The 114,456-nt window shown below is 59.4% G+C and carries 109 protein-coding genes, 2 tRNA genes and 1 pseudogene (1 of these 112 only partly in view); 36 read left to right on the top strand and 76 right to left on the bottom strand.

Annotated elements, in window-relative coordinates:
• The first annotated feature begins 351 nt into the window (after positions 1 to 351).
• The 4 genes from IE091_RS09430 to IE091_RS09445 all read left to right on the top strand — a co-directional run bounded on the left by IE091_RS09430 (position 352) and on the right by IE091_RS09445 (position 3,523).
• Positions 352 to 1,395: a methionine ABC transporter ATP-binding protein gene (locus IE091_RS09430; RefSeq protein ID WP_096922883.1), complete on the top strand. Its 1,044-nt coding sequence runs from the start codon at positions 352 to 354 to the stop codon at positions 1,393 to 1,395.
• Positions 1,376 to 2,029 (top strand): methionine ABC transporter permease, encoded by a 654-nt coding sequence (locus IE091_RS09435; RefSeq protein WP_026001709.1) that lies wholly within the window; start codon positions 1,376 to 1,378, stop codon positions 2,027 to 2,029. Before IE091_RS09430 ends, IE091_RS09435 begins: the two co-directional genes overlap by 20 nt.
• Positions 2,030 to 2,165: 136 nt before the next feature.
• The gene (locus IE091_RS09440) at positions 2,166 to 2,960 is read left to right on the top strand and encodes a MetQ/NlpA family ABC transporter substrate-binding protein (RefSeq protein ID WP_096922882.1); all 795 of its coding nucleotides are present in this window, start codon (positions 2,166 to 2,168) and stop codon (positions 2,958 to 2,960) included.
• A 95-nt stretch (positions 2,961 to 3,055) separates the two neighbouring features.
• A complete protein-coding gene (locus IE091_RS09445) occupies positions 3,056 to 3,523 on the top strand; it encodes a GAF domain-containing protein (protein ID WP_096922881.1) in 468 nt (155 codons plus the stop codon).
• Positions 3,524 to 3,565: 42 nt separating this feature from the next.
• Here IE091_RS09445 and IE091_RS09450 read toward each other — a convergent pair.
• Together IE091_RS09450 and IE091_RS09455 are read right to left on the bottom strand one after the other, a co-directional pair.
• Positions 3,566 to 3,642 (bottom strand) — tRNA-Val (locus IE091_RS09450).
• Between the two features lie 20 nt (positions 3,643 to 3,662).
• Positions 3,663 to 3,739, bottom strand: a tRNA-Val gene (locus tag IE091_RS09455).
• A 181-nt stretch (positions 3,740 to 3,920) separates the two neighbouring features.
• Here IE091_RS09455 and IE091_RS09460 point away from each other — a divergent pair.
• The gene (locus tag IE091_RS09460; protein WP_096922880.1) at positions 3,921 to 4,991 is read left to right on the top strand and encodes an endonuclease/exonuclease/phosphatase family protein; all 1,071 of its coding nucleotides are present in this window, start codon (positions 3,921 to 3,923) and stop codon (positions 4,989 to 4,991) included.
• Between the two features lie 37 nt (positions 4,992 to 5,028).
• Here IE091_RS09460 and IE091_RS09465 read toward each other — a convergent pair whose 3' ends face one another.
• Positions 5,029 to 6,405 carry a class II fumarate hydratase gene (locus IE091_RS09465; RefSeq protein WP_144983271.1) on the bottom strand — a complete coding sequence of 459 codons (1,377 nt, stop codon included), beginning with the start codon at positions 6,403 to 6,405 and terminating at the stop codon, positions 5,029 to 5,031.
• 365 nt (positions 6,406 to 6,770) lie between these two features.
• Between IE091_RS09465 and IE091_RS09470 the strand changes: the two genes are divergently transcribed.
• Positions 6,771 to 7,145, top strand: a complete 375-nt coding sequence (locus IE091_RS09470; RefSeq protein ID WP_039182247.1) for a phasin family protein — start codon at positions 6,771 to 6,773, stop codon at positions 7,143 to 7,145.
• 100 nt (positions 7,146 to 7,245) lie between these two features.
• Here IE091_RS09470 and hda read toward each other — a convergent pair whose 3' ends face one another.
• Both hda and IE091_RS09480 read right to left on the bottom strand, forming a co-directional pair.
• A complete protein-coding gene (hda, locus tag IE091_RS09475) occupies positions 7,246 to 7,950 on the bottom strand; it encodes a DnaA regulatory inactivator Hda (RefSeq protein WP_039182250.1) in 705 nt (234 codons plus the stop codon).
• Positions 7,947 to 9,050, bottom strand: a complete 1,104-nt coding sequence (locus IE091_RS09480; protein ID WP_039182252.1) for an AI-2E family transporter — start codon at positions 9,048 to 9,050, stop codon at positions 7,947 to 7,949. The genes hda and IE091_RS09480 overlap by 4 nt, the downstream gene beginning before the upstream one ends.
• 192 nt (positions 9,051 to 9,242) lie before the next feature.
• On the opposite strand from IE091_RS09480, the gene purM reads away from it, so the two are divergent.
• Positions 9,243 to 10,322 (top strand): phosphoribosylformylglycinamidine cyclo-ligase, encoded by a 1,080-nt coding sequence (gene purM, locus IE091_RS09485; RefSeq protein WP_039182255.1) that lies wholly within the window; start codon positions 9,243 to 9,245, stop codon positions 10,320 to 10,322.
• On the top strand, positions 10,319 to 11,062 hold the full coding sequence (gene purN / locus IE091_RS09490; RefSeq protein WP_189463520.1) for a phosphoribosylglycinamide formyltransferase: 744 nt from the start codon (positions 10,319 to 10,321) through the stop codon (positions 11,060 to 11,062). The genes purM and purN overlap by 4 nt, the downstream gene beginning before the upstream one ends.
• A 100-nt stretch (positions 11,063 to 11,162) precedes the next feature.
• Here the strand turns inward: purN and dcd are convergent, their stop codons facing one another.
• From dcd to cobA, 4 genes are all read right to left on the bottom strand, one after another.
• Positions 11,163 to 11,729 (bottom strand): dCTP deaminase, encoded by a 567-nt coding sequence (gene dcd / locus IE091_RS09495; RefSeq protein WP_039182260.1) that lies wholly within the window; start codon positions 11,727 to 11,729, stop codon positions 11,163 to 11,165.
• An 11-nt stretch (positions 11,730 to 11,740) separates the two neighbouring features.
• Positions 11,741 to 12,541 (bottom strand): iron-sulfur cluster carrier protein ApbC, encoded by an 801-nt coding sequence (gene apbC / locus IE091_RS09500; RefSeq protein WP_052196470.1) that lies wholly within the window; start codon positions 12,539 to 12,541, stop codon positions 11,741 to 11,743.
• A 153-nt stretch (positions 12,542 to 12,694) separates the two neighbouring features.
• On the bottom strand, positions 12,695 to 13,786 hold the full coding sequence (locus IE091_RS09505; RefSeq protein WP_189463521.1) for a coiled-coil domain-containing protein: 1,092 nt from the start codon (positions 13,784 to 13,786) through the stop codon (positions 12,695 to 12,697).
• Between the two features lie 178 nt (positions 13,787 to 13,964).
• Positions 13,965 to 14,789: a uroporphyrinogen-III C-methyltransferase gene (gene cobA, locus IE091_RS09510; protein WP_084123815.1), complete on the bottom strand. Its 825-nt coding sequence runs from the start codon at positions 14,787 to 14,789 to the stop codon at positions 13,965 to 13,967.
• Positions 14,790 to 15,071: 282 nt separating this feature from the next.
• On the opposite strand from cobA, the gene IE091_RS09515 reads away from it, so the two are divergent.
• The 4 genes from IE091_RS09515 (at position 15,072) to IE091_RS09530 (ending at position 19,246) form a co-directional block, all read left to right on the top strand.
• Positions 15,072 to 15,983 carry a GGDEF domain-containing protein gene (locus IE091_RS09515; RefSeq protein ID WP_189463522.1) on the top strand — a complete coding sequence of 304 codons (912 nt, stop codon included), beginning with the start codon at positions 15,072 to 15,074 and terminating at the stop codon, positions 15,981 to 15,983.
• Positions 15,984 to 16,013: 30 nt separating this feature from the next.
• On the top strand, positions 16,014 to 16,352 hold the full coding sequence (locus IE091_RS09520; RefSeq protein ID WP_189463523.1) for a 4a-hydroxytetrahydrobiopterin dehydratase: 339 nt from the start codon (positions 16,014 to 16,016) through the stop codon (positions 16,350 to 16,352).
• On the top strand, positions 16,353 to 17,543 hold the full coding sequence (locus IE091_RS09525) for an amino acid aminotransferase (RefSeq protein WP_189463524.1): 1,191 nt from the start codon (positions 16,353 to 16,355) through the stop codon (positions 17,541 to 17,543). It abuts the gene before it with no gap.
• A gap of 218 nt (positions 17,544 to 17,761) precedes the next feature.
• Positions 17,762 to 19,246 (top strand): NCS2 family permease, encoded by a 1,485-nt coding sequence (locus tag IE091_RS09530; protein WP_189463525.1) that lies wholly within the window; start codon positions 17,762 to 17,764, stop codon positions 19,244 to 19,246.
• Between the two features lie 13 nt (positions 19,247 to 19,259).
• Here the strand turns inward: IE091_RS09530 and IE091_RS09535 are convergent, their stop codons facing one another.
• From IE091_RS09535 to leuC, 18 genes are all read right to left on the bottom strand, one after another.
• Positions 19,260 to 20,591 (bottom strand): MATE family efflux transporter, encoded by a 1,332-nt coding sequence (locus IE091_RS09535; protein ID WP_189463577.1) that lies wholly within the window; start codon positions 20,589 to 20,591, stop codon positions 19,260 to 19,262.
• Between the two features lie 109 nt (positions 20,592 to 20,700).
• A complete protein-coding gene (locus tag IE091_RS09540) occupies positions 20,701 to 21,285 on the bottom strand; it encodes a YceI family protein (protein ID WP_016914033.1) in 585 nt (194 codons plus the stop codon).
• Positions 21,286 to 21,355: 70 nt separating this feature from the next.
• Complete coding sequence (locus IE091_RS09545) at positions 21,356 to 21,931, bottom strand: cytochrome b (protein ID WP_189463526.1); 576 nt, start codon at positions 21,929 to 21,931, stop codon at positions 21,356 to 21,358.
• A 221-nt stretch (positions 21,932 to 22,152) separates the two neighbouring features.
• Positions 22,153 to 23,352, bottom strand: coding sequence for an O-succinylhomoserine sulfhydrylase (locus IE091_RS09550; RefSeq protein ID WP_189463527.1), 1,200 nt, complete (start codon positions 23,350 to 23,352; stop codon positions 22,153 to 22,155).
• 90 nt (positions 23,353 to 23,442) lie between these two features.
• The gene (gene purF / locus IE091_RS09555) at positions 23,443 to 24,963 is read right to left on the bottom strand and encodes an amidophosphoribosyltransferase (protein ID WP_096922868.1); all 1,521 of its coding nucleotides are present in this window, start codon (positions 24,961 to 24,963) and stop codon (positions 23,443 to 23,445) included.
• A 104-nt stretch (positions 24,964 to 25,067) separates the two neighbouring features.
• Positions 25,068 to 25,616 carry a CvpA family protein gene (locus IE091_RS09560; protein ID WP_039179928.1) on the bottom strand — a complete coding sequence of 183 codons (549 nt, stop codon included), beginning with the start codon at positions 25,614 to 25,616 and terminating at the stop codon, positions 25,068 to 25,070.
• 2 nt (positions 25,617 to 25,618) lie between these two features.
• Positions 25,619 to 26,302, bottom strand: a complete 684-nt coding sequence (locus tag IE091_RS09565; RefSeq protein ID WP_189463528.1) for an SPOR domain-containing protein — start codon at positions 26,300 to 26,302, stop codon at positions 25,619 to 25,621.
• Between the two features lie 17 nt (positions 26,303 to 26,319).
• Positions 26,320 to 27,615 carry a bifunctional tetrahydrofolate synthase/dihydrofolate synthase gene (gene folC, locus IE091_RS09570; RefSeq protein ID WP_096922866.1) on the bottom strand — a complete coding sequence of 432 codons (1,296 nt, stop codon included), beginning with the start codon at positions 27,613 to 27,615 and terminating at the stop codon, positions 26,320 to 26,322.
• The gene (gene accD / locus IE091_RS09575; RefSeq protein WP_189463529.1) at positions 27,608 to 28,609 is read right to left on the bottom strand and encodes an acetyl-CoA carboxylase, carboxyltransferase subunit beta; all 1,002 of its coding nucleotides are present in this window, start codon (positions 28,607 to 28,609) and stop codon (positions 27,608 to 27,610) included. Before accD ends, folC begins: the two co-directional genes overlap by 8 nt.
• Positions 28,610 to 28,704: 95 nt before the next feature.
• Entirely contained in the window at positions 28,705 to 29,508 is an 804-nt protein-coding gene (gene trpA, locus IE091_RS09580; RefSeq protein WP_189463530.1) for a tryptophan synthase subunit alpha, read from the bottom strand.
• Positions 29,509 to 29,516: 8 nt separating this feature from the next.
• Positions 29,517 to 30,755: a tryptophan synthase subunit beta gene (trpB, locus tag IE091_RS09585; RefSeq protein ID WP_189463531.1), complete on the bottom strand. Its 1,239-nt coding sequence runs from the start codon at positions 30,753 to 30,755 to the stop codon at positions 29,517 to 29,519.
• Between the two features lie 72 nt (positions 30,756 to 30,827).
• Positions 30,828 to 31,460, bottom strand: coding sequence for a phosphoribosylanthranilate isomerase (locus IE091_RS09590; protein WP_189463532.1), 633 nt, complete (start codon positions 31,458 to 31,460; stop codon positions 30,828 to 30,830).
• Positions 31,457 to 32,395, bottom strand: a complete 939-nt coding sequence (gene truA, locus IE091_RS09595; protein WP_189463533.1) for a tRNA pseudouridine(38-40) synthase TruA — start codon at positions 32,393 to 32,395, stop codon at positions 31,457 to 31,459. Before truA ends, IE091_RS09590 begins: the two co-directional genes overlap by 4 nt.
• Before the next feature lie 9 nt (positions 32,396 to 32,404).
• On the bottom strand, positions 32,405 to 34,459 hold the full coding sequence (locus IE091_RS09600) for a FimV/HubP family polar landmark protein (RefSeq protein ID WP_189463534.1): 2,055 nt from the start codon (positions 34,457 to 34,459) through the stop codon (positions 32,405 to 32,407).
• Positions 34,460 to 34,654: 195 nt separating this feature from the next.
• Positions 34,655 to 35,767, bottom strand: coding sequence for an aspartate-semialdehyde dehydrogenase (asd, locus tag IE091_RS09605; RefSeq protein WP_039179900.1), 1,113 nt, complete (start codon positions 35,765 to 35,767; stop codon positions 34,655 to 34,657).
• 160 nt (positions 35,768 to 35,927) lie between these two features.
• Complete coding sequence (gene leuB / locus IE091_RS09610) at positions 35,928 to 37,013, bottom strand: 3-isopropylmalate dehydrogenase (protein WP_039179899.1); 1,086 nt, start codon at positions 37,011 to 37,013, stop codon at positions 35,928 to 35,930.
• 30 nt (positions 37,014 to 37,043) lie between these two features.
• Positions 37,044 to 37,691: a 3-isopropylmalate dehydratase small subunit gene (leuD, locus tag IE091_RS09615; RefSeq protein ID WP_189463535.1), complete on the bottom strand. Its 648-nt coding sequence runs from the start codon at positions 37,689 to 37,691 to the stop codon at positions 37,044 to 37,046.
• 3 nt (positions 37,692 to 37,694) lie between these two features.
• The gene (gene leuC / locus IE091_RS09620; protein ID WP_096922860.1) at positions 37,695 to 39,146 is read right to left on the bottom strand and encodes a 3-isopropylmalate dehydratase large subunit; all 1,452 of its coding nucleotides are present in this window, start codon (positions 39,144 to 39,146) and stop codon (positions 37,695 to 37,697) included.
• Positions 39,147 to 39,315: 169 nt separating this feature from the next.
• Between leuC and IE091_RS09625 the strand changes: the two genes are divergently transcribed.
• A complete protein-coding gene (locus IE091_RS09625; protein WP_189463536.1) occupies positions 39,316 to 40,200 on the top strand; it encodes a LysR family transcriptional regulator in 885 nt (294 codons plus the stop codon).
• 46 nt (positions 40,201 to 40,246) lie between these two features.
• Here IE091_RS09625 and IE091_RS09630 read toward each other — a convergent pair whose 3' ends face one another.
• Entirely contained in the window at positions 40,247 to 41,089 is an 843-nt protein-coding gene (locus IE091_RS09630) for a FadR/GntR family transcriptional regulator (RefSeq protein WP_189463537.1), read from the bottom strand.
• Positions 41,090 to 41,304: 215 nt separating this feature from the next.
• Between IE091_RS09630 and IE091_RS09635 the strand changes: the two genes are divergently transcribed.
• The 3 genes from IE091_RS09635 (at position 41,305) to IE091_RS09645 (ending at position 44,893) form a co-directional block, all read left to right on the top strand.
• Positions 41,305 to 41,970 (top strand): DUF1028 domain-containing protein, encoded by a 666-nt coding sequence (locus IE091_RS09635; RefSeq protein ID WP_189463538.1) that lies wholly within the window; start codon positions 41,305 to 41,307, stop codon positions 41,968 to 41,970.
• 227 nt (positions 41,971 to 42,197) lie between these two features.
• Positions 42,198 to 43,463, top strand: coding sequence for an allantoate amidohydrolase (locus tag IE091_RS09640; RefSeq protein WP_189463539.1), 1,266 nt, complete (start codon positions 42,198 to 42,200; stop codon positions 43,461 to 43,463).
• Between the two features lie 17 nt (positions 43,464 to 43,480).
• Positions 43,481 to 44,893 (top strand): YfcC family protein, encoded by a 1,413-nt coding sequence (locus tag IE091_RS09645; RefSeq protein WP_229800803.1) that lies wholly within the window; start codon positions 43,481 to 43,483, stop codon positions 44,891 to 44,893.
• Positions 44,894 to 45,076: 183 nt separating this feature from the next.
• Here the strand turns inward: IE091_RS09645 and IE091_RS09650 are convergent, their stop codons facing one another.
• Positions 45,077 to 45,928, bottom strand: a complete 852-nt coding sequence (locus tag IE091_RS09650; RefSeq protein WP_189463540.1) for an SDR family oxidoreductase — start codon at positions 45,926 to 45,928, stop codon at positions 45,077 to 45,079.
• A 90-nt stretch (positions 45,929 to 46,018) separates the two neighbouring features.
• Between IE091_RS09650 and IE091_RS09655 the strand changes: the two genes are divergently transcribed.
• Positions 46,019 to 46,429, top strand: coding sequence for a winged helix-turn-helix transcriptional regulator (locus IE091_RS09655; protein WP_189463541.1), 411 nt, complete (start codon positions 46,019 to 46,021; stop codon positions 46,427 to 46,429).
• On the opposite strand, the gene IE091_RS09660 is transcribed toward IE091_RS09655, so the two are convergent.
• A complete protein-coding gene (locus IE091_RS09660; RefSeq protein ID WP_229800804.1) occupies positions 46,426 to 47,010 on the bottom strand; it encodes a Rossmann-fold NAD(P)-binding domain-containing protein in 585 nt (194 codons plus the stop codon). The two genes, IE091_RS09655 and IE091_RS09660, sit on opposite strands and share 4 nt — an antisense overlap.
• 206 nt (positions 47,011 to 47,216) lie before the next feature.
• Between IE091_RS09660 and IE091_RS09665 the strand changes: the two genes are divergently transcribed.
• Together IE091_RS09665 and IE091_RS09670 are read left to right on the top strand one after the other, a co-directional pair.
• Positions 47,217 to 47,438 carry a TA system antitoxin ParD family protein gene (locus IE091_RS09665; RefSeq protein ID WP_016914058.1) on the top strand — a complete coding sequence of 74 codons (222 nt, stop codon included), beginning with the start codon at positions 47,217 to 47,219 and terminating at the stop codon, positions 47,436 to 47,438.
• Entirely contained in the window at positions 47,431 to 47,718 is a 288-nt protein-coding gene (locus IE091_RS09670; RefSeq protein ID WP_189463579.1) for a type II toxin-antitoxin system RelE/ParE family toxin, read from the top strand. Before IE091_RS09665 ends, IE091_RS09670 begins: the two co-directional genes overlap by 8 nt.
• Before the next feature lie 114 nt (positions 47,719 to 47,832).
• Here the strand turns inward: IE091_RS09670 and IE091_RS09675 are convergent, their stop codons facing one another.
• The 3 genes from IE091_RS09675 to IE091_RS09685 form a co-directional block, all read right to left on the bottom strand.
• Positions 47,833 to 48,243 (bottom strand): thiol-disulfide oxidoreductase DCC family protein, encoded by a 411-nt coding sequence (locus IE091_RS09675; RefSeq protein ID WP_189463542.1) that lies wholly within the window; start codon positions 48,241 to 48,243, stop codon positions 47,833 to 47,835.
• 51 nt (positions 48,244 to 48,294) lie between these two features.
• Positions 48,295 to 48,816, bottom strand: coding sequence for a GNAT family N-acetyltransferase (locus IE091_RS09680; RefSeq protein WP_189463543.1), 522 nt, complete (start codon positions 48,814 to 48,816; stop codon positions 48,295 to 48,297).
• A gap of 79 nt (positions 48,817 to 48,895) precedes the next feature.
• Positions 48,896 to 49,408 carry a DMT family transporter gene (locus tag IE091_RS09685; RefSeq protein WP_144983207.1) on the bottom strand — a complete coding sequence of 171 codons (513 nt, stop codon included), beginning with the start codon at positions 49,406 to 49,408 and terminating at the stop codon, positions 48,896 to 48,898.
• Positions 49,409 to 49,503: 95 nt separating this feature from the next.
• Between IE091_RS09685 and IE091_RS09690 the strand changes: the two genes are divergently transcribed.
• Positions 49,504 to 50,415 (top strand): LysR family transcriptional regulator, encoded by a 912-nt coding sequence (locus IE091_RS09690; protein WP_189463544.1) that lies wholly within the window; start codon positions 49,504 to 49,506, stop codon positions 50,413 to 50,415.
• Positions 50,416 to 50,549: 134 nt separating this feature from the next.
• Here the strand turns inward: IE091_RS09690 and IE091_RS09695 are convergent, their stop codons facing one another.
• The 12 genes and pseudogenes from IE091_RS09695 to IE091_RS09760 form a co-directional block, all read right to left on the bottom strand.
• Positions 50,550 to 51,170 carry a LysE family translocator gene (locus tag IE091_RS09695; RefSeq protein WP_189463545.1) on the bottom strand — a complete coding sequence of 207 codons (621 nt, stop codon included), beginning with the start codon at positions 51,168 to 51,170 and terminating at the stop codon, positions 50,550 to 50,552.
• A gap of 30 nt (positions 51,171 to 51,200) precedes the next feature.
• On the bottom strand, positions 51,201 to 52,166 hold the full coding sequence (locus tag IE091_RS09700) for a 5'-nucleotidase (RefSeq protein ID WP_189463546.1): 966 nt from the start codon (positions 52,164 to 52,166) through the stop codon (positions 51,201 to 51,203).
• A complete protein-coding gene (locus tag IE091_RS09705; protein WP_189463580.1) occupies positions 52,147 to 52,659 on the bottom strand; it encodes a 2-thiouracil desulfurase family protein in 513 nt (170 codons plus the stop codon). The genes IE091_RS09700 and IE091_RS09705 overlap by 20 nt, the downstream gene beginning before the upstream one ends.
• 295 nt (positions 52,660 to 52,954) lie before the next feature.
• Positions 52,955 to 53,545 carry an O-methyltransferase gene (locus tag IE091_RS09710; RefSeq protein WP_189463547.1) on the bottom strand — a complete coding sequence of 197 codons (591 nt, stop codon included), beginning with the start codon at positions 53,543 to 53,545 and terminating at the stop codon, positions 52,955 to 52,957.
• A gap of 114 nt (positions 53,546 to 53,659) precedes the next feature.
• Positions 53,660 to 53,896 carry a helix-hairpin-helix domain-containing protein gene (locus IE091_RS09715; RefSeq protein WP_189463548.1) on the bottom strand — a complete coding sequence of 79 codons (237 nt, stop codon included), beginning with the start codon at positions 53,894 to 53,896 and terminating at the stop codon, positions 53,660 to 53,662.
• 71 nt (positions 53,897 to 53,967) lie between these two features.
• The gene (locus tag IE091_RS09720; protein ID WP_229800805.1) at positions 53,968 to 54,408 is read right to left on the bottom strand and encodes a hypothetical protein; all 441 of its coding nucleotides are present in this window, start codon (positions 54,406 to 54,408) and stop codon (positions 53,968 to 53,970) included.
• 151 nt (positions 54,409 to 54,559) lie between these two features.
• Positions 54,560 to 55,027 (bottom strand): nucleotidyltransferase, encoded by a 468-nt coding sequence (locus tag IE091_RS09725; RefSeq protein ID WP_189463549.1) that lies wholly within the window; start codon positions 55,025 to 55,027, stop codon positions 54,560 to 54,562.
• 79 nt (positions 55,028 to 55,106) lie between these two features.
• Positions 55,107 to 55,676: pseudogene (locus tag IE091_RS18660) on the bottom strand (histidine phosphatase family protein).
• A gap of 151 nt (positions 55,677 to 55,827) precedes the next feature.
• Positions 55,828 to 57,459, bottom strand: a complete 1,632-nt coding sequence (locus IE091_RS09745) for a UvrD-helicase domain-containing protein (RefSeq protein ID WP_189463551.1) — start codon at positions 57,457 to 57,459, stop codon at positions 55,828 to 55,830.
• A 1-nt stretch (position 57,460) separates the two neighbouring features.
• Complete coding sequence (locus IE091_RS09750) at positions 57,461 to 59,161, bottom strand: ATP-dependent nuclease (RefSeq protein ID WP_189463552.1); 1,701 nt, start codon at positions 59,159 to 59,161, stop codon at positions 57,461 to 57,463.
• Positions 59,162 to 59,332: 171 nt separating this feature from the next.
• Positions 59,333 to 59,542 carry a hypothetical protein gene (locus IE091_RS09755; RefSeq protein ID WP_189463553.1) on the bottom strand — a complete coding sequence of 70 codons (210 nt, stop codon included), beginning with the start codon at positions 59,540 to 59,542 and terminating at the stop codon, positions 59,333 to 59,335.
• Between the two features lie 93 nt (positions 59,543 to 59,635).
• The gene (locus tag IE091_RS09760) at positions 59,636 to 60,601 is read right to left on the bottom strand and encodes a hypothetical protein (RefSeq protein WP_189463554.1); all 966 of its coding nucleotides are present in this window, start codon (positions 60,599 to 60,601) and stop codon (positions 59,636 to 59,638) included.
• A 756-nt stretch (positions 60,602 to 61,357) separates the two neighbouring features.
• Between IE091_RS09760 and IE091_RS09765 the strand changes: the two genes are divergently transcribed.
• A complete protein-coding gene (locus IE091_RS09765) occupies positions 61,358 to 62,674 on the top strand; it encodes a hypothetical protein (protein WP_189463555.1) in 1,317 nt (438 codons plus the stop codon).
• Between the two features lies 1 nt (position 62,675).
• Here the strand turns inward: IE091_RS09765 and IE091_RS09770 are convergent, their stop codons facing one another.
• On the bottom strand, positions 62,676 to 63,194 hold the full coding sequence (locus tag IE091_RS09770; RefSeq protein ID WP_039179834.1) for a zinc ribbon-containing protein: 519 nt from the start codon (positions 63,192 to 63,194) through the stop codon (positions 62,676 to 62,678).
• Positions 63,195 to 63,358: 164 nt separating this feature from the next.
• On the opposite strand from IE091_RS09770, the gene leuS reads away from it, so the two are divergent.
• The 5 genes from leuS to IE091_RS09795 all read left to right on the top strand — a co-directional run bounded on the left by leuS (position 63,359) and on the right by IE091_RS09795 (position 68,938).
• Positions 63,359 to 65,944: a leucine--tRNA ligase gene (gene leuS / locus IE091_RS09775; RefSeq protein WP_189463556.1), complete on the top strand. Its 2,586-nt coding sequence runs from the start codon at positions 63,359 to 63,361 to the stop codon at positions 65,942 to 65,944.
• Positions 65,941 to 66,435 (top strand): LPS-assembly lipoprotein LptE, encoded by a 495-nt coding sequence (locus IE091_RS09780; RefSeq protein WP_096922839.1) that lies wholly within the window; start codon positions 65,941 to 65,943, stop codon positions 66,433 to 66,435. Before leuS ends, IE091_RS09780 begins: the two co-directional genes overlap by 4 nt.
• Positions 66,432 to 67,499, top strand: a complete 1,068-nt coding sequence (gene holA, locus IE091_RS09785; protein ID WP_096922838.1) for a DNA polymerase III subunit delta — start codon at positions 66,432 to 66,434, stop codon at positions 67,497 to 67,499. Before IE091_RS09780 ends, holA begins: the two co-directional genes overlap by 4 nt.
• 100 nt (positions 67,500 to 67,599) lie before the next feature.
• A complete protein-coding gene (locus IE091_RS09790) occupies positions 67,600 to 67,998 on the top strand; it encodes a PA2779 family protein (RefSeq protein ID WP_039179822.1) in 399 nt (132 codons plus the stop codon).
• On the top strand, positions 67,976 to 68,938 hold the full coding sequence (locus tag IE091_RS09795; protein WP_189463557.1) for a PA2778 family cysteine peptidase: 963 nt from the start codon (positions 67,976 to 67,978) through the stop codon (positions 68,936 to 68,938). The genes IE091_RS09790 and IE091_RS09795 overlap by 23 nt, the downstream gene beginning before the upstream one ends.
• 189 nt (positions 68,939 to 69,127) lie before the next feature.
• On the opposite strand, the gene sthA is transcribed toward IE091_RS09795, so the two are convergent.
• From sthA to IE091_RS09840, 9 genes are all read right to left on the bottom strand, one after another.
• Complete coding sequence (gene sthA, locus IE091_RS09800; RefSeq protein WP_016914076.1) at positions 69,128 to 70,519, bottom strand: Si-specific NAD(P)(+) transhydrogenase; 1,392 nt, start codon at positions 70,517 to 70,519, stop codon at positions 69,128 to 69,130.
• Positions 70,520 to 70,552: 33 nt separating this feature from the next.
• Positions 70,553 to 70,807 carry a (Na+)-NQR maturation NqrM gene (nqrM, locus tag IE091_RS09805; RefSeq protein WP_039179819.1) on the bottom strand — a complete coding sequence of 85 codons (255 nt, stop codon included), beginning with the start codon at positions 70,805 to 70,807 and terminating at the stop codon, positions 70,553 to 70,555.
• A gap of 181 nt (positions 70,808 to 70,988) precedes the next feature.
• Positions 70,989 to 72,221 carry an NADH:ubiquinone reductase (Na(+)-transporting) subunit F gene (gene nqrF / locus IE091_RS09810; protein WP_096922836.1) on the bottom strand — a complete coding sequence of 411 codons (1,233 nt, stop codon included), beginning with the start codon at positions 72,219 to 72,221 and terminating at the stop codon, positions 70,989 to 70,991.
• Positions 72,222 to 72,291: 70 nt separating this feature from the next.
• Positions 72,292 to 72,909: an NADH:ubiquinone reductase (Na(+)-transporting) subunit E gene (gene nqrE, locus IE091_RS09815; protein WP_039179812.1), complete on the bottom strand. Its 618-nt coding sequence runs from the start codon at positions 72,907 to 72,909 to the stop codon at positions 72,292 to 72,294.
• 1 nt (position 72,910) lies between these two features.
• Positions 72,911 to 73,579 (bottom strand): NADH:ubiquinone reductase (Na(+)-transporting) subunit D, encoded by a 669-nt coding sequence (locus tag IE091_RS09820; RefSeq protein WP_189463558.1) that lies wholly within the window; start codon positions 73,577 to 73,579, stop codon positions 72,911 to 72,913.
• 2 nt (positions 73,580 to 73,581) lie between these two features.
• Positions 73,582 to 74,397, bottom strand: a complete 816-nt coding sequence (locus IE091_RS09825) for a Na(+)-translocating NADH-quinone reductase subunit C (RefSeq protein ID WP_039179806.1) — start codon at positions 74,395 to 74,397, stop codon at positions 73,582 to 73,584.
• The gene (locus tag IE091_RS09830; protein ID WP_096922834.1) at positions 74,397 to 75,623 is read right to left on the bottom strand and encodes an NADH:ubiquinone reductase (Na(+)-transporting) subunit B; all 1,227 of its coding nucleotides are present in this window, start codon (positions 75,621 to 75,623) and stop codon (positions 74,397 to 74,399) included. The genes IE091_RS09825 and IE091_RS09830 overlap by 1 nt, the downstream gene beginning before the upstream one ends.
• On the bottom strand, positions 75,623 to 76,972 hold the full coding sequence (locus tag IE091_RS09835; protein WP_189463559.1) for a Na(+)-translocating NADH-quinone reductase subunit A: 1,350 nt from the start codon (positions 76,970 to 76,972) through the stop codon (positions 75,623 to 75,625). Before IE091_RS09835 ends, IE091_RS09830 begins: the two co-directional genes overlap by 1 nt.
• 284 nt (positions 76,973 to 77,256) lie before the next feature.
• Positions 77,257 to 78,720: a glyceraldehyde-3-phosphate dehydrogenase gene (locus tag IE091_RS09840; RefSeq protein ID WP_096922832.1), complete on the bottom strand. Its 1,464-nt coding sequence runs from the start codon at positions 78,718 to 78,720 to the stop codon at positions 77,257 to 77,259.
• 245 nt (positions 78,721 to 78,965) lie between these two features.
• On the opposite strand from IE091_RS09840, the gene mfd reads away from it, so the two are divergent.
• Together mfd and IE091_RS09850 are read left to right on the top strand one after the other, a co-directional pair.
• A complete protein-coding gene (gene mfd / locus IE091_RS09845; protein WP_189463560.1) occupies positions 78,966 to 82,415 on the top strand; it encodes a transcription-repair coupling factor in 3,450 nt (1,149 codons plus the stop codon).
• 97 nt (positions 82,416 to 82,512) lie between these two features.
• Positions 82,513 to 83,634, top strand: a complete 1,122-nt coding sequence (locus tag IE091_RS09850; protein WP_189463561.1) for a L,D-transpeptidase family protein — start codon at positions 82,513 to 82,515, stop codon at positions 83,632 to 83,634.
• A gap of 130 nt (positions 83,635 to 83,764) precedes the next feature.
• Here IE091_RS09850 and IE091_RS09855 read toward each other — a convergent pair whose 3' ends face one another.
• From IE091_RS09855 to IE091_RS09880, 6 genes are all read right to left on the bottom strand, one after another.
• Positions 83,765 to 84,028 (bottom strand): Lpp/OprI family alanine-zipper lipoprotein, encoded by a 264-nt coding sequence (locus IE091_RS09855; protein WP_096922831.1) that lies wholly within the window; start codon positions 84,026 to 84,028, stop codon positions 83,765 to 83,767.
• Between the two features lie 226 nt (positions 84,029 to 84,254).
• Entirely contained in the window at positions 84,255 to 84,887 is a 633-nt protein-coding gene (locus tag IE091_RS09860) for a L,D-transpeptidase (protein WP_189463562.1), read from the bottom strand.
• Between the two features lie 173 nt (positions 84,888 to 85,060).
• Complete coding sequence (locus IE091_RS09865) at positions 85,061 to 85,525, bottom strand: hypothetical protein (protein WP_016914089.1); 465 nt, start codon at positions 85,523 to 85,525, stop codon at positions 85,061 to 85,063.
• 60 nt (positions 85,526 to 85,585) lie between these two features.
• The gene (locus IE091_RS09870; protein ID WP_100731362.1) at positions 85,586 to 86,047 is read right to left on the bottom strand and encodes a DUF6586 family protein; all 462 of its coding nucleotides are present in this window, start codon (positions 86,045 to 86,047) and stop codon (positions 85,586 to 85,588) included.
• Positions 86,044 to 88,671, bottom strand: coding sequence for a type I DNA topoisomerase (gene topA / locus IE091_RS09875; RefSeq protein WP_016914091.1), 2,628 nt, complete (start codon positions 88,669 to 88,671; stop codon positions 86,044 to 86,046). Before topA ends, IE091_RS09870 begins: the two co-directional genes overlap by 4 nt.
• A gap of 324 nt (positions 88,672 to 88,995) precedes the next feature.
• Positions 88,996 to 91,404, bottom strand: a complete 2,409-nt coding sequence (locus IE091_RS09880) for a DUF3141 domain-containing protein (protein ID WP_081139025.1) — start codon at positions 91,402 to 91,404, stop codon at positions 88,996 to 88,998.
• Between the two features lie 249 nt (positions 91,405 to 91,653).
• Here IE091_RS09880 and IE091_RS09885 point away from each other — a divergent pair, with 249 nt between their 5' ends.
• Both IE091_RS09885 and lipA read left to right on the top strand, forming a co-directional pair.
• A complete protein-coding gene (locus tag IE091_RS09885; protein WP_189463582.1) occupies positions 91,654 to 92,652 on the top strand; it encodes a LysR family transcriptional regulator in 999 nt (332 codons plus the stop codon).
• An 85-nt stretch (positions 92,653 to 92,737) separates the two neighbouring features.
• Positions 92,738 to 93,790 carry a lipoyl synthase gene (gene lipA, locus IE091_RS09890; protein WP_016914094.1) on the top strand — a complete coding sequence of 351 codons (1,053 nt, stop codon included), beginning with the start codon at positions 92,738 to 92,740 and terminating at the stop codon, positions 93,788 to 93,790.
• 72 nt (positions 93,791 to 93,862) lie between these two features.
• On the opposite strand, the gene lipB is transcribed toward lipA, so the two are convergent.
• From lipB to IE091_RS09945, 11 genes are all read right to left on the bottom strand, one after another.
• Positions 93,863 to 94,513: a lipoyl(octanoyl) transferase LipB gene (gene lipB, locus IE091_RS09895; protein ID WP_081192915.1), complete on the bottom strand. Its 651-nt coding sequence runs from the start codon at positions 94,511 to 94,513 to the stop codon at positions 93,863 to 93,865.
• A 1-nt stretch (position 94,514) separates the two neighbouring features.
• Entirely contained in the window at positions 94,515 to 94,829 is a 315-nt protein-coding gene (locus IE091_RS09900) for an HP0495 family protein (RefSeq protein WP_081192913.1), read from the bottom strand.
• A gap of 131 nt (positions 94,830 to 94,960) precedes the next feature.
• Complete coding sequence (locus IE091_RS09905; protein WP_189463563.1) at positions 94,961 to 96,166, bottom strand: D-alanyl-D-alanine carboxypeptidase family protein; 1,206 nt, start codon at positions 96,164 to 96,166, stop codon at positions 94,961 to 94,963.
• 66 nt (positions 96,167 to 96,232) lie between these two features.
• On the bottom strand, positions 96,233 to 97,228 hold the full coding sequence (locus IE091_RS09910; protein WP_016914098.1) for a septal ring lytic transglycosylase RlpA family protein: 996 nt from the start codon (positions 97,226 to 97,228) through the stop codon (positions 96,233 to 96,235).
• Complete coding sequence (gene mltB / locus IE091_RS09915) at positions 97,221 to 98,246, bottom strand: lytic murein transglycosylase B (protein WP_176212836.1); 1,026 nt, start codon at positions 98,244 to 98,246, stop codon at positions 97,221 to 97,223. Before mltB ends, IE091_RS09910 begins: the two co-directional genes overlap by 8 nt.
• A 45-nt stretch (positions 98,247 to 98,291) precedes the next feature.
• On the bottom strand, positions 98,292 to 99,455 hold the full coding sequence (gene rodA / locus IE091_RS09920) for a rod shape-determining protein RodA (protein ID WP_422822527.1): 1,164 nt from the start codon (positions 99,453 to 99,455) through the stop codon (positions 98,292 to 98,294).
• Entirely contained in the window at positions 99,455 to 101,362 is a 1,908-nt protein-coding gene (mrdA, locus tag IE091_RS09925) for a penicillin-binding protein 2 (protein ID WP_189463564.1), read from the bottom strand. The genes rodA and mrdA overlap by 1 nt, the downstream gene beginning before the upstream one ends.
• A gap of 65 nt (positions 101,363 to 101,427) precedes the next feature.
• Positions 101,428 to 101,895 carry a 23S rRNA (pseudouridine(1915)-N(3))-methyltransferase RlmH gene (gene rlmH / locus IE091_RS09930; RefSeq protein ID WP_144983136.1) on the bottom strand — a complete coding sequence of 156 codons (468 nt, stop codon included), beginning with the start codon at positions 101,893 to 101,895 and terminating at the stop codon, positions 101,428 to 101,430.
• Positions 101,892 to 102,278: a ribosome silencing factor gene (rsfS, locus tag IE091_RS09935; protein WP_096922824.1), complete on the bottom strand. Its 387-nt coding sequence runs from the start codon at positions 102,276 to 102,278 to the stop codon at positions 101,892 to 101,894. Before rsfS ends, rlmH begins: the two co-directional genes overlap by 4 nt.
• A 107-nt stretch (positions 102,279 to 102,385) precedes the next feature.
• A complete protein-coding gene (gene nadD / locus IE091_RS09940) occupies positions 102,386 to 103,036 on the bottom strand; it encodes a nicotinate-nucleotide adenylyltransferase (protein WP_039179756.1) in 651 nt (216 codons plus the stop codon).
• A complete protein-coding gene (locus IE091_RS09945; protein ID WP_096922822.1) occupies positions 103,033 to 104,340 on the bottom strand; it encodes a glutamate-5-semialdehyde dehydrogenase in 1,308 nt (435 codons plus the stop codon). Before IE091_RS09945 ends, nadD begins: the two co-directional genes overlap by 4 nt.
• Before the next feature lie 149 nt (positions 104,341 to 104,489).
• Between IE091_RS09945 and IE091_RS09950 the strand changes: the two genes are divergently transcribed.
• The 3 genes from IE091_RS09950 to IE091_RS09960 are packed head-to-tail and all read left to right on the top strand — an operon-like array spanning position 104,490 to position 107,683.
• Positions 104,490 to 105,344: a hypothetical protein gene (locus tag IE091_RS09950; protein ID WP_096922821.1), complete on the top strand. Its 855-nt coding sequence runs from the start codon at positions 104,490 to 104,492 to the stop codon at positions 105,342 to 105,344.
• A complete protein-coding gene (locus IE091_RS09955) occupies positions 105,341 to 106,267 on the top strand; it encodes a diguanylate cyclase domain-containing protein (RefSeq protein ID WP_039179747.1) in 927 nt (308 codons plus the stop codon). Before IE091_RS09950 ends, IE091_RS09955 begins: the two co-directional genes overlap by 4 nt.
• Positions 106,268 to 106,285: 18 nt before the next feature.
• Positions 106,286 to 107,683: a bifunctional DedA family/phosphatase PAP2 family protein gene (locus IE091_RS09960; protein ID WP_189463565.1), complete on the top strand. Its 1,398-nt coding sequence runs from the start codon at positions 106,286 to 106,288 to the stop codon at positions 107,681 to 107,683.
• A gap of 37 nt (positions 107,684 to 107,720) precedes the next feature.
• Here the strand turns inward: IE091_RS09960 and IE091_RS09965 are convergent, their stop codons facing one another.
• The 3 genes from IE091_RS09965 to mpl all read right to left on the bottom strand — a co-directional run bounded on the left by IE091_RS09965 (position 107,721) and on the right by mpl (position 110,433).
• Positions 107,721 to 108,341, bottom strand: coding sequence for a LysE family translocator (locus tag IE091_RS09965; RefSeq protein WP_039179741.1), 621 nt, complete (start codon positions 108,339 to 108,341; stop codon positions 107,721 to 107,723).
• A gap of 84 nt (positions 108,342 to 108,425) precedes the next feature.
• Complete coding sequence (locus IE091_RS09970; protein ID WP_189463566.1) at positions 108,426 to 109,040, bottom strand: flavin prenyltransferase UbiX; 615 nt, start codon at positions 109,038 to 109,040, stop codon at positions 108,426 to 108,428.
• A complete protein-coding gene (gene mpl / locus IE091_RS09975; RefSeq protein ID WP_189463567.1) occupies positions 109,033 to 110,433 on the bottom strand; it encodes a UDP-N-acetylmuramate:L-alanyl-gamma-D-glutamyl-meso-diaminopimelate ligase in 1,401 nt (466 codons plus the stop codon). Before mpl ends, IE091_RS09970 begins: the two co-directional genes overlap by 8 nt.
• A gap of 220 nt (positions 110,434 to 110,653) precedes the next feature.
• Between mpl and IE091_RS09980 the strand changes: the two genes are divergently transcribed.
• A complete protein-coding gene (locus tag IE091_RS09980; protein WP_189463568.1) occupies positions 110,654 to 111,043 on the top strand; it encodes a glutaredoxin family protein in 390 nt (129 codons plus the stop codon).
• 24 nt (positions 111,044 to 111,067) lie between these two features.
• Here IE091_RS09980 and IE091_RS09985 read toward each other — a convergent pair whose 3' ends face one another.
• On the bottom strand, positions 111,068 to 111,553 hold the full coding sequence (locus tag IE091_RS09985) for a hypothetical protein (protein WP_189463569.1): 486 nt from the start codon (positions 111,551 to 111,553) through the stop codon (positions 111,068 to 111,070).
• Positions 111,554 to 111,841: 288 nt separating this feature from the next.
• On the opposite strand from IE091_RS09985, the gene IE091_RS09990 reads away from it, so the two are divergent.
• Together IE091_RS09990 and IE091_RS09995 are read left to right on the top strand one after the other, a co-directional pair.
• Positions 111,842 to 113,413: an ABC transporter substrate-binding protein gene (locus IE091_RS09990; protein ID WP_189463570.1), complete on the top strand. Its 1,572-nt coding sequence runs from the start codon at positions 111,842 to 111,844 to the stop codon at positions 113,411 to 113,413.
• 146 nt (positions 113,414 to 113,559) lie between these two features.
• Positions 113,560 to 114,456 carry the 5' portion of an ABC transporter permease gene (locus IE091_RS09995; RefSeq protein WP_189463571.1) on the top strand. Its footprint extends 153 nt past the window's final position, so only the first 897 of its 1,050 coding nucleotides appear in the window; the start codon lies at positions 113,560 to 113,562; the stop codon falls past the right edge of the window.

Below are 114,456 nucleotides of genomic sequence, written 5' to 3' on the forward strand. Positions count from 1 at the left end.
TTTCATCGGAGTGGCTCTGTCAGCGGGTGTTGGACGACAGGTCAGATTTTACCTCGTCGGTGGCTATGAGGCAGCTCCGACGGGATTTATGCAGCGTTTCCTTAAACATGAAATAGACCGTATTTAATTGACAATTCACCCACCTCTCTTTAGACTTTCGCCGCAAATGTAATGACGCCGATTTGTACCCAGATTGCGGGCGTCCACGCGGTTCCTGTAACCACGTGAAGTGCAGCTAAAAGGGTGTGTCCAGCGTTGATGGCCACCCGCAAGGGTGGCCTTTTTTTTGTTACCCTCCCTACGCTCGCCTCCCCCGCACTCCGTCTTCGGCCTAACATTAAGGCAGACGCTATGATTGAACTTAGCAACGTAAGCAAAACCTACGGTAGCGGCCCCAGCGCCGTTCACGCCCTTCAGGATGTCAATTTAACGATCCCCAAGGGCAGCATTCACGGCGTCATCGGCCTATCCGGCGCAGGTAAATCGACCCTGATCCGCTGCGTCAACCTGCTGGAGCGCCCCACCAGCGGCAAGGTACAGGTCGACGGCCAGGAAATGACTCAGTTGAGCCGCCGCGACCTGAATCAGGCACGCCATCGTATTGGCATGATCTTTCAGCACTTCAACCTGCTCACCACGCGCACCGTCTTCGATAACGTGGCGCTGCCGCTGGAGCTGATGGGCGAGAAGCGCAGCGCCATCAAGAACCGCGTCTTGCCACTGCTCGACATGGTCGGTCTGGCCGACAAGGCCAAGCAGTACCCCGCGCAACTCTCAGGTGGTCAGAAGCAGCGCGTGGCCATTGCCCGGGCGCTGGCCAGCAAGCCCAACGTACTGCTCTGCGACGAGGCCACGTCGGCCCTGGACCCGCAAACCACCAGCTCCATTCTCGAACTGCTGCGCGACATCAATCAGCAGCTGGGCATTACCATCCTGCTGATCACTCATGAGATGGAAGTGGTCAAATCGATCTGCCATCGCGTCAGTCTGATTTCCGGCGGGCGACTGGTGGAAGACGCCGAAGTCGGCGATTTCTTTACCGCACCAGCCACCCAGCTAGGTCGCGAGTTCCTCAACGACTTCCTGCAGCTGAGCCCACCCAAGGAGCTGCTGGAGCGCTTGCAAGCGCAGCCCGGCGAGCAGACCCACCCGGTGGTGCGGCTGACCTTCTCGGGCGATGCGGTCTCCACGCCGCTGATTTCACGTCTGGCGCGCGAATGCAGCGTGGATGTCAGCATTCTGCAGGCCAAGGTCGAGTCGATTCAGGAGCGCACGCTGGGCTTGATGATCGCCGAGCTGCTGGGCACTCCGGCACAGACCGAGCAAGCCATGTCTTATCTGGAATCGCATCAACTACAGGTGGAGGTACTGGGTCATGTCCAGCGCAATGTTTGATCTCGTGTTACAGGCGACGCTGGACACCCTTTACATGGTGGCCGTGTCCGGCGTCATCGCCACACTGCTGGGCCTGCCGCTGGGGGTGCTGCTGTACGTCACGCGGCCTCGGCAGATTCTGGCCATGCCGGTACTCAACCAGGCACTGGGCATCATCACCAACGTAGGCCGTTCGATTCCGTTCATCATTCTGATGGTCGCCATCATTCCTTTCACGCGAATGCTGGTCGGCACCTCCATCGGCATCAATGCCGCCTCGGTTCCTTTGACCATCGCGGCCATCCCCTTCGTCGCCCGCCTGATCGAAGGCGCGCTCAACGAAATTTCGCCCGGCCTGATCGAGTCCGCCCAGTCGATGGGCGCCACGCCCTGGCAAATCATCACCAAGGTGCTGATCCCTGAAGCACGCGGCGGCATCATCACCGGTCTCACCATTACCGTGGTGACCCTGGTGAGCTACTCGGCCATGGCAGGCGCCGTTGGCGGTGGCGGCCTTGGCGATTTGGGCATTCGCTATGGCTACAACCGTTTCAACCCGACCATCATGCTGATCACCGTGGTGATTCTGGTGGTCATGGTGCAAGGCTTCCAAAGCCTGGGCGACTATCTGGTACGCAAAAGCGATCGCAAGTAAGCCACCGACGGCTCAGCGAAATGACATAGCTTTTAGCTTTGATCAGCATAGCCACATATAGCGAAAACGAATTAGACTTGCGTTTCTTATTACCGCATCATTGCAACACGATTCACCACAACACTGGAGCAACGCCATGCAAAAACTCGTTATTGGCAGCCTGACCGCCCTGGCACTGGCCATCAACGTCGCCAACGCCGACACGCGCACCATCAAGATGGGCACGGTCGCTGGCCCGGAAACCGAAGTCATGGAAGTCGCGGCGCGCATTGCCAAGGAAGAGTTCGACCTGAACGTCGAAATCATCGAGTTTACCGATTACGTGACGCCCAACGCGGCACTGGCCGATGGCAGCCTGGATGCCAACGCCTACCAGCACGAGCCCTACATGCAAGCCATGATCAACGACCGTGGCTACGACTTTGCCATCGCCGGCTACACCTTCGTGTACCCCATTGGCGCCTACTCTGAAAAATACAGCAGCATCGATGAACTGCCGGACGGCGCTCAGATCGCCCTGCCGAACGACCCTTCCAATGAAGGTCGCGCTCTGATCCTGATGCACAACGAAGGTCTGATCACGCTGAACGATCCGACGTTCCTGGAAGCCACCCCCATCGACATCGCTGAAAACCCGCGCGGCTTCCGCTTCCGTGAAATCGAAGCAGCGCAGTTGCCTCGCGTACTGCCCGACGTGGACATGGCCTTCATCAACAACACCTTTGCTCAGCCAGCAGGCCTCAGCCTGGATGACGCACTGATCAAGGAAGGCCCCGAGTCTCCCTACGTCAACCTGATTGCCGTACGTGGCGGTGACGAAGAGCGTGAAGAGATTCGCCAACTGGTCGAAGCCTACCAGCGCGACGAAGTCATCGAGAAAGCCACCGAGCTGTTCAAAGGTGCCGCCGTACCTGGCTGGATCGAAGACTAATCCGCCGAGCAGCACACACGCTTTGCCATCAGGCCAGCCGCGAGGCTGGCCTGATGCGTTTTGATCCGAGACATTGATCCGAACCGGGAAACAACATGACCCCCATCGATTATGACCTGCTCAATCGTCAGCTCGCTGCCCTGCTGGACACACGCGACTGGCTGACCAACAGCGCCCAGACCAGCGCGTTCATCCAGCAATCGCTGGAACAGCTCAACTGGGTAGGCTTTTACCTGCAGCGCCAGCCGGAAATATTGACCCTAGGCCCCTTCCAGGGCAAGCCCGCCTGCAACCCCATTCCGTTCAACAAGGGAGTATGCGGCGCAGCGGCGCGCAGCTGCACCACCCAGCGAGTCGACGACGTACACGCCGTAGCCGACCATATTGCCTGCGATGCGGCCTCCCAGTCCGAACTGGTCGTCCCCATCGTTCAGGATGGCTGGCTATGGGGCGTTCTGGATATCGACAGCCCCCAGCTGGCCCGCTTCAGCGCCCAGGACCAGGCCGGCATCGAGGCGCTGGTCGATACCTTCATTCGCCAGACCGATCTGCCCCGCCCATAACGCAAAAAGCCCCGAGCAGTGCTCGGGGCTTTTTGGAGAATCTGGTAGGACCAGGCGGATTTGAACCGCCGACCTCCACGATGTCAACGTGGCGCTCTAACCAACTGAGCTATGGTCCTGAAACGTGGCTGCACATGATTGGTAGGACCAGGCGGATTTGAACCGCCGACCTCCACGATGTCAACGTGGCGCTCTAACCAACTGAGCTATGGTCCTGCTGTGCAACGGATGCGTATTCTACGGCTTTATAGCTGAATTGCAAGTCATTTTTACGTCTTCTTCTCTGCAAGGCTCTGGCAACCGCCTGAGCTGGAAGAATTATATCGACACTTGATAAACGTAACCACTAAGCTGCATCTACGTTAAATCGCCATATCATGATGCCAGGAGGTATCGCTTGCTCGGTCCATTACTGGGTTGTACCGCTCTGACACTCCTGTTCGCCACGCTGCTGGCCAGAGTCCGCCTACGCTGGTGGTGGATTCGCAGCGTCGAATTTCCACGTTTGCAGCTGGCGACAGCAGCGGCGCTCTGTGCGCTGCTGAGCGGGCTGATACTGCCTGCTGGCAATTGGCAGAACATTGCTCTGGCGGCTTCCCTGGTGAGCCTGCTGCTTCAACTGCGCTACATCATCCCTTGGACCCGCTGCTGGCCAGTCCAGGTCAAGGCCACCCACGCCGACAGCCAGGCCCCGACGCTGACGCTGCTGATCGCCAACGTGCTCACGCCCAACCGCCAGTCAGCGAAACTGCTGGCCATGATCGAGCGCCACCAGCCAGACGTGGTGCTCACTCTCGAATCCGACCAGTGGTGGCAAGAGCAGCTCGATAGCGTTCTCCACGAACGGTGGCCCCACAGCGTCAAGGTGCCGCTGGACAACCTGTATGGCATGCATCTCTATTCGCGCCTGCCGCTGAGCAACCCACAGGTAAAGTGGCTCATTCAGGACGACATCCCTTCCATCCACACGCGCGTCACCCTGGACAACGGCGAACAGATTCGCTTCTACGCCCTGCACCCCAGACCGCCCGCCCCCAGCGAGAGCGAAAAGTCGCTGTGGCGCGACGCCGAGTTGCTATGGGTAGGCCAGGAAGTCCACGAAGAGCCTTTCCCCACCATAGTGGCGGGCGATCTCAACGATGTGGCCTGGTCGCGCACCACGCGGCTGTTCTGCAGGGTCAGTGGCATGCTCGACCCCCGGCGCGGCCGCGGGCTCTTCAGCACCTTTCACGCCCACTACCCTGTGCTGCGCTGGCCGCTGGATCATGTGTTCGTCAGTGAGGAGTTTACGCTCACCCACATGGAGCGCCTGGAAGACTTCGGGTCGGATCACTTCCCCATCCTGGCGACGCTCAGCTACCAGCCGGCGCGCCAGGATGAGCACGACACCCCTTCCGCCAGTTCGGAAGAGCGTCAGGAAGCCAGTGCCACCATTGCGCAAGGCAAGAGCGAAGAACAGCAGACCTGACGCCAAACTGGCCTGAACCAGGCCAGAGCGCGGCTGTTTACTGAGGAATCCCCCCACGCGTGAGCACCGCCGGGTCAAGCAAGCGCTCCAGGGTCGCGCGGTCCAGGTCGGTTTCTTCCTCGGCCACGTCGATGATGGGCCGACCCGCCTGATACGCCTTCTTGGCAATGGCCGCGGCAGCGTTATATCCAATGACACTGTTCAGTGCCGTGACCAGAATCGGGTTGCGCGCCAGCGGCCCCTGCAAATTGTCCTCGCGCACCTTGAAAGTGGCGATGGCCCGCTCGGCCAGCAGCGTGGCAGTGTTGCTCATCAGCGTAATGGAGGTCAGCAGATTGGCCGCCACCAGCGGTAGCATCACGTTCAGCTGAAAGTTACCGCTCTGCCCGGCCACGGTCACCGCCGTGTCCAGGCCGATCACCTGAGCCGCCGCCTGGGCCGCGGACTCGGGAATCACCGGATTGACCTTGCCAGGCATGATGGAGCTCCCCGGCTGCAGCGCCTCCAGCTCGATCTCACCCAGCCCTGCCAGCGGTCCAGAGTTCATCCAGCGCAGGTCATTGGCAATTTTCATCACCACACAGGCAAAGCCGCGCAGCTGCCCGGACAGCTCGACGGCAGCATCTTGAGAGCCCAGGCTGGCGAAGAAGCTGTCGTTGGGCACCAGAGAAAGCCCTGTTTGTCGACTCAGGTCCTCGGCCACCCGCTCGGCAAACCCTTCAGGCGCATTGATACCCGTGCCCACTGCCGTACCGCCTTGCGCCAATCGGCACAGCCGCTGCTGGGCGCTGTCAAAACGCTCGATGGCCTGCCCCACCTGGCTGGACCAACCACCCAGTTCCTGGTCCATGCGCAGCGGCATGGCGTCCATCAAATGCGTGCGCCCGGTCTTCACCACGTGGGAAAGCGCTTCGGCACGGCGGTCGATGGTCTCTTTCAGCTGCACCAGGGCAGGTCGGAGCTGTTCATGTACCGCAATCGCTGCGGACAGATGAATGGCGGTCGGGATGACATCGTTACTGGACTGCCCCATGTTGACGTGATCATTGGGCGTGACCTCGACCCCTTCACGACTGGCCAGGGTCGCCAGCACCTCATTGACGTTCATGTTGGTCGAGGTGCCCGACCCCGTCTGGAACACATCCACTGGGAAGTGCTCATCGTACTGCCCGTCGATCACCGCCATGGCCGCCTTTTCGATGGCCGCGGCGCGCTGTTCATCCAGCAACCCCAGCGCCTGATTGCTGCGCGCGGCAGCCAGCTTGATCCGCGCCACAGCGTGAATGAACGCCGCGGGCAACGGTGTGCCCGACACCGGGAAGTTGTTTACCGCCCGCTGTGTCTGGGCACCGTAGAGGGCTTCTGCGGGTACTTCCAGCTCACCCATGCTGTCTCGTTCAATCCGCGTGCTCATGGTGCTCTCCTTTTCCAATTGGCTCATCGAGTTCAGTTCGCTCGTCAATGGCTGGCATAGCCAGCAGTGACGATCAAATGATAATGATTATCCATAACTTAAAGTGTAGCGATGTTCCGTGGATCGGTAAACAGCGTCCCCACAGCATGGAGGGCAAGAGGCGATTGCGCCATGTTGCACTGCACAAAAACAGCTGTTATGCTGCAAAGCAAGATGAGGTCAGCAGTTGCAGTAGCGATTTCAGGAACGCGGTTGCTGAGCCTTGAATATTGGATTGCCCTACTCGATCAGCAATCCGTTTGCCTAAGACTTTGCCCAAGACTTTGCCCAAGACTTTGCCCAAAACAAGGCCAGGAGATATCACCATGCGTACCTTCAACACCAACGAAATGACTCAGCAGTTCGACAACCTGTTCATGGCACCTGCCCGTGCTTACATGACCCTGAGCATCGACTACTCTGAAAAACTGCTGAATGCCCAGCTGGACGCGAACAAAGCGTACGTGGACACCGGCATCGCTCAGGTGCGTCAGCTGATGAGCGTCAAGGATGCCGATGGCCTGCGCAGCTACATGGAAAGCCAGCAAAAAGTGGCCAAGGACCTGGCCGAGCGCGTCAAGGGCGACGCTGACAAGGTGGTATCGCTGCAGCAGGATTTCCTGCAGAAAAGCCAGAAGCTGACCGAAGAAAACGTCAAGCAGGCTCAGGCAGCCGCCAGCAAAATGAGCAAGAGCGCCTGATCAAACGCCAGGCTGGTGGCACGTGAGTGAGGCCAGCCCAACGTAAAAAGCCCCGAGCACGCTGTGCTCGGGGCTTTTTCATGGTACCTGCCAATGATGTCTACCAGTTGAGTGCGCCTTTCACGAAAGGGATGGTCAGCTTGCGCTTGGCCGACAGCGACGCCTGATCCAGGGTCTCCAACGCCCGACACAGCTCGCCAAGCTCTCGGGGGCCGCGATGCAGGATATACCGCCCCACATCGTCGGGTAACTCCATTCCCCTGACCCGAGCCCGCAGCTTCAAGGCGGCCAGGCGCTCCTGGTCATCCAGCGGGTGAAGATGAAACGTCACCCCCCAGGTCAACCGTGAGGCCAGGTCCGGTAGTACGACGTCCAGCCGCCTGGGCGGCGCATTGGCGGCGATCAAGAGCGCTTTGCCAGCATCTCGCAAGCGATTGAACGCATGGAACAGCGCCTCTTCCCAACGCTTGCGCCCAATGACGTATTCGAGGTCGTCGATGGCCACCAGGTCAAGACGCTCGATATCCTCCAGCATCAGCGGTGGGAAATGGCCAAGGTCGGCCAACGGCAGGTAAAGGGCACGCTTGTCCTGATCCGACGCCGCATGGCAGGCCGCCTGCAACAGATGACTACGGCCGCTGCCCGGCGCGCCCCAAAGATAGATGAACGGCTCGGCGTCTGGCGACAGCTGTTGCGTCAGATGCTGCACCAGAGCTGCATTACCGCTCGAGGGATAGTAATTGTTCAGCGTTGCGTCATCACGCAACCCCACCCCGAGCGGTAACTGTGCCGGCAATCGGCTCATGAAGACTCCCTTTTGTCCTGGAGACCCAGTTCGTGCGGCGGTGACGTCGGCTCCAGCGTCTCATCATACAAGGCACTGTTCTGGTAACGCTCTTTGACTTCCTTGAGCAGCACCATGATGACCGAAGCCGCTGGCAAGGCCAGAAGCACCCCGGTCAGGCCAAACAGATTGCCCCCCGCGAGTACCGCAAAAATGACCGCCACCGGGTGCAAGCCAATCTTGTCACCCAGCAATTTGGGCTGCAGCACGACACTTTCGATGACCTGCCCCAGGCTGAATACCCCCAGCACTCCCAACAGCGCCCACCAGCTGTCGAACTGGAACAATGCCACCACCAAGGCACTGCTGAGCCCAACGATGAACCCCAGAAAGGGGACGATGCTCACCAGGCCAGAAATGACACCGATCAACAGGCCAAAATTCAGCCCCATCAGGGTCAGACCCACCGCATAGATAATGCCCAGGCACAGCATGACCAGCAACTGCCCCCGCAGGAAAGCCGCCAACACCTCGTCGCAGCGCTTGGCCAACCGAGTGGCGTCATCGACCCAGTGACGCGGAATCAAGTCGATCAGATTGTTCAGCAACCGGTTCCAGTCGAGCAACAGGTAAAAGGTGACCACCGGGATCAACGCCACGTAGGTCACCCACGTGGCAAACGCCATGCCCGAACGGCCGATCTGACCAAGCGCCTGGGCCAGGTAGCTACCGGCATCGCGCCAATTTTCAGCCAGGGTCTCCTGAACATTGTCCAGCTCGGAACGCAGGTCATACCCCGTCCACTCCTGCACCTGCGGGGCCAGGTAGTTTTCCACCCAGTCGAACACCCCCGGCACCATCTCCCCAAGCTGCTTGATCTGCTGGATGACCAGCGGAATCAGAATCAACAGACTGATGGCCAGCACCAGCAGTAAAATGAGGAATACGCTACTGACCGCCCACACCCGCTTGAGGCCCAGCCGCTGAAAATAGTTGGTCAACGGGTCTGCCAGGTACGCCAGAATCAGTCCGGCAATGAAGGGCATCAAGACGGCATCCAGCAAATACACAACGCCAACCAGGGCCACCAAAAACAGGATGCCCCACCACGAATGTCGCATTTCACTCTCTCCTTCCTGGATAAACGGTCAGCGTCAAGCAATGAATAGTAACAAAACCTGGCCAGCACGCATCTGATAACGTGTCCATCGGTGCGACTTACGTCGCGCAATGATACAATCGCAGGCCGTTATCGCTCCGGCACTGGCAATTTGCCAGCACAATCGCTTTGCATAGGCTTCACAGGACCCGTCATGACCGAGACCTCCTCTTCCCAGTCGACTCCCTCTCTCAGCTACAAGGACGCAGGCGTCGATATTGATGCAGGCAATGCCCTGGTGGACCGCATCAAGCATGTGGCCAAGCGCACGTCACGCCCGGAGGTCATGGGCGGCCTCGGCGGTTTCGGCGCCCTGTGCGAGCTGCCTGCGGGTTACCGTCAACCCGTACTGGTCTCTGGTACCGACGGCGTAGGCACCAAGCTGCGTCTGGCCATGGACCTGGGCAAGCATGACACTATTGGGATCGACCTGGTAGCCATGTGCGTCAACGACTTGATCGTGGCAGGTGCCGAGCCGCTGCTGTTTCTCGACTACTATGCCACGGGCAAGCTGGACGTGGATATCGCCGCCGACGTGGTCACCGGCATTGGTGCAGGCTGCGAACTGGCCGGCTGTGCCCTGGTGGGCGGCGAAACCGCCGAGATGCCCGGCATGTACGAAGGCAACGACTACGACCTGGCCGGCTTCTGCGTTGGCGTCGTGGAGAAAGAGGAGATCCTGGACGGCAGCAAGGTTGCCGAAGGCGACGTACTGCTGGGCCTCGCCTCTTCCGGCCCTCACTCCAACGGCTACTCCCTGATTCGCAAGATCCTCGAAGTCAGCCAGGCGTCGCTGGAAGAGCAGGTGGACGGCAAGCCGCTGAGCGAGGCACTGATGGCCCCCACGCGCATCTATGTGAAATCGCTGCTCTCGATGATGCGTGAAACGGAGCTGGCGGTACATGCGCTGTCGCACATCACCGGCGGCGGCCTGTTGGAAAACATTCCCCGCGTGCTGCCCGACCACCTGGCGGCACAGATCGACCTGACCACCTGGCAGCGCCCGGAAGTATTCAACTGGCTGCAAGCCAAGGGCAACGTCAACGAAACCGAAATGCACCGCGTGCTGAACTGCGGCATCGGCATGGTGGTAGTAGTGCCTGCGAGCCAGGCGGAAGCCGCCAAGGCTCACTTGCAGGCTCAAGGTGAAACCGTGTACCAGATTGGTCACATCGTGGCACGCGAGGACGAGGCCGTGGTGCTGAACAACCTCAAGGCAGGCCCGCAGGCATGAGCAGTACCGAGTACAGCACGGATACCATCAACGACCTGACCCCGGAACCCGTGGGAGCGCGTCGTGTGGTGGTGTTGATCTCCGGCAGCGGCAGCAACCTGCAGGCCTTGATCGATGCCCAGCAGCACGACCGTCTGGGCGGCGAGATCGTCGCGGTCATCTCCAACGAGCCGGACGCTTACGGTCTGAAGCGCGCCCACGAAGCGGGTATCGAAGCGGTGGCTTTGCCCCACCGTGAATACGATAGTCGCGACGCCTACGACGGCGCGCTGATCAAGGTGATCGAACGCCATGAGCCGGATCTCATCGTTCTGGCGGGCTTCATGCGAATTCTGACGCCACGTTTCGTACAGCGCTTCCTGGGCAGAATGCTCAACATTCACCCGTCGCTGCTGCCTGCCTACCAGGGCCTCAACACCCACGCCAGAGCCTTGGCCGATGGCGTTGCCCAGCATGGTTGCAGCGTGCATTTCGTCACCGAAGAGCTGGACGGAGGGCCAGTGGTCTTGCAAGCCGAGCTCGCCGTCACCGCCGAAGACAGCGTCGAGACCCTCAAGGAGAAAGTCCACGCCCGTGAACACCTGATCTTCCCGATTGCCGTTCACTGGTTCCTTGAAGGACGCTTGCAATACACCGCCGAAGGCGCACGCATGGACGGCCACCTGTTACCGCCCCACGGCATGCGTCTTTCCCATGCGGATGCCGCCGAAGAGCTGGACGAAGAAGCCAACGACGCCTGAGCCATCGTTGCGCCCAACCTAAAACGCCCTGATGCATCACTGCATCAGGGCGTTTTTTATCCTGCCATCTGACGATGACTGATCGCTAAGTCCTTCCCCATCACGTTCTGGGCAAGGTCACCCCACGCTGTCCCATGTACTTGCCGCCGCGATCCTTGTACGAGGTTTCGCAGACCTCGTCGGATTCGAGGAACAGCATCTGGGCAACGCCTTCATGGGCATAGATCTTGGCAGGCAGGTTGGTCGTGTTGGAAAACTCCAGCGTCACGTGGCCTTCCCACTCCGGCTCCAGTGGCGTCACGTTGACGATGATGCCGCAGCGCGCGTAGGTCGATTTGCCCAGACAAATGGTCAGCACGTTACGCGGAATACGAAAGTACTCCACCGTGCGCGCCAGCGCGAACGAGTTGGGGGGAATGATGCACACGTCCCCTTTCACATCGACGAAGCTCTTGTCATCGAACGACTTGGGATCGACAATCGCCGAGTGGATATTGGTAAACACCTTGAACTCATCGGCACAGCGCACATCGTATCCGTAGCTGGACGTGCCGTAGGAGATCACCCGCTGATCGTTGACGTAGCGCACCTGCTCGGCTTCGAAGGGCTCGATCATGGCATCGCTCTGCGCCATACGGCGGATCCACTTGTCTGATTTAATGCTCATCGGTTACTTCATCACTCGCTAAAGGAAATCGTCGGACCACCGGATTGATGGGCGTTGACGGACTGCGCCACCTGACGGGCAATCTCGGCAAACGTTTGGCTCACGGAACTCTCCGGCTCGGCAACCACGCTGGGGCGCCCGGAGTCGGCCAATTCACGAATCGACAGGGTCAGCGGCAGCCGACCCAACACCGCCGTATCATACTCTTCGGCAATGCGGTCACCGCCACCGGTGCCAAAGATCGCCGCTTCATGGCCGCACTGCTCACAGTGGTAAAGGCTCATGTTCTCGACTACCCCCAGCACAGGCACATTGACCTTGCGGAACATTTCGATGCCCTTGCGAGCATCCAGCAGCGCGATGTCTTGAGGTGTCGTCACGATCACCGCACCCGACACGGCCACTTTCTGCGCCAGGGTCAACTGAATGTCGCCGGTACCGGGCGGCATGTCGATCAGCAGGAAGTCCAGGTTGTCCCACTGGGTCTGGGTGAGCATCTGCTGGAACGCCCCCACCACCATAGGGCCACGCCATACCATGGCATCACGGGTATTGACCATGAACGCCATCGACATGGCTTGGATGCCGTGTGCTTCCAGGGGCAAAAATGTATTGTTCTCCCCGGCTTGAGGACGCATGCCCTCCTTGACGCCCAGCATCTGGGCCTGGCTGGGTCCATAGATATCGGCGTCCAGCACGCCCACACGGTAGCCCTGAGCCGACAATGCCAGCGCCAGATTCACGGTCACGGTCGACTTGCCGACACCACCCTTGCCCGAGGCCACGGCCACGATATGTTTCACACCATCCATCAATGGCTCTCCCGTTGTTGAATACCTGCATGGTCTGGCGGGAATGATACTCCTCCACCGCCCATTTCTAAACCGACAAAAACAAAAGCGGGCATGGGAAGCCCCGTGCCCGCTCTTGGAAGAACACGATGGCCTCAGCCATCGGAACTCCGTTTACTGCGCTTGCGTATCGTCAGCGTCAGCGTCGTCGCCCTCGCTCTCTTGATCACCTGACAGGTCAGGCACCTCATCGTTGGCAGCATCATCCACGTGCAGGCGGTCGCCTAGCGCGGCCAGCTCTTCACGCCACTCGCGCAGTTGGCTCTCCAAGCGTTCCAGCTGCTCTTCGCGAGTCTCGATATCGCTCTCGACATTGGCGACTTCCTCACGGCCAATGTCCAACGCCACCATCAGGTCATCCATTTCACCGCGCACCTGGCTCAGGCTCTCTTCTTCCTCCTCGCGCAGCTGGGTCATGGACTCGATCTCGGACTGCATCGCATCGCGCTCGCTGGTCACGCTATCGCGCTCTTCCTGCAGCGACTCCAGCTCGCTCTGCTGGCTGGCAATCTGCTCTTCCAGCTCGGCCAGGCGCTCATTGGCCTCGTTGACCTGGGATTCCAGCTCACTGAGCTCGTCTTCGGCAGCCGTCTGCTCTTCTACCGCCTGCTGGCGCTGCTCTTCGGCTTCCTGACGAGCCGCTTCAGCCTCCTGACGCGCCTGCTCCGCGCTTTCACGGGCATCTTCGATCTGTTGCAGGCTAGACTCGGCCTCATCACGCTCACTGACGATCTGGTCGCGCGCTTCGCGCAGGCTTTCCATCTCGCTCTTGGCGCCCGCCAGACGCTCTTCCAGTGACGTCACTTCCTGCTCAAGGGCATCCCGCTGCGCTTCCAACTCCTCCAGACGCGACTGCACGGTGCCTACCTCGCCCTGAGCAGACGCCAGCGTTTCAGAAGCTTCTTCCTGCTGCTGCGCCAACAAGGCAATTTCTTCACGCATGGCGGTCAGGTCGGCTTCGGCTTCTTCGACCTCGGCCAGGCGCTGGCTCAACTGGGCATTCTCCTGCTCGACACTGTTGAGCTGGCCTTCCAGCCGCTCGACGCGATCACGATGGGTGCCTGCATTGGACTGCGCCATGATGGCCCATATCACCGCAATGGCCGCGATACCGGCAATCCCCTTGACGCGGTTATCCTGAAACAGCGTCTTCATATCAGGCTTGCCAGCAGGTGTGTGCGGCTCTGGGTGGTTTGCTTCTGACATGCTGCATCCCTCTCTTCGCTTGGCTGCTGGTAATAGCAACGTGAGTGACAAATCGCTCGCTATCGTCAACGATCGTTTCTAAAAGTAGTCCTTACCAGCATACACAGCCACCCGCATATCGCCAGCGCTCAGCAAGATACGGCTTCGAACCCTGCCTCTCTCGAGTGGCCAGATACCGTCACGGGCGACGCACTTTGCAAAGATGGCTCTCTTCACCGAAGCCCTGAGCGGCTCCCTGTTCCACCTCGAACCACGAAAGGCGCGCATGCAATGTCACTACGCTTCCCACGATCAACAGCGTAGGCGGCTGGATGGCACCTTGCAGAAAAGCCGTCGGCAGTTGCCGCAGGGTGCCCGTATGGGTCTGCTGCTGGCGCGTGGTTCCCTGCTCGATCAGTGCCAGGGGCGTTTCCGGTGGCAAACCATGGGCCATCAGCCCCTCACAAATGGCCGTCAAATTACTCAGCCCCATGTAAAACACCAGGGTCTGCCCAGGCTGCGCCAGAGTAGGCCAATCGAGGGTAAACTCGCCCTGCTGCAAATGCCCGGTCACGAAACGCACGGATTGCGCATGATCGCGATGGGTCAGCGGTATGCCAGCATAAGCCGCACACCCCGAGGCAGCGGTAATGCCGGGCACGACGTCTACCTCGATACCGGCAGCCACCAAGGTTTCCAGCTCTTCTCCCCCACGCCCAAAAATGAACGGGTCGCCACCTTTCAGACGCACCACCTGCTTGCCCTGCCGAGCCCACTCCACCAATGCCTGATTGATCCCCTCCTGAGGCACACTGTGGGACGAACGCGCCTTGCCGACATAGTAGCGCGCGGCTTCCTGTGGCAGCAGCGCGATGATTTCATCACTCACCAGACGGTCATAAAGCACCACCTCGGCACTTTTGAGCCGACGAAAGGCTTTCAGGGTCAGTAACTCCGGGTCGCCTGGCCCTGCGCCTACCAAACTGACACGGCCAACGCCTGTCTGTGCGCTCATGGTTGCCATTATGGACGTATCCACCTCGTGTGATTGCTGTGCAGCCAAACCCGCCACCAAAGTAATAAGAATAATAATTCATATGCCGAAAAGTAATTTTAAACCGAATGGTGCGCTCTGCACAGGCCATCTCCGCCAAAAACGAGCCATATAGAATTTAAAATCTGCTTTTAATTCCAAAAAATTATTAATAAAAGACAATTTGTCAGCAATGGCTTACATCCCATTTACCTATTTAGGGCTAATCTTCACAGCTAACTTATAATAGGCCTATCGTCTGGAGATTCACGCATGTCCGTGAATGAGGCATCCGTTACTTCCAAGCCTGCCGCCCCGAGCACGGAAGAGTTGATCAGCAGCATCCCAGGGGTCATTTTTCAGTTTTACCGCACGCACGCTGGCCACATGCACTTTCCCTATCTGGAAGGGGGTGGCATGGCACTTGCCTATATCGACAAACACCAGCTCGCCGAAGATGCCCAGCCGCTGCTGGAGCAACTCACTGGCAGCGACTACCCAAAGATCATGTCGGCCATCGAGCGCTCAGCACGCTGGATGCTGCCGCTGACCACCCGCTTCCGACTCCCCTTTCCAGAAGAAAACCCTCGCTGGATCGCGGTCAGCGCCAACCCAGAACCTTTCACCAATGGCGTGCGCTGGAGCGGTATCATGATGGATATCACCGACCAGGTGCTGGAAGAGCAGCGCCTGCGTCGGCTTTGCGACACCGACCCGCTGACCGGCCTGGCCAACCGGCGCAAGTTGATGCTGCAACTGACGCATTTGAGCTCCCTGAGCACGCGCCACGGCTCACCACTGTCGGTCATGATGATCGACATCGACCACTTCAAGCAGCTCAATGACGCCTGGGGACATCTGCAGGGCGACAAGGTACTCAAACAGCTCGCCACGTTGACCTGCTCGCTGCTGCGCTGTGAAGACGTGGTTGCCCGCCTGGGAGGTGAAGAGTTCATGGTACTGTTGCCGCTCACCTCGCTGCAGCAATGCCATGCGCTTGCCGACCGCCTGCGTAAAACCATCGCCGAGCACGATTTCGGCATTGGCCAGAACAGCGTCACGCTGAGCATCGGGGTTGCGGAGTACCGCTGTGGCGAACCCCTGACCAGCCTGATGGAGCGCGCGGATCAGGCGCTCTATCGCGCCAAGGAGGTTGGCCGGGACTGCGTGCGTCTTCTACCCTGACGCTAGTAACGTCGCCTTCGGAGACCGACCATGCAAAGCCTCGCTCGCACTGCCTTCCAGCCCGTGTCGTCAGATGCCATGCCGCTCGCTCATGAGGCATGCCAACCCCATCTGGCCGCACTTCCAGAGTGGCAGATTATCGAACACGATGGCATCATGAAGTTGACGAGACGCTTTGCGTTTCGTGATTTCGCGGATGCGTTGGCTTTTACCCAGCGTGTCGGTGAGGTCGCCGAGCAGGCTGGGCATCACCCGGTCCTCGTGACCGAGTGGGGGTACACCACCGTGACCTGGTGGACGCATACCCTGCGCGGCCTGCATCTCAATGATTTCATTCTTGCCGCCAGAACCGACGAGGTAGTCGAATAAATGTTTGAGCAAATTGAGCGAGTCCCTGGAGACGCCATTCTCGGGTTGATCGAAGCTTTCAAGAAAGACACCAATCCGCAGAAAGTGGACCTTGGTGTCGGTGTATATCGTGACGCAGCGGGCAATACCCCGGTCATGCGCGCGGTCAAGGAAGCAGAAGCTCGCCTGCTCAAGAATGAAACCACCAAGACCTACATCGGCTCCCATGGCGCGCCTGCTTATGGCGATGCCGTGCTGCCCATGGTACTGGGTGCCGACTCAGCGGTATTGAAAGCCAACCGTGCCAGCGCCACGCAGTCACCGGGCGGCACAGGCGCTCTGCGTCTGGCGGCCGATTTCATTGCCAGCCAGTTGCCCGGCAAAGGCATCTGGGTCAGCGACCCCACTTGGCCCAACCACCACGGCATCTTCACCGCGGCGGGCATTGCGCTGCACAAATACCCCTACGTCGATGCCGAGAACCGTCTGGATTTCGCGGGCATGCTGGCAGCACTCAAGCAGATCCCCGAAGGCGACGTGGTCGTGCTGCATGCCTGCTGCCACAACCCCACCGGCTTCGATCTTTCTCATGCCCAGTGGCAGGAAGTCATGGCCGTTCTGCAAGAGCGCAAGCTGCTGCCGCTGATCGACTTCGCCTACCAAGGCTTCGGCGAAGGGCTGGAAGAAGATGCCTACGGCGTTCGTCTGCTGGCTGAAAACCTGGATGAGGTGATCATCACCAGCTCCTGCTCCAAGAACTTCGGTATCTACTGCGAGCGCACTGGCTGCCTGATTCTGGTGGCCAAGGACGCCGAGCAGATGGAAAACGTACGCTCTCAGGCGGCCATCGTTGCTCGGGAAAACTACTCCAATCCGCCCGCCCACGGCGGCGCCATCGTCAGTGAAATCCTCCACGATGCCGAGCTGTCCGCCCTGTGGCGTGAAGAGCTGACGGAGATGCGCGACCGTATCAATACCCTGCGTCGCGATTTCGTCGAGGCACTCAAGCCTTACGGTCTGGCGGAAAAGTACGCCTGCGTAGCCGAGCAGCGCGGCATGTTCTCCTACACAGGCCTGACTCCGGAACAGGTAGACCGCCTGCGCGACGAGTTCGGCATCTACATGGTGCGCTCGGGCCGGGCCAACGTGGCAGGCTTCTCCCACGAGAACCTCCCCTACCTGGCCAAGGCCATCGCGGCAGTCAACGACTGATCTCGCGCACCGACGTATCACGCCCAGGCTTTGGCCTGGGCGTTTTTGTTTAGAAAGATCAACCTCTTGGGCAATGATGTGTACAATTGCGCCTTCGCCGCCAGAGCCTGGGGCGCCCGCGCGGCGTCCGTGACAACGCAACGCTTGACCGATTAGTCAAATATTCGGCACACTCAGCGTAGCCTTGTATACAACACACCATAACCGAGAGGCACAACATGGCGGCTGCCAGCACTCCCTACCCCTGGTACAAAAAAGAAGATACCGACGCTTTCTTTGCGCTGTTCCAGAACAACATCGCCAACTTCGTCATTATCGCCATTACCATGCTGGGCATGGGTTTCCCTGCTTCCATCGTGTATGGGCAGGTGCTGCCAGGGGCGGCGGTCGCCGTCATGGTTGGCAATTTCTACTACGCCTGGAGCGCCGCTCGCTTGGCGCGCAAGGAGAACCGCAGCGACGTCACAGCGCTCTCCTACGGTATTTCCACGCCGGTGATGTTCGTCTTCCTGTTCGGGGTGCTGCTGCCCGCCAAACAGCTGACCGGCGATGCTGAACTCGCCTGGAAAGTCGCCGTGGCCGCCTGCTTCATCAGCGGCGCCATCGAAGCCCTGATCAGCGTCGTGGGCCGCTGGGTACAGTATCACCTGCCCAGAGCCGCGATGCTGGGTGCCGTGGCAGGCGTTGCGCTGACCTTCATTGCGGGTGAAATGCTGTTCAAGACACTGGAAATGCCGGTGATCGGGCTACTGGTGCTGGGGATCATCATCGTGGGCCTGGTCGCCAGGGTGAGCATGCCCTTCAAGCTCCCCACCTCGCTGTTTGCCATCGTCATCGGGACGACCATGGCCTACCTGATTGGCGATGCAGGCACCGAGCGCTTCAGCGATGCCTTCACCCACCTGGGGTTCTACCCCTTGCTGCCCAATCTCGCCTGGTTCGAAGGGCTGGGCCTGCTGTTCACCGGCATGCTGGCCGTCCTGACCGTGGTGCTGCCCATTACCCTGTACAACGCCATCGAAACCATGAACAACGTCGAGGCCATGGAAGCCGCAGGCGACAAGTACGATGTACGGGAGTGCCAGGCCGTGGATGGCGCAGGCACCATGATCGGGGCCTTGTTTGGCGGCGTGTTCCCGACGACGGTTTACATTGCCACGGTGGGTGCCAAATGGATGGGCGCCGGGCGCGGTTACAGCCTGCTGAACGGCGCCGTCTATGCGCTGGCCACCATGTTCGGCCTGATTGCTGCCCTGGCGGCCATCATTCCGGTCTCCGTCGTGGCGCCTATTCTGGTGTTCGTGGGGATGTCCATGATCGCCACTGCGTTCCAGGCCAACGATACCCGCTACTACCCGGCCATCGCCCTGGCGATGCTGCCCTACTTCGCCAATTATGTGATGACGCGCTTCAACCGGGGAGCTGGTGAGGTGGTCAGCGACATCTCCAGCGCCATCGTCGTGCTGGGGCAAGGTGCCATGTTCATGGCCATCCTGCTGGGCGCCATGACCGTGTCGGTGATCGACCATCAGTTCCGCAGGGCAGCGGCCTTTGCCGCCATCGCAGCGGGTTTTTCATTCGTTGGCCTGATGCATGCGCCCCAGCTGGCCTTCAATGCGGCCCCCGACTTCGTGATGGGCTATCTCGCCATGGCGCTGCTGTTCCTGTATTTCTCGTTTCAGGAATCACACCGCCAGCACTGAACCTGTCGTGGGGTCATGACACTCCCGCCCGCCGATGCGGGCGGGAGAGAATCTGCCGCAGCGCTCCCCAAGCCATCAGGCCTGCCAGCACATTCCCCACAGCGGCACCCGCAGCCAGCCCCGTCCAGCCAAACAGCTGCGCCCCCACCCAAAGGCACGGCAGGTAGCACACGAACAGCCGCGCACTGGAGAGCAGCATGGCCCGCAGCGGCCAGCCCAGCGCATTGCCCGCCGAGACCACCAGCATGCACACGCCCAGCGCCGCATAGCTGGGCAGTAGAAAACGTATCAGCAGCGCCAGCTCGCTCTGCACTTCCGGATTACCGGCCAGCGCCATGGCCACCCAGGGTGACGCCAGCGCCAACAACACGCCCAACGCCAACTGCCAGGCCACGGCCACGGTCAGCGCCAGGCGCATGAGACGATGAATCTGCTCCCAGTCTCCAGCCCCATAGCAGCGCCCCAACCAGGGGGGCAGCGACATGGTCATGGCAAGAATCACCATTAGCGAAAGGGTTTCCAATCGGCTGGCCAACCCCCAGGCCGCGACTTGGGTATCCCCCAGCCCCGCCACCGCCGCAATCGCCAGCATGGCGGCCAGCGGCGGCATCAGCTGGCTGACCATGGCTGGCGCGGCAATGCCGGTGAAAGGCCGCCAGGAGCGTTTGATCTCTGGCCACAGCGCCACCGAGGTCGCCCAGTCACGCCGATAGAGCTTGCGGCAGGTAAACCACAAGCCCACGGCAAAGGCGATGGCCGTGGCCCAGGCAGCACCCGGTAACCCCCATCCCTCCCAGGGGCCTAGGCCAAAAATGAACAGCGGGTCCAGCACCAGGTTCACCAGGCTGCTGACCACCATCATCTTGCCAGGTAACCGAGTATCGCCGTGGGCGCGAAACACGCTGTAGATGAAGTAAAGCAAGGCGCCCAACCAGGCGGCGAACAGCTGCGGCGCCCAGTAGGCTCGAATGTGCCCTAGCGCACGCTGGTCGGCCCCCAGCAGGCTGAACAAGGGCTCCTGCAACGCCCAAAGCACGACGGCCAGCACACCGATGACCGCACCACCCGCCAACAGCACCAGGCTGCTCAAGCGCCTGGCTCTGGCTTGCTCACCGGCCCCCAAGGCTCGGGAGATGAGCGCCGCAATGGCGATGCCCATCCCCACCTGAATACCAACGATCAAAAACGACAGCGGAAAAGTGAACGACTGCGCGGCCAGCGGGGCCGTGCCCAGCCGCGCGATGAAGGCGCTGTCGACCAGTTGAAACCCGAGCAGCGCCAGAACACCAATGGCCATGGGCCAGGTTTGACGCCACAGGGTGATAGCCAACTCACGTTGTTGCATAGCGGCTGCCAACGGCGGCCTCCTTGGTGTATTGCTCGATTTACGGGGGCTTTAAAACGCAAAAAACGCCACCACCCGTGAAGGTGGCAGCGTTCTGATCAGTCATCGCTTACTGGCGGATGCCTTCGAAGGTGACGTACAGCTCCAGCTCGTGCATGGCCTCCGGGAAGTCGCTCATGTCGATGCCGAAATCACTCAGCGTCAGCATGGTGCTGCCTTCGAAACCAGCGCGGTAGTTACCCCAAGGGTCTTCACCTTCGCCCATCAGGGTCACCGGCATTTCGATTTCCTGAGTTTCGCCGTGCAGCGTCAGCTCGCCGGTCACCACGCCTTCGTTGTCACCCGTGGCTTCGAAACCAGTGGATGTGAAGGTCGCCGTGGGGAATTCGCTGGCGTTGAGGAAGTCAGCGCTCAGAATATGACGGTCACGCTCGGCATGGTTGGTGGTCAGGCTGTTGACCTGCACTTCCATGGAGACGGAAGACGCATCCAGGTCGTCGGCATCGTAGTGGAACTGGCCATCGAAGGTCTCGAAGCTGCCCAGAATGTAAGAGAAGCCCAGATGGTTGATCTTGAACTGCACGAATGCGTGCTGGCCTTCGATATCGATCTGATAATCAGCCGCCTGAGCCTGGCTCAAGGGAACCAGAGCCGCTGCGGCCAGTGCCGTGGCAATCGCTGTCTTCTTCAACATTGCTATCTCCTCGCTTTCCTTGGTCAAAACTGCGGATCCATCATGAGTCCGCGGTGAGTAGAACAGGGGTTCAAATCTTTGGCTGGGCATGGGGCTTTGGCTGCGCATGGCGCGGGTTGACCATGCGGCGCAGCGTGTCGTGCCGCCAGCGCCAATGATGCACCAATGCCGCCAACGCATGCCCACCTGCCAATACCATGAGCGCCCACGCGCTGTACCAGTGTATGTCGCCCGCCACGCTGGCCTGATTGGGCAGGCCATGCAGGATGGCAGGGGCATCGAACCAGCCAAACACACTGATGGAACGGCCGTTGGCGGTCGAAATCAGGTAGCCACTGAACAGTACCGTCAGCATCAAAACGTAAAGTGCGATGTGGCCAAGGTGAGCCGCCAGACGCTCGAATCGCCCTCCCTCGGCCGCGGGGGTCGGCTGCATGAAACGCCAAGCCAATCGACCAAAGGTGGCCAGCAGCAGTAGCACGCCCACCGAGCGGTGTATCCAGGGAGCCTGATTGTACCAAGGGTCGTAATAACCCAACCCGGTCATCCACCAGCCTAACGCGAACAACCCAATGATGGTCAAAGCGCTCAGCCAGTGAAACGCGATACTGATAACCCCCCAGCCACTGCGTGTATTACGCCACATCCTTGATTCCCCATTGACGGCTGCACGCTGCCCCACAGCATGCTTCACTTGCTATGAAAATCATAACCTTTCGCATGACAAAACACTGCTGAAAAAAGCAGAACGCACCGTTCGGAAAAACCGTTTCATCGTGCCCGTACCGTGTCACTTTATGAAACGTCGGCGTGTTTCGCCAATAAAAAACCGGCCTCTCGGCCGGTCAGTCGTCACAACATCGTACTTCAACGAGCAGCCAGCGCATCCAGGCCACGGGCCAGGTCACGCTGGATATCCGCCTGACTTTCAAGCCCGACGGCTACCCGAATCAGCCCCGGCGCAATCCCTGCGGCGGCTTTTTGCTCATCGGAAAGGCGCCCGTGGGTCGTGGTGGCCGGGTGAGTGATGGTGGTTTTGACATCGCCCAGATTGCCGGTAATCGACAGCATGCGCGTGGCGTCGATCACCTGCCAGGCGCCCTCTTGCCCACCCAGCACCTCGAATCCCAGCACGGCACCAAAACCCTGCTGCTGGCGCTTGGCCAACGCATGCTGCGGGTGCGCTTCCAGGCCGCTGTAATACACCCGATTGACGGCGGGGTGCTGGTCGAGCCAGCGGGCCAGGCTCAAGGCGTTCTCGCAGTGGGCCTTCATGCGCAGCGACAGGGTCTCGAGCCCCTTGGTGAAGATCCACGCGTTGAACGGACTCAGGCAGGGGCCGCAGGTCCGCACGACGCCAAACACCTCTTCCAGCAGGTCATGACGCCCCACCACCGCTCCGCCCACGGCGCGCCCTTGGCCATCCAGGTATTTGGTGGCCGAGTGGATCACCAGATCGGCCCCCAGTGCCAGCGGCTGTTGCAGGGCAGGCGTAAGGAAACAGTTATCGATGGCCAGCAAGGCCCCGCTGCGCTTCGCCAACGCTGCCAGGGCCGGAATATCGGCCACTTCGGAAAGCGGATTGGACGGCGTTTCTGCAAACATCAGCCGAGTTGCGGGCGTCACCGCGGCTTCCCAGGCTGCCAGATTGGAAAGCTCCACATAGCGCGTGGTAATGCCAAACTTGCCCAGATACTTGTCGAACAGGCTGACCGTAGAGCCAAACAGCGAACGCGAGGCGACGATCTCATCCCCCGCCGACAGCAGTGCCAGGGCAGTGGAAAGAATGGCGGCCATGCCAGAGCTGGTGGCGACGCAGCGCTCACCGCCTTCCAGGGCCGCCAGTCGGCGCTCGAAGGTATGTACCGTTGGATTGGTGAAGCGCGAATAGACGTTACCCGGCTCTTGACCACCGAACTTGCGGGCAGCTTCGGCAGCACTCTCGTAAACAAAGCTCGAGGTGGGAAAAATCGGCTCGGCATGCTCCTGCTCAAACGTGCGGTGGTGCCCCGCGCGAATGGCGAGCGTTTCGAGCGACCACTCCTCCTGGTGATGATCATCGTGCATGGCAGCGCCCTCTTTTCCAAAACGTCCAGCTTCCAAAACGTCCACTCCCCCGGCAACTCCCCCTGAGGAAAATTGCCAGCGCATGCGCGTTCAGTCGTCCAGGTCATCGTCCTGATTGTGCATGTCAACCAGCGCATGGTCACCCGCGCTGTTGTCCTTGGCCGCATCGTTACGGCTAGCTTCCAGTACCGCCAGGTAGGCCTCGTCGATATCGCCGGTGACGTAGTTGCCATCGAACACCGAGCAATCGAAGGCTTCCATCTCGGGGTTGACCTCGCGACAGGCGCTCTTCAGGTCTTCGAGGTCCTGATAGAAAATGCGGTCGGCGCCGATCAGCTGACCCACTTCATCTTCCGTACGGCCATGGGCAATCAGCTCGGTGGCCGCGGGCATGTCGATGCCGTAAACGTTGGGGTAACGCACCGGGGGCGCCGCCGAGGCGAAATAGACCTTGCGGGCACCGGCATCCCGGGCCATCTGGATGATCTGCTTGCAGGTGGTGCCGCGCACGATGGAGTCATCCACCAGCAGTACGTTCTTGCCCTTGAACTCGACATCGATGGCATTCAGCTTCTGACGCACCGATTTCTTGCGCTGGGTCTGCCCGGGCATGATGAAGGTACGGCCAATGTAGCGGTTCTTCATGAAGCCTTCGCGGTAGGTGACGCCAAGGTGCTGGGCCATCTCCAGTGCCGAAGTACGTGAGGTGTCCGGGATCGGGATGACCACATCGATATCGTGGTCGGGCCACTCGTTCATGATACGGTCGCCCAGCTTGCGACCCATCTGCATGCGCGTGCCGTAGACATAAGCGCCATCGAGGATGGAGTCGGGGCGCGCCAGATAGACGTGCTCGAAGATACACGGACGCAGTTCGGGGCGGTCGGCACAGACCTGGGTGTGAATCTGACCCTGCATGTCGACGAAGATAGCCTCGCCCGGCGCCAGGTCACGCGCCAGCTCGAAACCACCCACGTCCAGCGCCACCGACTCGGAAGCGATCATCACTTCCTGGCCGTTGGGGTCCTGGCGCGTTCCGAACACCACCGGGCGAATGCCGTGGGGGTCACGGAAGGCGACCATACCGAACCCGTTGATGATCGCCACGGCCGCATAGCCACCCTTGCAGCGACGATGCACGCGACGCACCGCATCGAAGATGTCCTCGGCTTCCAGGTGAAGTCCTTGCTTGCCCAGCTCGTGGGCGAAGACGTTGAGCAGCACTTCCGAGTCGGAGCTGGTATTGATATGGCGCAGGTCCGTGGAGAACAGTTCCTGCTTCAACTGCTCTGAGTTGGTCAGGTTGCCGTTGTGGGCCAGCGCGATGCCGTAGGGGGAGTTGACGTAGAACGGCTGAGACTCGGCCTCACTGGAGGAGCCTGCCGTGGGGTAGCGCACGTGACCAATGCCCAGGTTGCCTTTCAGGCGCGCCATGTGGCGAGTATGGAAAACGTCACGGACCAGGCCGTTACTCTTGCGCAGTAGGAAGCGTCCCTCGCTCCAGGTCATCATGCCGGCAGCGTCCTGGCCCCGATGCTGAAGTACGGTCAGGGCATCGTAGATTCCCTGATTTACCGCCTGCTTGGCCAGAAGGCCCACTATACCGCACATTCCAGTTACCTCGCTTTAAAACCACGGCTTGCTGGTGCAAACCCGTATGATCATCAAACTTACTCGTGCCGCTGCCAGACAGCGGCACGACATCCACCGCTCGGCTACTGCTGAACGGGTACGCGCAATTCGGGGAGCGAGACATCGCGCAGCGACGCCGGTGGCGTCGGCAGCTCACGCTCCCACTGGTCCAGTTGGCTCACGGCCCAGTCCCGCAACTCGATGAAGGTGGGGCGCAGCGAGGCTTCCTGCCATGCCTGAAGGTCTGCCAACGGTGTCAAGGTGATCAGCACGGTCACCACCAGCAGGATGACCGCGCCACGGGCCAGCCCGAACGCAGCGCCCGCAAAGCGGTTCAACAGCCCCATGCCCACCCACTCCACGGCGGCGTGAACGATGCGTATCACGATGCCGCACAGCAGAATCACCGCAAAGATGACCAGCGCAAAGGCCAGCACCAGGCGAGCATCGAAACTCTCGATGAAGCCGGCCATCAGCTCCGCCACCGGCTCGGCCAGCACCCGCGCCACCATCAGCGCGACGACCCAGGCAGCCAGCCCTAGTGATTCTCGCACGAAGCCCCGTACGAAGCCTGCCAGCATCGATAGCGCCAGCACGGCCAGAAAAACGGCATCAATCCATGTCAGCGCCATGATCAGTCTCTTACCCGCACCAGAAGGCCTTGAACATTGGCGCGCTCTTTCACCAGCGCCAACGCCGCCTCGCCATCTTCCGAAGAGCCGTACGGGCCCACCAGCACGGTGGTGAGGTTGTTGTCACGCGGGCGCTGGAAAACGCGGAAACCCTGATTGGTGAGTTGGTCGCTGATGCGCTGGGCATTGGCGGCATCGCCAAAACTGCCTACCTGAACGGCCCACTCGCCCTGCTGCTGAGCCTGGGGAGCAGAACCATTGCTGCTGCCGCTGCCACTGCTGCCACGGTTCTGGTTAGCGGCCACCAGCTCGGCAATCGGGTCATTGGCGGGAGCGGGCGTCGGTTCGCTGCGCGGCGCTTCGGCGGGTGCCGCTGGCGGAGGCGTCTCAGCGGGCGCACTGGCAACGGCCTCGGTCTGCGGTTCCAGCGGCACGACCTCGATGGGCTCGTCCACTACCTCGGCATTCTCCAGCGGCTCGAGGGGAGACGGCGCGTTGATGGAAGCAGGCATCTCGGGCACAGGAACGTCCTGACGCACCACGCTCACCGGCTGTTCGATCACGAAGGTGGGCTGCGGACGCTCCTCCCGGGGAGCCGGGTCACTCATCAACCACGGCACGATGATCGCCAGCACGGCCAGCAGAATCACGAGACCGCTAATGCGTTCCGTTTTACCGTATTTCATATCCCTCTCCCTCCAGCTTAACGTGCCTGCGGCGATGCTTGAGGCAGTGACATCGCCAGTAGCGCTGCCACGGTAAAGAATGACCCCGTTGCCAATACCCGATCCTCTGGCGTCAGCCGTCGAGCCAGCCACTCTGCCCCGGCCTGCGGAGAATCGGCGCAATGATACACGCGCCCACCCAGCGACGTAATACGCTCGGCAAGCTCGCTGGCCAAGCGGCCACGTTCGCCTTCCAGGCTGACGCAGACCCAGTCACGGATACGCGGCAACAATGCCTCGATCACACCGTCGGCATCCTTGTCATTGAGCATGCCAAGCAGCCCCCACTGGCGACCACCGGCAGGCGGGGCGGGAAGCCTGCGCGCCAGATAGCTGGCCGCATGCGGATTATGCCCAACGTCCAGGCACCACTGCCCGCTCCACTGCATGCGCCCCGGCAGCGTCACCGTGGCCAGCGCTTCACTGACCGGCCGCACCTTCAACGGCACGCCTGCCAGCGCCAGCGCCTGCAGCGCCGTCGCCGCATTGTCGATGGGCAAGCCTGGGTCGGGCAGCGCGTCAAGAGAAAGAGTATCCCCTTCACGGTTGAGCCCATGCCAGCACCAAGGAGTTCCTGGCGGCTCGTCACCCGCGCTATGGCTGAAACCCACGCCCAGCACGTAGCTGGGCGCAGCCACGGCAATGGCCGTGTCCAGCACGCTCGTGGGCAGCGTCAAGCTTCCCAGCACGGCGGGTTTCAGGGGGCGAAAGATACCTGCTTTTTCGCGGCCGATCTGAGCCAGATCGGTTCCCAGGAAATTGGCATGATCCAGCGCGATGGTGGTCACGATGGCCACATCGGCATCGATGATGTTGACGGCATCCAGCCGCCCGCCCAGCCCTACCTCCAATACCGCCAGATCCAGCTCGGCATTGGCCAGACACCAGAGCGCACACAGAGTGCCCGCCTCGAAGTAGGTCAGACTGATGGCGGGCGCTTCCAGGCGAGCATCCTCAACCTGAATGAAGCCTTCGACCAGGGTTTGGTCACTGGCTTCGCGCCCTTCCAGCGTGACACGCTCGTTATAGCGCAGCAGATGAGGAGACGTGTAGGTACCGGTGCGCAGGCCATGCGCCCGCGCCACCGCATCGATCATGGCAAGGGTCGAGCCCTTGCCATTGGTGCCTGCCACGGTAATCACCTGGCGGGCCAGGGGACGGTCCAGCAGCCCCATGCGCCGGGCCACCTGCGACACCCGCTCCAGGCCCATGTCGATGCCTACCGGATGCAGCGTCTCAAGATGATTCAGCCATTCGGCTAACGTGCTAGGCATTGCGCGACGCGTCATCGCTCGCAGGCTTGGCAGGCTCTGCCTGAGCGCTGCTTTCTACGGCATCGGCCAGAGCTGCTTCATCCACCACTGGCTCCGCGATCTCGGCATCGACTTCCGGCTCACCACTGACGTGCAGTGGGTTCTGATGGGTCAGCTTGCGCAGCACACCACCGACACGCGCACGCATGTCATGACGATGTACGATCATGTCGACCGTGCCGTGTTCGAGCAGAAACTCGCTGCGCTGGAAACCTTCCGGCAGCGTTTCGCGCACGGTCTGTTCGATGACACGAGGGCCTGCAAAACCGATCAGTGCGTTGGGTTCGGCAATGTTCAGGTCACCCAGCATGGCCAGCGACGCGGAAACGCCACCAAACACCGGGTCGGTCAGCACGGAAATATAGGGGACGCCCGCCTGCTTGAGCTTCTCCAGTGCTGCCGAGGTCTTGGCCATCTGCATCAGCGAGAACAGCGCTTCCTGCATCCGCGCGCCACCCGAGGCAGCAAAGCAGATCAGCGGAATACCCTCGTCCAGCGCAATGGTGGCCGCGCGCACGAACTTTTCGCCGACCACGGCACCCATGGAGCCGCCCATGAAGGTGAACTCGAAGGCCACGGCCACGACCGGCAGGCCATCCAGCTCGCCACGCATGGCAACCAGCGCGTCTTTTTCACCGGTCTCTTTCTGGGCAGCCGTCAGGCGGTCCTTGTACTTCTTGGAGTCGCGGAACTTGAGGCGGTCATTGGGCTCGATCTCGGCCCCCACCTCTTCGCGCCCCTGCTTGTCCAGGAACCAGTCAAGGCGCTTGCGGGCGGTCAGACGCAAGTGATGGTCACACTTGGGACAGACGCTGTGGTGCTTTTCCAGCTCCGGCAGGTACAGCACCGCCTCGCATTTGGGACATTTACGCCAGAGGCCATCGGGCACGCTGGCACGACGGTCCTTCCGCTGGATACGCCCCATGGAGGGCACGATCTTGTCTAACCAGCTCATATCAAAAAGGCTTCCGTATACGTCAACGCTTGGCCAAGCCAAGCTTGATGAGTGTCGTCAATTCAAGATTCAGTGTAGACGATGAGAGGATGCACTCAGGCATCCATGGCGGTCCGCATTTCAGCCAACACGCTCTTCAACTGTCCGGCGATGGTTTCAGGGGCCTCCACGCTGTCCGCAATGCGGTTGACCAGCGCGCTGCCGACGATCACGCCATCGGCGACTTTCGCCACCTCGGCGGCCGTCACCCCATCGCGAATGCCGAACCCAACGCACAGCGGCAAATCGGTCATGTCACGCAGCGGCGCCAGGTGTTCAGCGACATCGGCTGCGTTCAATGTGGCCGCCCCGGTCACGCCTTTGAGCGACACATAGTAAAGATACCCCTCACCGTGGGCGCATATTGTAGCGGCACGGGCATGAGAAGTGGTAGGCGCAACCAGGAAAATCGCTGCCAAGCCGCGCGCTTTGAGCAGCGGGCCGAACTCGTCCGCCTCTTCCGGCGGCATGTCCACCACCAGCACGCCGTCCACACCGACGCTGGCGGCTTTATCGGCAAAGGCCGTGTAACCGATGCGTTCGATAGGATTCAGGTAGCCCATCAGCACGATGGGTGTCTGGGTATCGGTCTGGCGAAACTCGGCCACCATGTCCAGCAGGTCCACCAGCCGGGTGCCCTGCTTCAGAGCCCGCTCGCAGGCCTTCTGGATGACCGGGCCATCCGCCATCGGGTCGGAGAACGGCACGCCAAGCTCGATCACATCGGCCCCGGCATCCACCAGGGCGTGCATGAAGCCTACCGTGTACTGGGGCGCAGGGTCCCCGGCGGTGATGTAAGGGATCAGAGCCTTGCGGCCCTGCTGCTTCAATTCGGAAAAACGCTGGTCGATTCGATTCATGCTAGCCCTTAAAACTCGATGCCGTCGATGTTAGCCACGGTAATGATGTCCTTGTCACCACGCCCTGAAAGGTTCACCACGATATGCTGATCAGGCCGCATGGTGGGCGCCAGCACTTTGGCATGGGCCAAGGCATGGGCAGACTCCAGCGCAGGCATGATGCCCTCCATGCGGGTCAGCTCGCGGAACGCTTCCAGCACCTGCTGGTCGTTGGCGGCCACATACTGCACGCGACCGGCGTCTTTCCACAGCGCGTGCTCGGGGCCAACGCCAGGATAATCGAGGCCTGCGGAGATGGAGTGAGTATCCATCACCTGACCCGCTTCATCGGACATCAGGTAGGTGCGGTTGCCGTGCAGTACGCCACGCGGTGCATTGGAAGACAGCGGCGCGGCGTGGCGGCCGGTTTCCACCCCGTCGCCCCCTGCCTCGACACCGTACATGGCCACGGCGTCATCTTCGACGAACGGGTAGAACAGGCCAATGGCATTGGAGCCACCGCCCACGCATGCTACCAGCGCATCCGGCAAGCGGCCGATCTGCTCCAGCGACTGGCGGCGCGCCTCACGCCCCACCACGGCGTTGAAATCGCGCACCAGCAGCGGGTACGGATGCGGCCCGGCCACGGTACCGATGATGTAGAAGGTGTTGTCCACGTTGGTGACCCAGTCACGCAACGCCTCGTTCATGGCGTCCTTGAGCGTGCGGGTGCCGGACTCCACCGGAATGACCCGCGCGCCCAGCAGCCGCATGCGGTACACGTTCAGCTTCTGGCGCTGGACATCGGCGGCGCCCATGTAGACATCGCACTCCAGCCCCAGCCGCGCAGCAACCGTGGCCGTGGCCACACCGTGCTGACCCGCGCCGGTTTCAGCGATGACCCGAGGCTTGCCGGTCTTCTTGGCCAGCAGCGCCTGACCGATGGTGTTGTTCACCTTGTGGGCACCGGTATGGTTGAGGTCTTCGCGCTTCAACCAGATTTGTGCGCCACCCAGTGAGTTGGACCAGCGCTCGGCGTGATACAGCGGCGAGGGGCGACCCACATAGTGCGCCAGGTCGCGGTCGAACTCCGCCTGAAAGGCCGGGTCGTCGCGCAGGCTGAAGTAGGTCTGCTCCAGCTCTTCAAGAGCGTAACTCAGGGTTTCCGACACGAACCGGCCGCCATAGGGGCCAAAGTGACCACGGGCATCCGGCATTCGGGTCAGGTCGCTGAACTTGGTTTCAGTTGCTGAGACTGTCACAGGCATACCTCACAGGATCGCCAGAAAGGCAAAGATGAATGAATACGTAAAGGCGGAAGAAGGGTTTCACGCCCCTCGTCAGCGCTGATCGGCCCGCCCGACCTGAGCCACGAAGTCGGCCATTCGCCGAGCATCCTTTTGGCCTGGGGCGGCTTCGATTCCCCCTGATACATCAACCGCATAGGGAGCCACCTGCGCCACCGCGGCGGCAATGTTCTCGACCGTCAGCCCACCCGCCAGAATAACAGGTTTTTGCAGGGCTGCGGGGATTCTAGACCAGTCGAAGGTTTCTCCGGTTCCGCCAGGCACGCCCGGTCGGTAGGCGTCCAGCAGCAGTGCCTGGGCAGCCGCGTACTGCTGCGCTGCCTGATGCAGGTCGAGGTCGTCACGCATGCGCAGCGCCTTGATCCAGGGGCGATCGAACTGGGCGCAGAAGTCGGCGGGCTCGTCACCGTGGAACTGGATCAGATCCAGGTGCGGCAAACACGCCTCCACCAGCGCCACGTCAGGGTTGACGAACAACCCTACCCGCGTCACGAAAGCCGGTACCGGTACTGCCAGCGCCGCCAACGCATCAGGGTCGATACCCCGCGCGCTCTTGGGCCACATGACGAACCCCAGCGCATCGACTCCCAGCGCCACGGCCTGGGCCACGTCCTCGTGGCGAGTAAAGCCACAAAACTTGATACGCGTGCGACCAGGTGCGGTCATGAGGCGCTCTCCTGCTGCTCAGGGGTGGCTTGCTGGGTAAAGGTGAGCTGGCGCCGGGCGGCCACTCTGGGCGTCTCCGGCAGCGCCCGCTCGCCGGTCCACTCGCCGGTGAAGGCCAGCAGATTGGGCCCCAGCGGCTCCCTGGGAATCTCGAAACGTTCGTCGTAGAGGGAGTCGACGAAATGCAGGCCGCAGGCAGGCGCCGTGACATCGCCCTTCTGGCGATTCTTCATCGCCAGAAGGCGGGCGATATGCCCTTCGTCCTGCGCCCCCCGACCAACGCTGGCCAGCGCTCCGGCAATGTTACGGATCATGTGATGCAGGAAGGCATTGCCTTGGATATCGATCACCACCAGCGGGCCGTAACGCTTCACTTCGACGAAGTGCATCTGGCGCCAGGGGGATTTCGACTGGCAGCCCGCCGCGCGGAAGCTGCTGAAATCGTGCTCGCCCACCAGCACCTGGGCCGCACGATGCATGGCATCGGCATCCAGCGGGTCGCGACACCAGGTGACGTTGTGGCGCTCCATGACCGGGCGGCTGATCTGATTCAGAAAGATGTAGCGGTAACGGCGTGCCAGCGCGCCAAGGCGCGAATGAAAATCGTCGGATACCGGCTTCACCCAACGCACCGCCACGTCTCGGGGCAGATTGGTATTGGAGCCGAAGATCCACGCTTTTTCAGTGCGCTGTACCGGCGGGTCGAAGTGAATCACTTGGCGCGTGGCGTGCACACCGGAATCGGTACGGCCGCTGGCGTAGATATGCACGGGCGCCCCCGCCACCTTGCCCAGCGCATCTTCGATGGCCTGTTGCACGGAGGCGGCATGCTTCAGGCGCTGAAAGCCACAAAAACGTGTGCCGTCATATTCGACGCCCATGGCCAGTCGGCCAGCCAGCGGTTGTGTTTCATCAAAGTGGTAGAACAGCGTCATCAAGCCACGTCATTTGGAGGATTTGGAAGAGTCGCTATTATCCCGACGTCGCGGCTCGAATGCCACCTCTTCGATTTCCCACTCCTCTTCAGGGGTATAGCGGGTGCGCAGCGGCGCAGCGTCCGCGTTTCCTGACAAGGAGGTCTCGGCCTCGTCTGGCTCGTTGGCCTGCAGCGAGGGCGGATGATAATCGATATAGTGCGCCCGATGATCGTCCGGCACCGGTTGCGCAGGCGCCTGGGGCGTCGACGGCTCCGCAGCATCCTCCTCCTGTTCCGGCGGAGCGTCGGGCGCGGCCTGATTCACTCCGGCAGGCGTCGGTTCGACGAGCATTGGCTCTTCCAGCGCCAGCGGCGGCCGCGGCGCTGGCTCTTCGACGGGCTCGGGGGTGTCCAGGAAAGCCGCTTCCAGGGCGGCTTCGTCTTCATCGACAGCGGATTCGACTTCTTCCTCGCTTGAACTCCACTCCGGGGAGCTGGCTTGCGAAGATGGCTCCTCCAAGGGGCTATGCTCACCAGGCTCTTGAGCAACAGGCTCTTGGACAGCAAGCTCGTCGGTCACCGGCTCGTCAGCAGCAGACACCTGCTCATAGCGCTCGGCTACCTGTGGCGGCGCTTTCGGGATATCGAAAGGTGGTGGCTCGGCAAGGGGCGGCTCCGCCAGAGGCGCGCCAGCGGTGCCGGTGCTTTCCATGACTGGCTCGGCGCGCCGTGGGGGCACTTCCACGGCAGCGGCGGGCGCTGGCACGTCCTCCCACTGGCGCTCGCGGCGTTTGCGTGACCACACCAGCGCCCCCAGCAACAGCGCCAGGGCGGCACTGGCCAGCGGCCATTGATAGGCCTCCAGCCGTGCGATCACCCCCGGCCCGGACGCTCGCGCACCGGCCGCCTGACCCGCGCTGGCCGCCATGGCTTCTGCGGCGGCCAGGGCACGCTGGGTTTCCTGTTGAGACGCCTGTAGCGCCTCCGTCAACGAGGCCACCTCCTGACGCAGCGCGGCCATTTCCGCCCGCATCAGATCACGCTCTTCGAGGACGGTTTGCAGCATGGCCTGGCTTTCGCGCAGCTGTTCTGCCAGGTCGTTGAGGGTCAGCCCTGCCAGCTCGCTCTCTGTCTCGCCCTCGGCATTACCCTCGGCCAATAGGCCTTCTGGCGCGCCCTGTGGCAACTGCTCGCTCGCGGCCAGCGCCTCGTCGGCCAGCACCGGCTCCTCGCCTGACGATGGCGCCGCCGCCGTGGCCTCGGGTTCGCTCGCCGCAGGGGTTGACGCAGGCGCGGGCGCCGCCGCCGTTTGGCGCATGGCCTGCACCGCCTGGGATGCCTGGCTGGGGCTACGTGCCATGATTTGCTCGCGACCTGGCACTACCAGGGTTTGCCCGGCGCGAAGTTCATCCGGGTTACCGGAAGGGAACGCCGACGGGTTGGCTTCGACCAGGGCCAGCATCATCTGCTGGACGCTGACCTCGGCGGGCTTGACCCGCGCCGCCACGCCCCACAATGAATCGCCGCTGGCCACATAGGCCGTTCCGCCAGGCGCCTGGGCCGCACTGGCCACGGATGCGGACGATGGCGATGGCGATGGCGAAGAAGAGACTGCCTGTGGCGGGGCTTGTGCAGCCGTCGCGGACAGGCTGACATTGCTGGCCGGTGCCGCCACCGGCGCACTGGCGGCGCTCTCCGGCAGGTCGAACAGTAGCGTGAACGCCTCGGCGCTACGCCCCTCGGGGCCGCTGATGGTCAACAGCAGATCCAGCCAGGGCTCCAGCACCTCCTGCTCGGTGCGCAGCACCACCCGAGCACCGCCGGGCAGGCGCTCGATCTCGGCGCGCACGCTGGCCGCCAGCGGGGTCCACTCCAGCCCCTGGGCGGTAAAGGCCGCTTCGTCAGCGACCTCCACCCGTAAATCGCCCAGCGCAGCCTCGGAGACATCCACGATGGGTGCGGAGGCATTCAGCGGTGCCTGCAGCGGTGAGTTGACCGTCACCTGCCCTAGCCCCACGGCCAGCGCCAACGGGCTTACCGCACCTAGCGGCAGCCATGACAACCATGCCAGCTTGTTTTTCATTACGGCCCCTACTGCCTGCGATTCCCTGCGTTACATTGTGCCGAGAGGTTCACCCATCACAATGACTTAATTCGTTTTTATCATAACGTATTTAACATGCCGCTTGGGCCAATGCACCCTCGACACGCCTGACAGGCAAAAAAATGGGAAGCTGCGAACAGCTTCCCACTGGTTTACCTGACGACCCGCGCTGGATTACTGCTCGCGCAGGATCTTCAGCATGCGCTTGAGCGGCTCGGCGGCCCCCCACAGCAGCTGGTCGCCCACGCTGAAGGCGGAGAGGTATTCACCGCCCATGTTCAGCTTGCGCAGCCGACCGACCGGCACTTGCAGCGTGCCCGTGGCTGCTGCCGGGGTCAGGCCTGCCACGGTGGCTTCCTTGTCGTTGGGAATCAGGCGAACCCACTCATTGTGCTTGGCAATGCGCTCTTCGATCTCGTCCAGCGGCACATCCTGCTTCAGCTTGATGGTGAACGCTTGACTGTGGGAACGCATGGCACCGATGCGCACGCAAAGCCCATCGATGGGAATCGGGTTGTTCTGCAGACCCAGAATCTTGTTGGTCTCGACGCTGCCCTTCCACTCTTCGCGGCTCTGGCCGCTCTCCAGCTTGGTGTCGATCCACGGCAGCAGGCTGCCCGCCAGCGGCGCAGTGAAGTTTTCCGTGGGGAAGTCGCCGCCACGCATGGCCGCAGTGACCTTGCGGTCGATATCCAGAATGGCGCTGGCCGGGTCGGCCAATTCGCTGGCCACGCTATCACGCAGGTGGCCCATCTGGTTGAGCAGCTCGCGCATGTGCTTGGCACCGGAGCCGGACGCCGCCTGATAGGTCATGGAGGTCATCCACTCGACCATATCGGCCTCGAACAGGCCGCCCAGGCCCATCAGCATCAGGCTGACGGTGCAGTTGCCGCCCACGAAGGTTTTGGCACCTTTCGCCAGTTGCGCATCGATGACCTTGCGGTTCACCGGGTCGAGGATGATGGTGGCTTCGTCTTCCATCCGCAGGGTGCTGGCGGCATCGATCCAGTAGCCTTGCCAACCGCCGCTGCGCAGGTCGCCGTAGACCTTCTTGGTGTAGTCACCGCCCTGACAGGTAATGATCACGTCCAGCGCTTTCAGGTCATCCAGTGCAAACGCATCTTTCAGCGGAGGCACGTCCACGCCGATGTCGGGGCCGGGCTGGCCAACTTGAGAAGTGGTGAAAAAGATCGGCTCGATACCGTTGAAATCACCATCTTCCTGCATGCGCTGCATCAGCACAGAGCCCACCATGCCACGCCATCCCACGAAACCGACTTTCAACATGTGAAGTCCTCCAACCAAGAATGAGATAAGTATTATACACAAATATCCGACACGACGTCGGCCACCCCTTGGGGCAGCCGACGTTGGTTGCTTTGCGATGAGTCGAAGCGAATCAACCCATTAGCAGGCTTTCTTTTTGCCCATGCTCTTTTTGCAAGCCTTAGGCTGAGCGTTGTGCAAAGGCCGCCAGCACCGCATCGCCCATCTCCACCGTGGAGACCCGACGGGTGCCTTCGGAAGCGATATCCGCCGTGCGCAGGCCGTCGTCCAGCACGCTGCCCACTGCCGCTTCGATGCGCTCGGCCATGGCGGGCTCATTGAGCGAGTAGCGCAGCATCATGGCCACCGAGAGCATCATGGCTAGCGGGTTGGCGACGTTCTGGCCTGCGATGTCCGGCGCGCTGCCGTGGCAAGGCTCGTACATGCCCTGCCCGCTCTCGTTGAGCGATGCAGAAGGCAGCATGCCGATGGAGCCGGTCAGCATGGCGGCGGCATCGGAGAGAATGTCGCCAAACATGTTGCCGGTGACCACCACATCGAACTGCTTCGGTGCACGCACCAGCTGCATGGCGGCGTTGTCCACGTACATGTGCGACAGCTCTACATCCGGGTATTCCGGTGCCAGCCGCTCCATGACCTCACGCCACAGAATCGTCACTTCCAGCACGTTGGCCTTGTCCACCGAGCAAAGCTTCTTGCCGCGCTTCTGGGCCATCTCGAAGGCGACACGACCAATGCGCTCGATTTCGCTTTCAGAGTAGATATAGGTATTGAAGCCGACCCGCTCGCCGTCGCGCACTTCGATACCCCGGGGCTGGCCGAAGTAGATGCCGCCGGTGAGTTCACGCACGATCATGATATCCAGCCCGGCCACCAGCTCGGGCTTCAAGCTGGAAGCGCTGGCCAGCTGCGGATAGAGCATGGCCGGGCGCAGATTGCCAAACAGGCCCAAGTTCTTGCGCAGGCCCAGCAAGCCCTTCTCAGGACGCTTGGAGAGGTCTTCGATCTTGTCCCATTTGGGGCCGCCCACGGCACCCAGCAGAATCGCGCTGGCAGCCTTGGCTTTTTCCAACGTTTCGGCGGGCAGCGGCTCGCCGTGTACGTCGTAGGCCGAGCCGCCCACCAGGCCCTCTTCCACGTCGATGTCCAGGCCAGCATCCTGGCAGGCTTTCAACAAACGCGCCGCCTGGGCGGCAATTTCCGGGCCGATACCATCACCGGGCAGCAGTAACACCTTATGAGTCATGCTCAATCCTTAGCACAAAAAATGGAAGACTTACGCGGGCTGACGGAACAGCCACGGGCGCTGCTGACGATGCTGCGCTTCGAAGCTGCGAATGGCCTCTTCGTCTTGCAGGGTAATGCCGATATCGTCCAGGCCGTTCAGCAGGCAGTGCTTGCGGAATTCATCGACCTCGAATTCCAGAATCTCGCCGCTGGGCGTGATCACGCGCTGGTGCTCCAGGTCGACGTCCAGCTGGTAGCCTTCGTTGGCCTCCACCTCGGCAAACAGGCTATCCACCTGCTCTTCGGCCAGCGTCACCAGCAGGATGCCGTTCTTGAACGCGTTGTTGTAGAAGATATCGGCAAAGCTGGGGGCAATCACTACCTTGAAGCCAAAATCTTCCAGCGCCCAGGGCGCGTGCTCGCGGGAGCTGCCGCAGCCAAAGTTACGCCGTGCCAGCAGCACCTCGGCGCCTTTGAAGCGCGGCTGGTTCAACACGAAATCCGGATTCAGCGGGCGCTGGGAGCAGTCCTGACCGGGTTGGCCTTCGTCCAGGTAGCGCAGCTCATCGAACAGGTTCACGCCAAAGCCGGTCCGCTTGATGGACTTCAGGAACTGCTTCGGAATGATCAAATCGGTATCGACATTGGCACGGTCCAGTGGCGCGACGATGCCTTCAAAACGTTCGAACTTTTTCATGGCTCAGGCCTCCTGGGCGTGGGTGGCATCGTTGGCAGGCAAGGTACGGACATCGACGAAGTGGCCAGCAATGGCGGCCGCAGCGGCCATGGCCGGGCTCACCAGGTGCGTACGCCCGCCGTACCCCTGACGACCTTCGAAGTTACGGTTGGAGGTCGAGGCGCAGTGCTCGCCAGCGCCCAGCTTGTCGGCATTCATGGCCAGACACATGGAGCAACCCGGCTCGCGCCACTCGAAGCCCGCTTCGATGAAGATCTTGTCGAGGCCTTCGGCTTCCGCCTGGCGCTTCACCAGGCCAGACCCCGGCACCACCATGGCCAGCTTGATGGTATCGGCTACCTTGTTGCCCTTGGCCACCTTGGCGGCTTCACGCAGGTCTTCGATACGCGAGTTGGTGCAGGAGCCGATGAACACCTTGTCCAGCTTGATATCGGTAATTTTCTGGTTGGCCTGCAGGCCCATGTACTCCAGCGCGCGGGAGTGGCTGCGCTGGACGGTTTCGTCATCGGCGGCCTGGGGGTCGGGCACCTGACCGGAAATACCGGTGACCATTTCGGGGCTGGTGCCCCAGCTTACCTGAGGCTCGATCTCTTCGGCCTTCAGGGTGACCACTTTATCGAAGTGGGCATCGGCATCGGAGACCAGCAGACGCCAGTCGGCCACGGCGGCTTCCCACTGCTCGGCGGTGGGCGCAAAGGGGCGCTCGGCGAGGTAATCGATGGTGGTGTCGTCGACCGCAATCAGCCCCACTCGGGCACCCGCTTCGATGGCCATGTTGCACACGGTCATGCGGCCTTCCATGGAGAGCGATTCGATGGCGCTTCCAGCAAACTCGATGGCATAGCCGGTGCCGCCTGCGGTACCAATCTTGCCGATGATGGCCAGCACCACGTCCTTGGCGGTCACGCCCAGGCCCAGCTCGCCTTCCACGCGCACCTGCATGTTCTTCATCTTCTGCGCCAGCAAACACTGGGTAGCCAGCACGTGTTCCACTTCCGAGGTGCCGATACCGTGGGCCAGCGCGGCAAAGGCGCCGTGGGTGGCGGTATGCGAGTCGCCGCACACCACGGTCATGCCGGGCAGTGTGGCACCCTGCTCGGGGCCCACCACGTGCACGATGCCCTGGCGGGGGTCGTTGATCTTGAACTCTTCGATACCGAAGGCCTGGCAGTTGTCGTCCAGGGTCTGCACCTGAATCAACGAGACCGGGTCCTTGATGCCGCTGTTGCCCTCGGCACGCTCTTTCACCGTGGTGGGCACGTTATGATCGGGGGTGGCCAGGTTGGCATCCAGGCGCCAGGGCTTGCGGTTGGCCAGACGCAGGCCTTCAAACGCCTGTGGCGAGGTCACTTCGTGGAGCAGTTGGCGGTCGATGTAGATCAGCGCCGTGCCGTCATCGCGCTGCTTGACCAAGTGCTGGTTCCAGAGTTTGTCGTAAAGGGTTTGACCTGACATGTGGCTCTCCTGGGCAGTGCCCTGCTAGTCGTGTTGGCGGCTTCTACGGGCCGCTCTTGTCGCGGGCGTCATGGACGATGACCCGAGTGTTACCCGACTCGCACATAAAAGCAATTCATGTTATTCATACTTTAGATTCCAAACAGGAATAGATGATCAGGGAGCCGCCGTGGATACCCAAAGCCTGCAAGCCTTTCTCGCCGTGGCACAAACCCAAAGCTTCTCCCGCGCCGCCGAGCAGCTTCACCTTACGCAGCCAGCGGTGAGTAAACGCATTGCCACCCTGGAAGAGCTGCTGGGCACGCGGCTTTTCGACCGTATCGGGCGGAAAATCACCCTCACCGAGGCAGGCAACCTGCTGCTGCCCCGCGCCCAGCGTATCCTGTTCACCGTGGAAGACAGCCGCCGCGCACTGGCCAACCTTTCCGGCCAGGTGGGCGGCAAGCTCACCCTGGCCACCAGCCACCATATCGGCCTGCACCGGCTGCCGCCGCTACTCAAGCTCTACACCCAGCGCCACCCGGAAGTGGCCCTCGACCTGCACTTCCTGGACTCCGAGCTTGCCTATCAGGGCGTGGTGGATGGCACCCTGGAAATGGCCATCGTCACCCTGGCGCCCCACCCGGTGGAGCAGCTGCAGGTGGTCGAACTCTGGCGCGACCGGCTCTGCTTCGTCTGCGCCAAGGACCACCCGCTGGCCCAGCGCAGCCGCACCCAGGCCACGCTGAGCCTGGCCGAACTGTGCGAGGTGAACTGCGTGATGCCCGGCGCCAAGACCTTCACCCACACCCTGATCGGCCAGCGCTTCCAAGCCGCCGGCCTGACCCTGCCAGTCAGCATGTCCACCAACTACCTGGAAACCCTGAAAATGATGTGCAGCGTCGGGCTCGGCTGGAGCCTGCTGCCGGAAAGCATGCTCGACAGCGAACTGGTCGAGCTACCGGTGGATACCGACCCCATCCACCGCCCACTGGGTTATCTGGTGCACCACAACCGTACGCTCTCCAACGCAGCGCGCCGGATGATCGAGGCACTGGAGAATGCCCGCGCGTGATGGCCTGGTAGGGAGGTTTACAGTGCCAGGGCGTGGGGGCGTGTACTTACCTCTGGCTGTCGCGACCATCATTCAGCAGACTTGCATAATCCACCAGGGCCAGATAATCACGATTGGCGCCTTCACCTGCGTCACTACTGGCCTTGAAAAAGGCCTTTTCCAGCATTGCCTCACGCGACTCCATCAACTCCTGAGCAGCCTGCATGTGCTCGCTGACAATACGACGTGCCTCTTCCATGTTGGCAGCTCGTAGTGCGTCCACCAACCGTCGCTGATAGCGATAACCACGCTGCCGGAGTTCCGGGTAGGGTAAATCGTAGATTTTTTGGCACACCGTCAGGCTCATAAGAAGGCGAATAGGAAACCGGCACATCATGGCAAGCAGCGGATTCGGGCAGTAGTCCACCAGCACGAGATGAAACTCCAGCTCCTTGATACGCTGTATTCGCTCTTCGTCCAATGACTCAGGTGCATGGTCATAGTAGGTAATCGTCTCTTCCAAACGGGCGAAGGCCGTCTCGTCCAACTGCCCTTCCAGACTGGTGATCAACGCGGGCCAGAGTGCTTTGCGGGCTTCGTAGATATCATGAATGGTGGGCGGTTTGAAAAAAAAGTAATTGCCCAGCAATTCCATGGCGCGGTCATCGCTCACGTCGCTGATAAAAGCGCCACCACCAGGTCCTGTACGCGTTTGAATGAGCCCTTGTGCTTCAAGCCCTCTCAGGGCTTCTCTGATGGTCCCCTTGGAAGCCTGGAGCGCGTCAATCAAGTCAGACTCTTGCGGCAACCGGTCGCCAGGTTTGAGGCCATGGCGGGCGATGTACTCCTTGACCGCGTCGGCGATGACTTCGGTGCGTTTGCGCCTGATAGGCTGGCGTGGTCGATTCATGCGATTCCTGAAAGAATTAACAAGCGCGAAAGGACAATCATCCATGGCTTGAACAGTGGCGTACAGGAGACGTTGGTAGAGAACCTGGCTGAGGCGCAAGCCACCCCGCACGTCTACCCATCAACATTTTGACTATGCTGTCAGGATGATGAACGATGCTTCGTTTCCAGCGCTTTGCTGCCTTCCTTTTCACTCAGCGGCCACGAGGTATGCCCATGACCTACAGCCTAATTGCACTGGATGCAGATACCAACACCCTGGGCGTTGCCTGCGCGACGGGCGGGCCAGCCTTGGGTGGTTTTGTGCCCCATCTGCTGCCTGGCGTCGGCGCCGCCATTACCCAAGGATTTAGTACGCATGTGATGGCGGCCGAACAAGGCCTCGCACTGTTAGCACAAGGCATGGAGGTCGAAAAAGTGATAGCGCAGCTGCGACATCATGATCTGGGAGAGGCGTGGCGACAGATAGCCATCATGGATATTCATGGCCAAAGTGCAGGCTGGACAGGCGAACAGAATGTCCCCAAGGTTGGGATGCACCTTTCGACGGGGCTTGTGGTCGCAGGAAACATGTTGGCCAACGATCTGGTGATCCCGGCCATGGTAGATGCATTCCAGCAACACCAGTACTCCGAAAGCCTGGCACACGCCCTGCTGGCCGCACTACTGGCCGCGCAAAGCGCGGGTGGAGACCAGCGCGGTACGCGTTCGGCAGCTATCAAGATGCGAGCTCCCGGCGGCTTGCCGCTGGACTTACGGGTGGATGATGCACCCAGCGCGGCAACAGAGCTAGCCAAACTCTACCACCGCGTACAGGATAACGAGGAATACCAGACGTTCCTGCAGCGGCTCCCTACCGCCAGCCATCCCCATCGGCACTAGCCTTTGTGCACTTGCCCATCTGACCAGGGCTAGACATACGTCTAACCCTAGGCGCACCTCTTCCTGGTTAAGCCCCTGCCGTTACAAACGTTTTTGAAGCGCACTAACCGACTACCCTGCCATGGCCGTGAGCAAAGCGTTGACAGAGCCAAAGTGCGTCGCCTAGCCTAATTTATAATGATAAATAGACGCGACACGACACGCGCACGCTTGATAACGAGGTCACCATGACAATAACGCTGGAAGCGGCAGGTCAGCAGGCTTGGCATTGGCTTGAAGCAGCAGCACGCTGCTCGGAAACTCAGGACAGCGCTCAACAAGGCGTTACCCGCTTATGCGCTACGCCGGAGCACGAAGCAGTACTGGAAAAGCTGTCGAGCTGGATGGAAGCGCTGGGCATGTCGGTGAGGCGAGACCATGGCGCCAACCTCATTGGACGCCATGCCAGTCATTTACCCGACGCTAAAGTGCTACTGATGGGGTCTCACCAGGATACCGTTCCCAACGGTGGCAAATACGATGGCATGATGGGGATCATTCTGCCGCTTGCCTTGATCAGTTATCTCCGCGCCCAGCAAATTTCTCTCCCCTTTCATATCGATATCGTGGCCTTCAGCGATGAGGAAGGCACTCGATTTAGCTCTACGCTACTGGGTTCCAAAGTGTTGGCAGGCACGTTCGATCCCGACAGTCTTTCCGCCACCGACGACAACGGCATTTCCCTGGCACAGGCATTGCGCGATTTTGGATGCGACCCCGACAGCATTCCTGAGGACCGCTACGCTCCTGACGAGGTATTGGCCTTTCTGGAAGCTCACATCGAACAGGGGCCCCAACTGGAAGAGGCTTCGCTACCCGTAGGCGTGGTCAATGCGATTACCGGAATCGAGCGTCACCAATTCGTCATTCAGGGCATGGCTGGGCACGCTGGCACTGTCCCCATGGCTCTTCGTCGCGATGCGCTAGTGGGTGCTGCCGAAGTCATCCGGCTGGTCGATAACCTTTGTAAACAGACCGATCAGCTGGTCGGCGTGGTAGGTAAAATCACCAATGCGCCCAACGGGGTCAATGTCATTCCGCAAACCACCACACTCACGGTGGAGTTACGTTCGCCGCAAGATGCCATACGCCAGCAGGCGCGTTCAACGCTGCTCGATCAAGTCAGCCATGCACTGCCAGCGCTGAACCTCACTTACACGCATACCCAAACCTACGAACAAGCCGCCGTGCAGTGCGCCCCTTGGCTAACATCGACGTTGGAGCAAGCTGTGCAAGACAGCGGCGTCGCCCCGAAAGTGTTGTTCAGCGGCGCAGGCCACGATGGGTTGGCCATGGCGCAGCTATGTGATATCGGCATGCTCTTCGTGCGCTGCCACAAGGGGATCAGCCATCACCCGGACGAAGCCATCACCCCAGAGGACCTGATGAAGGCGATTCAGGTGCTCTACCACACCTGCCAACGCTTGGCTAAATGCTGCAATCCACCACGATAACGACCCATGGGTGCCTCATGAACCAACCACCGCAACACTCCAACAAGGCGTCTGCGACGGCGCAACGAAAATGGTACCAACAGGTACCTGACCCGATGGTCCTGATTTTCCTGATTCTGGTAGCCGCCTACCTGATGACGTTCATCGTCCCAGCAGGCGAGTTCGAGCGGGAAACCATCGATGGTCGCACCACCGTGATTCCGGGATCGTTCGATTACCTGGCCGATGTCGCCAATTTGCACTTATTCCGAATCTTTGTCGCCATTCCCGAAGGCTTGATCAACGCCTCGCAATTCCTGTTCATCGTGTTTATCGCAGGCGGACTGTTTCATATCCTGCAGCGCACGGGCGCCCTGGAAAATGCGATTGGCGTGGCGGTACACCGAGTCGGCGCAGAAAACAATCCTCGGAGCCGTAACCTCATCATTGCCGCAGGCACTTTCATTTACGGCTTTTTTGGTGTCGCAGTCGGCTTTGAAAACAATATTGCGCTGGTACCTATTGGCGTACTGATTGCCACTGCTATCGGTTGTTCACGCTTGGTCGGTGTCGTCATGGCAGTGGGCGGTATCGGTATCGGCTTCGCACTCTCTCCCATCAATCCTTATACCGTCGGCGTCGCGCAGGGCATTGGCGAACTACCCACCTTTTCGGGCTGGTGGCTCCGACTGGTCATGGTGCTGGCTTGCCTAAGCACCCTAACGGTCTTTATCTGCCGCTACGTAGTGAATGTCGACTACAAGGACGACCAGCCCGCCGAGTTGAACAAGCGCCTTCAGGATTACAGCTTATCGCGTCGCAACATCATGACGCTGGGCATTTTCATTGCTGGCCTGGTTATCATGCTGGTCGGTGTTTTTACTCGCGGCTGGTACATCAATGAAATCGCTGCGATGTTCTTGCTCATGGCCATCGTGATCGGCTTTGCCAATGGCCTGGGCGCCAACGAGCTGGTCAAGCAGATGATGGAAGGGGCGGCTTCCGTCACTGCGGGCGCGCTGGTGATTGGCGTAGCAGCCTCGATTCAGGTCATTCTTCAGGATGCCCATATCATCGATACTATCGTCAATTCGCTGAGCAGCCTGGTAGGCGACATGCCTATTGCCATGGCAGCGGTGGCTTCCAGTGTCATCCAGGGGATCATTAACCTCTTCATTCCCGGCGGATCAGGCCAAGCGTTGGTCACCATGCCGATACTGATTCCTCTGGCGGATCTCATCGGCATGAGCCGCCAGTTGATGATCACATCGTTCCAGGTCGGCGACGGCCTCACCAACCTGATCGTTCCCACCTCAGGCGGCACCCTGGCCATGCTGGCACTGGGAAAAGTGTCTTATGCCCAGTGGCTAAAGGTGATCATGCCCCTGCTGGCTCTCATTTACGTCATGTGCTGGATAGCACTCGTGGCAGGGCATTATCTCGGCTACTGATCGTGTGATCGGCCACGGGGGAGTGCTTGCCTCCCCCGTGGATACTACTCTCTTTACTCAACGCAGCGTGTGGATGAACCGCACACTACGTGATGGGATGAGGGCCAACGGCTTGCAAGAGATGCCCTCGGTTTGGCGGCTATGCAGACCACGCTATCATGTTCGCCATACACATTTCCGCGATTACAACAGCGCCTGTTTGACAGCCTCTTCCAGCGACAGCGTGGGCCTACCCAGCAACTGGCTCAACTGACGGCCCTCATCCAACAGGGCCCCCTTGGCTACCCCCCTATCGGCGTCTGCCAATACGCTAGCGAACTCCTTCGGCAGCCCCGCCTGCTGCAAAGCACTTACGTAATCGGCCTCACTCACGTTGACGTAATCGACGCGCTGTCCGCTTTGCCGCGCGATAACGGCTGCCAGCTCGCCCAGCGTATACGCGCTGTCACCTGCCAACTCATACACGGGCTCCCTGTGCTGATCGCTGGCCAGCACGATGGCCGCTGCTTCGGCGTAATCAGCCCGCCCAGCCGAGGCAATCCGCCCCTCGTCGGCACAGCCAAACAAGGCACCCTGGGCGACCGCCCCAGGAGCTCCCTGCGTATAATTTTCGGTGTACCAGCCGTTGCGCAGCAGCACATAAGGAACACCAGAGGCATGAATCAGTGCCTCGGTCTCACGGTGCTCCTGCGCTAGACCAAGCGGCGACGAATCGGCATGCAGTAGGCTGGTATACGCCAATAGTGCCACGCCCTGACGCTTCGCAGCCTCGATGACCGCCCGATGCTGATCGACACGCTGGCCAATCTCGCTAGACGAGATCAGCAGCACCTTTTCGGCTCCTTGCAAAGCCGCTTGCCAGCTATCGGGGTCATCGTAATTGGCTTGACGTACATGTACGCCTAGCTCGGCCAGCGGCTGGGCTTTTTCCACATTTCGCACGGCGGCCACAATGTGCTCGGCAGGCACGCGCTTCACTAGCGCATCAATCACCAAGCCGCCTAGCTGTCCGGTAGCACCCGTTACTACGATCATGTTTTCACCTCATTCATCTGCAATGGTTGGTGAAATGAAGCGTACCCTTTAAACTAACTTTTAGTAAGTACGCACAAAAAGGTAAGTACCATGACCCGTCACTCAACGCCCCCTGATCAAAGCGCCAGCCATGGGGCACTCGCCAATGCCATGCGCCGTGGCGAAGTACTCGCAAAAGCCTGCCCATCACGGCAGATTTTGAAACACGTGACCAGCCAGTGGGGGGTTTTAGTGCTGCTGGTGTTGATGAAAGGCACCCACCGCTTCAGCGAACTGCGCCGCAAGATCGAGGGTGTCAGTGAGAAAATGCTGGCACAAACGCTTCAGCAACTGGAAGAAGATGGCCTGGTCGCACGCTATGCGCGTCCCGTTGTGCCGCCGCATGTGGAGTATTCATTAACGTCGCCAGGCAAAGAGCTGGGGCAGCACATCGAAGCGCTAACCGATTGGATCGAACACAACCTGCCTACACTGCTTGCTGCAAGCCGAAAGCCTGACTAGCTACCCATGCTCAAGCGATGCAGGGCCGCATTACTTTGCACGATGGAGGGCGTGACCTCATCCAGCGCCACCTTGACCATGCCCGCTGCCACGGCCTCTACCGAAATAGGCCGCAGGGTAAGCGGTAGCCACCGCACTGCGGGTGCCAGCACCGCGCTCGCCCACGTCTCTGCCAAGCGCCCATCCTGAGGCCGCCCCAATAACAGCGAGGGGCGAGCAAAGAACACACAGGGCAACCCTAGCGCCTGAATATCCCGCTCCACTTCGCCTTTCACGCGGTTATAAAATATCGACGAGCGAGCGTTGGCACCGTGCGCCGTCACCACGGCTAACCGGCTCACCCCCGCCGCTTTGCAGGCACGGGCAAACGCCAGCACCAACCCATGATCCACGCAGCGAAACGCCTCTTTACTCCCTGCCTGCTTTTTCGTGGTGCCCAGCGCTACAAACGCCATGGCCCCAGCGGCCACCAGCTCGGCAACCTCAGCTTCCAACCGTTCGAAATCCAGCAGCACAGGCTGAAGCCTGGAAGCGTTCGCGTGGGGAAATTCACGGGCAACATCCAGCTCGCGGCGGGTCACGACGATGACGCTCTCCACCTCATCGCGCTAGGAAAGCTGCGTCACGAGGTGCTGGCCAATGGCGCCAGTGGCACCAAGAACGATGGCGGTGGTGGGCATGATTGACCTCTTGAAAATGTGAACGTCTGGCCAAGCCAGTACGCAGCAGTTTGCTACTGGTGTAGCGTCACGCTACAATTTTTTAAGTCCAACGACAGGAGTGACTGATGTCTACTGCAAGCATACGCTTAGATAAAGAACTGGTGGATAAAGCGGCCATCATGGCAAGGGCTTTACACCGTACAACACCCAAGCAAATAGAACACTGGGCAAAAATCGGCGAGATGATGGAAGACAACCCCGATTTGCCCTACGACTTTGTCCGCCAAGCCATCATCGCACAGGCAGAACGTGATGCTGGAAAGCTGGAGGCCTACGATTTTGATTAGCGCTACCAGCGTATTACAAACGCCTTCCTTCAAGAAAGCGGTCAAAAAACTCAAGCCAAATCAAAAAAAAGACCTGGACTCTGTCATCAGGCAGCTAATGGCCGACCCCTATATGGGAGAACAGAAGAAAGGCGACCTGGCTTTCCTGCGAGTACACAAGTTCAAAATGAACAAGCAACTGACCCTACTGGGTTATAGCTTCCATGAGGGTGTTCTTGTGCTTGAGCTGATGGCACTGGGCTCACACGAAAACGTCTACCGCGATATCAAACGACAGTAGCGCGTGGTAACGAGCGAGCAGCGAGGCACCCGCGAGGCCGCGCCACCGAGAGAACAGGTAAGCAACCCGCCACGCTCCACCATCACTGGAGTGGATAAACACCCACCTCACGAATCAGGTATCGCCCCCTACAAACCGCGACCTCACCTCTGCTGACGGCACCATACAGGCATCTTTCTTACCAAAGAGACGATAGCGATGCCGCGCGAATAGTTTATAAGCCGCGTCCCTGATCGGCCTGGGCACCCCCTTGAGCGAATAACACAGCCGCCAAGGCCCTTTCAGGTCTTTGGCAATCTCAAGGGCGGCATCCGAGAGCACATAACACTCACCCTCCTTGATCAGCACCAGGGTGTCCGTGCCCACATCGGGGACGTTGAAGCGCTCCGTCAGCTCTTGGGCCAACTCACTCTGCATCGGGGTGAAGGCAAAGACGCCCTCTGGATCTCTCTTGATGATGAAATTCACCGCGCCGTTGCAGAAGTTGCACACACCATCGAATATCACGATATGCCGATTATCCATAGGCTCCTGAAGAAAGAAGACGTTCGTTCGACATGGGCAAGTTGCCTGACACTACGGGCAACGGCGTACCATGGCAATTCGCTGCATCGGGTCGGGAAGCGCTGCCCGCTGTTCTCGCAAGATAGCGCAGAGCTCTGCACCGCACTCTTCTTCCGGATGCTTCACAAAACCATGTTTCTCGTAGAAGGGCTTATTCCAGGGCAAATGCGCATAGGTGGTAAGCCAGAGGGGCCGATGAGCGCTCCATGAAATAGCGTGATGAACCAGCATGCTACCTATCCCTTGGTGCATATGGCCCGTGCGTACGGAAAGTTGATCCAGATAAGGCTCTCCATCAACGTCACCGAGGATCATGAAGCCGACAGGCCTATTGCCAGTGTCAGCGGCCACCAGGGCAAGCCCGCGTTCAATGGCAAGAGCCCACCGCTGCTGTTCGGATACCACAAAAGGATGCCCCTGCTCGATATCGATGTCGAGCCCAGCACGAACGAACAGCTGACTCGCATCATCGTCGATGGCTACCAGCGCCCCCAGCTCATTAACATGGGCTGTACGCAGCGTTACTCCGTTCATGATGCCGCTCCTTGATTGTTCGAGCGCCTATTGGGTGGACCTATTGGATGGAAAAGGTTAACCAAAATGCCTAGCCGCTTCATGAGGAAACGTTGCCCGTCACCACCTGTCCAGCACTTTGTCGAGGTGGTGTATTGGTCGGTGAGAACCACAGCACCGTCACCATGCCCGCCAACACCAGCGCCACTCCCAACACACGCCCCATGCTGAGCTCTCTGACAGGCAAGTTCATCCAGCCGTGGTAATCCAGCAGCAGAGATGCGATCAACTGCCCTGCAATCACACACACCATGAAGCTGGTGGCTCCCACTCGCGGCACCAGTATCAGCGCCGACGACACATAGATAGCGCCTGCCACGCCGCCCAGCCATGCCCACGCGGGAAGGTGCCTGATAACAGGAGGCGCTGCCTGCATCGCCAGCGCAATGGGAATAACGACCAGAATACTCACCATCAGAGAGACCAGTGTCGCCCAAAGAGGATGGCCCAACGCTCGGCCCAATTCGGCGTTGCTACCTGCTTGAAACGGCACCAAAGCGCCCGCGATGACCGCCACCGCCGCCAGTGCCACTACGCAGAAAGATGAGTTCATGCCAAGGCTCCTGATACATCTGTAAGGTGCCTTTTATCTTGTATAATTCATTTTAAGAATTGAAATTCCATTTTTTATTTACCACTATTCGGGTTATGAATAATTTAAGACGCATCGATCTCAACCTGCTGGTTACCCTTCACGCGCTACTGGTGGAAAAGCATGTCTCGCGAGCGGCACGCCGCTTACATAAAAGCCAACCTGCCGTGAGCCATGCACTCGCCCACCTGCGTGCCATCTTTGACGACCCGCTGCTGGTGCGACGAACAGGCAAACTGGAGCTCACTTCTCGCGCCAGCGAGCTGCTACCGGCATTGACGGAAGCGCTGCATCAGCTCGGCGCACTGCTCGACCAGCCCGCCTTCGACCCCGCCCAGGCAAAGCGGGTGTTTCGGCTGGCCATGTCGGACTATGGCTCTCGGGTAATTCTGCCAGGCCTGGTACAGCGCTTGCGCTCCGACGCCCCGGGGGTCGAGCTTCAAGTCGCGCAAGGTAGCCGAGCCTCGATGCTGGCAGGGGTCCATGACGGAGAGATCGACATGGCGTTTGGCGTGTTCTCGTCACCCCTTTCCGATGAATTGCACACCCATACGCTCTTCATCGAACACTTCGTTTGTGCGGCGGATAAAAACACTCTGCCCAGCACGGGTAGCCTGGATAAAACGGCGTGGCTTTCGAGGCCCCACGTGCTGGTGGCCATGCACAGCAGTGAAAGCAACGAGATAGAGAACGCACTGCATCGCGAAGGCGTCACCCGCCGGGTCGCCATCACTTTGCCCCACTGGGGCGTCGCCAGCCGCGTGGTGGCCAACACCGACCTGATCCTGACAGCCGCCCGGCGCAGCTTCGATCTGTTTCTGGAAGACTCACCGCTGCGGCTCTTCGCGCCCCCTTACCCCATCGACCCATTTGCATACGACATGGTCTGGCACTCACGGCGAGAAAGCGATCCCGGCCACAACTGGCTAAGGCAAACGATCATTGAAATACTGCGAGAAAGCGCGTGATGTGAGCACATCGCTTCACGACAGTACGACGCGCCACCCAAGGCAATACACCCGTAGCGCGTGGTAACGAGCGATCAGCGAGGCACCCGCGAGGCCGCGCCACTGAGCTGAGCGAAATGCACCCAGCAACATTGTCACTCACGGCGGGCCAATAGCAGCCCTGCTCCCGCACTTCCCAATAACCCGGCACACACTCGATTGAACAGGCGCCGCATGGAGGGGCGCGAGAACCAGTGGCGCAATGCCTTGCCGAAGAACGCGTAACCGGCGATGGCGACCCACTCCAGCATCAGAAATAGCGCCCCGAGTATCAGGAACTGAAGCCCTACGGAACCCGCAGGGTCGACAAACTGGGGCAGGAACGCGGTAAAGATCAGGATGGCTTTGGGGTTGCCCGCTGCCAGCAGGAACTCCTGTCTCGCCAGTTGAAGCAGGTTTTTGCCACCCGGCGCCTCGCTATCGCCTTCTGCTGGGTCTGCGTTCCAGAGCTGATACGCCAGCCAGAAGAGGTACAGCCCACCGGCGATTTTGACGGCGAGAAACACCTTTTCGGAGGTATGCAGCACGGTGGCCAACCCGGTAGCGGCCAATGTAATCATGCCCACAAAGGCTACCAACCGACCCATCCCCGCATAGCAGGCCACCCGCATGCCGTATCGCTTGGCATTCGCCATGGAGAGCAGATTGTTGGGGCCGGGGGCCATGTTCAGGGCAAAACATGCAGGTATGAATAACAGGAGCGTCATCAGGGTCATGTCGGTTCCCACCATCTAAAGTGAAAAGGGTCAGCTCCCGGCAGCCAGCTCATCTGCCTTCGCCCTGAGCTGATTGGTGACACCAAACGGAATATGAACAGAAGGCACCACCGCACTGTCAGACTGCAAATGGCCAGACTGATCATCGAAGAAGATATGCGGCTTCAACACACCCAACACTCTGCCCTTCTCGATGCCGCCGAGGAAGAACGCATCGTTGGCCATGACGCCCCAGCTTTTCAGCGTTTTCAAGGCGCGCTCATGGGAAGGCGCATTGCGGGCGGTGACAATCGACACGCGTATACGGTTTTCATACTCGGGGTGCTGCTGCTTGTACGCTTCTTCCGCCGACTGGATTCTTGAAATGCGTACCAGGAACTCTTTCAGTGGCCCAGGATGGTGGGGCTGCATCACCTTATTGACTTCATGATCATGGAAGGCCGTGAGTCCTGATGCCTGCATAACCGACTCGGATTCGTCGCCCGCCAGCACGCCATCAAAGTCAAAAGCGATGCGCAGTGTCTGGTCGTCTTCATCATCGTCAAACATGGAATCCAGCACCTGCCCCGCCGGGTGCCCGCTGCCAATGGCGGCCTCCACGTCAGGCTTGTGGCCAGACAAAAATAGCGCAATGTTCAACGCGGGAATGTACTCATAGGGCGAACGCCCCTGCATAAAGATCGCCCGGGTAATGCCCAGCCCGTAGTGCTCGATGGTTTTCATAACGCGCAAGCCGGTATCCGGGTCGTTGCGTGACAGCAGCACCACCTCCACCAGCGGGTCTTCCGGGCTGGGGCTCAAGTCGTTCAACGCCAGCAGCCGCTTGATAAACGGAAACGCGATGCCCTTGGGGAGCGGAACCTCAAGATTCTTCTCCTGATATTCGCGGTACTGCTCCTCCCCCTCGCGGCGAAAGACGGCATCGGATTCGCTCAGATCAAAGACCGCACTGGAGGCAACGCCAATGACCAGACGGTTATCGAGTTCGTAGGGCATGCGCTTCCTTTGTGGGTGGTTGGCTTGTTGCGTCAAGTGCCTTATTAGCATCCTCGATGTCATGCTGGCTAAATACCTGAATATCGTGTCGGCGCAACAGCGCAGCGGTAACCCCCATCCCAGGGTTCCTATTTCCTGAGAAGTGACCGTCGTAGATGAATGAACTGCCGCAGGAAGGGCTAGCCTCAGCCAGCACGGCTATTTCAATATGAAACCTTTTGCACAGCTCCAGGGCCACCGACGCACCAGCAATAAAACTATCAGACACAATGTTGCCGCCTTTTTCCATGACGTCGGCCTCACCGTCTAACACACTGTTTCCACAGCCCTCGAAGATTTCCGCAGGCTCCCTGGGAATACTCATGCCTGCTTCCACCTCTGGGCAAACAGATACCACTCGGCCTTCAGAAATCCACCGCGCCACGATTTGATCATGTACCGGTAGGCTACCACCGTCGTACCGGACACTTTTCCCTAGAAGACAGGCACTCATTAGCACTTTTTTCACATTTACCCCCCTGTCACTGTGATGCAGACGCTTACTCTCACCAGATGCACAATGTAAGCAGAGATGTTGCATCGAATGGATGGCCTGACCCCGTAGTTGAAAACCAGATGACCATACCGCTCATCGTGATTATCGCGTGCTGGCCGCAAGGTGCGCACCCAAAGTGACGGACAAGGCATTTGAGGTGGCGCAGCCTAGGCTAATTTTCACCACCTCCATATGCGAAACAGCTCGCATATGAACACCATCGCATGCCCTGCAACACCACTTGCTTGATCACCTAAGCAGTATCTTGTGATATATTTTTACATGCTACAAACTCACCCTTACCTACGGGCAGCGTTGTCGCCGTGAATTCGCCGCTGGTGTTGATGAAACAAAAAAACTCGTCCAGTTCTTCTGCATGCGAAATCGCATTATCGCAAACAAGAAGCCCGCCAGGCCGCACAAGAGAAACGATTCGACCAGCAAGCTGAAGGTAGCTTGATCGATCTGCATCGAGAAACACCAGATCAAACAGCTGATCACAAGACTCGAGAAAATCCATAGCATCGGCTTGTACTAGTGCAATTTTGTGTTCAAGACCTGCCCGTTTGAAGTTATTTTGGGCCTGAGCAACCTTGAAAGAGGAAACTTCTAGCGTGGTTATATGCCCATCCTCTGGCAGCGCAGAGGCTATCCACAGTGTGGAATAACCGTTTGATGTACCAATTTCCAACACCCGCTTCACAGCGCTTGCCTTTATAAGCACTTCCAAAAACTGTCCTGTATGCCTAGTGATATTGAGATACTTACGGTCTCTATCTTCTACCGACGCATCATTCTCTTGACCTAGTATCTCCAACTCTTTGAGAATTTTCTTGAGCTCCACGGCGCGCCTCCTGGCAAGTAACACTGGTTATTATATCGGACTCAAAACGAGAAACGGAGGCAGACCCTAACCCCGGAACGGCAAGTGTCGTTTACCATGGGCGAGCATCGGCCTCTACAATCCTTGCCTTGCTCTTTCTATTGCAGCCGTGACCGCCGACAAGGCCTGAGGGCTATTCTTCCAGCAGGTAGCCTCAAGCATTAATGCGATTTTTTCCGCAACTACTTCTGGGTCATGGCTCGCCAACTCTGCAAAGGAGTTTATACCTATTTCCTCAAAACGTTTGACCACTGTAGGGCCTACCCCCTTCACTTCGAGTAGCGCGTTTCTTTCTGAGGTATTGAACACCATAACGAAACCCCTTGAATTACATACAGTTTGATCGCAGCAGCATGAACTACTCCAACTCGTTACACAAAAGGCTAAACATGCACTTCAACCTTACCCGCTCCGGCAGCATGACCAACTTCGAGCAGACAGCGCTCTTCTACTTCTGAAAGGCCGCCTTCCGTCATGGCCCGAGGATAAATCAGGAGCTTCGGTTTCCTTTTGAAGAGACCTTTAGCACCCACCTTTGCCAAGCCTTCCTTCATGCACTCGACGGCTGGCATAAATGTTCCTACCAGCAGCCTCGTAGTGGTGAAAGGCTCTTTTGGCTCGACGACAACCGTATTGTTATTTGCAGTGAATACAATACGATTTTTCAAAATCTCCGCTTTTACTTCCATTTTCTCTTGACCTCCCTTGAAGTATGCTTTATGTCTTTTATTGATCAGAACCATGAACCCGAAACCAGAAAATTCTCCCAACACCAGATAAAAAGGAAAGCGACGGCGTGACTCGCCACTACGGACGATAAACAACCTTCGTCACTTGGCTTCAGACTTGCCTCGGAACTCAATATAGCACTTTTCGTTACAACGCCGATAATTGATAAGTCTCATTTTTAACACCGCATCACCAATGGCAACTACGGGGCAAAGCGGAGGTTTTAACATCAATTGGATGACTTTGTTATGCGCGCTGCCGTATATCACGGATATCCTCGGCATCTACCGGCCGTGAGAGCGCAGATTTATACCTTATCAGATCTTCCCGCAGCATAAGAGGAAGCTCAAGACCCAACAAATTTACGGTATCAAAGCGAGAAAAATCTATATTGAGCGGTACCCACTGCTCGTTGCCTGAATCAAATATCTTCGGACCATCAGCGTTGCCTACCTCGACTTTAATGCCTTCATACTTGAATTGAACATAGGTGAGATCCCAGCCTTCCTCTTGGCGGTGAGCGGCAGCTTTGGATACAAATTCCTGACCAGCCTGTACCACTGATGAAAAGTGCTCACCAGGAACGAAAAGGTCGATGTCATGCAGATCACGCTCAGCGCCATAGCCTTTCGCTGCGAGCCCACCACAAATTATGAAGGGTATATTTCTATCTCTTAGTAACCCTACGATCCATTGCGTGGCTACTTGATGCATGATTCCTCCTCTACGCTAAACGCTCGGCTTACACACCAGGTTCTGGGCGCTCAATACTGGTAAGGCAGTCGTCGTGAAGTCATTGGTTAGAAAAAATTGGTCGATTGATATAACTGACCATATTTACGTCACCTAACGATACATGACTCAGCCCACAATTATCGTGCGGGAACCGTGTTCTTCGGGGCAAAGCCAGTATGCTGTTTAATAATTCGCGAAGCATGTGCCCGTGTGTTACCACCAATAACCTGGAGTGAGGCTGGGTGTCGATTAGCTTCTTCGCCTGTACCACACGCTCCATGAATGCACCTGGTGACTCATTTTCATGGGGGTAGTCATGGCCTGATACGTGGCGGAAATACTTGGGCTCCTCTCGGGCAGGAGCATCAGTTAGTAATCACTGCCCCTCAGCTAAACAAGGGTGAACCTCAATCTCTATTTTGGCAACCTCAGCAAAAGGTTGAATGGTTTGCAGGGCTCTTGGATAAGGAGAGCACAGAATGCACTAGATCTCCAATTCCAAGAGGCTTCCTATAATGCTTTGTGCCTGATCGTGGCCATGCTGTGTGAGCGCGTCACGGCTTCCTGTTGCTAACGCACCATCACGGTTCGTTTCTGTTTCTGCGTGTCTCAAGAGGAATATATGCATACTTGATTTCTTTTAACGCTTTGCTCACCGGAAAACTGGGAGCGCAGCGAGTAATTTTTCCGTGTGCAGCAACTTGTTAGAAGGCAAATAGCAATACGCTTCGGGTTGCCGCAGGTCTTTTTCACTATGAAGAAAGTCCATATTTATTGTGCTATCGATACAATCCATCTAATCCAGGCAGCGAAAAGAATTGAGAGGGATTTCCTGTTTTGGTTTCATAGTCTCGATTGAGACGACTACTGCTTGTAACTAGAACACAATAATTTTTCGCTCTAGTTATTCCAACAAAGTGTAAATTCAACTCCTGCTCCCAATTATCATATATTACATCGAAGCAACCTCGAACAAATTTTCTTTTAGGGTGAATCCAATCGTATAGATCCAGGTGATAAACAAGCCCAAACTCTAGCCCTTTAGATTTATGAAGTGTCATAATTTGAACTTCATTCTCATTGATCGGCTTATAGTGCTGAAGCAACCTAGACTCCAAGCAGATTGCATTAATGAGCTCTTTATCTGAAGCACTGATATCGACATTTAAGACTTGACCAGTTACATCCACAATCGTATGTGATAGTTCATATTGAACTTTATCACCAATAGTTGATATCATTTTACGCAATACAGATAAATTATTCTTCGAAACTAAAGTAAATGACTGTATATACTCAACAACATCATTTAAGCGATGATGCTCGTCAAATCGAAACCTTAAAAGCTGAGAAAATAAATTACAAACCTTTGTATTTCTAACTGCCAATGGGTCTTCGTCAAAGATTCGAAACGGTACATTCAATCCATTACTAAGAAATTCTAGAGATATGTTATTTCTTACGAGTATTCCTATTTCCGAGTATGATTCAACTAGGTTGTTTTTAAGCGCAAGTTCAATTGACTCATTTATTTTTTCAGTAACATCTACTTGAGTACCTGTATAGCAGCGCCTATATACTCTGATATCACTAGTTGGCAATAAATCACATTCAGCGTCGTAAAGCCGGTTAGAATAATTAGTAATTGATGGGTGACAGCGATGGTTGATATTTACGATATGATGTTCGAAGACATCAGGTTTGTTTGTTAATTCTTTAATAAATACAGGATCACTCCCACGCCAAGCATAGATAGACTGTTGTACATCACCAACTGCAACACCTACTAGCCCCAGTTCTAATAACTTGAGAAAGAGTACATGCTGTGGCTCAGAGGAGTCTTGATATTCATCTATGTATACCGAGTTGTATTTTGCTGCAATATATCTTTGACAAGCATGAGATTCCGTTATGACATGATTAGCTATCACACCAAGCAGTTCAAGCAAGACAAAACCATGATCGAATAATGTGCCAATATCATCTTCTAAGCATTTAAAAGAAGTTGAGGTTACCTCTTCGCTATAATGAGGCATTACACTCAATTTATCCATAACACATTTAGGTACTTCATCAAGCTTAATACACTCTAGCTGGTGCTTTGTCCTTTCAAGCACTCTTGCTAAAAAAGGGTGTATAATCTCACTCAAACAAAAATGATCAATAGTGCCAAAAAAGCTCATTTTAGTATCGCAAGCATTCCTCTTACATCGGCTTCTTAATTCCTTGCTGGCCTTTACAGTAAAAGTAATTCCAATAACACCTCGATAAGACGGAAGATCTTTAACTTCATTTCTTATCTTTTCTGCAACAACAGTAGTCTTTCCGCTTCCAGGGCAAGCAGTAATGACCATATTTGAATTTGAGCTTATTGCTGCTTTTTGATCTGGAGTAAACGAGAAATCACTCATGTTATTGGCCTACTAACTTAACTGCATGATGCAATGGCTTAGATAACTCACCCCCACTTACTCCTGCAAGCGCCTTTTGATTTTGTGACAAAAATTCTCGCATTCTAATGGCTTTTTTACTCTGCAAGTATTTTACTGCATCATTGATATCGGTCTTTCCGGAATAAGTTAACAATTCATTCGGAAGCTCTAAAGCCAGATCAGCTTCTAGATCAATCTTTGAAAGAAATATTCCGTGTGGATTTATTTGATCTGAAGTCGTTTTCCAAACTCCAGAATCAACTAAGTCTTTCGAAGTTGTTGTTGATGTATAGTCGGGGCCATTAGCTAGGCCAGCCAGTGATAAGCACCTATTAATACCTACAGCTCTTTTATTAACACTATTTTTAATACCTGAAACATCATTATCTGTTCTCAACACCCAAGGTATTTCCATAGCATCCAGAATTTTACTGTAAACTTTAAATTGAATTCCATCAACACTAAGAATTGAAATGTTATGAAAATCCAAATCTATCCCTAGCTGTATTGCCAACTCCTCGTAAAAGAGTTTTTCTGATGGTCCTTCAACCAAAAAAACACAGCTAGAAAAAAAGGCCTCAGCAGGAAGAATGCTCATCCTATAACCTAATTCGTCCCAGGCATCCGAAATGCATGCAGAACAGCCACCGTTAGCCGCCACACTTCCATTTTCAGCCAAGAGAATACGAACTATTGAATTTGGCTTGTATCGTTCTGTTATTTGAGGGGAATGACTTGTAATTATAGTTTGTCCGGGAAGATCATGAATTAAGTAATCAGCTAGTTTGCGTTGTTGATGTGGATGTAAATGAGCTTCAGGCTCTTCAACACAATAAAATGTAACTTCATGGTCAGGATCAAACTCTCTTTGACTTTTTGCCTTCCACAAGGCTAACAATATTTGATTGTTTCGACCGTCACCACCAAGCATTAGTTTTGAACCAGATGTAGATGCACCTAATTCTAAATTTTCAATAAACTGATTTACTTTTATAGCACCAGTATCTAAATGTACACTATAGTTTTCATTTGTATATGATAGTTTTTTCAACTCTTCATTAACTACCGAGGTGGCGTCTTTTACATAGTTAAGCTCCGCAATCTTTTCATTAACTTCATTTAACTTGGCTGATATAGCTACCATTTCAACTTGGTCATGCTCAAGCTCTTCGTCTTCAAGACTGTCTTTAGACTGCTTAAGCAACTTTCTTTTTTCTATTTGAATGAACTTTTGAAGGTCTCTTCGAGATTTTACATAGCGTAAATTTAACTGTTTCAAATAGAATCTTGATGGAATAAGCTCAAGCTCATCATCTGAGCATCCAATAGATATCTCGTAATCAAGTGTATTTCTATTTGCTGTAATAGCAATCACGGCCTTACTTTCATCACTCACACTTCCCTTCAGTGCAGAAAGAACAGCATCCTCATTGATATTAGAAAAATAGATTTTAATAGAGAAAGATTCTGCCTGATTTCCATTGCTATCTATGAAGAAATCCGTAGCTTCCGGTTCAATATCTCTATCTGACAAAGATTTATCAAGTAACAAACGGATGCCATAGAGCAAATTTGTTTTACCGACATCATTGCTTCCAATCAATAGTGTCTTATCAGTAAAACGAATAGTAGCTTCTCGGAAGTTCCTATAGCCTTCAAGACTCACCTTTTCAATTATCAATTTAAGCATCCTTTAAAACAGTCTGAAAGTTCAGGCTTAATAGGAGCAACCCTTCTCTTCAAATTCTTTATGGTTGCAATGAACTACGGTTGCCCTCTAACGCCGCGCTCTGCGGAAATTTGGGAGCGCCAGCGAGTAAATTTTCCGTAGTAGCGCTTTGTTAGAAGAGGTTCACTCTACGAAGCCGTGGTAGAAACCGACAGAGTTGACCGCCTCAACAAATCTCTTAGCTGTCTTTCGGTCCATTATTACTGTCTTTCCGTCAACAGTGATATAGATGCTGTCTTCTGGATAATAAGAGGAACGGCCAATTTCTAGCTCCATTTCCGTCCTTCCACCTTGATCTTTTATCGTTTCCTCGAAATACATGGTGGTAGCCATATAGCGCTCTCCTTGTGTAGCCCAAATTTACTGAATTGAAATTCTTCTAACGCTTGGTTCAGGTGCGCCGTAGGCGTCACTTGGAACCACTTGTTATAACTCCATGAACTGAGGTTGACCGTCATTAATATGCTCCTCAAGAACAGCATCAACCAAGTCTGAAGCTAGTAAATTTGCTTCTCCAGCAGCTTTGTAGATCTCAGCCTGAAGTTCATCATTACCGCGAAATGGATCTTCTATACCTCCAGAGTGTACAACTCTTGAGCGATAATTGTATAAGCGATAAAAATCTTCAGCTCTTTTTTTGCCCAATTTACTTTTTACTAGTTTTTTACATGAGTTGCTTATAGAAAGGCTTTTACACCCTGCAATGGCTAAGCTAAGAGATTTCTTTTTATTTTCATCGATATCTGATATTTCAACATCGCTCATAAGTTTGTCAATTAGTTCTATCTCTTCTGGGGTTCGAGTGTTTTTTGGATCAGATAACATCTCTACCACTGTCATCGATAGTATTAGTCTGACTTTGCTAGAATATTCGAACCTAATGCTATTGAGCATATCTATTGCAGGTAATAAATCAAAAACAACATTATATTTTGTATAATATTTATCAAACTGACTCACCAAATTGGCGCATTGGATTGGCTCAAATTCTTGTGATGGGTTAGGATCGAAAAATTCTGTTCTTGCTTCAAAGACACGTCGAAAAACAAGCTGCTTAAACATTACCCCACTACCTAGAAATGGCTTTTCCATGTTTTTCAACATTTCATGCAGAGGGTAATCATCATGCCCTTCATTAGATAAAGAGACACCTACGTGTTCTGACAGGGCTGACATTTTAAATGCTTGTTCCACTCTAAGCATATCAATTGCAGCCTCTCGATATGTTTCATATTGGGAGCCAACAATCTCCACGCTATTTGAGTCACATAACGGTTTATTCTTTATTGATGAAGTTAAATAGATATCTCTTTCGTCAATTAGCTTTATGCTCGTCTCTTTTGAATCCATCTGATTGTTTGATAGTCGAAATGAAAGCTTAAAGCTAAACATCTAAAAAGTCCTTAATCGCTAAGCAACCATTTGATTGGAGTTATAACAGTGGTTATATAGCCCGCTACATAACCCCAATAACTGAGCGATCACAGTCATTGATGTTATACAGCCCCAAAAAACCACCTAACCTATTGATTTAAAAAAACACTCCATTAGATCAGGCTACATATCCCCTATTATCGTGCCCGCTCGTTTTGCCTGTTAAATCATACTCTATGCATAAAATCTGCTTAGGTCACCTATCTGGCGAAAATTTTTTCGTGGTTTGGGTGGCTGTATCGGCACCGCGCTGCGGTGCTTCGCGGGTGCCTCGCTTTGCTCGTTACGCCGCGCTACGGGGTTGGCTGGCTAGGTGGTTTGATCTTTGCGGGCTGAAGTGGTCTCTTGCTTTGTGATTGGCTTGGGTGGCTGTATCGGCACCGCGTTGCGGTGCTTCGCGGGTGCCTCGCTTTGCTCGTTACGCCGCGCTACGGGGTTGGTGGCGTTGTCGTTGTTGGAGGCATTATCGTTGGATTGGTGGCTTGATCGTCGCGCGCTGAAGCGCCCTCCCACGTCACACATCCTACACCCCTCATTTCCCTCAGCTCCATCGCATCCCTCGCATCCCCTTTCCCCTTTCCCCTTTCCCAACATCTTTCATCTCGCACATGGTGCATCCCCGGCATCGGCTGTCTCAGCCCTCCCCTCGCTCTTGTTGCTGGCCTTCTTTTGCAAAGCAGCTTAGCCTGCTAACTCAACCAGTAAGGGTGTGCGATGCAAGAGACGACGAGGCGGCAGCGGGTGGCGGGCGGGTTGTTGTTGCTGGGGCTGTTGGTGCAGGTGGTGGGCTTTACCGGGGCTTTCGCGGCGGCGCAGGGGGTGAGCTATCTGCTGTGGGCGGCGGTGGTGTTGCTGTGGCGGGATATTCCTCGGCGTTCGCGGCGTCAGGCGGGGGTGTTGAGCGCGCTGGGGGCTACGATGCTGGTGGTGGCGCACACGGTGTATGGGGCGGCGGTGAATTGGCCTGCCATGCTCCAGGGCAATGTGTTCGTGGCCACCATGCTGGTGGGGGTGAGCTTTATTTCCCTGATCGGCACCCAGGGCAACAAGCGTGCGCCGGGCAGGCGGTTGACGGGGGCAGCGGGCGTGCTGCGTACCTGGCTGGGGGTGCATTTTCTGGGCACCATTCTGAACCTTTCCACGGTGCTGATGGTGGGCGACCGGCTGGCCCGGCGCGGGCCGCTGACCACGCCGCAGCTGTTGGCGTTGAACCGGGGGTTGAGCAGCGCGGCGCTGTGGTCGCCGTTTTTTGCCTCCATGGCGGTGGTCATCGCCCTGGTGCCCTCGGTGCAGTACGCCCAGATTGCCGTGGTGGGTTTTCCGATGGCCATGCTCTCGGGGCTATTGACCACATTAGAGCTGCGGCGGCGGTTCGATTTGGCCGAGGTGGATGGTTTTTCGCTATCGCCGCGTAGCCTGTTCATGCCTGCGGGCATGGCGGCGCTGGTCATGCTGTTCCATGTTTGGCTGACGCCTGCGCTGAGCATCGTCAGCATCATTACCTTCCTGATTCCCGGCGTGGCGTTGCTAAGCAACCTGCCTGCGGGGCCGCGCTTTACCCTGCGCCGTTTGCGTCAGCACACCGTCACACGGTTACCGGCCATGCGTGGGGAGATTTCGCTGTTTCTGGCGGCGGGCTTGCTGACCGTGGGGCTTTCCACACTGGTGGCCGCAGCGGCAGGCGATGCGTGGACGCTGTTTGCGCGGTTTGGCGCGCCTCAGGCCATGGCCAGCTTCGCAGCCATTGCCTTGAGCGCGCTGGTGGGGTTGCACCCGATCATTGGGGTGTCGGTGCTGGCCTCGGTGCTCAATCTCAGCGGTGCGGAGCAAACCCTGTTTGCCTTCGTGGGGCTGAGCGCCTGGGCGGTGGGTACCAGCGTGGGGCCGCTTTCCGGTATCAACCTCTCGTTACAGGGGCGTTATGGGGTCAGCGGCTACCAGATGATGAAGAACAACCTGCCCTATGCGGCGCTCATGAGCCTGCTGTCGCTGGGCGCGATCGCAGGCTTGAGCGCCTGGTTGGGCCTATAGCTCAGGTTTCGATGATCTTGTTGGGGAAGCGGTAGAAGTAGCGGTGGCCGCACTGGTGGCAGGGCTCCAGCCGGGCGACTTCGTTGAGCATCACCTGGGCGTCGCAGTGGGTGCAGGCCATCAGGCCGGGGGCGGCGATTTCGCCTTCGCAGTAGTCGGCACGGGCGGCTTCAAGGTCGTCTTCGAAGCGCTCCCGCTCGACGATGCTGCGGTCGGCAATGGAAAGCAGCGACTCTGCCACGCGGCGGGAAAGCCGGTCCAGGTCGATGCCCAGCCAACTGGCCACCTGCTTGCCGGTATCGGCCATGTAGTAGCGCATGTCTTTCAGGTCGCGCTCTACCCAGGCGCGCAGCAGGGCCAGCTCGTCCTTGGTGTACTCTTCCAGTTCGGCTTCAAAGGCAACGGCGTCGTCCAAGTCCTTTTGCAGGTTTTCCCAGGTGAGTTCGTTGGCGCCATCCTGCATGCGTTCCAGCAGGCGCTCGTAGCCTTCGCGAAGGCGATGATCGTTATGTTTTTCCATGGGTCCTCTCCTTTTGTTGCCACAGGTACTGCCTATCATCGGCTAGCCGTTCAAGGATACACCGGCATAGGATACAATCGACGTTACTTATCTGACAGTCGTCATCCACTATTCACTTTGCGCCCTTTTTTTGGGCGAATGACCCCAAGGCATTGAAAACACCGATGGACGCACACTACAGCCCCCGTGATATCGAACGTGATGCTCAGCAGTACTGGGAAAAGCACCAGTGCTTCAAAGCCGTAGAAGACGCCAACCGCGAGAAGTTCTACTGCCTATCCATGTTCCCCTACCCCAGCGGCAAGCTGCACATGGGCCACGTGCGTAATTACACTATCGGCGACGTTGTCTCACGTTTCCAGCGCATGCAGGGCAAAAATGTCATGCAGCCCATGGGGTGGGATGCCTTCGGCATGCCGGCGGAAAATGCCGCCATCCAGAATCAGGTGCCGCCCGCCAAGTGGACCTACCAGAACATCGATTACATGCGCAATCAGTTGAAGGCACTGGGGTTTGCCTACGACTGGAGCCGTGAATTCGCCACCTGCGATACCAGCTACTACCGCTGGGAGCAGTGGTTCTTCACCAAGCTGGTGGAGAAAGGGCTGGTCTACAAGAAGATGTCCACGGTGAACTGGGACCCGGTCGATCAGACCGTACTGGCCAACGAGCAGGTCATCGACGGCTGCGGCTGGCGTTCCGGTGCGCCGGTAGAGCGCAAGGAGATCCCGCTGTGGTTCCTGAAGATCACCGACTACGCCGATGAGCTGCTGGCGGACCTGGACAACGTCGAGTGGCCCGAGCAGGTCAAGACCATGCAGCGCAACTGGATCGGCAAATCCCGTGGCGTCGAGCTGAACTTCGAGATCAAAGCCGCCGATGGCAGCGCCTGCGAGCCGCTGGCGGTGTACACCACCCGCCCGGACACGCTGATGGGCGTGACCTACGTGGCCGTGGCCGCTGGCCATCCGCTGGCCAAGCAGGCCGCCGAGCAGAGCAGCGAGATGGCTGCGTTCTGCGAAGAGTGCGCCAAGGGCGGCACCTCCGAGGCGGAAATGGCCACCAAGGAGAAGCTGGGCATGGCCACCGGCCACAAGGCCATCCACCCGCTGAGCGGCGAAGAAGTGCCCGTGTTCGTGGCCAACTTCGTGCTCATGGAGTTCGGCACCGGCGCGGTGATGGCCGTTCCCGCCCACGACCAGCGCGACTGGGAGTTTGCCACCAAGTACGGCGTCGAGCTGAAGCCGGTGGTCGCCGACGAGCACGGCAACACGCCGGATATCTCCGAAGGTGCTTACACCGAGCACGGCACGCTGATCAATTCCGGTGAGTTCGACGGCCTGGAATTCCAGGCGGCGTTCGATGCCATTGCCGCCAAACTGGCCGAGCTAGGCCGTGGCGAGGTGAAAACCAACTACCGCCTGCGCGACTGGGGCATTGCCCGCCAGCGCTACTGGGGCGCGCCGATTCCGGTGAAGTACGGCCCGGAAGGCCAGACCGTGCCGCTCTCCGATGATGAACTGCCGGTGGCGCTGCCCATGGAAGTCACCGTGGATGCCTCCGGCTCGCCGCTGAAGAAGATGCCCGAGTTCTCCGAGCTGGGCGACGGCTGGGTGCGTGAAACCGACACCTTCGACACCTTCATGGAGTCTTCCTGGTACTTCGCCCGCTTCTGCTGTGCGGATAACCACGAGGCCATGCTGGACGAGCGCGCCAACTACTGGCTGCCGGTGGATCTCTACATTGGCGGCATCGAGCACGCCATTCTGCACCTGCTCTACGCCCGCTTCTTCCACAAGCTGCTGCGCGATTTCGGCATGGTCGATTCCGACGAGCCGTTCCAGCAGCTGCTTACCCAGGGCATGGTGATCGCCGAAACCTTCTACCGCATCAAGGATAACGGCGGCAAGGAGTGGTTCAACCCGGCCGATGTGGAAGTGCAGCGCGACGAGAAAGGCCGCCCGCTGAGCGCCGTGCTGATGAGCGACGGCCAGCCGGTGGAAATGGGCGGCATCGAGAAGATGTCCAAGTCGAAGAACAACGGCGTCGATCCTCAGTCGATGATCGACAAGTTCGGGGCCGACACCGTGCGCCTGTTCATGATGTTTGCCGCCCCGCCCGAGCAGTCGCTGGAGTGGTCCGATTCCGGCGTCGAGGGTGCGCACCGCTTCCTGAAGCGGATCTGGCGTCAGGTCACCGAGCATCTGGCGGCGGGCACCCCCGGCACCTTGAACGTGGATGCGCTGAACGACGACCAGAAAGCGCTGCGTCGCAAGACCCACGAGACCATCAAGAAAGCCAGCGACGACATTGGCCGCCGCACCACCTTCAACACTGCCATTGCCGCCGTGATGGAGCTTTCCAACGCGGTTGCCAAGTTCGACGACAGCTCTGAGCTGGGCCTGGCGGTGAGCCGTGAAGCGCTGGAAGCCTGCGTACTGCTGCTGGCCCCGATCACCCCGCACCTGTGCCACACGTTGTGGCAGCAGCTGGGCCACACCCAGCCTGCCATCGAAGCGCCGTGGCCAGCGGTGGATGAAGCCGCCCTCACCCGCGACAGCATCGAGCTGGTGGTACAGGTGAACGGGAAACTGCGCGCTCGCCTGGAAGCCCCGGCCAGCGCCGACAAAGCCGCCATCGAGAAACTGGCGATGGAGAGCGACAACGTCCAGCGCCATCTGGAAGGCAAGACGGTCCGTAAAGTGATCGTGGTGCCGGGCAAGCTGGTCAACATCGTGGTGAGCGGATGAATCGACGTCATTTCCTGACCCTTGGCAGCGCCGCCTGTGCGGTGGCGCTGCTGGGCGGCTGCGGGTTCCGCCTGCGCGGCACCGACTCCATGCCCAACCTGCCGCCGCTGGCCCTGGAGGGGGATGCCAACAGCACCCTCGCCCAACAGCTGCGCACCCGCCTGCAGCAGCTGGGCACCGAGGTGGAAAACGGCGCGCCTTGGCGCGTCACTCTGGGCACCCCTTCGCTTCAGGAGCGGCGCATCGGGACCGATGGTCGTGCCAGCCGTGAGCATGAGCTGACGCTGAGCACGTCGCTATCGGTGCAGCAGCGGGAAACCAATGCCTACGCCCTGAACAACGCCACGTTGAGTACCAGCACGCGGATTCGTGTCAGCGATGACGACCTGCTGAACCGCGAGACGCTGTTCCAGGAAGCCGAGCAGACCCTGACTCGCCAGCTGGCCCAGCGAATCGTCGAGCGGTTGGCCAATCTCGAGGCGCTGCGGTGAAGGTATTTGCCGACCAGCTGCCTGCAGCCCTGGCCAAGAAGCTGCCCAAGGCAGTGATCGTGGCGGGAGACGAGCCGTTGCAGCACCGCGACGCCTGCGATGCGGTACGTGCAGCGGCGCGCCAGGCCGGTATCGAAGAGCGCGAAGTGCTCGATGTGGAGCCCAACTTTGCCTGGGGGCGGCTGCTGGAAACGGCCAGCAACCTGTCGCTGTTCGCTTCCAACAAGCTGCTGGAGCTGCGCCTGGGCAACCACAAGCTGGGGCAGGATGGTAGCAAGGCGCTGGCCCAGTACGCCGAACTGATGGAAGGCAGCGATGACCTGCTGTTGATCAGCATGGGCAAGGTCGATGCCAAACAGCAGAAGTCGGCCTGGTTCAAAGCGCTGGACAAGCACGGCCTGTTCGTGCCGGTCTGGCCGGTCGATGCCTCGCGGCTGGGCTACTGGCTGCGTGACCGAGCGGCCCTGCATGGCCTGCAGCTCGACCTGGACGCCGCCAGGCTGCTGGGCGAACGTACCGAAGGCAACCTGCTGGCCGCCGACCAGGAGCTGCAGAAACTGGCGCTGATGCACTCGCCCCAGGCCCGCCTGGGGGTCGAGAGCATCGCCCAGGGCGTGGAAGACAGCTCGCGTTTCGATGTCTTCAACCTGGCGGATGCGTGCCTGAAGGGGGAACCCAGCCGTGCCTCGCGCATCGTCAACGGCCTGAAAAGCGAAGGCGTGGAAGCGCCTATCGTGCTTTGGGCACTGACCCGCGAGCTGCGCACCCTGCTCTCGCTGCATCAGCATCTGGATCAAGGGCAGAGCTTCGAGCACGCCTGCAAAAGCCAGAAGCCGATGATTTTCGACAAGCGCCGCCCGGCGTACCAGAAAGCCATCCAGCGGCTGCCCATGAAGCGGCTGCACAAGCTGTTGCTGATGGCACAGCGGCTCGATCTGGCTGTGAAAGGAGCATCGCCGGTGCCGCTTTGGGCCGGGCTTCACGACCTGGCCATGAGCATGGCAGGCGCCCGGGGCATTCTCTCCGAAACCCCCTGGACCTACCGGATTAGTGCAAATAATTAGCACTTTTCCATTTTGTCTTAAATCTCTTGACGTTTGTTTCTATACTATTGATTCAAGCGCTAAAAACGCTTGCTCCCCGACCAGTCTAAGGAAGAAGACGATGAAAACAGTGCGTGCTTACCTCTCGACCCTTTTGATTGCTGCGTTAGTGCTGGCCAGCCTGCCCGTCGTGGCGGCACCCACCGCTCCTCAAGGCATGGATCTGGTATCGACGCAGTCTGTTTTAGCAGGCGACCGTGCCGGTGCGGACCGCGAGCGTATCAATGAAATCCTCGCCCGTGCCGATGTGCAGGATCAACTGCTAAAGCAGGGTGTGAACCCCGCCGATGTGGAAGCCCGTGTGGCGGCGCTGAGTGATGCAGAAGCTCAACAGATGGCACAACAGCTGGAAGAGCTGCCGGCCGGTGCGGGCGTGATCGGAGCCCTGTTTGCGGTCTTCATCATTCTGCTGATCACCGACATTCTCGGGTTGACCGATGTCTATCCGTTTACCCGCTAAGCGCCTCGGCCTGCTCCACCGCTTGTTCAACGCCCGCACTGCGGGCGTTTTAGCGTTGGTACTGCTGCTCGGTGGCTGTGCCCGCGCCCCCGTGCTGCTGGAAAGCACCCAGCGTGACCTACCGCCGCAAGCAGAGCTGCAAGACGTGCCGTTCTTCGCCCAGACCGAGTACCAGTGTGGCCCCGCCACCCTGGCCATGGTGCTGACCCATGAAGGGGTGGACACCAGCGTCGATGAGCTGATCCCCCAGGTGTTCATTCCGGGGCGAGATGGCAGCGTGCAACCGGAAATGCTGGCCACGGTGCGTCGCCAGGAGCGGCTGGCGATCCCCATTCGCGCCACCATGGATGCCCTTCTCGGCCACCTGGCGGCGGGTGACCCTGTGGTGGTCATGCAGAACCTGGCGCTGCCCGCCTTCCCCATGTGGCACTACGCGGTAGCCATTGGCTACGACCTGCCCGATGAAACGCTGTTGCTGCGTAGCGGCGAGATCGAGCGCCACCGCCTGTCGTTCAGCCGCTTCGATGCCACCTGGGCACGCAGCCAGCGCTGGGGGTTCGTGGTCAGCCAGCCGGGCACGCTGCCCGAAGGTGTCACGGCGCGCAATGCGCTAGAGGCCATTAGTGCCTTTGAAGAGCAGCACGGATCAGAGAAAACGCTGAGCAGTTGGCAGGCATTCAGTGAACGCTTCCCGCAAAATCCTACAGGGCAATTTGCGCTAGGCAATGCCCTGTATGCCGATGGCCAGCCCGAAGCCGCCCTGGCCGCCTTCGAGACGGCCACGAGTCTCGACCCGGAGATGGGTGCTGCGTGGCTCAATCTGGCCATTTTACAATTCCAGCAAGCGCGCCTTGCAGACGCCAGAGCATCGCTTACCCAAGCCGCTTCCCTTGAAGGCGAATGGCAGCCCCGGGCTAGACAGCTTTTGGAAACGCTATAGCGTCGCCCTGAAGAGCCGTGAGAGGAAGCTTCAACTCGCGACGGTGCTGAAATGCACCCGTGGGAGGGAGCTTCAGCTCGCGACGGGGACTTGGCCAGGGCGCCTGACGGCGCCATTCGCCCGCTAAAGCGGCCTCCTACCGAAGCTGATGGCAGGGCCAACCTTTTCAGGAAGGCCCGCCCTGACCGCTTAGAACACCCGGTTCAGACCGTTTTGTGCCGCCACTCGGTAGGCTTCTGCCATGGTGGGGTAATTGAAGGTGGTGTTGACGAAGTACTTGAGCGTATTGGCCTTGCCCTCCTGCTGCATGATGGCCATGCCGATGTGCAGGATCTCCGATGCCTGGTCGCCAAAGCAGTGGATACCGAGAATCTCCAGGGTGTCCTGATGGAACAGGATCTTCAGCATACCGACCGTATCGCCGGTGATCTGGGCACGGGCGGTATCCTTGAAAAACGCCTTGCCGACTTCGTAAGGCACTTTCGCTTCGGTCAGCTCGCGCTCATTGGGGCCAAAGGAGCTGATTTCAGGAATGGTATAGATACCGGTCGGCACGTCGCTGACGAAACGGTACTCCTTCTCCAGCAGCTCGTTGCACGAGTTGAGCCCCTGATCGTAGGCGGCACTGGCCAGGCTTGGCCAACCAATCACGTCGCCTGCGGCATAGATATGTGGAATCCCCGTGCGGTAGTGTTCGTCCACGCTCAGCTGACCGCGGCCATTGGCCTCCAGGCCGATGTTCTCGAGCCCCAGGCTGTCGGTGTTGCCGGTGCGGCCATTGGCCCACAAGAAGGCATCAGCGCGGATTTTCTTGCCTGATTTGAGGCGCACCACTACCCCGGCTTCGTCGCCTTCGACGCTGGCGTACTCTTCGTTGTGACGAATCAGCACGCCGTGTTTGCGCAGATGATACGACAGCGCATCGCTGATCTCGTCGTCCAGGAACGACAGCAGGCTATCGCGGTTGTTGATCAAGTCCACCTTGACGCCCAGGCCGGAAAAGATCGAGGCGTATTCACAGCCGATGACCCCGGCACCAAAAATCACCAGGGTGCGCGGCGTATGCGACAGGCTGAGAATGGTATCCGAGCAGTAGATGCGCGGGTGGCGGAAGTTGATGTCTGCCGGGCGGTAAGGCCGGGAGCCCGTGGCAATGACGATCTTCTTGGCCACCAGCTCTTCCATGCCTTCCTGGCGGTCACGCACCACCACGGTGTGTTCGTCCTTGAAGCGGGCAACGCCATGGAACAGGTCGATGCGGTTACGCGCATAGAAGGTGGTACGCATTTCGACCTGTTTGTCGATAGTGCCGCGAGAGCGCTCCATCACTTTGGGAAACGAGAACCAGCGGGGTTCACCGATGTCGCGGAACATGCGGTTGGTGTTGAAGGCCATGATCTGCTTGACCTGATGGCGCAACGCCTTGGAAGGAATCGTGCCCCAGTGGGTACAGTTGCCCCCTACCTGCGCCTGCTTTTCGATGATGGCCACGCGCATGCCATGTTTGGCTGCGTTGATGGCAGCGCTCTCGCCAGCCGGGCCAGTACCGATTACCACGACATCATAATTGTGAACCGCCATAGGGTTTCGTTCTCCTTGAAAATAAACGGGAGCTTAGCGACGCGTGGCATCGTAGCCCAGGTCGGCACCGCGGCTCTCGTCGCTGCGGCGGCGCGCACTGTTACGTTTGCGGTTCTCTTCTTCGCATACTTCGTCCTTGCCGCCGCAGATATCGCAGCCATCTTTCAAACCGAGCTGGTTGAGCCCGCCACAGGAGCCTGCAATGGGTTTGCGTCCCATCAGTACGCCCACCGCCATTGCGGTCATTACCAGCGCCATGAAGCCAAATACCAGTAGCCAGATTGCCATGATGTTCTCCCAGCTGTGTTGCTAGCATCGTTGAATGGTCACACCTGCCGACCACGGTTGGGCCAATAAGTGCCTTGAAAGTTGGCCCTATTGTACCTCAGCCAACACAAAATGATCAGGCATAAACGCCAACGGGGCTGACCCGAAGGTCAGCCCCGTTGTGGAGCGCGTCTGCGCTACCTTAGCCGCCGAAGTCATCCAGCAGGATGTTTTCCGGCTCGACTCCCATATCAAGCAGCAGCTTGATGACGGAAGCGTTCATCATGGGCGGCCCACACATGTAGTACTCGCAATCTTCAGGCGCCGGGTGGTCCTTCAGATAGTTTTCGTACAGCACGTTGTGGATGAAGCCCGTCGGGCCTTCCCAGTTGTCTTCCGGCTGCGGATCGGACAGCGCCAGATGCCACTCGAAGTTCGGGAACTCTTCGGCCAACTGGTCGTACTCTTCGTTGTAGAAGGTCTCGCGCCAGGAGCGCGCACCGTACCAGAACGAAATCTTGCGGTCCGACTTCAGTCGCTTGAGCTGGTCGAAGATATGGCTACGCATCGGGGCCATACCGGCACCACCACCGATGAAGACCATTTCCGCGTCGGTGTCCTTGGCGAAGAACTCACCAAACGGACCCATGACCGTTACCTTGTCACCCGGCTTCAGGTTAAAGACGTAGGTAGACATCAGGCCAGGCGGATGGCTGCTGCCCGGAGGCGGCGTGGCGATACGGATGTTGAACTTGAGGAGGCCTTTCTCTTCCGGATAGTTCGCCATGGAGTAGGCGCGGATGACTTCCTCGTTGTTCTTGTGGGTAATATCGAACAGGCCGAATTTTTCCCAGTCGCCACGATACTCTTCTTCGATGTCGAAATCGGAGAACTTGATATCGTAAGGCGGTGCCACCAGCTGCACGTAACCACCCGCACGGAAGGCCACTTCTTCACCTTCAGGCAGCTTCAGATTCAGCTCCTTGATGAAGGTCGCCACGTTGGGGTTGGCGGTGACTTCTGTTTCCCACTTCTTCACGCCGAAGACTTCTTCCGGCACTTCCACTTTCATGTCCTGCTTCACAGGTACCTGACAGGAAAGACGCCAGCCCTCTTTCTTCTCACGCATGGTGAAGTGAGATTCTTCGGTGGGCAGGATAGAGCCGCCGCCCTCTTCCACTCGGCATTTGCACTGGGCGCAAGAACCGCCGCCACCACAGGCAGACGACAGGAAGATGCCGTTGGCCGCCAGGGTGTTCAGCAGCTTGCCGCCAGCCTGGGTTCTCAGGGTGTGCTCGGGGTCGCCGTTGACTTCGATCGTCACGTCCCCGCTACTCACTAGCTTGCTTCGCGCTGCCAGAATGATCGCCGTCAAGCTGATGACGATGATCGTGAACATGACAACACCGAGCAAGATGACAGATGTATCAACCATGTCGGTTTCCTATTGCTGAAGGTTTTCTGTACCTCGGCAGCCCAGGGGCTGCCGAGAAAACCGGCTCCGATTACAGCTGGATGCCCGAGAAGGACATGAAACCCAGTGACATCAAGCCAACGGTGATGAACGTGATGCCCAGACCCTGCAGGCCGCCAGGCACGTCGCTATACTTCAGCTTCTCGCGGATACCGGCCAGCGCGGTAATGGCCAGCGCCCAGCCTACTCCCGAACCGAAGCCGTACATGACGGATTCGCCGAAGTTGTAGTTACGCTCCACCATGAACAGTACACCACCAAGAATGGCGCAGTTTACGGTGATCAGCGGCAGGAATACGCCCAGCGCGTTGTACAGCGCAGGTACGTATTTATCCAGGAACATCTCCAGGATCTGCACCAGCGCAGCAATAACGCCGATGTAGCTCAACAGGCCAAGGAACGAGAGATCGATGTTTTCTGCACCGCTGATACCCGTCCAGGTCAGCGCGCCCTCTGCCAGCAGCAGGTTGAATACCAGGTTGTTCACCGGTACGGCAATGGTCAGTACCACGATGACCGCGATGCCCAGACCGAATGCCGCCGAGACCTTCTTGGAAACCGCCAGGAAGGTACACATCCCGAGGAAGAAAGCCAGCGCCAGGTTCTCGACGAAAACCGAAGCAACGAAAAGGCTTAGATAGTGTTCCATGTTACACAGCCTCCTTCGGCTTGGTGTTGTGCGTCATCTTGAACTCGTTGTCTTCTACCTGCTCGGGGTTGTAGGCACGAATTGCCCAGATCAACAGACCGATGATGAAGAAGGCAGACGGCGGCAGCAGCAGCAGACCGTTCGGCACGTACCAGCCGCCGTTTTGCACGGTGGGCAGTACGGTGAAGCCGAAGATGCTGCCCGCACCCAGCAGTTCACGGAAGAAACCAACGACCATCAGAACGAAACCGTAGCCCAGTCCGTTACCGATACCGTCCAGGAAGGACATGCCGGGAGAGTTGGTCATGGCAAAACCTTCTGCACGTCCCATGACGATACAGTTGGTGATGATCAGACCGACGAAGACCGACAGCTGCTTGGACATTTCGTAGGCGTAGGCTTTCAGAATCTGATCGACCACGATAACCAGCGAGGCGATGATCGTCATCTGGACGATGATACGAATCGACGACGGAATGTGGTTCCGAATCAGCGATACGAACAGGTTCGAGAAAGCCGTTACGAAGATTACCGCCAGGGTCATGACCAGCGATACGCTCATGCTGGTGGTCACCGCCAGCGCAGAGCAGATACCGAGGATCTGCAGGGCAATCGGGTTATTCTTGAAGACCGGCGCCGTCAAGACGCTTTTTGCATTTACGTCCGCCATGATCAAGCTCCTTCCGCTTCGAGTTCGACGTCAGCGTCCTGAACGTCTTCCTGGTCAACGCCGCTGCGGAACTTGGCCAGGTATTCACCGAAGCCTTCCGGGCTCAGCCAGAACTGCAGCATGTTGTTAACACCGTTAGCGGTCAGGGTGGCACCCGACAGGCCGTCGACTTCATAGTCACCGCTACCGCTACCCTTCACGACACGGATAGCCGGTACCAGATCACCCTCTTCGTCGAAGATCTGCTTGCCTTCCCACTGAGCCTGCCAACGGGGGTTGTTGACCTCGGCACCCAGCCCTGGCGTTTCGCTGTGCTCGAAGTAGGTGATACCGACGATGGTATTACCGTCACCTTCGACCGACAGGAAGCCGCGCATCAGGCCCCACAGGCCCTGGCCACGGATGGGCAGAATGATCTGCTCGGGGCTGTCCGGGTCGCCCACCAGGTAGACGGTGGCGTAGTTTTCGACGCTGGACAGGCCCGCCGGGTCACGCTCACCTGACAGGGTGCGCGAGGCCGCCGGATCACGACGAACTTCGAAGCCGTCGAAGGTCTCGGGATCGTGCTGATCCGAGTACTCGCCCGTTTCGAGGTTGACCACGCGTGGGGTTACCTCACGGAAAGCGGCTTCTACGTCCATGCCGCTCTCATAGAGATTGGCAACGCGCAGGATGTTGGTCTTACGGTCGAGTTCCTGATTGAGCTGCTGCGCAGGGCGCAGTGCCACGGCCGCCGTCGAAACGATGACCGAGCACACGATGCACAGCGAAAACGCCACGATCAGTACTTTCTTGATGGAGTTGTTACCTTGTGCCATTAGGCAGTCTCCTCGGCCGGTGTGCCAGTACGCTTGAGACGGCGCTTGACATTGGCCTGGACGAACATGTGGTCAATCAGCGGTGCGAACAGGTTGGCAAACAGGATGGCCAGCATGATGCCTTCCGGGAAGGCCGGGTTCACCACGCGGATCAGCACGGTCATGACACCGATCAGCGCACCGAACAGCAGGCGGCCCTGGTTGGTCATCGCGGCCGACACGGGGTCGGTTGCCATGAACACCATACCGAAGGCGAAACCACCCACCACGAGATGCCAGTACCAGGGCATCGCGAACATGGCGTTGGTGTCGGAACCGATCAGATTGAACAGCGTGCTGGTGATCACCATGCCCAGGAACACGCCCAGCATGATGCGCCAGTTGGCAATCTTGGTCCACAGCAGTACCGCAGCACCGATCAGGATCGCCAGGGTCGACACTTCACCCACGGAGCCCGGCACGTAGCCAATGAAGGCATCCCACCAGGTGTAAGTGCTGGTCAGTGCGCTCATGCCGTCCTGGAACGCCAAAGACAGTGCCGTGGCGCCGGTGTAGCCATCGGCGGCCACCCATACTGCGTCGCCGGAAATCTGTGCCGGGTAAGCAAAGTAGAGGAAAGCACGACCAGTCAACGCGGGGTTCAGGAAGTTCTTGCCGGTACCGCCGAAGATTTCCTTGCCGATCACCACACCGAAGGTGATACCCAGGGCCACCTGCCAGAGCGGGATGGTCGCCGGAAGGATCAGTGCGAACAGCACGGAAGTGACGAAGAAGCCTTCGTTGACTTCGTGGCCACGCTTGACCGCGAACAGGACTTCCCAGAAACCGCCGACCGCGAAGGTCACCAGATAGATGGGCAGGAAGTAGGTGGCACCGAGGACGAAGTTGGCCCACAGGCTACCCGGATCATGGCCACCCGCCAGGGTCATCATGATCGCTTCGCGCCAGCCGCCCATGGAAGCATAGCCTGCTTCGATGGCGGTGTTGGCTTGCCAGCCAGCGTTCCACATACCGAAGAACATGGCCGGGAAAGTACACATCCACACGGTGATCATGATGCGTTTCAGATCGACGCCGTCACGAACGTGGGCAGTGGTCTTGGCGACACTCGGGGGTGAGTAGAAGATGGTGTCTACCGCTTCGTACAGCGGATAGAACTTCTCGTACTTGCCACCCTTGTGGAAATGCGGCTCGAGATTATCGAGTGTTTGTCGAATACCCATCATCAGGCCTCTTTCTCGATCATGGTGAGATTGTCACGCAGGATGGGGCCGTACTCGTATTTGCCGGGGCAAACGTAGGTACACAGCGCCAGATCCTCTTCGTCCAGCTCCAGACACCCGAGCTGCATGGCAACCTCAATGTCGCCCACAATCAGCGAACGCAGCAGCTGCGTCGGCATGACATCCAACGGCATGACGCGCTCGTAGTTGCCCACCGGCACCATGGCACGCTCGGAGCCATTGGTGGAAGTGGTTGGCGCGTAGTTGCTCAGGCCTTTGAACTTGGACAGGTAAATGCCCATGATGGAGTGACGGTTCGCACCCAGCGAGAGCCATCCCATGAAGGTGCGCTTGTTACCCTCTTCCAACAAGCTGACCTGATTATGGAAGCGACCCAGATAGGTGATATTGCCCTCGGCGGCAAAGCCTGAAAATACCGAACCGGAGATGACACGAGTGTCCTCAGGTTGGATCACTTCGCCTGCCAGGAGTTCCTGGGTACTGGCGCCCACGCGGGTGCGCAGCAGACGAGGTTTCTCGGCGCGTGGGCCGCCTACCGCGACGATGCGGGAGACGTCCAGCTTGCCTTCCACGAACAGTTTGCCGAACGCGATCACATCCTGATAACCGATGTGCCACACTTTCTTGTGCAGCGCGACAGGCGACAGGTAGTGAATGTGCGTGCCGACCAGACCTGCAGGGTGCGGCCCGGCAAAGGTTTCGGTCTTGACGCCGCTGACATCGCTGCCGGGCAGTGATGCGTTGGCACCCGTGCACAGAAAAACGTTGCCCTCGGTCAGGCGGGTTAGCACCTTGAGGCCGTCTTCGAATGCCTGGGAGTTCTCATTGATGATGAGTGCCGGGTCAGCGCTGAGCGGATGGGTATCCACGGCGGTGACAAAGATATCGGCAGGAACGCTGTCGATGGCAGGCGTGCGCGAGAAGGGACGGGTGCGCAAGGCAGTCCAGAGACCCGACTCGACCAGTTGGTCGACAACGGTCTGACGATCCAACTGTCCTAAAGTGCCACGATCATGGGAAGCGAATGTCATCGCTTCTTCATTTTCGTCGACTTTAATGACCACAGACAGCAAACGACGTTTTTCGCCACGGTTGATAGCTACCACTTCACCAGCGGCGGGTGCGGTGAAGCGCACGCCGTCGACTTTCTTGTCGGTGAAGAGCAGTTGGCCTAGTTTGACCTTATCCCCTTCCTGAACTTCCATCGTTGGCTTCATGCCAACGTAGTCGGTGCCCAGGATTGCCACGTGACGCACAAGCTGCGCATCTTCAATACGCTGCTCAGGCGCTCCCGTGATGGGGAGATCCAGGCCTTTTTTGACTTCGATCATAGTCTCGCCCAGTTGATGGATCGGATATACGAAGGTAAGGGGTTCGATTGCTTAATTTCTGCTCAGCGAATTCTTGTTTTCTGTTCAGATTGTTACCAGTCCGGCCCAAGCAAGCTTGGACCACCCCGAAAAAATCCATCGTATTATAAAGATAAGCGCGGCCAATGACCACATCCCTGACCGCCTCCGAAAGTGCTATATACAAAAACGCCACCCGAAGGTGGCGCTTGAAAGGCATGGTGTTTCATCTAATGCTGTATTAGTCGAACACCCTCCCCGACCGCTCAGCTGGCCTGACGCGGCAGCTTCAGGAACTGCACGTTGGACATGTGCTGAAGAATGCGGATGACCTGGCAGCTGTAACCGAATTCGTTGTCGTACCAAACGTAGACCACGGCATGGTTGCCGTTGGCGATGGTCGCCTTGGCGTCCACGATACCGGCATGACGGTTGCCGACGAAATCCGACGAGACCACCTCCGCAGAATCGACGAAGTCGATCTGTTTCTGGTAGGCCGAGTCGATGGACATGCGACGCAGGTAGTCGTTGAGCGCCACTGCATCGGTGCCCTTCTCCAGGGTCAGGTTCAGAATCGCCATGGAGACGTTGGGCGTGGGCACGCGGATGGCGTTGCCGGTCAGCTTGCCTTCCAGCTCGGGCAGCGCCTTGGCGACGGCCTTGGCCGCACCGGTTTCGGTCAATACCATGTTCAGGGCAGCGCTGCGTCCGCGACGGTCGCCCTTGTGGTAGTTGTCGATCAGGTTCTGGTCATTGGTGTAGGCATGCACGGTTTCTACATGGCCGGTCACCACACCGAACTCATCGTTGAGCACTTTCAACACCGGTACGATGGCGTTGGTAGTGCACGACGCCGCCGACACGATGCGGTCGCTTTCGCCGATGGTTTCGTGGTTGATGCCAAACACGACGTTCTTGATATCGCCTTTGCCCGGCGCCGTGAGCAGCGCCTTGGCCGCGCCCTTGCACTCCAGGTGCTGGCCCAGGCCCGCTTCATCACGCCAGATACCGGTGTTGTCCACCACCACGGCGTTATGGATATCGTAAGCGGTATAGTCGATCTCGCTGGGCGAATCGGCGTAGATCACCTGAACCACGTTACCGTTGATGGTCAGCGTACGCGCTTCGGCGTCTACCGTGATGGTGCCATCGAAGGGCCCATGGACAGAATCACGACGCAGCAGGCTGGCGCGCTTCTCGAGGTCCTTGCCCACGTCGCCACGGCCACGCACCACGATGGCACGCAAACGCAACAGGTTGCCGCCACCGGCTTTTTCGACCATGACACGGGCCAGCAGGCGACCGATACGGCCAAACCCGTAAAGCACCACGTCCTGGGGCTCACCGGTGCTGGCACCGGGCTGGTAGCCATCGATGATGTCGTTCAGCTCGCCGCGCAGGAAAGCGTTCAGATCACCGCCGCCCTGGCGCTTGAACATCACCGCCAGCTTGCCCACATCGACGTGGGCCGGACCCAGGTTCATCTCGCTCATGGCCTGAACGATCGGGAAGGTGTCTTCCACGGACAGCTCGGTGCCCTCGATCTTGCGCACGAAACGATGGTCTTTAAGAATCCGAATAACCGACCGCTTGATCAGAGAACGTCCGAACATGGTGGCGACAACGTTGTTCTGGCGATACAGCTTCCCGACCAGCGGGATCATTTGCTCGGCCAGAGCTTCGTTGTTCTGCCAATCCTGAAAAACGTTGTCGAGAGTTTGCTGACTCACGGGCGGCCTCATAGGTAGTGAAGGGGATTTTCAGGGGGCATTATCCGGAGCCAGCGGCGTGGCCGCAATGAATGGATAGTCGCACAGGATGTAGGGGTATTACAGAAACAGGGCATTGACTACAAACACCAATGATGCAACGCGCGATGACGACCCTGCCCGCCCCACGGGCCGAAAGGCGCTGCGTAAAAGTGTCGTTCGTGTATGATTCTGGTTCCGTTCCAGCGCAAAACGAAGCCGACTCCATGACCTCTTTTTCTCTGCTCGAACCGCCTCAGCCGCAAGGGATACGCGATACGCTCTACCTGAAAGCGCCGCCGGGCAGCGCCACTGCGCTGGCATTGGCCCAGGTGGCGGTCAGCGCACCACTGCTGGTCATTACGCCCAATACCGCCAGCGCCCAGCGCCTGGAGCAGGATCTGGCCTTTTACAGCAGCGTGCCGGTGCTGCCGTTCCCCGATTGGGAAACATTGCCTTACGACAGTTTTTCACCGCACCAGGATATTATCTCCGCCCGCCTGCGCACGCTGAGGCAGCTGCAGGACGGCGCGCGCGGCATCGTGCTGGTGCCCATCAACACGCTGATGCAGCGCTTGCCACCGGTGTCTTACATTGCAGGCCGCGTCATGACCCTGCAGTCCGGCGCCAGGCTCGACCGTGAAACCTTCCGCGAATCGCTTTCACGGGCGGGCTATCGCGCGGTGGAAACGGTCTACGAGCCGGGCGAATACGCCATGCGCGGGGCCATCATCGATCTGTTCGCCATGGGCATGGACGAGCCGATTCGTATCGACCTGTTCGATGACGAGATCGACACCCTGCGCCACTTCGACCCAGGCAGCCAGCGCTCTACCGACAAAATCGACGGCATCGAACTGCTGCCCGCCCACGAGTACTCGCTGAGCCGCAGCGCCATTGCCTGCTTCCGCGAGCAGTTCGAGACCCTGTTCGACGTCGACCCGCGCCAGTGCCCGCTCTACAACGACGCCCTGAAGGCCATTCCTTCACCGGGACTGGAGCAGTACCTGCCGCTGTTCTTCGACGAAACCGCGTCGCTGTTCGACCACGTGACAGATGACACCCGGATCGCCCTGCTGCCGGGCGTCTTCGCTGCCGCCGAACAGCACTGGCAGGCCATCGAAGCGCGCTACGTCAATCTGGGCGTCGACCCGACACGCCCCCTGCTGCCGCCCCATCGTGCGTTCTTTCCGGTTAGCGACGTGTTTGCGGCCATCAAGGCACGGCCCCGAGTGGAGTTCACCGAGGACGAGCAGCAGCGCCATGCGCTGGCACCCCAGGCCCGCGCCCTGCCCTCGCTGGCCATCAATGCGCGGGCCAAGCAGCCGCTGGCCGAGCTGGCAAACTTCATGGCGGCGCAACCCGATACGCGCCTGCTGTTCGTGGCGGAATCTCGTGGCCGCCGAGAAGCACTCGAAGAAGTCCTGGCACCGCTCAAACTCTCGCTACCCCACGTGGAGAGCTTCCACGCCTTCCTGCAAGGCAATCAGCCCCTGGCAATCACCGAAAGTCTGGTGGCCAGCGGCCTGTTGCTGGAAACGCCCGACCTGGCGGTGATCAGCGAAACCGAGCTGTTCGGCGACGTGGTACGACAGAGCCGCCGCCGCGAGAAAGCCACCGATGACAACGAACTGGCAGTTCGCCACTTGTCGGAACTCCGCGAGGGGGCGCCGGTGGTCCACCAGGCCCACGGGGTGGGCCGCTATCTGGGCCTGGAAACCCTGGAAGCCGGGGGCCAGGCCAACGAATTCCTGGCGCTCTCCTATGCCGACGGGGCCAAGCTGTACGTTCCGGTGGACAGCCTGCACCTGATTTCTCGCTACAGCGGTGCCGACGACGAGCTGGCACCGCTGCACAAGCTGGGCTCCGACCAGTGGGAGAAGGCCCGCCGCAAGGCCGCCGAGAAGATTCGCGACACCGCCGCCGAACTGCTCGACATCTACGCCCGGCGCGAGGCCCAGCAAGGGGTGGTCTACGAAGCCCCCGGCGAAGAGTACGTGCGCTTCGCGGCCAGCTTCCCCTTCGAGGAGACTCCCGACCAACAGGCCGCCATCGAAGCCGTGATCAGCGACATGGTATCGCCCCAGCCAATGGACCGCGTAGTCTGCGGCGACGTGGGCTTCGGCAAGACCGAAGTCGCCATGCGCGCAGCGTTCCTGGCCGTACAGTCGGGCAGGCAGGTGGTGGTCCTGGTGCCCACTACCCTGCTGGCACGCCAGCATTTCGAAAACTTCCGTGACCGCTTTGCCGACACGGCGGTGAACATCAGCCTGATCTCGCGCTTTACCGGCGGCAAAGAGACGACCCAGACCCTGGAGAGCATCAAGAGCGGGCAGACCGATATCGTCATCGGCACCCACAAGCTGCTGTCCAAGAGCGTCGAGCTGCCCAAGATGGGACTACTGATCATCGATGAGGAGCACCGTTTTGGCGTCGCCCAGAAGGAGAAGCTCAAGACCCTACGGGCCGAGATCGACATTCTCACGCTGACCGCCACGCCCATCCCGAGAACGCTGAACATGGCGATGAGCGGCATTCGCGACCTCTCCATCATCGCGACGCCACCCGCCCGCCGCCTGTCGGTCAAAACCTTCGTCCAGCAGCGCGACGACAGCGTGATCAAGGAGGCCCTGCTGCGTGAAATTCTGCGCGGCGGCCAGGTCTACTTCCTGCACAACGAAGTCAAGACCATCGAAAACGCCGCCGAACAGATTCGCGCGCTGGTGCCGGAAGCCCGAGTGGCGGTGGCCCACGGCCAGCTGCCGGAGCGTAGCCTGGAACGCGTGATGTCCGACTTTTATCATCGGCGCTTCAACGTACTGGTGTGCTCGACCATCATCGAAACCGGCATCGACGTGCCAAGCGCCAACACCATTCTGATCGAGCGGGCCGACAAGTTCGGCCTGGCCCAGCTGCACCAGCTGCGTGGGCGCGTGGGCCGCAGCCACCACCAGGCCTACGCTTATCTGCTCACGCCTTCGCCGAAGGCAATGACCCGGGATGCCGTCAAACGCCTGGAAGCCATCAGCGCCTCCGACGACCTGGGCGCGGGCTTCACCCTGGCCAGCCACGACATGGAAATTCGCGGCGCCGGGGAGCTGCTGGGCGACGAGCAGAGCGGCCAGATGGAAACCATTGGCTACTCGCTTTACATGGAAATGCTCGACCGCGCCGTGAAGGCCATTCGGGCAGGCAAGACGCCCAACATCGACGCCCCCTTCAACACCGGCGTGGAAATCAGCCTGAACCTGCCCGCGCTGATCCCCGACGACTATCTGCACGACGTGCAGCAGCGCCTGGTGATGTACAAGCGCATTGCCAACACCCAGTCGGATGGCGAGCTCAAAGAGCTGCAGGTAGAGCTGATCGATCGTTTCGGCCTGCTGCCTCAGCCGCTGAAGAACCTGATCCGCCAGACGCGGCTGCGCCAGCGCGCCGAACAGCTCGGCATTGCCCGCATCGAGGCCGGTGAATCCAGGGGCCGAGTGCTGTTCGACGGCTCTACCCAGGTCGACCCATTGACCCTGGTGACGCTGATCCAGACCTCTCCGCAGCACTACCGACTGGACGGTTCCGACACGTTAAGATTTGAATTTGCGATGGAAACCGCCGAGCAACGCTTTGAGAAGGTTGAAACACTGTTAAACACCCTTAATCAAAAAGTAGCGAAGGCGTGAACCTTGGGGCAAACTTGTCATTAAGCAGACAACCCTGCCAACGCATGGCCAACCACCGCCAGGCGTCTCTGCAGTGCATACTTGATTAGGAACGACCATGAAGACTCGCAAGATCATCAACCGTTGGGGCCCCACCAGTCTGGCGGTCCTGCTGGCCGCCAGCTTGACCGGACCCGTTTATGCCCAACCCGCCTCAGAGCAGGCTGCGGTCAGCAGTGAAGCCACTGCCGGTGCCGAACAGGTCGCCGAGGCGCGCCACGAACTGCCACGCGGGCATTTTCGCCTGCCCGAGCAGGGTGACATCATCGGTGAGTACTACACGGTAACGGTGGACAACCCCGAAGAGACCCTGATCGACATCGCTCGTCGCCACAACATCGGCTACGAAGAGATCCGCATGGCGAACCCTGGCGTCAGCATGTGGGTACCTGGCGAAGGCACGGAAATCGTCATTCCGGCCCAATACATCCTACCCCCCGCACCGCGTGAAGGGGTGGTGGTGAACCTGTCGGAACTGCGCCTGTACTACTACCCGGCCAACAACCCCGGCATCGTCGAGACCTACCCGGTCAGCGTCGGTCGTGACGGTTTCGCCACCCCAGTCGGCATTACCCGCACCACCGTCAAGGTCAAGGACCCCGCCTGGTCACCGCCCGCCTCCATGCGCCGTGAAGCCGCCGCCCGTGGCGAGCCCGCCCCAGCCATCGTACCACCTGGCCCTGATAACCCGCTGGGTCGCCATGCCATCCTGCTGGCCATGCCGAGCTACCTGATCCACGGCACCAACCGTCCTGACGGCGTCGGCATGCGTGCCAGCCGTGGCTGCATTCGCATGTACCCGGAAGATATCGAGTCGCTCTACGAGCGTCTGCCCAGCGGCACTCAGGTCAACCTGATGGATGCTCCCTTCAAGGCAGGCTGGGGGGCTGACGGCACGCTGTTCGTGCAGTCGTACCCACAGCTGGAGGAGAACGTCGAAGGCTCAGAGCCCCTGCGCGAGGCCATGGAGCGTTTGAACGCCCTGGTGGAAGACCAGGTGGATATCGATGAAGCCCAGATCCAGCGTGCCATCGCCGAGCCTGACGGTCGCTTCGTTGCGCTCTACGGCCCGCAAGCCGCCGCTGAAGAGCCACAGACCGAAGCCCAGCAGCCTCAGCTGGAAGGCATTCTGGGGGATATCGAGCTGTCTACCGTGGTTCGCATCGAAGGCGACGCTTAGCGCCTCACGGGCCGTCTCTGACGGCCCAGCCCTCTGCTGATCACGCAAAAAAAACCCCGCCAGATGGCGGGGTTTTTCACATCCAACAGCAGCCGTTGGGTTCTTGACGAACCTGACGGCCCAGGCAGAATTACTTCTGCATGGAACGCTGGAACATGCGGTTCATTTCTTCACGGTTCTGCTCAGACATCTGCAGGGCAGCTTGCGCGTCGCGCTGAGCCTGGTTTGCAGTGTTCAGAGCCTGTGAAGCCATGCTGCGAGCTTCTGCAGCGTCAGCCTGTGCAGATTCAGCAGTCAAGCGAACTTCTTCCAGAGCGCTGGTAGAAGCACAGCCAGCCAGGATTGCCAGAGAAGCGGCAGCGGCGGTCATTTTCAGAGCAGTCTTAAGAGTCATGATGTTCTCCTTGAGTCTTCCTTGGGTACTACGTTTAAGGGTATGACAAAAAATAAAGCTAAATTATTAGCTTAGATTTGTCTACCTGCGATGCAGGTTCTTTTCACCGACTTGTACCAGGGCTTACCCGTGGGGTACGCAAGTCAAACGCTGTTTTATAATAGACCACAGCGGTTGTCTATAGTCGCGTGTGCAAAAACCTGGAACTTCCTTCAACAACATAAGCCTAGCGGATCACCACGCGTGTGCCAACTCCTACTAGCTCGGCAACCCGCTCGATTTGCTCATTGGTCACTGCCACACACCCTTGGGTCCAGTGGAAGTTGCCATGGATATCGGGGTCTCCTCGGCCAATGCCGTGAATCCCAATGGCTCCCCCCAGCGCGGTATCCTGCGGTGGGGAGCCGTAACGGCGATAGTGGTCGAAATAGGCCTCGTAGTCCGCCTGGGAGTAGATGCCTTTTTCGAGCGCCATGCGCGCGTGAGGTGGCGTAGGATAATCGATACCAATGAAGATATGCCACTGGCTTTCGAAATTAAATCGATTAATTCTAAACTCACCCAGCGGCGTCACGTTACCGCCGCGTATACGGTGGGTCCTGGCGCCGCCACGGCCGAGCGATACCGGCGCAAATCGCTCTACCAGGGCATGGCCGCGAAACACGCTAAGCGTCGCATCCTTGTCGTCTACCAGCACCCACACCTCGTTACTGTGGCGTGGCACGTCGGCCCTGGCCAGCAGGGTTGCGACCAGGTCGGTGGGCTCGTAATCAGGCAGGGCGCTGGTAGTCGCCGCGCTGGCCGCTACGGGCCAACCCAGTGCCAGCGCCAAAAATCGGCGACGGTTTACAGGCATCATTGTTGCTCTCGAAAATGGGTCAGCGCGAAAGGCAAGGCACGGCTGGCCAATAACGCATGGATGGGTACTGTTATACCCTATTCATGCGGCTTTTGTCAGCGTATCGACTCTTCAATAAACGCCCAAAATGCCTGCTATCTCAACCGCCAACTGTGCTTCAACGTAACACCCTGTCAGACGCCTTCCAGCTCCTGCAGGCTGGCCACCAGCTTGCGCGCTTCGGCGGCATGCCCCTGGGCCAGGGTCGTGAAGAACGTCTCTTCTGGCGCCACCTTGGCCCGCGATGCACGATGTTCATAGAGACGCTGAAGCTGATGATGTGACTCCACCGCCGTGGCGGTCAGCTCGTCCAGCGATCCGGCCACGTCCTGCTCGGCCAGCGCCTCCAGCAGCGGAGGCTGAGGGAAGTCACCCGATTCGTCGAACCATAGCTCCAGCACTTCACGCTGATCCGACCCATCATGAAACAGCGCTTCGAGCCCAGACTTCATGGTCAACTCGCTGCTGGCGAGGTAGTTGAGCGCCATGGCAAGACGCTCGTGCTCGGCGGCATCGGCCGCGGCACTGTACTGGCGCGCCATGCGCGCGTGGTAACCGGCGGCCCACTCCATGAGATCCTTCACCTGGTTGTATCGCATCCTTGCCTCCTGTTGAGTAACGTACTCCATAGCATGGTCATGATCGGCAATTTTTCAAGCCTACCACTCGACGCTGGTCTCCCTGAGCATGGCGATTTCACGCTTCGCCGCTTGCAAATGCTCTAGCAACTGCTCACCCAGCGACGCCTGGGCACCTACCGCAATCATGGCCGGGTTATGCACCTGACGACGGGCTGCGCCCTCGTCGCCATGCAGTTTTTCGAGCTGACCAACCAGCCATGCCAGCCAGCTATCCGAGCGTTGCAGCTCGTCGCGCAAGCGCTGCAGCTCGGCCAGCGCAGGGCCGTCGCTGGCCAGCAGGCGCTGCCAGTCATGGCTTGGCAGACGAGCGTGCTCGGTAACCTCTTTCAGCAGCGACGCCAGCGCCAGCTCGAACAGCGCCAGCGCGCCCTCCTCCAGCGCCCCCTGACGGGCGGGGGCATGCTCATCGTCGCCCACCGGAAGCCCAACCATCAGCTCGGCTTGATAAAGGAGCTGGTTAGTACGCGAACGGGCACTCACTTGCGCTTGTCCTCCACGTGCCATTTACCGCCTTCGTAGGTGGCTTTCCAGCCCGTGGCCTTGCCCTCTTCGTCGGTCATCACGTACTGCTCTTTATTCTTGCGCGAATAGCGAATCTGCGCCGGACGGCCATCCGGGTCTTCGCTGGGCGCCTTGAGCAGGAAGTGGTACTTCTCGGGCAGCTCATCGGCATGGGCCTTCAGCTCTTGCACCAGCGGCGGGCGAGTTTCACGGTTCTTGGGGAACTTGCTGGCTGCCAGGAACAGGCCACTAGCGCCATCACGCAGTACGTAATGGTCTTCCACCTTCTGACAGGCCAGCTCCGGCATGGGAATCGGGTCCATCTTGGGCGGTGCCACTTCGCCACTGCGCAGCAGCTTGCGGGTGTTCTTGCACTCGCTGTTGGTACATCCGAAATACTTGCCGAAGCGCCCGGACTTGAGCTGCATGTCCGAACCACACTTGTCGCATTCGATCAATGGGCCGTCATAGCCCTTGATCTTGAATTTACCGCTCTCGACTTCGTAGCCATCGCAATCCGGGCTGTTGCCGCAGATATGCAGCTTGCGGGTTTCGTCGATCAGGTAGTTGTCCATGGCCGTGCCACACTTCGGGCAGCGGCGCTTGGCGCGTAGCGCATCGGTTTCTGCCTCTTCACCGGCATCTTCAGCCACGGCTTCTTCACCGGGAATGAGATCGATGGTGGTCTTGCAACGCTCCTTGGGCGGCAGGTTGTAGCCACTGCACCCCAGGAACACACCAGTGGAAGCGGTTCGAATCTGCATCTGACGGCCACAGCTGGGGCAGTCGATGTTGGTCGGTACCGGCTGGTTGGGGCGCATTCCCTCGTCGCTCTCGGCCTTGGCCAGCTCATGACGAAACTCTTCGTAGAAGGCATCCAGCAGCGCCCGCCAGTTGCGCTCACCCTCGGCGACTTCGTCCAGGCTGTCTTCCATCCGCGCCGTGAAGGAGTAATCCATCAGGTCCGGGAACGACTCCTTGAGGCGCTCGGTGACGATATCGCCCAGCTTTTCGGCATAGAAGCGGCGGTTTTCCAGCTTCACATAACCCCGATCCTGAATCGTGGAGATGATCGAGGCATAGGTAGAAGGTCGCCCGATGCCCTGCTTCTCCAGCTCCTTGACCAGGCTGGCTTCGGTGTAACGCGCAGGCGGCTTGGTGAAGTGCTGCTGAGGGTCGAGCACTTCAAGTCTCATGGGCGTGCCGGTGGGCAGGTCGGGGAGGGTCTGATCCTCGTTCTTGCCGGTCGGCTTCATCACCCGGGTGTAACCATCGAACTTGAGCACGCGCCCTTTGGCACGCAGTTCGTAGCCATCGACTTCGACATTGAGGGTGCTGGAAAGATATTCCGCCGGGGTCATCTGGCACGCCACGAACTGCCGCCAGATCAGCTCATACAGGCGCTCGGCGTCACGCTCCATGCCCACCAGATCCGTGGACTTGCGCTCCACGCTGGAGGGGCGAATCGCCTCGTGGGCTTCCTGTGCGCTCTCTTTGCTGCTGTAGCGGTTGGGCGCTTCGGGCAGGTAGCGCTCCCCATACTCATCACCAATAAACGAACGCACGCTCTCGACCGCATCCTTGGACAAATTGGTCGAGTCGGTACGCATATAAGTGATGTAGCCAGCTTCGTAGAGCCGCTGGGCCATGGTCATGGTCTTCTTGACCGAGAACCCTAGCCGCCCGCTGGCAGCCTGCTGCAGCGTCGAGGTAATGAAGGGAGCGGTAGGCTTGGAGCGTGTCGGTTTGTCTTCGCGAGACGTGATCGACAGTTTGGCTTTGCGCAGCTTGGCAATTCGCTCCAGGGTCTCTTTTTCCGAGGTGGGGCGGAAGGCCTGACCATCCTGCCGCGCCAAAGCAAAACGCACCAGCTCGCCCTCCGGCGAGACCAGATCCGCATGCACGTCCCAGAACTCTTCGGGAATGAAGGCGCGAATTTCCCGCTCACGTTCGACGATCAAACGCACGGCCACCGACTGTACACGGCCGGCAGACAGGCCACGGGCAATCTTGGCCCACAGCAGCGGCGAGAGCATGAAGCCCACGACCCGGTCGAGGAAACGGCGCGCCTGCTGGGCTTCCACGCGAGGAATGTTCAGTACGCCGGGGGTCTTGAAGGCATCCTGAATGGCATTCTTGGTGATTTCGTTGAACACCACGCGTTTATAGCGGCTGTCGTCACCGCCAATGGTTTCCCGCAGGTGCCAGGCGATGGCCTCCCCTTCGCGGTCCAAATCCGTGGCGAGGTAGACGGCATCGGCTTTTTCGGCCAGCTTCTTCAGCTCGGCAACGACCTTCTCCTTGCCGGGCAAAATGTCATAGTTGGCTGCCCAGCCATTGTCCGGGTCGATGCCCATACGGCGAATCAGCTGGGTGTGGGCCTTGCGCTGCTTGTACTCGGCTTTCTCTTCCGCTGACATCTTGCGCGTAGCCGCGGCCTGGCGAGCGCGCTCCTTTGGGTCGGAGGCCACCTTGCCCGAGCCGCTGGTCGGCAGGTCACGGATGTGACCCACGCTCGACTTCACGATGAAATCGTTGCCGAGATACTTATTAATCGTCTTCGCTTTCGCAGGCGATTCGACGATGACCAGTGACTTGCCCATAGTGCTCCACTTTCCTGATGCCGAGGCGTGATCGCCACGGCGCTAAGTACGTTGTCGCCCCACATTATGCCTTGGCGACCATGAGAAAAATGCGCCTACCCTACCCCAGCCCTTGCCCAAGCGCTAGTAGCAACCTGCATCAGGCTGCACCCCATGGCGAGGCACATCCCGCTCGGGAAGGTGTCGGTATGACGCCTAGCGTTTTTTTATATCGAGTAGCTAGACACTAGACTGCCGCTTGACACTCGGCAACCCAAAGCCACACCCACTAACCAATTGCCCCCGCTAAAAAGCGGGGGCGTGATCGACGGTAGCGCGAGGCGGCTAGCGCTTGCGAGACGTTCCGCGCCGCCCATTGGCTGGCCTGGCCGCTGGCTTTTTAGCCGCCGCTGCAGAAGCGGGTGATGCCGCCGTGGGCTCGGCATCCGTGGTGGTTGCAACCTCGGTGCCAGTGGCGGCCTTGGCCTTGGCCTTGGTCTCAGGCCCGGCCTCAGATTCGGGCTCAGCGCTGGCGGCAGTCGCAGGCAGCGCAGGGCGCGCTTGGCCAAACAGCGCCTTGACCTGCTCGAAACGCTCGGCGGCGTGCTCGGTCAGCTCACCGCTGGCCGAGAACACATGCTCCAGATGCTTGATATGCCCATCGATGGCCACATTGTCCTCACCTTCCAGCAGCACGGGCAGCGTGCTCAGGGCCTGTTCACGATCCAGCTTGAGAATGAAAAACTGCTCGCGCACCATACGCTTGAACTCGCTCAGCGAGCTGCTGGGCTTGAGCTCCGCGCGGGAGGCCCGCAGACGCTTGAAGTTCCGCTCGTCGGTGGCAGGTGCACCGCCCAGTACGTATATGACTGCCCGCATAACGGCTTCGTGCGGGCCTCCCTGGGCGATTTTCTTGCGCAGTTTGTCCTGCTGATGCTGGATGAAGCGACGATGCTCCGGCTCGGCACCCGGACGGCGGCGATGCACATGGGCATCGCCATACAAACCAACGGCCGCCTGCAGCAGTGGCTGGCCATAGATATCCATGAACAGCCGCTCGGTGCTGCTGTCCCTGAAATCGCGCCAGGCATTGAGGCTGGCGACGATCTGGTCCGAGGCCATGGTTTCGAAGGCCTTGAACACGTTGTCCTGCCCTACCGGCTCACGGTGCTTGCGCACGTAATCAGCCATCACCGGCAACGGCACGCTCAGCGGGTTGCGGTCCGACAGCAGCTTGTAGCCCAGCCGAATGGGGTGCATGCGCCGGATCCAGCGCGCGGCTTCTGGCGTCATCACCGCCTGCAACCAGGGCTGCATATAAATCCGATACAGCCCCAGATTGATCTCCGAGATGCGTGCAACGGTGGCGAAACGGCGGTCATCTTCGGGCTTGTGCATGACTTCCCGATCCAACTCCTCGAAGTTGCGCTGATTGAATTCGAGCAGGTAGTCACGCTCGATCAGCTCGGCATCGGCTCGTTCACTGGCATGAGAAATCGTCGTTTCGTAAAGCCCTGGCGGCATCACGTCGATGTAATCCATATTGGCCGTGAATTCGGAGTGTTCCTTGCGGGAAACGCTGCCGGAAACGAAGATCCCCAGATGGCCCGTGGTGTCATGCAGGCAGTAGATGATGGTCTGGTCGTTGGCGATGATGTCCTCTTCGCCTTCGTACAGGTCACGAATCCATCCCAGCGCCTGCGGCGGCGGCGTGATGTCGTCGCCACGGGAGCAGAACACCACCACCGGCGAGCGCACGTTGCGCAGATCGATGCGTCGTCCGTCGCGGGTCACCAGCTGGGCCGTGGAGAGCCGGTTGCCCACGAACAGATTATCGACGATGTACTGGATTTCTTCTCCACCCAGCACCACGTGCCCCCCCCACCAGCGTTCGAACTCAAGATAACGCGAGGTTTCGGTGTCGATATTGGCATACAGGTGGTACTGCTTTTTCCAGTAGGTGTTGGCCGGATTCAGGCGCTCGAAGTTCTGCACCAGCCAGGCGCCATCGAACAGGCCATTGCCCATGTCACTGGTCAGCGCCGTGATCCAGCTACCGCCCACCATGCCGCCGGTATAGCGCATCGGCGCCTTGCCGTGCTCGCCCGCCCAGTAAGAGAGCGGCGCACCGGCAATCAGGATGGGTCCGAACACGTCGGGCTCCAGTGCCGCCGCCATCATGATCTGCCAGCCCGCCTGACAGTTGCCTACCACCATCGGCTTTTCAGTGGTTTCTGGATGCAGCTCGATGACATGACGCAGGAAAGCGATTTCGGCTTCGACCACATCCTCGACCGTTTGGCCGGGCTCGGGAAAGGGCAGAAAGCCAATGAAGTAGCAGGGATGGCCTGCCTTGAGCGCCACGCCCAGTTCGCTGTCGGGCTTGAAGCCGCCGATGCCTGGGCCATGCCCGGCCCGAGGGTCGACCACCACGAACGGGCGCTTGCTGGGGTCGGTGACCGTATCGCCCTTGGGCAATACACGCAGCAGTTCGTAATTGGTCGGGTTGGGCAGCGTCCGTCCGTCCATCAGCCCTTCGGTATCGAACCCCAGCACGTTGGGCTTGGTCTGCTCCATGTGGGCCAGATACTGGTTGCCCCGTTCGCGCATCACATCCCAGTACAGCACGTTGCGCTCGACGCTGTCGCGCCAGTAGCTCAAGGCAGCACGCCCAAACCCGAACGGGTCCATCATGCTCGTCAGCGCGCTGTTGCCCAGAGTGGGGGAAAGCAGGGGATTAGCGAGAAAGTTCATAGAGTCTCCCGTGGGGTTGATGCGGGGCACCAAGCCCGAAGCCTGATGCTGCAATGCAATATAGTTTAGGCCACTCCTTGCCAGACGTCGATCATTACCCATACATGAACCTGTGTAACAACCTATGTATGAACCATCGAGCGACAGCGATTCAAGGCGTTAGCGGGCAAAGGGTGGTAGCATTTCGACATGGACCCACGCGCTTGGGAGTCGCTGACGCTGACCGAGCACGTTTACCTCGAGGTGGTTATGTCATCCCCGTCGCTGCTCAACCGCTTGACGTTTCGCCAACTGCAGGTGTTTCAGGCCGTACATCGCCAGCGCTCGTATTCGCGTGCCGCCGAACAGCTAGGCCTGACTCAACCCGCCGTGAGCGCCCAGATTCGCCAGCTGGAACAGGCGCTGGGGCAGCCGCTGTTTCGCTATGCCGGTAAAACCCTGCATGTACTGCCTGCGGCGGATACGCTGGCGCTCTCCACTCGGGAAATCTTTGGGCAGCTTGCGCGCCTGCAGATGCACCTTTCAGATATTAACGGCAAGATCAGCGGCAAGTTGAGCATTGCAGCGGTTTCTTCTGCCCAATACGTGGTGCCCTATCTGCTGTCACGCTTTCGCGCCCGCTACCCCGATGTGCAGCTACGCCTGAAAGTATGCAACCGCAGCCAGGCACTGGAGCGCCTCGCCGACCAGCAGGATGACGTGGTCATCATGGCCATGGTGCCGGAGGACGATAGGCTGGTGGTCATGCCGGTATTGGAAAATGAGCTGGTGGCCGTGGTATGGCCGGAGCATCCGCTGCTCCAACTGGCCAACCCTACCCTCTCGGACTTTGCCCGCCACTATGTATTGATGCGTGAGCCGGGGTCAGGCGTGCGCAGCGCCTTCGAGCAGCTGGCGGTCGATCAGGAAGTCGGGCTGCCCCACCGTATCGAGCTGGGTACCAACGAAGCGATCAAACAAGGCGTGATGGCGCATCTGGGCGTGGCGGTACTGCCGCGCATGGCCATTCAGCTGGAGCTGGAACAGGGGCTGCTGGCCACGCTGGCGCTGCCCCACTTTCCGATCCGCCGCGCCTGGTGCACCGTCTATCGCCGCGACCACTTCCCCACGCCGGTGGCGGAGCTGTTCTTGCGTTTCACCCGCGAACACCTCAGCGAGCTGCGTGCGCATTTCCAGGCGCCCCCCAGCCCCCTCCCCAGCCACGGCGTTTCCTGCTTGCCAGGCCTGAGCGTCGAACAGACCCCGTGATGCGCGACGGTGTCTTGTTGATTGCCAGGTATGTTACATTATCTACTACCTACGTATCAGTTAGCGTGACTCGAGGCTCTCTCCTATGAGCAACACCCCTTCCCAGCGCGTGCCCAGCGGCGAAAAATTCCGCAACGAACACGGCATGACGGTGATCAAGGACGGCATGAAGCAGCGCAAGGCACAGGCCGATGCGCCCGCCCTTGAACGCAAGCCCAAATGGCTGCGCGCCCAGATTCCAGGCGGCGAGCGTTTCGAAGCCGTCAAGAAAAACGTATCGACTCACCGGCTGAGCACGGTGTGCGCCGAATCCCACTGCCCCAACATGGGCGAGTGCTGGAGCAACGGCACCGCGACCATCATGCTGATGGGCTCCGTCTGTACCCGCGCCTGCCGCTTCTGCGCGGTGGACACCGGCAATCCCAAGGGATGGCTGGACAAGGAAGAGCCCGAGAATACCGCCAAGTCCGTCGAGCTGATGGGCCTGCGCTATATCGTGCTGACCTCGGTCGACCGGGATGACCTGGAAGATGGCGGTGCCACGCACTACGCCTCGTGCATTCGCGCCATCAAGGCACGCACCCCCGAGGTCGTGGTGGAGGCTTTGACGCCGGATTTCGACGGTGATCAGGCCGCCATCGAGCGCGTGGTCGACTCCGGCCTGGAAGTGTTTGCCCAGAACGTGGAAACCGTGGAGCGGCTGACCTCCAAGGTACGCGACCCGCGTGCCGGTTACCGCAAGACGCTGGATGTACTGGCCCACGCCAAGCGCCACCGCCCGGACGTGATCACCAAGACCAGCCTGATGCTGGGGCTGGGCGAAACGGAAGAAGAGATTCTGCAGACGTTCGACGACCTGCGCGCCATCGGTGTGGATATCGTCACCCTGGGGCAGTACCTGCGCCCCACCAAGAACCATCTGGCAGTAGAGCGCTATGTCACGCCAGAAGAGTTCGAGCGCTATCGCGTGCTGGGCCTCGAAAAGGGCTTCATGGAGGTTCCCTCCGGCCCGCTGGTACGTTCGAGCTACCGCGCCGACCGCGTGTTCGAAAAGAACAACCTGGGCCTGGCCGCCCCTGCCGCAGTGCCTGGCCAGGAAACCGACAGCAACCGCATTCCGGCCTTCAACGTCGGCTGATACCCCGCACGACTGTCACCGGCATGCCCTTTCAGCATGCCGGTGAGCCCGTCTTTTGCAGCACTTACTCGATCACGACGCCGAATCCACCAGCGATCGGCCTAGCTGCTCCGCCAGCGCCAGGGCCAGTGCGCCCCCGATATCTGCGCCATCATCTAGCGTCACCAGATCGCCCAAGCGCGTTACCTGCATGCCTGCGTAGCCACAGGGGTTGATGCGCCCAAACGGCGACAGGTCGCCGTCGACGTTTAGCGCAACGCCGTGGTAGCTGGCCCCTCGACGAATGCGCAGCCCCAGCGATGCAATCTTGGCCTCCCCCATCACCGTGCGGGTATACACGCCCGGCGCATCCGGCTTGGCCCAGGCATCGACACCAAGGCGGGCCAGCACGTCGATCACCGCATTTTCCAGGGCGCTGACCAGCTCACGCACACCGATCCTGCCACGCCGCACGTCCAGCAACGGGTAAAGCACCACTTGCCCAGGCCCGTGGTAGGTCACCTGACCGCCACGGTCGGTATTGACCACCGGGATATCGCCCGGCATCAGCAAATGTTCGGGTTTGCCCGCCTGCCCTTGGGTGAAGACCGGGTCGTGCTCGACCAGCCAGAACTGGTCGGGCGTATGCTCGTCACGGCAGTCGGTGAGCTCACGCATGGCTTCCCAGACAGGCTGGTAGGGCCGGCGCCCCAGGCGGTGCAGCTCGATGGGTGCGGGGCTCATGTCACACCACCATGTGCACGCGGCCCGTGGCTTTCAGCTCATCGAACAAGCTGGACAGCTGTTGTTCACCGGTAGCCACGATGGTCACCCGTACCGATTGGAAGCGGCCATTGCGACTATCCACCACCTGCAGGGTGGTTTCGTCGAAATCTGGCGCGTGCTTGACGATGACCTGGCATACCCAAGCGGGAAAATCATCCGCCGCATCGCCTACCACCTTGAGCGAGTAGTCGCAGGGAAAAGTGACCCTGGGCGGCTCACTGACCGTGGCGGGCTGGCGCAGGTCACGCAGCGGAGATTTGGTATCTTTTTTCATGAGTTGCCTATCTATGACGAATGCTAAAACGAATGAAACCCTGACGATGACGCCAGAGCTTCTGATTGTGACAGGGAGGCTAAAACACCACAGGCAGGCCATGTTGGCCTGCCCCGCGTGCTCAAGGCTCGTCAGCTTCTGAAGTTGCCGATCAGATTGCTGAAGAAGCGCTGCACCTGATCGAAGAAGCGCTTGAACAGGCCACCCTCTTCCACGTTTTCCAGCGCCACCAACTGGCGCTCGCCGACCATTTCGTCACCCAGGTAGACTTCCAGAGTACCGACTTCGTCGCCAACGGCGACGGGCGCACTCAGGTCGCTATCCAGATTTAGACGCGCGCGCAGCTCTTCGTTGCGGTTGCGCGGTAGCGTCATGAAGACTTCACCATCGACACCCACGCGTAGCTCATTGGTGTCACCACCCCACACCCGCGGCGTGGCCAATACGGCACCGCGCTCATAGAGCTTCATGGTTTCATAGAAGCGGAAGCCGTAGCTGAGCAGCTTCTGGGTTTCCTGGGCGCGAGCTTCTTCGGAGCTGGTGCCCATGACCACGGAGATCAGACGCATATCATCACGCAGCGCAGACGATACCAAGCCGTAACCCGCTTCGGTAGTCCAGCCGGTTTTCAGGCCATCCACTGAAGGATCGCGCCACAGCAAGCGGTTACGATTGGGCTGATCGATGCCGCCAAAGGAGAAGTTACGCTGTGAGTAGATAGCGTAGTGGTCAGGGTAGTCGTTGATGATGTACTGGGACAGAATGGCCATGTCCCGCGCCGTGGAGTAGTGCTGGTCACCCGGCAGCCCTGTGGCGTTCTGGAAATTGGTATTGTGCATGCCCAGCCGCGTGGCATGCTGGTTCATCAGGTCGGCAAAGGGCGCTTCCCCCCCGGCCAGATGCTCGGCCATGGCCACACTGGCATCATTGCCGGACACGATGATGATACCGTGTAGCAGGTCATCCACCGAGACGCGGTCGCCCACCTCGATGAACATCTTGGAGCCACCGGTGCGCCAAGCGTTCTCGCTGATATTGACCATGTCGGTCAGGTTGATGGTGCCTCGGTCCAGCTCTCGCTCGACCATGTAGGCGGTCATCAGCTTGGTCAAGCTCGCCGGTGGTAGGCGGACATCGGAATTATGCTCCGCGAGAATACGGCCGCTATTGGCATCCATCAAAATCCACGAGCTGGCCGCCAGCTGTGGAGGCGCTGGAATGATGGTCTGGGGTTGCGGCTGGGGAATCACCTGAGCCGTGGCAGGTATTGCCACCACGGTCATCGCGGCAAACAGGCACAGCTTGGCGGTCCGGCGAATCGAAATCAATACACTCATCACACACGTCTCACTTACATTGAATAGCAGCACGGTGGCGCTGCTGGATGACTAAATTGGCACGCATTATCGCACTATAAACACTTGAGGAAAGCCCGCACGGCGCAGATCTTCCCGCGCCTGGTTTTCCTGGGCAGGAGTCACTGGGCCCACCTGAACCCGATGCACTTCAGCCTCGCTCTTCACATGTACACCATGCGATAACTCCCCAGAAAGGCGTTGCTGCAACTGCTGGGCACCCTCTGCCGTACCTAACGCGGCAATTTGCAGGAAGATGCCGTCACCGCTCGGCTGACTGGATACCGGCGAAGCAGAAGACGAAGGCGCAGCGGGAGCACTCACCACACTCGGCGCAGACGAGGCGGGTGCAGGTGAGCTCGCCGCCGTCGAGCGGGCCGCCTCCCCGCCTCGACCACGCTCTGCCAGCCATTGCGCCGGATCGATGGCTTCGACGCGAACAGGCCCCGTGCCATCGTCCAGAATGCCTAGTCGAGCCGCTGCGGCATAGGAAAGATCGATTTCGCGATCACTGTGAAAAGGGCCACGGTCATTGACGCGTACGATCACCGAACGGCCATTGGCCAAGCTGGTGACACGGGCAAAGGTCGGCAACGGCAGCGAGCGATGCGCCGCCGTCATCTTGTACATGTCGTAGATCTCACCGTTGGAGGTGGCGTAGCCGTGGAATTTTTCACCGTACCAGGAGGCCGTGCCCTGGCGAGCATAACCCCGCGAGTCCGGCAGTACACGGTAGGTTTCGCCCCACACCTCGTAGGTGGAGCGATTGCCTGCACGTGAGGGCTCCTCGATGCGCGGCTCGGCATCGGGCACCTGGCTGACATCCGGCGGTGCTACTGGATAGGCATCGCCGGACATGGCATAGCGTTCGCCGCTGGGAGCGGCGCTGGCCAAGGGCGAAGCGCTGGGCTGCGGCGCGGCACTGGGCTGCGGCGCGGCGCTGCCGCTGTCACGCAGCGGCGCTTGGCTGGCACAGCCGCTCACCAGCATCGCCAACACGAGAGAACCGCTTACATAACGGACATTGGTCAACAGGTTAGTCATGCTCAATCTCAAACTGATGCTGGATCGCGTCCGCCAATTCGGCCACGGCCATGCCGTAAAGGTGGCTGTGATTGTAGCGAGTAATCACATAGAAGTTGAATTCACCTAGACGGTAGCCTTGCTCATCTTCAGAAAAATCCAGCAATAGCGGCACCACGGGGGCATCAGGGGCCAGCGGCGCCTCGCTAGTGATGCCCTGCTCCACCATGTCGGCGGCGGTCAAGGTGGGGCGCGAGGTCTGGTTGAAGGCGATGCCTTCGGGGGCTTCCTGTGGGCCGTCGGCATCGTGGTAGATGGCGCCATCACGCTGCCAGCCATGCTCGGCAAAGTAGTTGGCTACGCTGCCGATGGCATCGACCGGGTTGTTCCACAAATCGCGAATGCCGTCGTCATCGAAATCGACCGCGTAGGCCTGGTAACTGGTAGGAATGAACTGCGGATAGCCCATGGCCCCGGCGTAAGAGCCGTAGAGCGTTTCCGGCTCGACACCCTGCTCGTAGGCAATGGCCAGGAAAGCGGCCAGCTCGCCACGGAAGAAGCGCCCCCGCTGGGGGTGATGAAAGGCCAGCGTTGCCAGCGAATCGAGCACCTTGTGCGTGCCTTTATGACGCCCGTAATAGGTTTCCACGCCGATGATGGCGGTGATCACCTCAGGAGCAACACCAAAGACTTCTTCGGCACGCGCCAGCGTCTCGGCATGCTCGCGCATGAACTCAGCACCTTCTTCGATACGCTGCTGGTTCAGAAAAATATCGCGATATTCGAACCAGCGCAGACGCCGTTCTGCCGCCCCCGCCATGGCGTCCAGCACGTTCTGACGAAACGTCGCCTGCTCCAGCGCTTGCGTCAGCCACTGCTCGGGAACGCCCTGCTCCACCAGTTCACTGACCAGTTGGCGCGTCTGCTCGTTGACGCGGGGGTCGAAATCGACCTCCTCGGCCGCCCAGGTGGCCGAGGCTGAACATGCCATCAGCGCCGCCAGTAAATACCCGCCCGCTCTTCTTCGCGCCCTGTTCATTTGCTTACCACTCCTGTGAAAAAGCGTCGACTGCACTTTGATCATTCAACGCGGCAATAGCCGCCGATGGGCGTGTATCGACATGAGAATACCGAACCCGGCCAGCAAGGTCACGCTGGAGGTGCCGCCGTAGCTCACCAGCGGCAGCGGCACCCCTACCACGGGTAAAATACCGCTGACCATGCCGACATTGACAAACACGTAGATAAAGAATGTCAGGATAATGCTGCCCGCCACCAAACGCCCGAACGTGTCCTGGGACGCCGCCGCCAGCCACAGCCCTCGCCCGACGATGGCCACGTAGAGCAACAGCAATAGCAGCATCCCGACCAGGCCAAACTCCTCTCCCAGCACCGCGATGATGAAATCGGTATGGCGCTCGGGCAGAAACTCGAGCTGCGACTGGGTGCCCTCCAGCCAGCCCTTGCCCCACAGGCCACCGCTACCGATGGCGGTGGTGGACTGGATGATGTTCCAGCCGGAGCCAAGCGGATCGCTCTCCGGGTCCAGAAAGGTCAGCACCCGCTGGCGCTGGTAATTGTGCATGTTCATCCACAGTAGCGGCAGGCCCGCCGCCGCCAGGGCCACTACCAGGCTAATCAAGCGCCAGGAGAGCCCCGCCAGCAGCACCACGATCAGCGCCGCGCTGGCCATCAGGAGTGCCGTGCCTAGATCTGGCTGAATGGCTGTCAAGACCACCGGCACGCCAATGATCAGGGCACACACCGCGATGTCCCGCAGCCTTGGGGGGAGCTGACAGCGATTGAGGTAAGCCGCTACCATCAGCGGGACGGCCAGCTTCATCATTTCAGAGGGCTGGAAGCGAATCACGCCGGGTATTTCCAGCCAGCGCTTGGCTCCCATGCCGATATCGCCAGCAATCTCCACGGCCACCAGCATGGCAAGCCCTACGCCATAGGCCAGCGGCGCCCAGCGCAAAAACGTGGTGGGGGAAAACTGTGCCAGCACGAACATGCCCACCAGGGCCAAGCCAAAGCGCATGGCCTGAGCAATCACGACGTCGATGCGCTGCCCAGAAGCGCTGTAGAGCACCAGTAGGCCGCCTGCCATCAGCACCAGCAGCAGGCCCACGAGCCAAGGGTCGATATGAATACGCTCCCAAATGCTCTTGCGCCTGGCGATGCCGCTATCGGGCGGACGAACCGGGTAGCCACGCCAGGAGCGCGACAGCAGTTGCAGCGGCATCATTAGTTACCCTCCACGCGGCCGTTATCGCCTTCCAGCACTTCCTTGATTTCCTCGGCCTCTGGGGCTGCTTCTTTCAGTAGCCAGGCATCGGTCATGGCGCGCGCCATGCGAGCGGCGTGGGTGCTGCCGCCCCCGGCGTTCTCGACGATCACCGACACGGCAATTTCGGGCTCCTCCAGCGGGGCAAAGGCCATGAACAGCGAGTGGTCGCGCAGCCGCTCTTCCAGCTCTTCGGCGTTGTAGCGCTGATCCTGGCCCAGCGAAAACACCTGGGCCGTGCCGGACTTGCCGCCCATACGATACTCCAGGCCTACCCCGGTACGCCTTGCCGTTCCTTCGCTGCCGGTGAGCACTTTCTCCATACCGCTGAACACCCGATCCCACCAGTTCTCGTTGGCCAGGTCGATGTTGGGTAGCGTGTCCGGCAGTTCCAGCGGGACGGGGTCTTCACCAATGCGCAGCGCCAGCCGAGGCTTGACCCAGTGACCACGGTTGGCCAAGGCCGCCGTGGCACTGGCCAGTTGCAGCGGGGTAATTTGCCAATACCCCTGACCGATACCGACCGAAAGGGTTTCCCCCGGGTACCAGGGCTGGTTGAAGCGTGCGCGCTTCCAATCACGAGAAGGCATCAAACCGGTGCTTTCTCCCTGAACGTCGTGAGCGACCCGCTGCCCAAAGCCAAAATTGGACATCTGATCATGCAGCCGATCAATGCCGAGGTCGTGAGCCAGGGAGTAATAATAAGTGTTGTTCGACACGGCAATGGAGCGCTCCATATCGACACGCCCGTGCCCCCAACGCAGCCAGTTACGATAGCGGCGAGAATCATTGGGCAATTGATAGAAGCCCGGGTCATTGATGGTGCTGTCCGGGGTGATCACCCCTTCCACCAGTCCTGCCAGCGCCAGAAACGGCTTGATGGTGGAACCCGGGGGGTAGTGGCCACGAATGGCGCGGTTGAACAGCGGCAGGTCGATGTCTTCCTGCAGGGCGCGGTAAGACGCCACATCGATCCCGGTGACGAACTGGTTGCTATCAAAACCAGGCGTCGACACCATGGCCAGAATTTCCCCGGTGCGCGGCACGATGGCCACGATGGAGCCTCGCCTACCCTCCAGCAGCTCGTAGGCAAGCATCTGAAGCGATCGGTCCAGGGTCAGGGTCAGGTTGGCACCGGGTACCGGGTCGGTGCGCCCCAGCTCGCGCAGCACCCGGCCACGGGCGTTGGTTTCGACCTTGCGAAGGCCCGCCTGGCCGTGCAATTCCGACTCGTAAAAACGCTCCACTCCGGTCTTACCGATAAAGTGGGTGCCTGCGTAGCGGCCGGTGTCCAGGGTTTGCAGCTCTTCGGCATTGATCCGCCCCACATAGCCCAGCGCATGGGCCATCATTTCGGCATCCGGGTAGTAACGCAGCAGCTGGGCTTCTACCTCGACCCCGGGCAGGCGGTGGCGATTGATCGCCAGGCGGGCAATCTGCTCTTCACTCAGATCGCTCATCAGCAGCGCGGGCTGAAACGGCCGCTGGCGCTGGCGGGAACGAACGTTGAAGGCCTCGATCTCTTCTTCCGGCAGCTCCAGAAGTTCCACCAGCAGCGCCAGGGTATCCTCCAGGCTGTCGACACGCTCACGCACCAGCGTCAGGTTGTAGGTCGGTCGATTTTCTGCCAGCAGGGCGCCGTTACGGTCGTAGATCAACCCGCGATTGGGCGGCAGCGGCTCGACCCGCACGCGGTTTTTCTCGGAGCGGGTGCTGTAGAGGTCGTGCTGGACGATTTGCAGATACCCCAGCCGACCGACCAGCAAACCGGTCAAGACGATGACCACGAACACTGCCAGCAGCGACCGAACACGGAAGATACGCAGCTCTTGCTCAGGGTTCTTTAGCGTGTCACGGCGCTTGGGCATGGCAACAGACAACTCTCAATCAAACGATGAACGCAACGGCCACAAGGGTCGACAACAGGTAACTTCTAACGGTGATAAGGGTGACCCACGAGCAGGGTCCATGCCCGATAGAGCTGTTCGGCGAGCATGATCCGCACCAGCGGGTGCGGCAGTGTCAGCGGTGACAGCGACCAGGCCTTGTCGGCCATGGCCGAGAGAGAAGGCTCCAGCCCATCGGGCCCGCCGACCAGCAGCACCACGTCCTGGCCAGACATTCGCCAGGCATCGGCCTGCTGGGCAAGCTGCTCCGTGGTCCAGGGCTTGCCCTTGACTTCGAGAGCCACGACGATTTCATCGCCGCGCAGCTTGTCGCGGATCCGCTGGGCTTCTTGAGCTCGTGCTTTGGCGATGTCGGCATTCTTGCCGCGCTGGCCCAGCGCGATCTCTTCGATTTCCAGGGCAAAATCACGCGGTAGCCGTTTGCGGTAGGTCTCCACGCCTTGTTCCACCCAGGCAGGCATTTTGGTTCCCACCGCCAACAGCCGAACCTTCATGACATGGAGGCTCGCTCTTCGACCTGACGCAGTGCATCGCCGATGGCGCCCGCATCGTTGGGCAGGTCTGCCCACAGACGCTCGAGGTCATACAGCGCGCGCGCTTCGGGAAGCATGACATGAACGACGATGTCACCCAGATCGACCAACACCCAATCCGCGTTCTCACCGCCTTCGACACCGCGAGGGTGCAGACCGGCAGCCTTGGCTTTCTCGACGAGATTCTGCGCCAGTGCTGCCACATGACGGGTAGACGTACCGCTGGCAATCAACATGAGGTCGGTGACCTCGGTCAATTTCGACACGTCCAACTGCGTAATATCACGAGCTTTAAGTTCTTCTAGCGCTTCGATGGCTAGGTTTTTCAATGTATCGATGTGCATGACTCCTGACGACAACCCCATTATTGACCTGACGATGATAGACGCCCGCCATTGGCAACGGGCGTTTGAGGCGGCCATTGTAACGGCTTCTTTCACGACTGCCAGCGCTATTCGCTGCTTTGATACCAGCCCTGTTGCAAAATGGCCGTTTCCACCGCGTGGGGCAGTAAATAGCGCACGCTTTCACCTGCTTGCAGGCGCTGGCGAATGTAGGTCGCGGAGATGGCCATTAGGGAGGGCAACTCCAGTACCAACAGATGCCCTTGAGCCTGCTGCATCATCGTCTCGACGCTGTAGACTTCGCGATTGCCCACCAGTTCCTTCAGCGGTGCTGGCCAATCGTTGCTGTACCCGGGCCGAGCGATCACCACGACGTGCCCTAGCGCCCAAAGACGCTCGGCACGGTCCCACTGATGGAGCCGCAAAAAAGCATCCATGCCGATCACCATCACCAGTCGGGCCGAGGGGCCGTAGAGGTCGCGCAGCTCCGTCAGCGTATCCACACTATAAGAGGGGCCTGCTCGGCGTAGCTCACGGCCATCGGCCAGCAGGCCAGGGGTATCCGCGATGCCTGCTTCCAGCAGGGCCAAGCGCTGCTGCGGCGATACCTGCGGCACACCGCGCAGCGGTGGCTGCGGCGCAGGCACCATGTGCAGCACTTCCAGGCCCAGCGCGTCACGCACTTCCAGGGCACTGCGTAGATGGCCGTTGTGCACCGGGTCGAAGGTGCCACCAAACATGCCGATACGCTGGCTCATTGGCGAACCTGGCCGTCTCCGAACACGATGTATTTCTGCGTGGTCAGGCCTTCCAGGCCGACCGGGCCACGGGCGTGCAGCTTGTCGGTGGAAATCCCGATCTCCGCCCCCAGGCCGTACTCGAACCCATCGGCAAAGCGTGTCGAGGCGTTGACGATCACCGAGCTGGAGTCCACTTCGGCCATGAAACGGCGCGCCAGCGTGTAATCCTGCGTGACGATGGCATCGGTATGGTGGGAGCCGTATCGTTCGATGTGTTCGATCGCTTCGTCCACGCCATCTACCACCTTGATGGCCAGGACCGGGGCGAGGTACTCCGCGTGCCAGTCCTCCTCGGTTGCTGCCAGCGCCTGGGGCAACAGCGCCCGCGTCCGCTCGCAGCCGCGCAGCTCTACCTGGTGCTCGGCGTAGGCACGCGCCAGCTCCGGCAGCAGAAGATCGGCAACCGGGGCATCCACCAGCAGGGTTTCCATGGTGTTGCAGGTGCCGTAGCGGTGGGTCTTGGCGTTCAGTGCGATGGCCAGCGCCTTGGCAGGGTCGGCGGTGGTATCGATGTACACATGGCAAACGCCATCCAGGTGCTTGATCACCGGGACACGCGCTTCCCGCGAAATGCGCTCGATCAAGGACTTGCCGCCACGCGGGATAATCACATCGACATACTCGGGCATGCTTATCATCTCACCCACCGCGGCGCGATCCGTGGTAGCAACGACCTGAACGCTGCCCTCGGGCAGGCCCGCGTCCGCCAAGCCTGCCTGAATGCATCGGCTCAGGGCCGCATTGGATGCACTGGCTTCCGAGCCTCCGCGCAATACGCAGGCATTGCCGGACTTGAGACACAGGCTGGCGGCTTCCAGGGTGACGTTGGGGCGCGATTCGTAAATGATGCCGATCACCCCCAGCGGAACCCGCATCTTGCCGACCTGGATACCGCTGGGCCGGTAGCTCATGCCATCGATGGCACCGACCGGGTCCGGCAGCGCCGCCACTTGATGCAGCCCCTCGATCATGGCATCGATCCGCGCGTCATTGAGCGCCAGGCGGTCCAGCAGCGCGCTATCAAGGCCATTGTCCCGGCCCCGCTGCATGTCCTCCTGATTGGCCTTCATGATCTCGCCGCGCGACGCCTCAAGGCGCTTCGCCATGGCATACAGCGCCTGATTCTTGGCCTGGGTATCGGCACGGCGCAATACGCTGGCCGCCGCCCTGGCCCCCTGCCCCACGGCCACCATGTAACGAGCCACATCGCCGGCCGCCAGATGGTGTTGGGCGTCTTGTTGGAATGCGTCAGCGCTGCGCATGGGATCTCCCTGTGTAAGCAATACTGAAAGTAGGTAGGCTTATATTACGCCATGAGGGCATTATACTGAGGGATTGACAGGTTCGAGCCAAGCAATGCGTTATGCTACGGCCGAGTAACCCTCGTTTATCAGCCAGATAGTAAGCCACCATGCAAAGCAAATACAAAATCAGCCCGCTGAGGGCGACGTTGTTCGCTGCCGCCGTCGCGCTGGCCTTCTGGACACCCACCGCGCCGCTGGCAGCCGCCATTGCGCTATGGCTGGCCGTGGCCTGGCTGTTCATTACGGCGCTACTGCTCGACTTCAGCCATCGACGCTCGCGAGGGCTGCCTTGGCAGTTGCTGGCCGGTACGCTCCTGCTGTCGCTGATTGCCGTTGCCCCTGAGCGTCACCTGTTGCTGATATGGGCCTGGGGCGCAGTGTTCATGCTGCCACAACCCCGCTGGGTGGCCACCTTCAATGTCTGCGCTGCCCTGCTGGCCTGCCTGATCATCCAGCCACTGCTCACCCTGCCAGAGTGGTGCCTGCTGGTGGCATCCTTGGGGACGCTGTGCCTGCTGGCCATGGCACGGACTTACCTGCTGGTGCACTTGAGCGGCACCATGCGCCAGCGCCTGCGGCTGATTCCGGGGCTCAACCTATGGGCAGGGGAGCAACTGCTGCGTGATTTGACCAAGGAGCAGACACGCTCCGAACGAGAAGCCATTCACGCCGAAGTGCTGGTCATTCATCTCCGGCTCCACCAGCTCTGGCCGGCGGCTCACAAGCTGTGCAGCCTGGTTTACAGTTTCGAAAACGTTTATCGCCTCAATGCCACGACCCTGGCCACGCTGATGCTTTCCAAGACGCCCCGTGAAGCCGAACATCGTCGTCATTTGCTGTGTGCCGCGCTGCCCGAACACGCCGTTTGCCAGCCCATGCCCTTGATGGAGCTGGAGCTGGAAGCGCTCACCCTGGAGGCCCTTGCCCAGATGGGCAAACAGCGGCCGAGCGACATCACATGACCACCAGCCAGCCCCCCAAACGGCTGATGGGCCTGGCCTACGGCGCGGGCCTGATCATCATCTGTGCTTACACTGCCTGGCTTTATGCCATCGGCAGCTACCGAGAGCTTCTGGTACCGCTGTTCATGACGACCCTGCTGCTGGCCAGCCTGATGATGCACCTGGGCCAGGGGGTCAAATCGTGCCTGCCGCGCCTTTTGCTGCTGGGCAGCCTGTTTCTGGTCGTCGTGCACGCGGTGCTCACCCATGCCAACCTGTCACTGCATTGGCTGGGGCTGCCGTTGGCCGCCGCGTTCATACTGCTGCCGCTGTGGGGAGCCCTGGCCATCAACCTGATGGCCATGGTCGTGATAGGCTGGCAACTGCCCGCACTGCAGGGAGAAACTGCGCTGGGGTTCGCCGCACTGACCCTGCTGCTGGCGCTTCCCCCGTGGGAGCACGCCCGGCGCAAGGCGCTGTTGAGGGCAACCGACCCCAACGACAACGATTGCGATGCGTACCATATCGATACGCTGAAGGAGCGCCTCAGGAATGAGTTTCAGCGCGCCGCAATGCTCAACAAGCGGCTGGCCGTGCTGGTGCTGCACTTGCCGCAGCTGGACATGGCAGAGGAGCAGTTTGGCCAACGCGCCAAGACCGCGCTGCTGGGCGCGCTGTGCAGCGAGGTCAATAGCCGCTGCCGTGATCACGACATTCTGGGCCGTGCGGGCAGTGCGACCTTCTGGCTGGTCCTGCCCGATACCAGTGAAAGCGGCGCGCTACTCGTGAAAGAGCGCCTTCAGCGCGCCCTGTCACGGCGCGTATTGGTGGAAACAGGCCAATTGGAAGCACGGCTCGCCACTTGCCTGCCCATGCGCAAGGAGAGCTTCGAGCGCTACTTGCAGCGTCTGGAAGCACGCGCAGAATCCATTACCCATTTATAACCGCAGACGGAGTCACTCTTGGCGATTGTCGATACCCTGCTCTCTCTTACTCTTTCCCCTCCTTTGCTGCTGCTTCTGGTGTTGGGTATCGCCCTGGTCGAGTCGCTGGCACTCATTGGCCTGCTGGTCCCCGGGGTCGTATTGATGACTGCGGCTGCCACCTTGGCGGGCCACCAAGGGCTCGACCTGCCCTGGCTGATTGGCGCGGCGTTCATTGGCGCGATCATCGGCGACAGCGTCAGCTACTATCTGGGCTATCGGCATCGTGAGGCGGTGTTGTCCCGCTGGCCGCTGTCGCTTCACCCCGAGTGGGTGGGTCGTGGGGCACGCTTTTTCGAACGTTATGGGGTCTACTCGGTCTTCATTGGCCGCTTCGTCGGGCCTGTCCGCCCGGTGATCCCGCTGGTGGCCGGCATGATGCAAATGCCGGCACGCACCTTCGCCTGGGCAAACATTACCTCGGCAGCGCTCTGGGCTCCCGCCTATGTACTGCCTGGCTATCTGGTCGGGCATACCTGGCAGCAGCGGCTGAACCTGCCCACGAACGTGGAAATGGCCGTCATCCTGATTGCCGCCACGGTGGTGGTATTGGCCGTGGTGTTTTCATGGGGGCGCGCCCAGGTGGACCGCCAGGGGCGCATCTATTTTGCGCTGGCACGCATCGTGCGGCGCATTCCGATCATGCGTCGCCCCTGGTTGGCCATGAGCCGTTCGGGGGAAGTGCCGCTGGGTTCCCTGCTGCTGCTCATTACCGCGATCACCGGGGCCTCCGCCTGGACGCTGTACGTGATGCACCATGTGACGCCGTTGACGGTCGATCTGGAAGCCCAGCGGCTATTCGACTGGCTCGACTCCCCCTGGCTTGCCCACGCCAGCCTGCTATTGGCCATGATCGGTGACAAGGCGGGCATCGTGGCCCTGGTGAGCCCGTGGGCGTGCTGGCTGCTGGTGGTCAAACGCTTCGATGCACTGCTGCATGGGGCTCTGGCCCTTGGCGGCATTGCCCTGATCAACACCGCAGGCAAGGCACTGTTCGCCCGGGCACGCCCCACCACCCCGGACCACCTGACCGGCTCATACGCCTACCCCAGCGCGCACACCTCTACCTGGGTGGTGATGATCGGGCTGGCGGCCGCCGTGATGGCCGCGCGGCTGCCTCGCCAGCGGCGTGCCTGGGTCTACTGGATGGCCATTGTCGTCACGCTGCCGATGGCGCTCTCGCGCTTGGCTCTGGGCGTGCACTGGCTGAGTGATCTGGTGGGAGGCGCGCTCATGGGGCTGGTGGTTTGCGCTCTGGTTCAGCTCAACTGGCAGCGGCGCTATCGCACGCCGCTACCACCCATCCCCTGGGTGACGCTCACAGGAGCATCGCTGCTGCTGGTGAGCGCGAGAATGTTGCTGTTCGGACCGATTTGAGGGCGCGGCAAAGCGTGTCTGGCACGGGCTGGCGTGATCAGCCCAGCGCCAGCCACGCGCCCACGCCAAACATCAGCGTCCCGGCAATGCGGTTCAGCAGGCGTACGTTACCGCTTTTGCCCAGCACACGACGCAGCGTCTTGCCTCCCGTGGCATACACCAGCATGCTGCCGAACTCGATGACCAGGATCAACGCGATCAACAGGCTGAGCTGGGGGGCCAGCGGGCGGCTGCTGTCCAGAAACGGCGGCAGCAGCACCATGAAAAATGCCCAGCCCTTGGGATTGGCCACGGCGGTCACCAGCCCCTGCATGGCCAACTGCCAGCGGCCTGCAGGCGGCCCTGTGTCCAGCTCGCTGGGAATGGCCATGCGCCCCCGCGAGCGCCACATCATCACCCCCAGATACGCCAGGTAAGCCCCACCAATCCACTTGAACGCAGTGAACAGCTCAGGCTGGCGCAACATCAACGCGGCCACCCCTGCCCCTGCCGCCGCGGCCACCAGCCCCACGCCAATCAACTCACCGATCATCATCCAGAGCGTACGCTTCACCCCCTGGGTCATCCCCAGCACCATGGCCAGCGTCATGCACATGCCGGGAGTCAGCGATACGAATAGAAAGGTTGGCACGAAGACCGATAGAGTAGCCCAGGACATGGTGACGCTTCCTTGTGATGAACGGTGACGAAAGTCAGTGAGATGGCGAATCGCAAACACAAAAGGGCTGTGGCACCGCCGGGATTACCCTTCGCCCCAGCGTGGCATCAAGCGGTGCTCGATGCCCAGCTGGTTGAGAATCCGCGCGACGATGAAATCGATCAGATCCTCCATGGACTGGGGGCGATGATAGAACCCGGGTGCGGCAGGCAGGATCACCACGCCCAGGCGACTCAAGGTCAGCATGTGCTCCAGGTGAATGGGAGAAAAAGGACTCTCCCTGGGCACCATGACCAGCGTGCGCCGCTCCTTGATCGCCACATCGGCGGCACGCTCGATCAGGTTGTTGCTGGCCCCGGTGGCCACCGCAGAGAGGGTGCCGGAGGAACACGGGCAGATCACCATGGCGGAAGACGCGCCGGAGCCCGAGGCCACGGGGGCCATCCAGTCTTCACGCCCAAAGCAGCGAATTTGTCCGGGCCTGGCACCGCTTTGCGCCACCAGGGCCTCCTCCAGTCGCTGAGGCTGAGCAGGCAGCGATACCTCCGTTTCCGTGGCAATGACCATATGGGCCGCCTTGGAGATCATGACCCACACTTCATGGCCCGCCTCGACCAGCACGTCGATCAAGCGCAGGCCATACTGGGCCCCCGAAGCGCCCGTCAGCGCCACCGTCACAGGGGGGTTGAACTCACTCATCGGATACTCCTGTTGCAGGGTTTGCCGCTGTCAGCGCCGCCAACAGGCGCTCATGAACACCATCGAAACCACCGTTGGACATCACCACGATCCGGTCGAGCGGTGACGCCTGGGCGACCACTGCCTGTACCAATGCATCGATATCCCGATACAGCGACGCCCGCGACCCTTGCGCCTCTACCAGAGAGTCCATCGACCACTCCACGCCAGCAGGCTGGAACCAGAAGCTGTGATCCGCATCGGCAACGCTGTCGTTCAGACGTTCACGCAGCGCGCCCAGCCGCATGGTGTTGGAGCGCGGCTCGATCACGGCCAGCAGCCGCCCCCGCGGTGTGGCGGCACGCAAGCCCTGCAGCGTGGCGGCAATGGCGGTGGGATGGTGGGCAAAGTCGTCGATCACCTGAATGCCGTTGACCTCGCCACGCACCTCCTGGCGACGACGGGGCGTCTGGAAGCGTGCCAGCGCCGCGCAGGCACGCGGCAGGTTCACCCCGCACAGCCGTGCGGCCGCCAAAGCGGCCAAAGCATTGCGAGCGTTGTGCTCCCCCGTGAGCGACCACTCCACCACGCCGTCCTCCTCGTCCTGCTCACGGCTATACAGCACCTGAAAGCGGCTGGCGTCGGCATGCTCTAGGCGCAGCTGCCACTGGCTGCCGGCTTCGCTGCCAAAGCGGGTGACCGGGCTCCAGCTGCCCATGGCCAGCACACGATCCAGCGCGGGCTGCTGGTCAGCCACCAGCAGATGCCCCTTGCCTGGCACGGTACGCACCAGGTGGTGGAACTGGCGTTCGATGGCGGCCAGGTCGGGAAAAATATCGGCGTGGTCGAATTCGAGGTTGTTCATCACGGCGATCGTCGGGCGGTAGTGCACGAACTTGGAGCGCTTGTCGAAAAAGGCCGTATCGTACTCGTCCGCCTCGACCACGAACGGTGCTGCTGCGCCTCCTAGCCTGGCCGAGACGCCAAAGTTGCGCGGCACACCGCCAATCAGAAAGCCGGGCTCCAGGCCTGCGCTCTCCAGCAGCCAGGCCAACAGGCTGGCCGTGGTGGTCTTGCCGTGGGTGCCCGCCACGGCAATGACCCGGCGGCCCGGCAGCACGTACTCCGCCAGCCACTGGGCACCCGAGGTGTAGCGCAGGCCGCTATCAAGCAGCGCCTCGACTTCCGGATTACCGCGCGAGAGAGCGTTGCCCACCACTACCAGGTCCAACGGGCCCTGCAGGTTGTCGGCGCGATACCCCTCCATCAGCGTGATGCCCGCCTCGGCGAGCTGAGTGCTCATGGGCGGATACACGTTCGCATCCGACCCACTCACCTCGTGCCCCAACTCTCGGGCCAACAGCGCAAGACTGCCCATAAAGGTGCCGCAGATACCAATCACATGTAAACGCATGGGCGAGCGCTCCTTCCATGACCCTGACAACGGACTGAAATATCAGCCTAAATGCATACATTAGGGGAAAGATTATCATGCCCGGGACGCCAGCTCATCTGGTTCCCTTCGCGACACCCGGTATCAGGGCAGGAAAGTGACAACGGGTGGCTTTTGATGCAGGATGCGGCACCTATCATGCCTTAAACACCCCGCTGCGCTGGCGAGAGGAGCTTTTATCATGCGCATTATCGTTCGTTACTTTTTCCGTGGCCTTCGCGTGCTGCTGGCCCCGGTGATGCTAGTGTCGGAAAAACTCTCCACGCCGCGCTCGGTGGAGCGCAGCGCCGAGGAGCAGGCTGAGGTCGACGCGGCCTGTGAGGCATTGGCGCTGTATCAGTTTCGTAGCTGCCCTTTCTGCATCAAGGTACGCAAGGAGATGGCGCGGCTTGGTTTGAAGATCGAACTGCGCGATGCCCAGTTGGACCCGGACCACAAGCAGTCCCTGCTGGAAGGCGGCGGCAAGGTCAAAGTGCCCTGCCTGCGCATCGCCCATGAAGATGGTCGTGAAGAGTGGCTCTATGAGTCCGATGAGATCAATCGCTGGCTGCATCAGCGCTTTGGGGCCTGATTGGGTGCTTTAGCACCTGCCACGTCAAAACTCGACCTTGCGGGCCGTCACGTCGAACGTGACGGCTAGGCTAACACCCTCTTCCACAAGAGGGTCAGCCTCCGGGCTATGCTGTAGCGCCAGCGGCCCCTCGAGGGTGCCCTGAAGATGTAACCGGCTGCCTTCGCGCTCCACCCGAGCAAGCACCACGGTCAGCTCGTCATCGGTGGCCGTGTAATACGGCGGGTGAACGGCATCGCCGATCAGGTGCAGCACTCGGGCATCGGTGAGCCGCTCGTCGGCCAGCACCAACTGAATGACCAGCGCATCTCGGGCCGCCCATTTCTCCGGGTCCCGGTAGCCGGTCATCTCCACCACCCAACGGTCTCCCTCTTCGATGAACGTGGCACTGGGCTCGCTGCTGGGATCGAGGATAAACCACTGCTGGTCCTCTCCATCCAGCGTCCCTGTGATCCCTGCAGCTAGCTCGCTGGCAGCCGCCCAGCCTGTCATGGCCAGCAAAACAGTCATTAGTAACGGTTTAACACCTTGTATTTTCATTACCTTTCCCTTGTGGCTTACCTGCCGGGCACTTTTGCACGACCGCATGATCACGACTTTAGTCTTACAGCAGATGCCGTGGCGGCCGCGCCAGCCCCGATCATTCAGTAGATGAATGAGGCCTGTCATTATTTCGATTGTGTGTCACAACCACCTGTCTCTATGTTGTCAGGATAGCTTACGAGCTGACCGTGTCTGTTTTGTGGATGGGCCATCCGTCGACAAAACGAACAATAAACAATACACATGGGAACGATCATGACGCTGAAAAAGACACTACTGGCCACTGTCGTGGGTGCTGCCATGGCAGGCACCGCACTACTGCCGCTGACTGCCAGTGCAGAAACCCTGCGCATCGGTTACTCGGCCGACCCTGAAACCCTCGACCTGCACGAACAGCTTTCTGGCGGTGTCCTGCGCTTCTCGCATTTGTCATTCGACCCCCTGGTGCGCTGGACCAAGGACTTCCAGTTCGAACCGCGTCTGGCCACCGAGTGGGAACAAGTAGACGACACCCATGTACGCATGACCCTGCGTGAAGGCGTTACCTTCCATTCCGGTAACCCGTTCACTGCCAAGGACGTGGTCTGGACCATCGAGCGCTTGAAAGAGAGCCCGGATTATCGCGCCATTTTCGAGCCGATCGCCAGCGCCGAAGCGGTCGATGACTACACCATCGAAATCACCACCACCGCGCCTTACCCGCTGCTGTTGAACCTGGCCACCTACATCTTCCCCATGGATAGCGAGTTCTACACAGGCGAAACCGAAGACGGTAACGACAAAGCCGAAATCATTAAAGCGGGTAACTCCTTCGCTTCACGCAACGTATCAGGCACCGGCCCGTTCATCGTCACTGACCGTCGCCAGGGTGTCCGCGTTGACTTCAAACGTTTTGAAGACTACTGGGATACCGAAAGCGAAGGCAACGTTTCTGAAATCGTGTTAACGCCGATTGCCGAAAACGCCTCCCGCGTGGCGGCCCTGCTGTCTGGCGGCGTTGACTTCATCGATGCCGTACCGCCCAACGACCTGGACCGTGTGCGCGATGCACAAGGCGCCAATCTGGTTGAAATCCCCGGTACGCGTATCATCGGCTTCCAGCTGAATGAAGAGCGCGTCGAGGCTTTCCAGGATGCACGCGTGCGTCAGGCCGTCGACCTGGCCATCAACCAGGAAGGCATTGCCGACCGTCTGATGCGTGGCTTTGCAACGCCCGCGGGTCAGTTCTCACCGGAAGGCTACTCCGGCTATAACGCGGACCTGGTACCTCGTTACGATCTGGAGCGTGCTCAGGAGTTGATGGCGGAAGCGGGCTACGAAGAGGGCTTCAGCGTCGACATGATCGCCCCGAACAACCGCTACGTGAACGATGCGCAGATTGCCCAGGCCGTAGCCAACATGCTGGCGCGTATCAACATCAACGTTAACCTGCGCACCATGCCGCTGGCCCAGTACTGGCCGGAGTACGACACGCGTCAATCCGACATTGCCATGATCGGCTGGCACTCGGACACCGAAGACACCGCCAACTTCTTCCAGTACCTGTCGTTCTGCATCGACACCGAGAGCGGTGCCGGTCAGTACAACTACGGCAGCTACTGCAACGAAGAAATCGATGCGCTGGTAACCCAGGCCGACAGCGAAACCGACCTGGAAAAACGTGGTGAAATGCTGCGTGAAGCCGAAGCCATGCTGTACGAAGACGTTGGTTTCATCATGCTGCATTGGCAGAACCTGGCCTATGCCGCCGCTGACGGCATCGACATCGAGCCGGTGGTCAACGCCACCGACTTCCCCTACCTGGGCGATCTGGTGATTACGCGTTAATCACCCCTTAACGACATAACCCACGCAAGGACGCTTCGCTCTCCAGGATTCTGGAGGGCGAAGCGTCGTGCATGACGCGACCCGCCGGGCAGCGTCATGCCTTGCCCTGATGTTTAGTGAAACTTTCCACACAGGTGGCGTACGCCATGATTGCTTTTCTAATCAAGCGGCTGATGCACGCAATATTGGTGATGTTTGTCATCAGTGTACTGGCCTTCGCCATCCAGGATAACCTGGGTGACCCTGTACAGCAGATGGTCGGACAGTCGGTCCCCGAAAGTGAACGTGAAGCCATTCGCGAACGGCTGGGGCTCAACGACCCCTTCCTGGTGCAATACGCACGCTTCGCCAAGAACGCCGTTCAGGGCGATTTTGGCTACTCCTATTTCTACCGTGAACCGGCGCTGGAGGTGATTGCTCGCCACTTGCCTGCTACCCTCGAGCTGGTGTTCGCGGCCACGCTGATCATCGTATTGTTCTCTGTTCCCATCGGGGTATACAGCGCCATCAAACCGCGCTCGCCCATCTCGCGCTTTTTCATGGGGGCCTCGATCATCGGCATTTCGATACCGGTGTTCCTGACCGCCATCGTGTTGATCCAGATTTTCTCCATCGGCATGACCGTTTCGCTGTTCCCGGAGGGCACCGCCTGGGGCGCCTGGCTGAACAGCGCGCTCTCTACCCAGGGCAACATGCCCTCCTTTGGCCGCGGCTATGATTTGGTCCACGTGGTCGGCCACTGGGATACCAACCTGGTCACCTGGGACGGCATCAAGCATCTGGTGCTGCCTGCAGTCTCGCTGGCCTCCATCATGCTGCCGCTGTTCATCCGCCTGATCCGCGCCGAAATGATGGAAGTACTGCAATCGGAGTACGTGAAGTATGCCCGCGCCAAGGGTATTTCCATGCGCCGGGTCTACTTCGTGCATGCGCTGAAAAACACCATGCTCCCGGTGATTACCGTGGGGGGCGTTCAGATCGGTACCATGGTGGCTTATACCATTCTGACCGAAACCGTGTTCCAGTGGCCGGGCATGGGACTG

This window comes from Vreelandella hamiltonii (assembly GCF_014651775.1).
Classification (GTDB): Bacteria; Pseudomonadota; Gammaproteobacteria; order Pseudomonadales; family Halomonadaceae; genus Vreelandella; species Vreelandella hamiltonii.

Coding starts and splice junctions, on each gene's coding strand:
- trpB (WP_189463531.1), bottom strand. CDS start 30,755: ATGCCTGTGACAGTCTCAGCAACTGAAACCAAGTTCAGCGACCTGACC.
- IE091_RS09885 (WP_189463582.1), top strand. CDS start 91,654: ATGTCATCCCCGTCGCTGCTCAACCGCTTGACGTTTCGCCAACTGCAG.
- IE091_RS09525 (WP_189463524.1), top strand. CDS start 16,353: ATGTTTGAGCAAATTGAGCGAGTCCCTGGAGACGCCATTCTCGGGTTG.
- trpA (WP_189463530.1), bottom strand. CDS start 29,508: ATGAATCGAATCGACCAGCGTTTTTCCGAATTGAAGCAGCAGGGCCGC.
- apbC (WP_052196470.1), bottom strand. CDS start 12,541: ATGGATGGTGTGAAACATATCGTGGCCGTGGCCTCGGGCAAGGGTGGT.
- IE091_RS09505 (WP_189463521.1), bottom strand. CDS start 13,786: ATGTCAGAAGCAAACCACCCAGAGCCGCACACACCTGCTGGCAAGCCT.
- rsfS (WP_096922824.1), bottom strand. CDS start 102,278: ATGCACATCGATACATTGAAAAACCTAGCCATCGAAGCGCTAGAAGAA.
- IE091_RS09680 (WP_189463543.1), bottom strand. CDS start 48,816: ATGAACGGAGTAACGCTGCGTACAGCCCATGTTAATGAGCTGGGGGCG.
- IE091_RS09550 (WP_189463527.1), bottom strand. CDS start 23,352: ATGCACGATGATCATCACCAGGAGGAGTGGTCGCTCGAAACGCTCGCC.
- IE091_RS09965 (WP_039179741.1), bottom strand. CDS start 108,341: ATGTCCTGGGCTACTCTATCGGTCTTCGTGCCAACCTTTCTATTCGTA.
- IE091_RS09725 (WP_189463549.1), bottom strand. CDS start 55,027: ATGCATCAAGTAGCCACGCAATGGATCGTAGGGTTACTAAGAGATAGA.
- topA (WP_016914091.1), bottom strand. CDS start 88,671: ATGGGCAAGTCACTGGTCATCGTCGAATCGCCTGCGAAAGCGAAGACG.
- IE091_RS09900 (WP_081192913.1), bottom strand. CDS start 94,829: ATGAAAAAAGATACCAAATCTCCGCTGCGTGACCTGCGCCAGCCCGCC.
- IE091_RS09850 (WP_189463561.1), top strand. CDS start 82,513: ATGAAGACTCGCAAGATCATCAACCGTTGGGGCCCCACCAGTCTGGCG.
- IE091_RS09985 (WP_189463569.1), bottom strand. CDS start 111,553: ATGACTGTTTTGCTGGCCATGACAGGCTGGGCGGCTGCCAGCGAGCTA.
- IE091_RS09565 (WP_189463528.1), bottom strand. CDS start 26,302: ATGAAATACGGTAAAACGGAACGCATTAGCGGTCTCGTGATTCTGCTG.
- IE091_RS09480 (WP_039182252.1), bottom strand. CDS start 9,050: ATGCGACATTCGTGGTGGGGCATCCTGTTTTTGGTGGCCCTGGTTGGC.
- nqrF (WP_096922836.1), bottom strand. CDS start 72,221: ATGGTTGATACATCTGTCATCTTGCTCGGTGTTGTCATGTTCACGATC.
- sthA (WP_016914076.1), bottom strand. CDS start 70,519: ATGGCGGTTCACAATTATGATGTCGTGGTAATCGGTACTGGCCCGGCT.
- mrdA (WP_189463564.1), bottom strand. CDS start 101,362: ATGCCCAAGCGCCGTGACACGCTAAAGAACCCTGAGCAAGAGCTGCGT.
- leuC (WP_096922860.1), bottom strand. CDS start 39,146: ATGTCAGGTCAAACCCTTTACGACAAACTCTGGAACCAGCACTTGGTC.
- IE091_RS09945 (WP_096922822.1), bottom strand. CDS start 104,340: ATGCGCAGCGCTGACGCATTCCAACAAGACGCCCAACACCATCTGGCG.
- purM (WP_039182255.1), top strand. CDS start 9,243: ATGACCGAGACCTCCTCTTCCCAGTCGACTCCCTCTCTCAGCTACAAG.
- IE091_RS09955 (WP_039179747.1), top strand. CDS start 105,341: ATGACCACCAGCCAGCCCCCCAAACGGCTGATGGGCCTGGCCTACGGC.
- IE091_RS09855 (WP_096922831.1), bottom strand. CDS start 84,028: ATGACTCTTAAGACTGCTCTGAAAATGACCGCCGCTGCCGCTTCTCTG.
- IE091_RS09700 (WP_189463546.1), bottom strand. CDS start 52,166: ATGCCCTACGAACTCGATAACCGTCTGGTCATTGGCGTTGCCTCCAGT.
- IE091_RS09440 (WP_096922882.1), top strand. CDS start 2,166: ATGCAAAAACTCGTTATTGGCAGCCTGACCGCCCTGGCACTGGCCATC.
- IE091_RS09695 (WP_189463545.1), bottom strand. CDS start 51,170: ATGACCCTGATGACGCTCCTGTTATTCATACCTGCATGTTTTGCCCTG.
- IE091_RS09640 (WP_189463539.1), top strand. CDS start 42,198: ATGACAATAACGCTGGAAGCGGCAGGTCAGCAGGCTTGGCATTGGCTT.
- leuD (WP_189463535.1), bottom strand. CDS start 37,691: ATGAAAAAGTTCGAACGTTTTGAAGGCATCGTCGCGCCACTGGACCGT.
- IE091_RS09830 (WP_096922834.1), bottom strand. CDS start 75,623: ATGATGGGTATTCGACAAACACTCGATAATCTCGAGCCGCATTTCCAC.
- IE091_RS09650 (WP_189463540.1), bottom strand. CDS start 45,928: ATGATCGTAGTAACGGGTGCTACCGGACAGCTAGGCGGCTTGGTGATT.
- rodA (WP_422822527.1), bottom strand. CDS start 99,455: ATGATGCCGCTGCAACTGCTGTCGCGCTCCTGGCGTGGCTACCCGGTT.
- IE091_RS09635 (WP_189463538.1), top strand. CDS start 41,305: ATGACCTACAGCCTAATTGCACTGGATGCAGATACCAACACCCTGGGC.
- IE091_RS09880 (WP_081139025.1), bottom strand. CDS start 91,404: ATGAACTTTCTCGCTAATCCCCTGCTTTCCCCCACTCTGGGCAACAGC.
- purF (WP_096922868.1), bottom strand. CDS start 24,963: ATGTGCGGTATAGTGGGCCTTCTGGCCAAGCAGGCGGTAAATCAGGGA.
- IE091_RS09760 (WP_189463554.1), bottom strand. CDS start 60,601: ATGTTTAGCTTTAAGCTTTCATTTCGACTATCAAACAATCAGATGGAT.
- cobA (WP_084123815.1), bottom strand. CDS start 14,789: ATGGCAACCATGAGCGCACAGACAGGCGTTGGCCGTGTCAGTTTGGTA.
- IE091_RS09980 (WP_189463568.1), top strand. CDS start 110,654: ATGCGCATTATCGTTCGTTACTTTTTCCGTGGCCTTCGCGTGCTGCTG.
- IE091_RS09545 (WP_189463526.1), bottom strand. CDS start 21,931: ATGTGGCGTAATACACGCAGTGGCTGGGGGGTTATCAGTATCGCGTTT.
- truA (WP_189463533.1), bottom strand. CDS start 32,395: ATGACGCTGTTCTACCACTTTGATGAAACACAACCGCTGGCTGGCCGA.
- nqrE (WP_039179812.1), bottom strand. CDS start 72,909: ATGGAACACTATCTAAGCCTTTTCGTTGCTTCGGTTTTCGTCGAGAAC.
- mpl (WP_189463567.1), bottom strand. CDS start 110,433: ATGCGTTTACATGTGATTGGTATCTGCGGCACCTTTATGGGCAGTCTT.
- purN (WP_189463520.1), top strand. CDS start 10,319: ATGAGCAGTACCGAGTACAGCACGGATACCATCAACGACCTGACCCCG.
- IE091_RS09990 (WP_189463570.1), top strand. CDS start 111,842: ATGACGCTGAAAAAGACACTACTGGCCACTGTCGTGGGTGCTGCCATG.
- lipA (WP_016914094.1), top strand. CDS start 92,738: ATGAGCAACACCCCTTCCCAGCGCGTGCCCAGCGGCGAAAAATTCCGC.
- rlmH (WP_144983136.1), bottom strand. CDS start 101,895: ATGAAGGTTCGGCTGTTGGCGGTGGGAACCAAAATGCCTGCCTGGGTG.
- IE091_RS09715 (WP_189463548.1), bottom strand. CDS start 53,896: ATGGTGTTCAATACCTCAGAAAGAAACGCGCTACTCGAAGTGAAGGGG.
- IE091_RS09820 (WP_189463558.1), bottom strand. CDS start 73,579: ATGGCGGACGTAAATGCAAAAAGCGTCTTGACGGCGCCGGTCTTCAAG.
- IE091_RS09860 (WP_189463562.1), bottom strand. CDS start 84,887: ATGATGCCTGTAAACCGTCGCCGATTTTTGGCGCTGGCACTGGGTTGG.
- leuS (WP_189463556.1), top strand. CDS start 63,359: ATGGACGCACACTACAGCCCCCGTGATATCGAACGTGATGCTCAGCAG.
- IE091_RS09970 (WP_189463566.1), bottom strand. CDS start 109,040: ATGAGTGAGTTCAACCCCCCTGTGACGGTGGCGCTGACGGGCGCTTCG.
- IE091_RS09825 (WP_039179806.1), bottom strand. CDS start 74,397: ATGGCACAAGGTAACAACTCCATCAAGAAAGTACTGATCGTGGCGTTT.
- asd (WP_039179900.1), bottom strand. CDS start 35,767: ATGTTGAAAGTCGGTTTCGTGGGATGGCGTGGCATGGTGGGCTCTGTG.
- IE091_RS09430 (WP_096922883.1), top strand. CDS start 352: ATGATTGAACTTAGCAACGTAAGCAAAACCTACGGTAGCGGCCCCAGC.
- leuB (WP_039179899.1), bottom strand. CDS start 37,013: ATGACTCATAAGGTGTTACTGCTGCCCGGTGATGGTATCGGCCCGGAA.
- IE091_RS09745 (WP_189463551.1), bottom strand. CDS start 57,459: ATGAGTGATTTCTCGTTTACTCCAGATCAAAAAGCAGCAATAAGCTCA.
- IE091_RS09600 (WP_189463534.1), bottom strand. CDS start 34,459: ATGAAAAACAAGCTGGCATGGTTGTCATGGCTGCCGCTAGGTGCGGTA.
- IE091_RS09560 (WP_039179928.1), bottom strand. CDS start 25,616: ATGGCGCTGACATGGATTGATGCCGTTTTTCTGGCCGTGCTGGCGCTA.
- IE091_RS09540 (WP_016914033.1), bottom strand. CDS start 21,285: ATGTTGAAGAAGACAGCGATTGCCACGGCACTGGCCGCAGCGGCTCTG.
- IE091_RS09445 (WP_096922881.1), top strand. CDS start 3,056: ATGACCCCCATCGATTATGACCTGCTCAATCGTCAGCTCGCTGCCCTG.
- mltB (WP_176212836.1), bottom strand. CDS start 98,246: ATGAACAGGGCGCGAAGAAGAGCGGGCGGGTATTTACTGGCGGCGCTG.
- mfd (WP_189463560.1), top strand. CDS start 78,966: ATGACCTCTTTTTCTCTGCTCGAACCGCCTCAGCCGCAAGGGATACGC.
- lipB (WP_081192915.1), bottom strand. CDS start 94,513: ATGAGCCCCGCACCCATCGAGCTGCACCGCCTGGGGCGCCGGCCCTAC.
- IE091_RS09520 (WP_189463523.1), top strand. CDS start 16,014: ATGCAAAGCCTCGCTCGCACTGCCTTCCAGCCCGTGTCGTCAGATGCC.
- IE091_RS09755 (WP_189463553.1), bottom strand. CDS start 59,542: ATGGCTACCACCATGTATTTCGAGGAAACGATAAAAGATCAAGGTGGA.
- IE091_RS09690 (WP_189463544.1), top strand. CDS start 49,504: ATGAATAATTTAAGACGCATCGATCTCAACCTGCTGGTTACCCTTCAC.
- dcd (WP_039182260.1), bottom strand. CDS start 11,729: ATGAGCATTAAATCAGACAAGTGGATCCGCCGTATGGCGCAGAGCGAT.
- IE091_RS09835 (WP_189463559.1), bottom strand. CDS start 76,972: ATGATCGAAGTCAAAAAAGGCCTGGATCTCCCCATCACGGGAGCGCCT.
- IE091_RS09770 (WP_039179834.1), bottom strand. CDS start 63,194: ATGGAAAAACATAACGATCATCGCCTTCGCGAAGGCTACGAGCGCCTG.
- accD (WP_189463529.1), bottom strand. CDS start 28,609: ATGAGCTGGTTAGACAAGATCGTGCCCTCCATGGGGCGTATCCAGCGG.
- hda (WP_039182250.1), bottom strand. CDS start 7,950: ATGAGCCGATTGCCGGCACAGTTACCGCTCGGGGTGGGGTTGCGTGAT.
- IE091_RS09530 (WP_189463525.1), top strand. CDS start 17,762: ATGGCGGCTGCCAGCACTCCCTACCCCTGGTACAAAAAAGAAGATACC.
- IE091_RS09535 (WP_189463577.1), bottom strand. CDS start 20,591: ATGCAACAACGTGAGTTGGCTATCACCCTGTGGCGTCAAACCTGGCCC.
- IE091_RS09675 (WP_189463542.1), bottom strand. CDS start 48,243: ATGGATAATCGGCATATCGTGATATTCGATGGTGTGTGCAACTTCTGC.
- IE091_RS09465 (WP_144983271.1), bottom strand. CDS start 6,405: ATGAGCACGCGGATTGAACGAGACAGCATGGGTGAGCTGGAAGTACCC.
- IE091_RS09790 (WP_039179822.1), top strand. CDS start 67,600: ATGAAAACAGTGCGTGCTTACCTCTCGACCCTTTTGATTGCTGCGTTA.
- IE091_RS09630 (WP_189463537.1), bottom strand. CDS start 41,089: ATGAATCGACCACGCCAGCCTATCAGGCGCAAACGCACCGAAGTCATC.
- IE091_RS09780 (WP_096922839.1), top strand. CDS start 65,941: ATGAATCGACGTCATTTCCTGACCCTTGGCAGCGCCGCCTGTGCGGTG.
- IE091_RS09470 (WP_039182247.1), top strand. CDS start 6,771: ATGCGTACCTTCAACACCAACGAAATGACTCAGCAGTTCGACAACCTG.
- IE091_RS09905 (WP_189463563.1), bottom strand. CDS start 96,166: ATGAGTGTATTGATTTCGATTCGCCGGACCGCCAAGCTGTGCCTGTTT.
- IE091_RS09865 (WP_016914089.1), bottom strand. CDS start 85,525: ATGCGATACAACCAGGTGAAGGATCTCATGGAGTGGGCCGCCGGTTAC.
- IE091_RS09705 (WP_189463580.1), bottom strand. CDS start 52,659: ATGAGTGCCTGTCTTCTAGGGAAAAGTGTCCGGTACGACGGTGGTAGC.
- IE091_RS09515 (WP_189463522.1), top strand. CDS start 15,072: ATGTCCGTGAATGAGGCATCCGTTACTTCCAAGCCTGCCGCCCCGAGC.
- IE091_RS09645 (WP_229800803.1), top strand. CDS start 43,481: ATGAACCAACCACCGCAACACTCCAACAAGGCGTCTGCGACGGCGCAA.
- IE091_RS09655 (WP_189463541.1), top strand. CDS start 46,019: ATGACCCGTCACTCAACGCCCCCTGATCAAAGCGCCAGCCATGGGGCA.
- nqrM (WP_039179819.1), bottom strand. CDS start 70,807: ATGGCAATCTGGCTACTGGTATTTGGCTTCATGGCGCTGGTAATGACC.
- IE091_RS09765 (WP_189463555.1), top strand. CDS start 61,358: ATGCAAGAGACGACGAGGCGGCAGCGGGTGGCGGGCGGGTTGTTGTTG.
- IE091_RS09590 (WP_189463532.1), bottom strand. CDS start 31,460: ATGACCGCACCTGGTCGCACGCGTATCAAGTTTTGTGGCTTTACTCGC.
- IE091_RS09665 (WP_016914058.1), top strand. CDS start 47,217: ATGTCTACTGCAAGCATACGCTTAGATAAAGAACTGGTGGATAAAGCG.
- IE091_RS09435 (WP_026001709.1), top strand. CDS start 1,376: ATGTCCAGCGCAATGTTTGATCTCGTGTTACAGGCGACGCTGGACACC.
- IE091_RS09910 (WP_016914098.1), bottom strand. CDS start 97,228: ATGACTAACCTGTTGACCAATGTCCGTTATGTAAGCGGTTCTCTCGTG.
- IE091_RS09950 (WP_096922821.1), top strand. CDS start 104,490: ATGCAAAGCAAATACAAAATCAGCCCGCTGAGGGCGACGTTGTTCGCT.
- IE091_RS09795 (WP_189463557.1), top strand. CDS start 67,976: ATGTCTATCCGTTTACCCGCTAAGCGCCTCGGCCTGCTCCACCGCTTG.
- IE091_RS09685 (WP_144983207.1), bottom strand. CDS start 49,408: ATGAACTCATCTTTCTGCGTAGTGGCACTGGCGGCGGTGGCGGTCATC.
- folC (WP_096922866.1), bottom strand. CDS start 27,615: ATGCCTAGCACGTTAGCCGAATGGCTGAATCATCTTGAGACGCTGCAT.
- nadD (WP_039179756.1), bottom strand. CDS start 103,036: ATGAGCCAGCGTATCGGCATGTTTGGTGGCACCTTCGACCCGGTGCAC.